This window comes from Streptomyces sp. NPDC046335 (assembly GCF_055587985.1).
The window spans coordinates 201,251-314,232 of the sequence record NZ_JBVJFF010000005.1; the positions used below are offsets into that span (position 1 = coordinate 201,251).

Annotated in this window: 101 protein-coding genes, 2 tRNA genes and 6 pseudogenes (1 of these 109 cut by a window edge); 49 read left to right on the forward strand and 60 right to left on the reverse strand. The window is 70.7% G+C overall.

The features are described from left to right. Positions 1-76: 76 nt before the first annotated feature. The 3 genes from galK to galT are packed head-to-tail and all read right to left on the reverse strand — an operon-like array spanning position 77 to position 3,281. Positions 77-1,231 (reverse strand): galactokinase, encoded by a 1,155-nt coding sequence (gene galK / locus ACZ6JY_RS13345; protein ID WP_469195400.1) that lies wholly within the window; start codon positions 1,229-1,231, stop codon positions 77-79. 5 nt (positions 1,232-1,236) lie between these two features. Then, a complete protein-coding gene (galE, locus tag ACZ6JY_RS13350) occupies positions 1,237-2,196 on the reverse strand; it encodes a UDP-glucose 4-epimerase GalE (protein WP_469195402.1) in 960 nt (319 codons plus the stop codon). Next, positions 2,193-3,281, reverse strand: a complete 1,089-nt coding sequence (gene galT / locus ACZ6JY_RS13355) for a galactose-1-phosphate uridylyltransferase (RefSeq protein ID WP_469195404.1) — start codon at positions 3,279-3,281, stop codon at positions 2,193-2,195. Before galT ends, galE begins: the two co-directional genes overlap by 4 nt. A 247-nt stretch (positions 3,282-3,528) precedes the next feature. On the opposite strand from galT, the gene ACZ6JY_RS13360 reads away from it, so the two are divergent. Both ACZ6JY_RS13360 and ACZ6JY_RS13365 read left to right on the forward strand, forming a co-directional pair. Further along, positions 3,529-5,214, forward strand: coding sequence for a sodium:solute symporter family protein (locus ACZ6JY_RS13360; protein ID WP_469195405.1), 1,686 nt, complete (start codon positions 3,529-3,531; stop codon positions 5,212-5,214). Between the two features lie 23 nt (positions 5,215-5,237). Beyond that, positions 5,238-5,522 carry a hypothetical protein gene (locus ACZ6JY_RS13365; protein WP_469195407.1) on the forward strand — a complete coding sequence of 95 codons (285 nt, stop codon included), beginning with the start codon at positions 5,238-5,240 and terminating at the stop codon, positions 5,520-5,522. Positions 5,523-5,544: 22 nt separating this feature from the next. Here ACZ6JY_RS13365 and ACZ6JY_RS13370 read toward each other — a convergent pair whose 3' ends face one another. The 11 genes from ACZ6JY_RS13370 to rsmI all read right to left on the reverse strand — a co-directional run bounded on the left by ACZ6JY_RS13370 (position 5,545) and on the right by rsmI (position 20,378). Continuing rightward, positions 5,545-6,255: a helix-turn-helix transcriptional regulator gene (locus ACZ6JY_RS13370; protein ID WP_469195409.1), complete on the reverse strand. Its 711-nt coding sequence runs from the start codon at positions 6,253-6,255 to the stop codon at positions 5,545-5,547. 293 nt (positions 6,256-6,548) lie between these two features. Next, the gene (locus ACZ6JY_RS13375) at positions 6,549-8,450 is read right to left on the reverse strand and encodes an outer membrane protein assembly factor BamB family protein (RefSeq protein WP_469195411.1); all 1,902 of its coding nucleotides are present in this window, start codon (positions 8,448-8,450) and stop codon (positions 6,549-6,551) included. A gap of 92 nt (positions 8,451-8,542) precedes the next feature. Beyond that, positions 8,543-10,267 (reverse strand): outer membrane protein assembly factor BamB family protein, encoded by a 1,725-nt coding sequence (locus ACZ6JY_RS13380; protein WP_469195413.1) that lies wholly within the window; start codon positions 10,265-10,267, stop codon positions 8,543-8,545. Between the two features lie 225 nt (positions 10,268-10,492). Further along, positions 10,493-12,310 (reverse strand): ABC-F family ATP-binding cassette domain-containing protein, encoded by a 1,818-nt coding sequence (locus tag ACZ6JY_RS13385; protein ID WP_469195415.1) that lies wholly within the window; start codon positions 12,308-12,310, stop codon positions 10,493-10,495. 87 nt (positions 12,311-12,397) lie between these two features. Next, complete coding sequence (locus ACZ6JY_RS13390) at positions 12,398-13,732, reverse strand: acyltransferase family protein (protein ID WP_469195416.1); 1,335 nt, start codon at positions 13,730-13,732, stop codon at positions 12,398-12,400. 85 nt (positions 13,733-13,817) lie between these two features. Then, on the reverse strand, positions 13,818-14,705 hold the full coding sequence (locus ACZ6JY_RS13395; protein ID WP_469195418.1) for a 4-(cytidine 5'-diphospho)-2-C-methyl-D-erythritol kinase: 888 nt from the start codon (positions 14,703-14,705) through the stop codon (positions 13,818-13,820). Continuing rightward, on the reverse strand, positions 14,702-15,574 hold the full coding sequence (rsmA, locus tag ACZ6JY_RS13400; RefSeq protein ID WP_469195420.1) for a 16S rRNA (adenine(1518)-N(6)/adenine(1519)-N(6))-dimethyltransferase RsmA: 873 nt from the start codon (positions 15,572-15,574) through the stop codon (positions 14,702-14,704). Before rsmA ends, ACZ6JY_RS13395 begins: the two co-directional genes overlap by 4 nt. 765 nt (positions 15,575-16,339) lie before the next feature. Continuing rightward, positions 16,340-17,734 carry a ubiquitin-like domain-containing protein gene (locus ACZ6JY_RS13405; RefSeq protein ID WP_469195422.1) on the reverse strand — a complete coding sequence of 465 codons (1,395 nt, stop codon included), beginning with the start codon at positions 17,732-17,734 and terminating at the stop codon, positions 16,340-16,342. Between the two features lie 122 nt (positions 17,735-17,856). Then, the gene (locus ACZ6JY_RS13410) at positions 17,857-18,732 is read right to left on the reverse strand and encodes a TatD family hydrolase (RefSeq protein ID WP_469195424.1); all 876 of its coding nucleotides are present in this window, start codon (positions 18,730-18,732) and stop codon (positions 17,857-17,859) included. Positions 18,733-18,786: 54 nt separating this feature from the next. Further along, positions 18,787-19,284 carry a hypothetical protein gene (locus tag ACZ6JY_RS13415; protein WP_469195426.1) on the reverse strand — a complete coding sequence of 166 codons (498 nt, stop codon included), beginning with the start codon at positions 19,282-19,284 and terminating at the stop codon, positions 18,787-18,789. A 197-nt stretch (positions 19,285-19,481) separates the two neighbouring features. Further along, positions 19,482-20,378, reverse strand: a complete 897-nt coding sequence (rsmI, locus tag ACZ6JY_RS13420; protein WP_469195428.1) for a 16S rRNA (cytidine(1402)-2'-O)-methyltransferase — start codon at positions 20,376-20,378, stop codon at positions 19,482-19,484. Between the two features lie 62 nt (positions 20,379-20,440). On the opposite strand from rsmI, the gene ACZ6JY_RS13425 reads away from it, so the two are divergent. The 5 genes from ACZ6JY_RS13425 (at position 20,441) to ACZ6JY_RS13445 (ending at position 27,406) form a co-directional block, all read left to right on the forward strand. Then, positions 20,441-22,180 carry a dolichyl-phosphate-mannose--protein mannosyltransferase gene (locus tag ACZ6JY_RS13425; protein ID WP_469195430.1) on the forward strand — a complete coding sequence of 580 codons (1,740 nt, stop codon included), beginning with the start codon at positions 20,441-20,443 and terminating at the stop codon, positions 22,178-22,180. Between the two features lie 144 nt (positions 22,181-22,324). Next, positions 22,325-23,965, forward strand: coding sequence for a penicillin-binding transpeptidase domain-containing protein (locus ACZ6JY_RS13430; protein ID WP_469195432.1), 1,641 nt, complete (start codon positions 22,325-22,327; stop codon positions 23,963-23,965). Between the two features lie 117 nt (positions 23,966-24,082). Then, positions 24,083-25,801, forward strand: a complete 1,719-nt coding sequence (locus ACZ6JY_RS13435) for a penicillin-binding transpeptidase domain-containing protein (RefSeq protein WP_469195434.1) — start codon at positions 24,083-24,085, stop codon at positions 25,799-25,801. 187 nt (positions 25,802-25,988) lie between these two features. Further along, a complete protein-coding gene (locus tag ACZ6JY_RS13440) occupies positions 25,989-26,558 on the forward strand; it encodes a YbaK/EbsC family protein (RefSeq protein ID WP_469195436.1) in 570 nt (189 codons plus the stop codon). Then, positions 26,555-27,406 (forward strand): EamA family transporter, encoded by an 852-nt coding sequence (locus ACZ6JY_RS13445; protein WP_469195437.1) that lies wholly within the window; start codon positions 26,555-26,557, stop codon positions 27,404-27,406. Before ACZ6JY_RS13440 ends, ACZ6JY_RS13445 begins: the two co-directional genes overlap by 4 nt. Before the next feature lie 138 nt (positions 27,407-27,544). Here the strand turns inward: ACZ6JY_RS13445 and ACZ6JY_RS13450 are convergent, their stop codons facing one another. Further along, positions 27,545-27,994 carry an ATP-binding protein gene (locus ACZ6JY_RS13450; protein ID WP_469195439.1) on the reverse strand — a complete coding sequence of 150 codons (450 nt, stop codon included), beginning with the start codon at positions 27,992-27,994 and terminating at the stop codon, positions 27,545-27,547. After that, on the reverse strand, positions 27,994-28,275 hold the full coding sequence (locus tag ACZ6JY_RS13455) for a hypothetical protein (protein WP_469195441.1): 282 nt from the start codon (positions 28,273-28,275) through the stop codon (positions 27,994-27,996). The genes ACZ6JY_RS13450 and ACZ6JY_RS13455 overlap by 1 nt, the downstream gene beginning before the upstream one ends. Before the next feature lie 245 nt (positions 28,276-28,520). Here ACZ6JY_RS13455 and ACZ6JY_RS13460 point away from each other — a divergent pair, with 245 nt between their 5' ends. Together ACZ6JY_RS13460 and ACZ6JY_RS13465 are read left to right on the forward strand one after the other, a co-directional pair. After that, positions 28,521-29,372 (forward strand): helix-turn-helix domain-containing protein, encoded by an 852-nt coding sequence (locus ACZ6JY_RS13460; protein ID WP_469195443.1) that lies wholly within the window; start codon positions 28,521-28,523, stop codon positions 29,370-29,372. 25 nt (positions 29,373-29,397) lie between these two features. After that, on the forward strand, positions 29,398-29,604 hold the full coding sequence (locus tag ACZ6JY_RS13465; protein ID WP_469195445.1) for a DUF397 domain-containing protein: 207 nt from the start codon (positions 29,398-29,400) through the stop codon (positions 29,602-29,604). A 57-nt stretch (positions 29,605-29,661) separates the two neighbouring features. Here the strand turns inward: ACZ6JY_RS13465 and ACZ6JY_RS13470 are convergent, their stop codons facing one another. Next, complete coding sequence (locus tag ACZ6JY_RS13470) at positions 29,662-30,333, reverse strand: permease prefix domain 1-containing protein (RefSeq protein ID WP_469195447.1); 672 nt, start codon at positions 30,331-30,333, stop codon at positions 29,662-29,664. Beyond that, positions 30,330-30,704 (reverse strand): PadR family transcriptional regulator, encoded by a 375-nt coding sequence (locus ACZ6JY_RS13475; RefSeq protein ID WP_469195449.1) that lies wholly within the window; start codon positions 30,702-30,704, stop codon positions 30,330-30,332. Before ACZ6JY_RS13475 ends, ACZ6JY_RS13470 begins: the two co-directional genes overlap by 4 nt. Positions 30,705-30,868: 164 nt before the next feature. On the opposite strand from ACZ6JY_RS13475, the gene ACZ6JY_RS13480 reads away from it, so the two are divergent. Both ACZ6JY_RS13480 and ACZ6JY_RS13485 read left to right on the forward strand, forming a co-directional pair. Beyond that, positions 30,869-31,327: a hypothetical protein gene (locus ACZ6JY_RS13480; RefSeq protein ID WP_469195451.1), complete on the forward strand. Its 459-nt coding sequence runs from the start codon at positions 30,869-30,871 to the stop codon at positions 31,325-31,327. Positions 31,328-31,332: 5 nt separating this feature from the next. Then, complete coding sequence (locus tag ACZ6JY_RS13485) at positions 31,333-31,629, forward strand: DUF3817 domain-containing protein (RefSeq protein ID WP_469195452.1); 297 nt, start codon at positions 31,333-31,335, stop codon at positions 31,627-31,629. Here the strand turns inward: ACZ6JY_RS13485 and ACZ6JY_RS13490 are convergent. The 4 genes and pseudogenes from ACZ6JY_RS13490 to ACZ6JY_RS13505 all read right to left on the reverse strand — a co-directional run. Further along, positions 31,559-32,776, reverse strand: a complete 1,218-nt coding sequence (locus ACZ6JY_RS13490) for a serine hydrolase domain-containing protein (RefSeq protein ID WP_469196128.1) — start codon at positions 32,774-32,776, stop codon at positions 31,559-31,561. The two genes, ACZ6JY_RS13485 and ACZ6JY_RS13490, sit on opposite strands and share 71 nt — an antisense overlap. Before the next feature lie 134 nt (positions 32,777-32,910). Beyond that, a complete protein-coding gene (locus ACZ6JY_RS13495; RefSeq protein WP_469195454.1) occupies positions 32,911-33,675 on the reverse strand; it encodes an energy-coupling factor ABC transporter ATP-binding protein in 765 nt (254 codons plus the stop codon). Continuing rightward, entirely contained in the window at positions 33,663-34,424 is a 762-nt protein-coding gene (cbiQ, locus tag ACZ6JY_RS13500; protein ID WP_469195456.1) for a cobalt ECF transporter T component CbiQ, read from the reverse strand. Before cbiQ ends, ACZ6JY_RS13495 begins: the two co-directional genes overlap by 13 nt. 205 nt (positions 34,425-34,629) lie before the next feature. Then, positions 34,630-35,676, reverse strand: a pseudogene (locus ACZ6JY_RS13505) (energy-coupling factor ABC transporter permease); the annotation flags it as partial. A gap of 269 nt (positions 35,677-35,945) precedes the next feature. Here ACZ6JY_RS13505 and ACZ6JY_RS13510 point away from each other — a divergent pair. Continuing rightward, a complete protein-coding gene (locus tag ACZ6JY_RS13510) occupies positions 35,946-36,311 on the forward strand; it encodes an SsgA family sporulation/cell division regulator (protein WP_469195458.1) in 366 nt (121 codons plus the stop codon). Between the two features lie 40 nt (positions 36,312-36,351). Here ACZ6JY_RS13510 and ACZ6JY_RS13515 read toward each other — a convergent pair whose 3' ends face one another. Together ACZ6JY_RS13515 and ACZ6JY_RS13520 are read right to left on the reverse strand one after the other, a co-directional pair. After that, positions 36,352-38,631 (reverse strand): MMPL family transporter, encoded by a 2,280-nt coding sequence (locus tag ACZ6JY_RS13515; RefSeq protein ID WP_469195460.1) that lies wholly within the window; start codon positions 38,629-38,631, stop codon positions 36,352-36,354. Between the two features lie 101 nt (positions 38,632-38,732). Next, a complete protein-coding gene (locus tag ACZ6JY_RS13520; RefSeq protein WP_469195462.1) occupies positions 38,733-39,323 on the reverse strand; it encodes a TetR/AcrR family transcriptional regulator in 591 nt (196 codons plus the stop codon). Between the two features lie 216 nt (positions 39,324-39,539). Here ACZ6JY_RS13520 and ACZ6JY_RS13525 point away from each other — a divergent pair, with 216 nt between their 5' ends. Both ACZ6JY_RS13525 and ACZ6JY_RS13530 read left to right on the forward strand, forming a co-directional pair. Next, complete coding sequence (locus ACZ6JY_RS13525; RefSeq protein WP_469195464.1) at positions 39,540-42,917, forward strand: S41 family peptidase; 3,378 nt, start codon at positions 39,540-39,542, stop codon at positions 42,915-42,917. 114 nt (positions 42,918-43,031) lie between these two features. Further along, positions 43,032-43,268: a hypothetical protein gene (locus ACZ6JY_RS13530; protein WP_469195466.1), complete on the forward strand. Its 237-nt coding sequence runs from the start codon at positions 43,032-43,034 to the stop codon at positions 43,266-43,268. A gap of 146 nt (positions 43,269-43,414) precedes the next feature. Here ACZ6JY_RS13530 and ACZ6JY_RS13535 read toward each other — a convergent pair whose 3' ends face one another. From ACZ6JY_RS13535 to ACZ6JY_RS13545, 3 genes are read right to left on the reverse strand one after another with little or no spacing between them, the layout of a single operon-like run. Beyond that, complete coding sequence (locus ACZ6JY_RS13535; RefSeq protein ID WP_469195467.1) at positions 43,415-44,293, reverse strand: SDR family oxidoreductase; 879 nt, start codon at positions 44,291-44,293, stop codon at positions 43,415-43,417. Beyond that, entirely contained in the window at positions 44,290-45,279 is a 990-nt protein-coding gene (locus ACZ6JY_RS13540) for an alpha/beta fold hydrolase (RefSeq protein ID WP_469195469.1), read from the reverse strand. Before ACZ6JY_RS13540 ends, ACZ6JY_RS13535 begins: the two co-directional genes overlap by 4 nt. Then, positions 45,276-46,835: a flavin-containing monooxygenase gene (locus ACZ6JY_RS13545; RefSeq protein ID WP_469195471.1), complete on the reverse strand. Its 1,560-nt coding sequence runs from the start codon at positions 46,833-46,835 to the stop codon at positions 45,276-45,278. The genes ACZ6JY_RS13540 and ACZ6JY_RS13545 overlap by 4 nt, the downstream gene beginning before the upstream one ends. A gap of 177 nt (positions 46,836-47,012) precedes the next feature. Here ACZ6JY_RS13545 and ACZ6JY_RS13550 point away from each other — a divergent pair, with 177 nt between their 5' ends. Further along, a complete protein-coding gene (locus ACZ6JY_RS13550; protein WP_469196130.1) occupies positions 47,013-47,639 on the forward strand; it encodes a MerR family transcriptional regulator in 627 nt (208 codons plus the stop codon). Positions 47,640-47,672: 33 nt separating this feature from the next. On the opposite strand, the gene ACZ6JY_RS13555 is transcribed toward ACZ6JY_RS13550, so the two are convergent. Then, complete coding sequence (locus ACZ6JY_RS13555; protein WP_469195473.1) at positions 47,673-48,722, reverse strand: DUF6528 family protein; 1,050 nt, start codon at positions 48,720-48,722, stop codon at positions 47,673-47,675. A gap of 141 nt (positions 48,723-48,863) precedes the next feature. After that, positions 48,864-49,646 carry an exodeoxyribonuclease III gene (locus ACZ6JY_RS13560; RefSeq protein ID WP_469195475.1) on the reverse strand — a complete coding sequence of 261 codons (783 nt, stop codon included), beginning with the start codon at positions 49,644-49,646 and terminating at the stop codon, positions 48,864-48,866. Positions 49,647-49,807: 161 nt separating this feature from the next. On the opposite strand from ACZ6JY_RS13560, the gene ACZ6JY_RS13565 reads away from it, so the two are divergent. After that, positions 49,808-50,344 (forward strand): GNAT family N-acetyltransferase, encoded by a 537-nt coding sequence (locus ACZ6JY_RS13565; RefSeq protein WP_469195477.1) that lies wholly within the window; start codon positions 49,808-49,810, stop codon positions 50,342-50,344. Positions 50,345-50,453: 109 nt separating this feature from the next. Here ACZ6JY_RS13565 and ACZ6JY_RS13570 read toward each other — a convergent pair. From ACZ6JY_RS13570 to galU, 7 genes are all read right to left on the reverse strand, one after another. Beyond that, a tRNA-Ala gene (locus ACZ6JY_RS13570) sits at positions 50,454-50,527 on the reverse strand. A 90-nt stretch (positions 50,528-50,617) separates the two neighbouring features. Next, on the reverse strand, positions 50,618-51,889 hold the full coding sequence (sepX, locus tag ACZ6JY_RS13575) for a divisome protein SepX/GlpR (protein ID WP_469195479.1): 1,272 nt from the start codon (positions 51,887-51,889) through the stop codon (positions 50,618-50,620). A 234-nt stretch (positions 51,890-52,123) separates the two neighbouring features. Next, complete coding sequence (locus tag ACZ6JY_RS13580) at positions 52,124-52,684, reverse strand: GNAT family N-acetyltransferase (protein WP_469195481.1); 561 nt, start codon at positions 52,682-52,684, stop codon at positions 52,124-52,126. 59 nt (positions 52,685-52,743) lie between these two features. After that, positions 52,744-53,313, reverse strand: coding sequence for a MogA/MoaB family molybdenum cofactor biosynthesis protein (locus ACZ6JY_RS13585; RefSeq protein ID WP_469196132.1), 570 nt, complete (start codon positions 53,311-53,313; stop codon positions 52,744-52,746). Positions 53,314-53,564: 251 nt separating this feature from the next. Further along, a complete protein-coding gene (gene moaC / locus ACZ6JY_RS13590) occupies positions 53,565-54,089 on the reverse strand; it encodes a cyclic pyranopterin monophosphate synthase MoaC (RefSeq protein ID WP_469195483.1) in 525 nt (174 codons plus the stop codon). 87 nt (positions 54,090-54,176) lie between these two features. Then, positions 54,177-55,523 (reverse strand): molybdotransferase-like divisome protein Glp, encoded by a 1,347-nt coding sequence (glp, locus tag ACZ6JY_RS13595; protein ID WP_469195485.1) that lies wholly within the window; start codon positions 55,521-55,523, stop codon positions 54,177-54,179. Positions 55,524-55,526: 3 nt separating this feature from the next. Beyond that, positions 55,527-56,438, reverse strand: a complete 912-nt coding sequence (gene galU / locus ACZ6JY_RS13600) for a UTP--glucose-1-phosphate uridylyltransferase GalU (RefSeq protein ID WP_469195487.1) — start codon at positions 56,436-56,438, stop codon at positions 55,527-55,529. Between the two features lie 93 nt (positions 56,439-56,531). Here galU and ACZ6JY_RS13605 point away from each other — a divergent pair, with 93 nt between their 5' ends. Next, positions 56,532-57,146, forward strand: a complete 615-nt coding sequence (locus tag ACZ6JY_RS13605) for a 5-formyltetrahydrofolate cyclo-ligase (RefSeq protein WP_469195489.1) — start codon at positions 56,532-56,534, stop codon at positions 57,144-57,146. Between the two features lie 84 nt (positions 57,147-57,230). Here the strand turns inward: ACZ6JY_RS13605 and ACZ6JY_RS13610 are convergent, their stop codons facing one another. After that, positions 57,231-60,083, reverse strand: coding sequence for a penicillin acylase family protein (locus tag ACZ6JY_RS13610; protein WP_469195491.1), 2,853 nt, complete (start codon positions 60,081-60,083; stop codon positions 57,231-57,233). A 216-nt stretch (positions 60,084-60,299) separates the two neighbouring features. Here ACZ6JY_RS13610 and ACZ6JY_RS13615 point away from each other — a divergent pair, with 216 nt between their 5' ends. From ACZ6JY_RS13615 to mscL, 5 genes are all read left to right on the forward strand, one after another. Continuing rightward, a complete protein-coding gene (locus tag ACZ6JY_RS13615) occupies positions 60,300-61,832 on the forward strand; it encodes a potassium/proton antiporter (protein ID WP_469195493.1) in 1,533 nt (510 codons plus the stop codon). Positions 61,833-62,057: 225 nt separating this feature from the next. Further along, positions 62,058-63,329: an MFS transporter gene (locus ACZ6JY_RS13620; protein WP_469195495.1), complete on the forward strand. Its 1,272-nt coding sequence runs from the start codon at positions 62,058-62,060 to the stop codon at positions 63,327-63,329. Positions 63,330-63,396: 67 nt separating this feature from the next. After that, positions 63,397-63,732 (forward strand): FmdB family zinc ribbon protein, encoded by a 336-nt coding sequence (locus tag ACZ6JY_RS13625; RefSeq protein ID WP_469195497.1) that lies wholly within the window; start codon positions 63,397-63,399, stop codon positions 63,730-63,732. A gap of 366 nt (positions 63,733-64,098) precedes the next feature. Next, complete coding sequence (locus ACZ6JY_RS13630; RefSeq protein WP_469196134.1) at positions 64,099-64,647, forward strand: hypothetical protein; 549 nt, start codon at positions 64,099-64,101, stop codon at positions 64,645-64,647. A gap of 171 nt (positions 64,648-64,818) precedes the next feature. After that, positions 64,819-65,334, forward strand: a complete 516-nt coding sequence (gene mscL / locus ACZ6JY_RS13635) for a large conductance mechanosensitive channel protein MscL (protein WP_469195499.1) — start codon at positions 64,819-64,821, stop codon at positions 65,332-65,334. A gap of 7 nt (positions 65,335-65,341) precedes the next feature. On the opposite strand, the gene ACZ6JY_RS13640 is transcribed toward mscL, so the two are convergent. Continuing rightward, a complete protein-coding gene (locus tag ACZ6JY_RS13640; RefSeq protein ID WP_469195501.1) occupies positions 65,342-65,623 on the reverse strand; it encodes a hypothetical protein in 282 nt (93 codons plus the stop codon). Positions 65,624-65,830: 207 nt separating this feature from the next. On the opposite strand from ACZ6JY_RS13640, the gene ACZ6JY_RS13645 reads away from it, so the two are divergent. The 3 genes from ACZ6JY_RS13645 to ACZ6JY_RS13655 all read left to right on the forward strand — a co-directional run bounded on the left by ACZ6JY_RS13645 (position 65,831) and on the right by ACZ6JY_RS13655 (position 69,317). After that, positions 65,831-66,886 carry a P1 family peptidase gene (locus ACZ6JY_RS13645; RefSeq protein WP_469195502.1) on the forward strand — a complete coding sequence of 352 codons (1,056 nt, stop codon included), beginning with the start codon at positions 65,831-65,833 and terminating at the stop codon, positions 66,884-66,886. A gap of 104 nt (positions 66,887-66,990) precedes the next feature. Further along, entirely contained in the window at positions 66,991-68,301 is a 1,311-nt protein-coding gene (locus tag ACZ6JY_RS13650; RefSeq protein WP_469195504.1) for a L,D-transpeptidase, read from the forward strand. A 239-nt stretch (positions 68,302-68,540) separates the two neighbouring features. Then, on the forward strand, positions 68,541-69,317 hold the full coding sequence (locus ACZ6JY_RS13655) for a DUF6227 family protein (protein WP_469195506.1): 777 nt from the start codon (positions 68,541-68,543) through the stop codon (positions 69,315-69,317). A gap of 49 nt (positions 69,318-69,366) precedes the next feature. Here the strand turns inward: ACZ6JY_RS13655 and ACZ6JY_RS13660 are convergent, their stop codons facing one another. The 5 genes from ACZ6JY_RS13660 to ACZ6JY_RS13680 all read right to left on the reverse strand — a co-directional run bounded on the left by ACZ6JY_RS13660 (position 69,367) and on the right by ACZ6JY_RS13680 (position 74,668). Further along, the gene (locus ACZ6JY_RS13660) at positions 69,367-69,621 is read right to left on the reverse strand and encodes a hypothetical protein (protein ID WP_469195508.1); all 255 of its coding nucleotides are present in this window, start codon (positions 69,619-69,621) and stop codon (positions 69,367-69,369) included. Positions 69,622-69,822: 201 nt separating this feature from the next. Then, on the reverse strand, positions 69,823-71,889 hold the full coding sequence (locus tag ACZ6JY_RS13665) for a PTS fructose transporter subunit IIABC (protein ID WP_469195510.1): 2,067 nt from the start codon (positions 71,887-71,889) through the stop codon (positions 69,823-69,825). A 97-nt stretch (positions 71,890-71,986) separates the two neighbouring features. Further along, the gene (gene pfkB / locus ACZ6JY_RS13670; RefSeq protein ID WP_469195512.1) at positions 71,987-72,979 is read right to left on the reverse strand and encodes a 1-phosphofructokinase; all 993 of its coding nucleotides are present in this window, start codon (positions 72,977-72,979) and stop codon (positions 71,987-71,989) included. Positions 72,980-73,055: 76 nt separating this feature from the next. Further along, complete coding sequence (locus ACZ6JY_RS13675; RefSeq protein WP_469195514.1) at positions 73,056-73,817, reverse strand: DeoR/GlpR family DNA-binding transcription regulator; 762 nt, start codon at positions 73,815-73,817, stop codon at positions 73,056-73,058. 227 nt (positions 73,818-74,044) lie between these two features. After that, positions 74,045-74,668, reverse strand: coding sequence for a TetR family transcriptional regulator (locus ACZ6JY_RS13680; RefSeq protein ID WP_469195516.1), 624 nt, complete (start codon positions 74,666-74,668; stop codon positions 74,045-74,047). Positions 74,669-74,823: 155 nt separating this feature from the next. On the opposite strand from ACZ6JY_RS13680, the gene ACZ6JY_RS13685 reads away from it, so the two are divergent. Further along, positions 74,824-76,077: an extracellular solute-binding protein gene (locus tag ACZ6JY_RS13685; RefSeq protein ID WP_469195517.1), complete on the forward strand. Its 1,254-nt coding sequence runs from the start codon at positions 74,824-74,826 to the stop codon at positions 76,075-76,077. Between the two features lie 75 nt (positions 76,078-76,152). Here ACZ6JY_RS13685 and ACZ6JY_RS13690 read toward each other — a convergent pair whose 3' ends face one another. Further along, positions 76,153-77,676, reverse strand: a complete 1,524-nt coding sequence (locus ACZ6JY_RS13690) for an MFS transporter (protein WP_469195519.1) — start codon at positions 77,674-77,676, stop codon at positions 76,153-76,155. Positions 77,677-77,891: 215 nt separating this feature from the next. On the opposite strand from ACZ6JY_RS13690, the gene ACZ6JY_RS13695 reads away from it, so the two are divergent. Beyond that, a complete protein-coding gene (locus tag ACZ6JY_RS13695) occupies positions 77,892-78,887 on the forward strand; it encodes a helix-turn-helix transcriptional regulator (RefSeq protein ID WP_469195521.1) in 996 nt (331 codons plus the stop codon). A gap of 25 nt (positions 78,888-78,912) precedes the next feature. On the opposite strand, the gene ACZ6JY_RS13700 is transcribed toward ACZ6JY_RS13695, so the two are convergent. After that, positions 78,913-79,911, reverse strand: a complete 999-nt coding sequence (locus tag ACZ6JY_RS13700) for a sigma-70 family RNA polymerase sigma factor (protein WP_469195522.1) — start codon at positions 79,909-79,911, stop codon at positions 78,913-78,915. A 179-nt stretch (positions 79,912-80,090) separates the two neighbouring features. Between ACZ6JY_RS13700 and ACZ6JY_RS13705 the strand changes: the two genes are divergently transcribed. After that, on the forward strand, positions 80,091-80,633 hold the full coding sequence (locus ACZ6JY_RS13705) for a GNAT family N-acetyltransferase (RefSeq protein ID WP_469195524.1): 543 nt from the start codon (positions 80,091-80,093) through the stop codon (positions 80,631-80,633). Between the two features lie 11 nt (positions 80,634-80,644). On the opposite strand, the gene ACZ6JY_RS13710 is transcribed toward ACZ6JY_RS13705, so the two are convergent. Continuing rightward, the gene (locus ACZ6JY_RS13710) at positions 80,645-81,406 is read right to left on the reverse strand and encodes a dioxygenase family protein (RefSeq protein ID WP_469196136.1); all 762 of its coding nucleotides are present in this window, start codon (positions 81,404-81,406) and stop codon (positions 80,645-80,647) included. 170 nt (positions 81,407-81,576) lie between these two features. Here ACZ6JY_RS13710 and ACZ6JY_RS13715 point away from each other — a divergent pair, with 170 nt between their 5' ends. Continuing rightward, complete coding sequence (locus tag ACZ6JY_RS13715) at positions 81,577-82,101, forward strand: MarR family winged helix-turn-helix transcriptional regulator (RefSeq protein WP_469195525.1); 525 nt, start codon at positions 81,577-81,579, stop codon at positions 82,099-82,101. Between the two features lie 48 nt (positions 82,102-82,149). On the opposite strand, the gene ACZ6JY_RS13720 is transcribed toward ACZ6JY_RS13715, so the two are convergent. Both ACZ6JY_RS13720 and ACZ6JY_RS13725 read right to left on the reverse strand, forming a co-directional pair. Next, positions 82,150-83,655 (reverse strand): MFS transporter, encoded by a 1,506-nt coding sequence (locus tag ACZ6JY_RS13720; RefSeq protein ID WP_469195527.1) that lies wholly within the window; start codon positions 83,653-83,655, stop codon positions 82,150-82,152. Positions 83,656-83,770: 115 nt separating this feature from the next. After that, positions 83,771-84,451, reverse strand: a complete 681-nt coding sequence (locus tag ACZ6JY_RS13725; protein WP_469195529.1) for a TetR/AcrR family transcriptional regulator — start codon at positions 84,449-84,451, stop codon at positions 83,771-83,773. A gap of 262 nt (positions 84,452-84,713) precedes the next feature. Between ACZ6JY_RS13725 and ACZ6JY_RS13730 the strand changes: the two genes are divergently transcribed. Continuing rightward, entirely contained in the window at positions 84,714-85,997 is a 1,284-nt protein-coding gene (locus ACZ6JY_RS13730) for a M6 family metalloprotease domain-containing protein (RefSeq protein WP_469195531.1), read from the forward strand. Between the two features lie 35 nt (positions 85,998-86,032). Here ACZ6JY_RS13730 and rho read toward each other — a convergent pair whose 3' ends face one another. Continuing rightward, on the reverse strand, positions 86,033-87,256 hold the full coding sequence (gene rho, locus ACZ6JY_RS13735) for a transcription termination factor Rho (protein ID WP_469195533.1): 1,224 nt from the start codon (positions 87,254-87,256) through the stop codon (positions 86,033-86,035). A gap of 376 nt (positions 87,257-87,632) precedes the next feature. Between rho and dhbA the strand changes: the two genes are divergently transcribed. From dhbA to ACZ6JY_RS13755, 4 genes are all read left to right on the forward strand, one after another. After that, the gene (gene dhbA / locus ACZ6JY_RS13740; protein ID WP_469195535.1) at positions 87,633-88,475 is read left to right on the forward strand and encodes a 2,3-dihydro-2,3-dihydroxybenzoate dehydrogenase; all 843 of its coding nucleotides are present in this window, start codon (positions 87,633-87,635) and stop codon (positions 88,473-88,475) included. Positions 88,476-88,725: 250 nt separating this feature from the next. Beyond that, positions 88,726-89,937 carry an isochorismate synthase DhbC gene (dhbC, locus tag ACZ6JY_RS13745; protein ID WP_469195537.1) on the forward strand — a complete coding sequence of 404 codons (1,212 nt, stop codon included), beginning with the start codon at positions 88,726-88,728 and terminating at the stop codon, positions 89,935-89,937. Then, on the forward strand, positions 89,934-91,637 hold the full coding sequence (locus ACZ6JY_RS13750; protein WP_469195538.1) for a (2,3-dihydroxybenzoyl)adenylate synthase: 1,704 nt from the start codon (positions 89,934-89,936) through the stop codon (positions 91,635-91,637). The genes dhbC and ACZ6JY_RS13750 overlap by 4 nt, the downstream gene beginning before the upstream one ends. Before the next feature lie 70 nt (positions 91,638-91,707). After that, positions 91,708-92,343 carry an isochorismatase family protein gene (locus ACZ6JY_RS13755; protein ID WP_469195540.1) on the forward strand — a complete coding sequence of 212 codons (636 nt, stop codon included), beginning with the start codon at positions 91,708-91,710 and terminating at the stop codon, positions 92,341-92,343. Between the two features lie 17 nt (positions 92,344-92,360). Here ACZ6JY_RS13755 and ACZ6JY_RS13760 read toward each other — a convergent pair whose 3' ends face one another. Next, complete coding sequence (locus ACZ6JY_RS13760) at positions 92,361-92,936, reverse strand: MarR family winged helix-turn-helix transcriptional regulator (protein WP_469195542.1); 576 nt, start codon at positions 92,934-92,936, stop codon at positions 92,361-92,363. A gap of 132 nt (positions 92,937-93,068) precedes the next feature. Here ACZ6JY_RS13760 and ACZ6JY_RS13765 point away from each other — a divergent pair, with 132 nt between their 5' ends. Together ACZ6JY_RS13765 and ACZ6JY_RS13770 are read left to right on the forward strand one after the other, a co-directional pair. Beyond that, complete coding sequence (locus ACZ6JY_RS13765) at positions 93,069-93,485, forward strand: organic hydroperoxide resistance protein (RefSeq protein ID WP_469195543.1); 417 nt, start codon at positions 93,069-93,071, stop codon at positions 93,483-93,485. Positions 93,486-93,605: 120 nt separating this feature from the next. Then, positions 93,606-93,678 (forward strand) — tRNA-Arg (locus ACZ6JY_RS13770). Between the two features lie 107 nt (positions 93,679-93,785). Here the strand turns inward: ACZ6JY_RS13770 and ACZ6JY_RS13775 are convergent. From ACZ6JY_RS13775 to ACZ6JY_RS13795, 5 genes and pseudogenes are all read right to left on the reverse strand, one after another. Then, positions 93,786-94,652, reverse strand: a pseudogene (locus tag ACZ6JY_RS13775) (tyrosine-type recombinase/integrase); the annotation flags it as partial. A 140-nt stretch (positions 94,653-94,792) separates the two neighbouring features. Further along, a pseudogene (locus tag ACZ6JY_RS13780) lies at positions 94,793-95,421 on the reverse strand (hypothetical protein). Between the two features lie 25 nt (positions 95,422-95,446). Next, positions 95,447-95,769: pseudogene (locus ACZ6JY_RS13785) on the reverse strand (transposase family protein); the annotation flags it as partial. Beyond that, positions 95,765-96,067, reverse strand: a pseudogene (locus ACZ6JY_RS13790) (serine/threonine protein phosphatase); the annotation flags it as partial. The pseudogenes ACZ6JY_RS13785 and ACZ6JY_RS13790, both read right to left, overlap by 5 nt. Positions 96,068-97,004: 937 nt before the next feature. Then, the gene (locus tag ACZ6JY_RS13795; RefSeq protein ID WP_469195545.1) at positions 97,005-97,265 is read right to left on the reverse strand and encodes a hypothetical protein; all 261 of its coding nucleotides are present in this window, start codon (positions 97,263-97,265) and stop codon (positions 97,005-97,007) included. 391 nt (positions 97,266-97,656) lie between these two features. Here ACZ6JY_RS13795 and ACZ6JY_RS13800 point away from each other — a divergent pair, with 391 nt between their 5' ends. Beyond that, complete coding sequence (locus tag ACZ6JY_RS13800) at positions 97,657-99,174, forward strand: hypothetical protein (protein ID WP_469195547.1); 1,518 nt, start codon at positions 97,657-97,659, stop codon at positions 99,172-99,174. A 599-nt stretch (positions 99,175-99,773) separates the two neighbouring features. Here the strand turns inward: ACZ6JY_RS13800 and ACZ6JY_RS13805 are convergent. Further along, a pseudogene (locus tag ACZ6JY_RS13805) lies at positions 99,774-99,897 on the reverse strand (tyrosine-type recombinase/integrase); the annotation flags it as partial. A 269-nt stretch (positions 99,898-100,166) separates the two neighbouring features. Between ACZ6JY_RS13805 and ACZ6JY_RS13810 the strand changes: the two are divergent. From ACZ6JY_RS13810 to ACZ6JY_RS13840, 7 genes are all read left to right on the forward strand, one after another. Further along, entirely contained in the window at positions 100,167-100,415 is a 249-nt protein-coding gene (locus ACZ6JY_RS13810; protein ID WP_469195549.1) for a type II toxin-antitoxin system CcdA family antitoxin, read from the forward strand. Continuing rightward, the gene (locus tag ACZ6JY_RS13815) at positions 100,412-100,813 is read left to right on the forward strand and encodes a DNA-binding protein (RefSeq protein ID WP_469195551.1); all 402 of its coding nucleotides are present in this window, start codon (positions 100,412-100,414) and stop codon (positions 100,811-100,813) included. Before ACZ6JY_RS13810 ends, ACZ6JY_RS13815 begins: the two co-directional genes overlap by 4 nt. Positions 100,814-101,089: 276 nt before the next feature. Next, positions 101,090-101,551: an ATP-binding protein gene (locus ACZ6JY_RS13820; RefSeq protein WP_469195553.1), complete on the forward strand. Its 462-nt coding sequence runs from the start codon at positions 101,090-101,092 to the stop codon at positions 101,549-101,551. Next, the gene (locus ACZ6JY_RS13825) at positions 101,542-101,931 is read left to right on the forward strand and encodes a hypothetical protein (protein WP_469195555.1); all 390 of its coding nucleotides are present in this window, start codon (positions 101,542-101,544) and stop codon (positions 101,929-101,931) included. Before ACZ6JY_RS13820 ends, ACZ6JY_RS13825 begins: the two co-directional genes overlap by 10 nt. 617 nt (positions 101,932-102,548) lie before the next feature. Further along, on the forward strand, positions 102,549-103,187 hold the full coding sequence (locus tag ACZ6JY_RS13830) for a hypothetical protein (RefSeq protein ID WP_469195557.1): 639 nt from the start codon (positions 102,549-102,551) through the stop codon (positions 103,185-103,187). Between the two features lie 129 nt (positions 103,188-103,316). Then, positions 103,317-104,107 (forward strand): IS5 family transposase gene (locus ACZ6JY_RS13835; RefSeq protein WP_469196138.1). Its coding sequence is split into 2 segments (ribosomal slippage): positions 103,317-103,638 and positions 103,638-104,107, totalling 792 coding nucleotides; the frame shifts between segments, so codons are not numbered across the junction. 554 nt (positions 104,108-104,661) lie between these two features. Then, a complete protein-coding gene (locus tag ACZ6JY_RS13840) occupies positions 104,662-105,036 on the forward strand; it encodes an SH3 domain-containing protein (protein WP_469195559.1) in 375 nt (124 codons plus the stop codon). 268 nt (positions 105,037-105,304) lie between these two features. On the opposite strand, the gene ACZ6JY_RS13845 is transcribed toward ACZ6JY_RS13840, so the two are convergent. Genes ACZ6JY_RS13845 through ACZ6JY_RS13855 form a run of 3 tightly spaced genes read right to left on the reverse strand, consistent with a single transcriptional unit; the run spans position 105,305 to position 108,060 of the window. Next, positions 105,305-106,009 (reverse strand): response regulator, encoded by a 705-nt coding sequence (locus ACZ6JY_RS13845; RefSeq protein WP_469195561.1) that lies wholly within the window; start codon positions 106,007-106,009, stop codon positions 105,305-105,307. Then, positions 106,006-107,178, reverse strand: a complete 1,173-nt coding sequence (locus ACZ6JY_RS13850) for a sensor histidine kinase (RefSeq protein ID WP_469195563.1) — start codon at positions 107,176-107,178, stop codon at positions 106,006-106,008. The genes ACZ6JY_RS13845 and ACZ6JY_RS13850 overlap by 4 nt, the downstream gene beginning before the upstream one ends. Before the next feature lie 27 nt (positions 107,179-107,205). Continuing rightward, complete coding sequence (locus ACZ6JY_RS13855; RefSeq protein WP_469195565.1) at positions 107,206-108,060, reverse strand: hypothetical protein; 855 nt, start codon at positions 108,058-108,060, stop codon at positions 107,206-107,208. Positions 108,061-108,231: 171 nt separating this feature from the next. Here ACZ6JY_RS13855 and ACZ6JY_RS13860 point away from each other — a divergent pair, with 171 nt between their 5' ends. Continuing rightward, positions 108,232-108,765 (forward strand): GNAT family N-acetyltransferase, encoded by a 534-nt coding sequence (locus ACZ6JY_RS13860; RefSeq protein WP_469195567.1) that lies wholly within the window; start codon positions 108,232-108,234, stop codon positions 108,763-108,765. Positions 108,766-108,886: 121 nt separating this feature from the next. Then, entirely contained in the window at positions 108,887-109,102 is a 216-nt protein-coding gene (locus ACZ6JY_RS13865; RefSeq protein WP_469195569.1) for a DUF4287 domain-containing protein, read from the forward strand. 8 nt (positions 109,103-109,110) lie between these two features. Here the strand turns inward: ACZ6JY_RS13865 and ACZ6JY_RS13870 are convergent, their stop codons facing one another. Beyond that, entirely contained in the window at positions 109,111-109,506 is a 396-nt protein-coding gene (locus ACZ6JY_RS13870; RefSeq protein WP_469195570.1) for an ANTAR domain-containing protein, read from the reverse strand. Between the two features lie 204 nt (positions 109,507-109,710). Here ACZ6JY_RS13870 and ACZ6JY_RS13875 point away from each other — a divergent pair, with 204 nt between their 5' ends. The 3 genes from ACZ6JY_RS13875 to ACZ6JY_RS13885 all read left to right on the forward strand — a co-directional run. Then, positions 109,711-111,027 carry an MFS transporter gene (locus ACZ6JY_RS13875; protein ID WP_469195572.1) on the forward strand — a complete coding sequence of 439 codons (1,317 nt, stop codon included), beginning with the start codon at positions 109,711-109,713 and terminating at the stop codon, positions 111,025-111,027. Positions 111,028-111,183: 156 nt separating this feature from the next. Continuing rightward, complete coding sequence (snpA, locus tag ACZ6JY_RS13880; RefSeq protein ID WP_469195574.1) at positions 111,184-111,894, forward strand: snapalysin; 711 nt, start codon at positions 111,184-111,186, stop codon at positions 111,892-111,894. Positions 111,895-112,012: 118 nt separating this feature from the next. Next, positions 112,013-112,982 carry the 5' portion of a transglycosylase domain-containing protein gene (locus tag ACZ6JY_RS13885; RefSeq protein ID WP_469195576.1) on the forward strand. Its footprint extends 959 nt past the window's final position, so 970 of the gene's 1,929 nt are visible here — the first part of the coding sequence; the start codon lies at positions 112,013-112,015; the stop codon falls past the right edge of the window.

The window sequence follows — 112,982 nt, forward strand, 5'->3', positions numbered from 1 at the left end:
CACTGCCATGACGGACCCCGCCGGGACTTTGTGACCGCCCGAGGGAGAAAAGTTTTCCGGACCTCTCAGAAACCTCTCAGAGCTCCCTGCGCGCCCCCGCCGACGCCACCGCGGGGAAGATCCGGGGCGCCGTGAAGCCCGCCGTCACGAAGGCGTCCAGGACGGACTTCGTGACCGCTTCCGCGTCCTGCGACTCCACCAGGACGATCGCGGAGCCGCCGAAGCCGCCGCCCGTCATGCGGGCCCCGAGCGCGCCCGCGGCGTTGGCCGTGCTCACCACCAGGTCCAGCTCCGGGCAGGAGATCCGCAGGTCGTCGCGGAGCGAGGCGTGGCCCTCGGTCAGGACGGGGCCGATGGCGCGGACGTCACCGGCGTCCAGCAGGCCGATGACCCGCTCCACGCGGTGGTCGTCGGAGACGATGTGGCGGACGTAGCGGCGGATCCTGTCGTCCGCGAGCTTCGACAGAGCCGCCGGGAGATCCTCGTACGGCACGTCGCGCAGGTGGCTGACGCCGAGGATGCGGGCGCCCTCCTCGCAGCCCGCGCGGCGCTCGGCGTAGGCGCCGTCGCCGAGGGCGTGCTTGACGCGGGTGTCGACCACCAGGAGCCGCATGCCCTGGGCCGCCAGGTCGAAGGGGACCTGGCGTATGGACAGGTCGCGGCAGTCCAGGTGCAGGGCGTGGCCGTCGGTGCAGCACGCGGACGCCATCTGGTCCATGACGCCGCAGGGCACGCCGACGAAGGCGTTCTCGGCGCGCTGGGCCAGGACCGCGAGTTCGGGTTCGGTGAGGCCGAGCCCGAACAGGTCGTTCAGGGCGTACGCGGTGACGACCTCAAGGGCGGCCGATGAGGAGAGGCCCGCGCCCGTGGGGACCGTCGAGGCGAGGTGCAGGTCGGCGCCGGACACCTGGTGACCGGCTTCCCGCAGCGCCCACACGACCCCCGCGGGATACGCCGCCCAGCCGCCGTCCGACAGCGGCGTCAGCTCGTCGGCACGCAGTTCCACCAGCGGGACGTCGACGTCCGCGGAGTGCAGCCGCAGGACGCCGTCGTCGCGCCGGGCGACGGCGGCGACCGCGGTGTGCGGGAGGGCGAGCGGCATCACGAAGCCCTCGTTGAAGTCCGTGTACTCGCCGATGAGGTTGACGCGGCCGGGGGCCGACCAGACCCCGTCCGGCGCGCGGCCGTACAACGCCTCGAACTGCGCGGCGACTTCGGATGCCGTACCCATGAGAACTACCCCTTTCGCTGGGCGAAGGCCCAGGCGTCGGCGACGATGCCCGCGAGGTCCGCGCGGGACGGTTGCCAGCCGAGCTTCTCGCGCGCGGTGGCTGCGGAGGCGACCAGGACCGCCGGGTCGCCGTCGCGACGCGGGGCCGTCACCTCGGGGATGGGGTGCCCGGTGACCTGGCGGACGGTCTCGATGACCTGGCGCACGGAGAAGCCGTTGCCGTTGCCGAGGTTGCAGATCAGGTGCTCGCCGGGGGTGGCCGCGCCGACGGCGAGGAGGTGGGCCTCGGCGAGGTCGGCGACGTGGATGTAGTCGCGTACGCAGGTGCCGTCGTCGGTGGGGTAGTCGTCGCCGAAGACGTTGATGGCCTCGCGCCTGCCCTGCGCGACCTGGAGGACGAGCGGGATGAGGTGCGACTCGGGGTCGTGGCGCTCGCCGCAGGAGCCGTACGCGCCCGCGACGTTGAAGTACCGCAGCGAGACGGCGGCCAGGCCGTGGGCGGTGGCCTCACCGGTGATCATGTGGTCGACGGCGAGCTTCGAGGCGCCGTAGGGCGAGGTGGGCGCGGTCGGGTCGGTCTCCGTGATGGGGGTGCTGACCGGCTCGCCGTACGTGGCGGCCGTCGAGGAGAAGACGAGTTTACGCACGTCGGCGTCGCGCATCGCGGCGAGCAGCGCCAGGGTGCCGCCGACGTTGTTGTCCCAGTACTTCTCGGGCTTGGCGACGGACTCGCCGACCTGCGAGAACGCGGCGAAGTGCAGGACGGCGTCGTACGAGGAGTCCAGCCACTTGGCGGCATCGCGGATGTCGCCCTCGATGAACGCGGCGCCCGCGGGGACGCCCTCGCGGAAGCCGGTGGAGAGGTTGTCGAGGACGGTCACCTCGTGCCCGGCCTCGATCAGGTGCTGTGCCACCACGCTCCCGACATAGCCCGCGCCGCCGGTGACCAGGTACTTACCGCTCATGAACTCGCTACCTCTCGCAGTCGCTCGGCCGCGGCTTCCGGCGGCACGTCGTTGATGAACACGCTCATACCGGATTCGGAACCCGCGAGGAACTTCAGCTTGCCCGAAGTGCGGCGGATCGTGAAAAGTTCGAGGTGGAGGGCGAAGTCGTCCCGATTGATCCCGTCATGTCCCTCCAGCGCGCCGAAGGGTGCCTGGTGCCAGGCGGCGATGTAGGGCGTGCGGGACTTCCCCGATCCGCCGGGGGTCTTCCCCGACTCGTCGTCGAAGATCCGGTCGAAGCGCCTCAAGAGTTCCAGATAGATCTGTGGGAACTCTGTGCGCGCGGCCTCGTCCAGCGCGAGCAGGTCGGGCACGCGGCGCTTGGGGTAGAGGTGCACCTCGTAGGGCCAGTGCGCGGCGTACGGGACGAAGGCGACCCAGTGCTCGCCCTCCAGGACGACGCGTTCGCCGGCGCGCTCGTCGGCGAGGACGTCGTCGAAGAGGTTGCGGCCGCCGGTCCCCGTCTTGTGCGCGGCCAGCGAGCGGAGCATCAGGTCGGTGCGGGGCGTGACGAACGGATAGGCGTAGATCTGGCCGTGCGGGTGGCCGAGGGTCACGCCGATCTCGGCGCCGCGGTTCTCGAAGCAGAAGACCTGCTCGACGGAGGGCAGGTGGGACAGCTCGGCGGTGCGGTCGGTCCAGGCCTCGAGGACGAGTCCGGCCTGCTCGGGGGTGAGGTCGGCGAAGGACGCGTCGTGGTCGGAGGTGAAGCAGACCACCTCGCAGCGGCCGGCGTCGCCCGCGAGCGAGGGGAAGCGGTTCTCGAAGACGACGACGTCGTACGAGGAGTCGGGGATCTCGCTGAGCCGGTCCCCCGAGGAGGGGCACAGGGGGCACTCGTCGGCCGGCGGGTGGTAGGTGCGGCCCTGGCGGTGGGACGCGATGGCCACCGCGTCGCCGAGGAGGCGGTCCTCGCGGATCTCCGACGTCGTCGAGACGGGCCCGAGCGGGCGGTCGTCGACGGCCTCGCGGACCGCGTCGTCGCGCTGGTCGTAGTAGATGAGCTCACGACCGTCGGCGAGACGGGTCGAGGTCTTCTTCACGTCAGGGGCTCCTCACCACCTACCCAACAGAACCAAACATAACTAACCACAAGCCAACAGTGCCGTCAATGGCCGAGATCTCGTCAGGCACTTTCCGCCGATCCGCCGCCGATCCGCCGTCGATCGGGAGTCGGCCCGGAGAGCTCGATCACAATCAAACAAAGAACACCAACAGAACTGTTCAGTTATCGAAGGTATAGGCGTAGGTTCCGGTCTGATCCGTTCGCGCAACGAAGCGAGTTCACGCATGCAGTCCCCCACACAAACCCTGGCCGAGGGGCTTCGGCTGCCCACCAACGGCCTCGACTACGCGATCCTGGCGATCTACTTCGCCGTGGTGCTCGGCATCGGCTTCGCCGCCCGGCGCTCCGTCAAGACCAGCCTCGACTTCTTCCTCTCCGGCCGCTCACTGCCCGCGTGGGTCACCGGCCTCGCCTTCGTCGCCGCGAACCTCGGCGCCACCGAGATCCTCGGCATGGCCGCCACCGGAGCGCAGTACGGTGTCGCGGTCGTCCACTGGTACTGGATCGGCGCCATCCCGGCCATGGTCTTCCTCGGCCTGGTCATGATGCCGTTCTACTACCGCAGCAAGGTCCGGTCGGTGCCGGAGTTCCTGCTCCAGCGCTTCGACAAGTCGGCGCACCTGCTCAGCTCCGCCCTCTTCGCCTTCGCGGCGATCCTGATCGCGGGCGTGAACCTCTACGCCCTCTCGATCGTCGTCGAGGCGCTGCTCGGCTGGCCGCAGTGGGTCTCGATCGTCGTCGCGGGTGCCTTCGTGCTCGCGTACATCACCATCGGCGGCCTCTCCTCGGCGATCTACAACGAGGTCCTCCAGTTCTTCGTGATCCTCGCGGCGCTCATCCCGATCTGCGTCATCGGCCTGAAGAAGGTCGGCGGCTGGGACGGTCTGACCGGCTCCATAGAGAAGCAGCACGGCGAGAACTTCATGACCGCCTGGGGCGGCACCGGCATCGGCGACGCCAACCCGCTCGGCGCCAACTGGCTGACGATCATCCTCGGCCTCGGCTTCGTGCTCTCCTTCGGCTACTGGACGACCAACTTCGCCGAGGTGCAGCGCGCGCTCTCCGCGAAGAACCTCAGCGCCGCCAAGCGCACCCCGCTGATCGCGGCCTTCCCGAAGATCTTCATCGTCTTCCTGGTGATGATCCCGGGCCTCGTCGCCGCGGTCCTGGTCCCGAAGATCGGCACGCCGGGCTCCGACCTGACCTACAACGACGCGATCCCGTACCTGATGCAGGAGCTGCTCCCCAACGGCGTCCTCGGCATCGCGGTCACCGGTCTGCTCGCCGCGTTCATGGCGGGCATGGCGGCCAACGTCTCCTCCTTCAACACCGTCTTCACGTACGACATCTGGGCGAAGTACGTGGTCAGGGACCGGGAGGACGGCTACTACCTGAAGTTCGGCCGGCTCATCACCGCGATCGGTGTGCTCGCCTCGATCGGCACCGCCTTCATCGCGTCGTCGTTCTCGAACATCATGAGTTACCTCCAGACGCTGTTCTCCTTCTTCAACGTCCCGATGTTCGTGGTCTTCATCATCGGCATGTTCTGGAAGCGCGCCTCGATGAAATCCGGCGTGTGGGGCCTGGTCGCGGGCACCGGCGCCGCGATGGCCAACTACTTCTGGATCTACAAGCAGGGCGTCATCGACATCCCGAGCGACCAGGGCGCGAACTTCGTCTCGGCGATCGTCGGCTTCGTCGCCGGTGCCGTCGTGATGATCGCCGTCACGCTCTTCACCGCACCCAAGCCGGAGGCCGAACTCGCCGGTCTGGTCTACGGAACGGCCTCGCCCGGCCTCGACGACGACGGGGTCGAGGAGGGTGACGACGCCTGGTACCGCAAGCCGGCCCTGCTCGGCTGGGGCGCCGTCGTACTCGCCGCGCTCTGCTACCTGCCGTACTCGCTCTAGCCCCGATCGGAGGACCGACCACCATGTCCGAACTGCACAAAGAAGTCTCCGAGCTGGAGCGCAAGTCCGCGACAGCCGCCCGTCTCTTCGACATCCGGCGCATCATCGGCGGCCTGTTCGTCGTCTACGGGATCATCGTGACGATCGCCGGCATCACCGCGTCCGACGCCGACCTGCGCAAGGCCGAGGACATCAACATCAACCTGTGGACCGGCCTCGGCATGCTCGCCCTCGGCCTGTTCTTCCTGGGCTGGCTGTGGCTGCGCCCGACGGTCGCCGCGCCCGCTCCGGAGTCCACGGACGACTGACGGCCCACGGCGGGGCCCGGGTTCACCGCGGTGACTCGGGCCCCGCCGGCATGTCGGGACCCTCGTCCGCGTACGCCGACGCGGGACGCTCGGCACGGTCCAGGAGCCCGGTGCGCGCGGCGAGCGCGGCGGCCTCCAGACGGGAGCCGACGCCGAGCTTCATCAGGACCCGCTGCACATGCGTGCGCGCCGTGCTGGGCGCTATCCCCATCCCGGCCGCGATGAGACGGGTGTCCTCGCCGTCCGCGACCCGCACCAGGACCTCCACCTCGCGGGGCGTCAGCATCTGGAGCAGCCGCTGGCCCTCGTCGTCCGGCTGCGCCACCGGATTCAGCAGCTCACTGAAGGCACCTTGCAGCAACTGGGGCGCGACGGCGGCTTCTCCGGCGCGCGCCTTCATGATGGCGCGCTCCACTCCTTCGATGCGCTCGTCATGGCGTACGTATCCGGAGGCGCCCGAGGCGAACGCCGCCGCGATCCCGCGCGGACTCGGCACCGGGCCGAGGACCACCACCGCCACCTGCGGGCGCTCCCGCTTGATCCGCACCACCGGGTCGAACATGCCCGGTTCCGCGGGCGTGGCCGTGCCGAGCAGGCAGACCTCCGGCGCACGGCTGATCACCAGGTCGGCCGCCCCCGCGGCGGGTGCGGCCGCGGCGAGCACCCGGTGCCCGCGCAGCTTCAGCGCCGAGGCGAGCGCCTCGGCGAGCAGTCGGTGATCGTCGACCACCATGAGCCGCACACCCACAGCAACCCCCCAACTCCCCCACTGATCCCCTGATCCACCGGCCGCCTCGATCTGCCGCTTCCCGTGGACCGCGGGCCCCCCGGCCCTCCATTCCCCCGGAAGCTACACGCTTGTTCGACGTTGCGCGCCCCCTACCCGCCATAAGCGGCCCGGAATGCCTGAATCCCTGCCATGCGGGGGCGGACGGGGGCGCGAGGTGGTACTGCAACGGCAGACGGCAGCGGCCGCCCCCTCGTTCCGCGAGGGAGCGGCCGCTGCCGCATGGGGATCTCGACCGGTTACTCGGTGACGAAGCCGAGCGCCACGTAGTCCTTGTCGTCCTTGTCGAAGGGCCGGCTCAGGAGCTTCTTGCCCATGAACAGGTGCCCGTCGGCGTAGAGGAGCTCGTTCGACTTCGGGACCATGCCGCTGATCGCGTCGGTGACCGCCTCCGAGGAGGGGGTCTCCAGGAGCTTGGTCTCCTTCATCGTCTTGCCGTCGAGCGAGACGACCTGGGCACCCTGCTGGTAGCCGTGGGCCTTGTACGCGATGACGTTGCCGCCGTCCATGCGGATCGGGAAGATCTCGCCGTTCTCGCCCGCGACGGCGCGGTCACTGGTCGACTTGCCGGTGGCCAGCGAGAAGGAGACGATCTCGTTGGTCCGGTTGTAGCTCTCGCCGCTGCCGTCGTGCTGCTGGGTCGGCACGTACAGCCGGTCGTTGCCGACCGCGATCGCCCGGCAGTCGTTGACCATGTTGACGCTGCAGTCGTGGTCGTACTTGCCCTCCTCCAGCGCGATCTTGGCGCGGAGCTTGCCGTTGCTGCCGATCGAGAAGACGTCCGTCACGCCGGTCGCCGTGATCTCGGTGGTGTCCTGGCCGAAGACGACCGGGTTCGTCGAGATGATCTTGGCGTTGTCGATGCCGTCGGCGAGCGGGTAGGTCCACTTGTCGTCGCCGGTCTTGGGGTCGAGGAGCTGGACCTTCAGCTTGTAGTCCCCGTAGCTGCCGCACCTGCGGACGGCCACCAGCTGGTCACCGCCGGCGTAGCCGACGTCCTGGCACTTGCCGACCTTCGGCTTCCACAGCGACTTGCCGGTCACGTCCCAGGCGGCGCCGCCGCTGGAGACACCCGCACCGGCGGCGATCGTGGTGCCGGAGATGGTGACTTCCTTGAACGTGGCCTGCACGCCGTTGGTCTCGACGCTCTCGGTCCACAGCTTCTTGCCGGACTTCAGGTCGACCGCGGAGACCTTGGAGCACGGCTCGTAGTCGCCCTTCTTGCCCCGCTTGGTCTCCTCGGTGACGATGGCCGCGATGCCGTCGTCGGTGACCTCCCGCGACATCGCGCACGTCATGCCGGGGAGCGGGATCGACCACTTCTCCTTGCCGGTGTCCGGGTCGTAGCCGTTCAGCTCGTTGACACCGGCCTTGGCGTACACGTCCTCGGTCAGCGCCGAGCCCGCGGCGGTCCAGATCTGGTCCTTGGGGACCTCCGGCTGCGGGAGCTGCATGAGCACCTTGGCCGAGGGGTCGCCCGGGGCCTTCTCCTTGGCCGGGCCCTGCTCGGGCGCGGCGCTGCCGCCCTTGCCGCCCTTGCCGCCCTTGCCGCTCTTCTCGCCGGAGCCCTGGGAGGTGTTCTTGGAGTCGTCGTCCTTGGACGAGGCGTAGAAGACGCCGCCGCCCACGATCAGCGCGATCACGACGACCGCCGCGATGATGATCGACGTCTGGCCGCCGAACTTCCTGCCGCCACCGGAACCGGAGCCGCCGGGCTGCGGCTGCATCGGCATGGTCGGCGGCTGCTGGTAGCCCTGCTGGTACTGCTGCTGGTAGCCCTGCTGGTACTGCGGCTGGGCCGGCTGCGTCGGATAGCCGTAGCCCTGGGGCTGCTGCGGGGCCTGAGGCTGCTGCGGGGCCTGGGGCGCCTGCGGGTAGCCGTAGTTCGGCTGGCCCGCCGGGGGCGGCGGCGACTGCGGCGGCTGGCCGGGAGGCGCCGGAGGCTGCGCGGGCGGGGGCGTCTGCGGGGCGCCGGGTGCCTGCGGGTAGCCGTAGGACGGCTCCGGGGCCTGGCCGAAGCCTCCGGGCGGAGGGTTCTGCGGGGCGCCGAAACCACCGGCCGGCGGTTCCTGGGGCGCGCCGAAGCCGCCCTGCGGGGGCTCGTTCGGCGGCTGCTGCGGAGGCTGTGGCGGCTGGGTCATGACGTCGTCTATTCCTTGGGAACGCTTGAGGAGCTCGGGAGGCGCTTGGGGGACGCCCGGGATCGAGAGGGTGTACTACGCGTGGGGCGGGGTCACTTGCCGTAGGCCAGCATCAGCTTGGCCTGGCCCGTGGTGCCCGTGATGCTGGTGGTGGAGATGTAGAAACGCCCGTCCACGTAGTCGACCGCCTTCGAGTAGAAGCCGCTCTCGATCTTCGAAGTGCCCTTCGGGTGCTGGAGAAGGGTCTTCGGCGTGTGCGAACCGGACGTCGCGATGGAGACCACCCGGCCGCCGGAGTCGTAGGACGGGGTGACGTAGGAGATCAGCTCACCGTCCTCGACCTTCAGCGGGAGCATCGTTTCCGCCAGCGGCGACTTGACGCGCCAGGCCTCCTTGCCGGTGGACAGGCCGAACGCCACCACCTCGTTGGCGCCGCTCTTGGCGTCGGTCGGCAGGTAGAGGTACTTGTCGTCCGTCGCCACGCCCAGGCACCCGGCGAGTTCACGGCTGAGGATGGAGGAGTCGCACTCGGGCGCGAAGCCGTCCTTGGTGATGAGCTCGGAGCGGGTCTCGTCGCTGTTCGGCTTCAGTACCGAGACGTTCCACTTCTTCGTGTCCTCGTTCTCGAGGTACACCACCGTCGGACTGACCGAGTACAGCTTCTTGACGCGCCAGCCCTTGGGGAACTTCTTGGTCCACAGGGCCCTGCCGGTCTCCGGGTCGAGCTGCTGCATCTCGTCGTGCTCGGTGGGCGTGCTCGACCCGCAGGACAGCGCCCGCACGAGCTTCTTGCCCTCGCCCGCGAACCCGTTGGGGAAGCAGGTGCCCTCGTCCTTCTTCTTCGAGACGTAGAGCTTCTTGCCGTCGCTCATCCGCAGGGCGGTGCCGGACTGGTCGCGGCCGACCATGAGCACGTCGCCGACGAGGGTGAGGGTGCTCTGCGACGCGAAGTCGAAGGCTCCCTCCTCCTTGACCGGCTTGCCCCAGCCCTTCTTGCCCGTCTCCAGGTCGATGACCTGGAGCTGGTTGCACTTGGCGGTGCTCTTGGTGCCTTCCTTGAAGGCGACCACGATCTTGCCGTCGTCGGTGGCCGTCCGTGTCGCGGCACAGATCTTCTGCGGGAACTCGATGGCGGGCCACGCGATGTCGCCGGACTCCGCCTCGTACGCGAAGAGCTGTTTGTACGCGGCCTTGACCACCTTGTCGCCCTGGACCCACATGCCCGGGGCGTCGCCTCCGGAGCCGGGGACCTTGGGGGCCTCCTTGTACCAGAGCGCCTTGGCCTCGCCGGGCCGGCGGCCCTCGTTGAGGTCCTCCTTGCCCTCGTTGCCGTCGCCGTCGCCGGTACCGGGGTTGGCGGGGGCGGAGGCGGAGGGCTTCGGGTCCTTCTTCTTCGCCTCGGGCTTCTTCTCGCCGTCGTCACCGCCGACGACGGCGTACGTGACACCGCCCGCGACCAGCAGCGCGGCCACGGCGGCGGCGACGATCACCACGAGCTTCTTGCGTCCGCCGCCGCCGTCACCGGGGCCAGCAGGGAACTGCGGCTGCGTCGGCGGCTGCTGCTGCTGCTGCGGGTAGCCGTACTGCGGCTGGCTCCCGTACGGACCCGGCTGCTGCGGCTGGCCGTAGGGGCCGGGCTGCTGCGGCTGCCCGTAGGGCCCCGGCTGCTGGTACGGGCCCGGCTGCTGCGGCTGAGGTGGCTGGTTGTAGGGGCTCGCGGGCGGCGGAGTCTGCGGGTAGCCGTAGCCTGGCTGGGGCTGCCCCGGCTGCGGGGCGGCGGGCGGCTGCTGCGGCGGCCCGCCCGGTGGCTGCGGCACCCCTCCTTGCCGTGGATCCTGCGGAGCTCCGAAGCCGCCGGACGGCGGCTGGTTGGGCGGCTGAGTCATCAGCGCTTCCCCCTTCACTGATTTTCGGCACGCCAGAGGGTGCTCAGATCAGCCTTTCTATCACCCTGGCCCCGTACCGGACGGGGCCGGTCTCTCCCCTGTTCCCAAGGGAGGACCGGCCCGTGATGCGTCCGTTACGCGACTTCCACCAGAGCTCTACGCGTCTTCCGCGAGCTCCATCCAGCGCATCTCCAACTCTTCGCGCTCGCCGACCAGTTCACGCAATTCGGCGTCCAGTTTGGCCACCTTCTCGAAGTCCGTGGCGTTATCGGCGATTTGGGCGTGCAGCTTGCTCTCCTTGTCGGAGACCTTGTCGAGCTGCCGCTCGATCTTCTGGAGTTCCTTCTTCGCGGCGCGGGCGTCCGCGGCGGAGACGGTCTTCGCCGCGGCCGGCTGCGCGGGGGCCGCCGCCTGGCCCGACGCGGGGGCGGTTTCGGTCATCCGCTGCCGCCGCTCCAGGTACTCGTCGATACCGCGGGGCAGCATCCGCATGGTGGCGTCGCCCAGGAGCGCGTACACCTTGTCCGTCGTGCGCTCGACGAAGAACCGGTCGTGGGAGATGACGACCATGGAGCCCGGCCAGCCGTCGAGCACGTCCTCCAGCTGCGTCAGCGTCTCGATGTCGAGATCGTTGGTCGGCTCGTCGAGGAAGAGGACGTTCGGCTCGTCCATGAGGAGCCGCAGGAGCTGGAGCCTGCGCCGCTCACCGCCGGAGAGGTCACCGACCGGCGTCCACTGCTTCTCCTTGCTGAACCCGAACATCTCGCAGAGCTGGCCGGCCGTCATCTCGCGGCCCTTGCCGAGGTCGACGCGCTCGCGCACCTGCTGCACGGCTTCCAGGACGCGCAGCGTCGGCTTCAGCTCGGCGACCTCCTGCGAGAGGTAGGCCAGCTTCACCGTCCTGCCGACGGCCACCCGTCCCGCCACGGGCTGTACGTCGCCGCCGCTGCGCGCGGCATCGGCCATGGCGCGCAGCAGCGAGGTCTTGCCCGCGCCGTTCACACCGACCAGGCCGATGCGGTCGCCGGGGCCGAGCTGCCAGGTCAGGTGCTTGAGCAGCAGCTTCGGCCCGGCCTGTACGGAGACGTCCTCCAGGTCGAAGACGGTCTTGCCGAGCCGCGTCGTGGCGAACTTCATCAGCTCGCTGCGGTCGCGGGGCGGGGGCACGTCGGCGATCAGTTCGTTGGCCGCCTCGATGCGGAACTTCGGCTTGCTGGTGCGGGCCGGGGCGCCGCGGCGCAGCCAGGCCAGCTCCTTGCGCACGAGGTTCTGCCGCTTGGTCTCCTCGGTGGCCGCGATGCGCTCGCGCTCGGCGCGGGCGAAGACGTAGTCGGAGTACCCGCCCTCGTACTCGAAGACGGAACCGCGCTGCACGTCCCACATGCGGGTGCAGACCTGGTCCAGGAACCAGCGGTCGTGGGTGACGCACACGAGCGCCGAGCGGCGCGTGCGCAGGTGCCCGGCCAGCCAGGCGATGCCCTCGACGTCGAGGTGGTTGGTGGGCTCGTCGAGCACGATCAGGTCCTGCTCGGCGATGAGCAGCTTGGCGAGCGCGATGCGCCGCCGCTCGCCGCCGGAGAGCGGGCCGATGACGGTGTCGAGGCCCTGCGGGAAGCCGGCCATGTCGAGCCCGCCGAACAGACCCGTAAGGACGTCCCTGATCTTGGCGCTGCCCGCCCACTCGTGGTCGGCGAGGTCGCCGATGACCTCGTGCCGGACGGTGGCCTCGGGGTCGAGGGAGTCGTGCTGGGTCAGCACGCCGAGCCGCAGCCCGCCGTTGTGCGTGACCCGTCCGGTGTCCGCCTCCTCCAGCTTGGCGAGCATCCGGATCAGGGTGGTCTTCCCGTCGCCGTTGCGCCCCACGACCCCGATCCTGTCCCCCTCGGACACGCCGAGTGAGACGCCGTCGAGCAGGGCACGGGTGCCGTACACCTTGCTGACTGCCTCGACATTGACCAGATTGACCGCGGCCATTTCACTCCTGACTGGGGGGATCGATCGATCCTCAAGCGTAGTCGCCCGCGGAGGCGGACCGTCAGGTGCTCCAGAGTCCCGGCCCGCTCACCCTCCGTGACCCCCGCGCCCGGCCCGCTCCACGAGCAGCCAGCCCGCGAGGGCCATGGCCACCGCCGCGGGGGCCGTGACGTCGACGGCTATCAGCAGCGCCGTCCGGCCCTCCAGGAGGCCGCCGAAGCCGACCATGGACAGGCCGAGGACGCCGAAGAGGCAGAGCGTGACGCCCAGGGCCGCCGCGGGGCCCGAGGCGGAGCCGGCAGGCCGGGCGGCGCTCGGGCGCTCGAAGCGGCGGAAGAGGGCCACGAGGGCGGCCGTCAGGGCCGCGGCCGCCGCCATGCGCAGCGGGACCTGGGCCCACCAGGGCGCCGAGGCGGGCTCGGGAAGCGGCACGTCAAGGGCGAGCTGCGCCCCGTACACCGCGAGCATCGCCGTCAGGTGCCAGAGGAACGCCGTCATCGAGATGCCGTTGGCCGCGACCACACCGCGCCACACCCGCGGCCGCGCCAGCCACCGCGTCACCGGTCCGCGCAGCAGCTCCACCGCGCCGACCAGCCACAGGCCGTGGCAGAGGAGGGCGAAGGTGGGCGGTGCCATGTTCGAGACGCGCTCGCCGGGCATGCCGACCATGGAGAGGGGATACGGGCCGAGGGCGACGAGCAGGGCGGCGCCCGCGATCCCCGTACCCGCCATGACGTTCGGGTACGGCATCCGCAGCCGGCCGTCGGCCCGCAGGAAGCCGAGCTGGTGCACCGCGAGCCAGACGAAGGCGAAGTTCAGGAACTCCACGTACGGGACGCCGAACGCGAAGCGCGCCACGTCCACCGCGCCCGCGGCCGCCACGAGCGCCCCAAACGCGCCCCAGCCCCACCGCTCGTGCAGCCGCAGCAGCGGCGGCGTGAAGGCGACCATCGCCAGGTAGATGCCGATGAACCACAGCGGCTGCGCGACGAGGCGCAGCGCCACATCGAGCAGCCCGCCGCCCTGGCCGAGGAGTTGCAGGGCGAGCGCCGCAGCGCCCCACACCCCGATGAAGACCATGGTGGGCCGCAGCAGCCGCTTCAGGCGCGCCCGGAGGAAGGCCGAGTAGACGGAGCGCCCCTGCGATCCGCGGCTCAGCGAGCGGTGGGACAGGGCGTGGGAGAAGCCGCCGACGAAGAAGAACACCGGCATGACCTGCAACGCCCAGGTGAGGAGTTGCAGTCCTGGCACGACGGCGAGGAGGTTGCCGACCTCGGCGCGGCCGTCGGCGCCGACGGTCACGGCCGCCATCAGCCAGTGCCCGATGACGACCGTGCCGAGCGAGGCGACGCGCAGCAGGTCGATGTACCGGTCGCGCCCGGAGGGCGTCTTCTCGGCCAGTTCGCGAACGCTTGATCCCATGTACGTACGGTCGCGTGCCGCCGGGCCGGGGCGTCAGCGCGCACATACTCAGATGGCGGTCTGAGTACCCGGCCCGCCCGGGCTCTCAGAGCAGGGTGGCGCCGGGGGCCGGGGAGTTCGCCACCCGTGCCGTGCGGCAGGTGCCGGAGGCGGTGAGGGCGTCGGCCACCGTGCGGGCGGACGCGGCGTCGGCCGTGAGGAACGCCGTCGTCGGCCCGGACCCCGAGACCAGCGCGGCCAGGGCGCCCGCCGCCGTGCCCGTGGCGAGGGTGTCGGAGAGCGGGGGGAAGAGGGAGAGCGCCGCGGGCTGGAGGTCGTTGGTGACCGTGGCGGCGAGGGCCTCGGCGTCGCCCACGCGCAGGGCTTCGATGAGCGCGGGGGACGCCTCGGGGGCGGGGGCGGCCGGGGTGAGCCGGTCGAACTCGCGGTACACGGCGGGCGTGGAGAGCCCTCCGTCGGCCACGGCGAAGACCCAGTGGAAGTCGCCCCCGACCTCCAGGGGCTCCAGCTTCTCGCCGCGCCCGGTCCCGAGCGCGGCCCCGCCGACCAGGCTGAACGGCACGTCGCTGCCCAACTCGGCGCAGAAGTCGAGCAGTTCCTCGCGCGTGGCCTCCGTGCCCCACAGCGCGTCGCACGCCACGAGCGCGCCCGCGGCGTCCGCGCTGCCGCCCGCCATGCCGCCGGCGACGGGGATGTCCTTGGCGATGTGGATGTGGACGGCCCCGCTGATCCCCCGCCGGGCTGCCAGCAGGTCGGCGGCGCGGGCGGCGAGGTTCGTACGGTCGAGCGGCACCTGGTCGGAACCTGGCCCCTCGCAGGTCACCCGGAGCTCGTCGGCGGGGGTGACCGTGACCTCGTCGTAAAGCCCGACGGCGAGGAAGACGTTGGCGAGGTCGTGGAAGCCGTCGGGGCGGGCGGCGCCCACGGCGAGCTGGACGTTGACCTTCGCGGGAACCCGTACCGTCACGCTCACGCCGCGGCCTCCTTGTGCTCGGCGATGCGCGCGAACTCCTCCACCGTCAGGGCCTCGCCGCGCGCCTGGGGGGAGACCCCGGCGGCGACCAGGGCGGCCTCCGCGGCTGCCGCCGAGCCGGCCCAGCCGGACAGGGCGGCCCGCAGCGTCTTCCTGCGCTGCGCGAAGGCGGCGTCGACGACGGCGAAGACCTCACGCCTCGACGCGGTGGTCTTCACCGGCTCGGCACGCCGCACCAGCGAGACGAGACCCGAGTCGACGTTCGGGGCGGGCCAGAAGACGTTGCGGCCGATGGATCCGGCGCGCTTCACCCGGGCGTACCAGTTGGCCTTCACGGACGGCACCCCGTACACCCGCGAGCCGGGGCCCGCGGCGAGCCGGTCGGCGACCTCGGCCTGCACCATCACCAGGGTGCGCTCGATGGTCGGGAAAGTGTCGAGCATGTGCAGCAGTACGGGTACGGCGACGTTGTACGGGAGGTTCGCGACCAGGGCGGTCGGGGCGGGGCCCGGCAGCTCACCCACCAGCATGGCGTCACTGTGCACCAGGTCGAAGGCGCCTGCCTCGTACTTGTGCGGGAGGCGGGCCCGGATCGTCGCGGGCAGCGCGCCCGCGAGTACGTCGTCGATCTCCACGGCGGTGACGTGGGACGCGGTCTCCAGCAGGGCCAGCGTCAGGGAGCCGAGGCCCGGGCCGACCTCGACGACGACGTCCTCGGGGCCGACTTCCGCGGTGCGGACGATGCGGCGGACGGTGTTGGCGTCGATGACGAAGTTCTGGCCGCGCTGCTTGGTCGGGCGTACGCCGAGGGCAGCGGCCAGTTCGCGGATGTCGGCGGGGCCGAGGAGGTCGCCGTGCTCAGTGCTCACGCCCCAAGGTTACGGTCCCTGGCCCCTGGGCCTCACCCCCGTCTCCTCCGCCCCCGTGGTATCCCCTACCCCGCCGCTCCGCGACGGATGTCCCCCACCCACCCACCCGACACCCTGCGGCGAGCGCGCAGCGTCCGGGGGGGGGCGGGACACTCCGCGGTGAGCGCGTGAGCGTCCCGAGGGGGGGTGGGGCACTCCGCAGTGAGCGCGTGAGCGTCCCCGGGGGGGGGTGGGGCACTCCGCGGTGGACGCGCGAAACATCGGAGGGTGCGGGCTCTCCGCGGTGAAACGTGAGCGGCGGGAGACGGGGGGCGCTCCGCAGTGGACCGTGAACGGCGGGAGACAGGGGCGCTCCGCGGTGGACGCGTGAGCGTCAGTCGGCGTCGAGAGGGGCACCTCTCGGTGGACGCGCGAGCGTCGGTCGGCGTCGAGGGCACCACGCGGTGGACGCGCGAGCGTCAGTCGGCGTCGAGGGCACCACGCGGTGGACGCGTGGGTGGGCGGAGGGCGGCTCGTGTGGGCGTGGGCCGTTGCGGGTTGCGGGTGGGGTCGATACCGGAGGGGACGTGTCGGTATGTCTGCCCGGAGCACGGTACGCACGGCTTCGGGGATCCGAAGTGGCCGTTCGGTCACGCAGGCGATAGCGAGGACGGACATACCGGCGCGGCCCCGCCCCAAAGACCATCGAGGCACCACGACGGCGAGACGCCCAAGGCACGGCGGCGCACCACGACGGCGAGAGGCGGGGGTGACCGGCAGTGAGTGTCAGCCGTGTAGGCGGCGGCCGCAGTGGGGCCAGGGGGTTGCGCCTCGCTGTACGTACAGTTTCTTCGCGCGGTACGTCTGTTCCGCGGCCGGCGCGTCCTGAGGGCGGCCCGAGCCGCCGAGGGAATGCCAGGTATGGGTGTCGAACTGGTACAGGCCGCCATACGTCCCGGAGGCGTCGACCGCGTCCGCCCGCCCGCCCGACTCGCACCGCGCCAGCGAATCCCAGTCCAAGCCGTCCGCCCCGGCCACCGACGCCGGCTGCTGCCTCGTACCCACCTTCACGATCTGCCTCCGCGGCTCACGGACGACCTCGGAGCCGATCTGCCGCGGCCGCTGCTGAACCCCGTTGACCGAACGCAACGCGTACGTCACGCGCCGCGTACCCACCTGCCCCGCCTGCGCCACGACCTCCGTACCGCGAAAGAGCGAGGCATCCTCGATCCGCTCCACGTCGAAGGGGATCACCTCCTCCCGGGTCTCCCGCGAACCGGTGATCCGCATGACGGTGACCGTCTGCCCGTCACGGGGAAAGCTGTCGGGCGCGACCGAGGTCGTGTCCTGCCCCCGCAGCGTCACACCGGACTCCGCGACAGCCTCCCGGACGGTCGCCGCGTTCGTACGGATGATCCGCTCCCGCCCGTCGGCCATGATCGTGACGGTGCGCTCGGTACGGACGGCCAGTTCGAGGCCCTCCCGGTCGATGCGCCGGCTGCGCGAAGCCGACAGGTGGGCCCCTTCCGCGCGCACACCGAGCTGCCGCAGGGCACCGTCCACGGTCCGGGCGGTGGTCCACACCTCGCGCCGTTCACCGTCGAGGGTGAGCCGGAGGGGCCGCCCGTAGCGGACGGCGACCTCGTCGCCGCTGGCCAGCCCCGTCTCCGAGGCGGGCGCGACGATGTCGTGGCTGCCCACGACGACGCCCTCGTCGGCGAGGAGTTCCCCCACGTCGTCCGCGAAGGTGTGCAGGGTGCGCGGCTCGCCGTCGACGCTGAGCCGCACGTCCTTGTCGCTCGCGACGAACGCGGAGGTACCGCCCGCGAGGAACGCGACCACGAGCGCCTGCGGCACGAGCCGCCGCAGCTTCTCGGGGCGAGGACAGCCGCCGAAAAGGTCTCCGGAGCCCCCGAGACCCGCGACCCCCCTGGCCGCCCTCCGCCGCCGCGCACCCCGCCGGGCCTCGGCCCGCCCGCCGGCTCGCCCACCGGCCCGCCCGCCTCCAGGTTCCAGCCCTCCAGAGGCCCCCGGCACGGACGCCTGCCGAGGCAGAAGCCCCTCCGTCGGCACGTCTTCGGGAACCCCGTACGAACCCCCGTATGGCCAAGGTTCATAAGACGCGTATGGCGCTTCATACGTCCCGTACGTCTCGTAGGTCTCATACGGCGAGTTGCTCACGATGACGCTCCAGAGGTCCGAACCGGGCTGACAGAACCTAGCCGAGCTCTCGTCACTCTCCAAAGCGAAATCGTCACCCTGTGTCGCCATCCGGCCAGCAGCAGGCCGGACCCTCTACACCCTCAGTAACCAAATGCGCGCGCACTGTTCGCCGAGACCGCCGCGGCCATGGCGTCCTCGTCGATGCCCCGGATCTCGGCCATCGCCCGCACTGTGACCGGAATGAGATACGGCGCGTTGGGCCGTCCGCGGTACGGCGCGGGCGTCAGGAAGGGCGCGTCGGTCTCCACGAGGACGAGTTCCAGCGGGGCGACGGCCAGGGCGTCCCGCAGCCCCTGCGCGTTCTTGAACGTGACGTTGCCCGCGAAGGACATGAAGTAGCCGTGCTCGGCGCAGACCTGGGCCATCGCCGCGTCACCGGAGTAGCAGTGGAAGACGGTGCGCTCCGGGGCGCCCTCCTCCTTCAGGATCCTCAGGACGTCGTCGTGCGCCTCGCGGTCGTGGATGACGAGGGCCTTGCCGTGCCGCTTGGCGATCTCGATGTGGGCGCGGAAGGAACGCTCCTGGGCGGCCATGCCCTCGGGGCCCGTGCGGAAGTAGTCGAGGCCGGTCTCGCCCACGCCCTTGACGTGCGGCAGCGCGGCGAGCCGGTCGATCTCGGCGAGCGCCTCGTCGAGCGCGGTGTCGCCGCCCGCCTCTCGCTCGCCCTGCCGCGACCAGCCGTCGGGGTCGCCGAGCACGATGCGGGGGGCCTCGTTCGGGTGGAGGGCGACGGTGGCGTGCACGCTCTCGTGCTCGGCGGCGGTCCGCGCCGCCCACTGCGAGCCCCGTACGTCGCAGCCCACCTGGACGACCGTGGTGACCCCGACCGCCGCGGCCTTGGCGAGGCCCTCCTCCACCGTGCCGGCCTGCATGTCGAGGTGGGTGTGGGAGTCGGCGACCTCCACCCGGAGCGGTGCGGGCAGCGGCGGCGGTACGTCGGCGTTCTTCGAAGGCATGCCTCGATCCTACGAAGCCGGCCCTCGCTCCGAGGCGGACGGCTTACGGACGGCTCACTGCCCCCTGCGGTGGGCGAAGGGATGCAGCAGGTCCGAGAGGTGCCACGGATGGCGCCCCCGCCCCTCAGAACCCCCGGAACCCCCGGAGCCCGCGGCCGCACTGGCCCCCACCGGCTCGACCGGCCCGGCCTGCTTCCCCACGCCGCCGGCCTCACGGCCACCGCCCCCACGGCCACCGCCCTCCCGCTGCCGCCGCATGCAGTCGAGCACTGAGGACACCTGCCCCGCCCGCATGATCCGCACGACATGGCCACCGCAGTTGAGACAGGTGGGACGGGACAGCGGCGACGGCACGTGCCGCCCGTCCGCCAGGTACCTCACGAACTGCTGGCCCTGGCCGTCCACGTGATGCTCGATCTCGTAGGACTGCTCCCAGCCGTGCCCGCAGCGCATGCAGGCGAAGGCATACGACTCCTGAACGACGTTGAGCGCCGTAGCGGGGTTTGTCGCGGGGCCCGTGATGGGCTGGCCGGTATCTGCGATCTCACTCATGCCAGTGCTCCTCTTGCCCGTGGGACAAGCACTGCCGGATGAGGGAGCGGCCCTGGACCCGGCAGCCTGGGAACGGGTACGTCCCTTCAACCAGTGGACGCTTTTCCCCGAGCCGGCGCATCAGGTCTGTCGAGCATTGGAGCCGATTTAACTATTTCATGGCAGAAATGACTGGTGCGCGGCTCACGCTTTGCCTTTCACGATAGTCCTTTGCCCGCTGATGGGCCGCTCCGATCCGCATTCTTTGCCGCCACGACCGCATCGAAGACCTCACGCTTGGGAAGGCCCGCCTCCGCGGCGACGGCGGCGATCGCCTCCTTGCGTCGCTCCCCCGCCTCCTCGCGCACGCGCACCCTGCGCACCAGCTCGTCGGGGCCGAGTTCGCCGGCGCTCTTCTCGGGGGCGCCCTCGACGACGACGGTGATCTCGCCGCGCACTCCGTCGGCGGCCCACTCGGCGAGCTCCTTCAGCGGACCCCGCTTGACCTCTTCGTACGTCTTGGTCAGCTCGCGGCAGACGGCGGCCCTGCGCTCGTCGCCGAACGCCTCGGCCATCGCGGCGAGCGTGTCGTCGATGCGGTGCGGTGCCTCGAAGTAGACCAGCGTCCTGCGGTCGTCGGCGACCTCCTTCAGGCGCGCGAGCCGCTCGCCCGCCTTGCGCGGCAGGAAGCCCTCGAAGCAGAAGCGGTCGACCGGCAGGCCGGAGAGGGCGAGCGCGGTGAGCACGGCCGAGGGGCCCGGCACGGCCGTCACCCGGATGTCCCGCTCCACGGCCGCCGCGACGAGGCGGTAGCCGGGGTCGGAGACCGAGGGCATCCCGGCGTCCGTCACCAGGAGCACCCGCGCGCCGCCCGCGAGGGCCTCGACGAGTTCGGGCGTGCGCGCCGACTCGTTGCCCTCGAAGTACGACACGACGCGCCCGCCGACCTGCACGCCGAGCGCCTGCGTGAGGCGGCGCAGGCGGCGGGTGTCCTCGGCGGCGACGACGTCGGCCGCCTCCAGTTCGGTGGCGAGACGCGGCGGGGCGTCGGCGACATCGCCGATGGGCGTGCCCGCCAGTACGAGGGTTCCGGGTGAATCTGCGCTTCCTGTCACGGATCCATCCTCGCAGGGCCTGCGGGCGGGACTCGCACAGTCGGGTTCCCTACGATGGCGCGGTGACCAGTACCGCGTCTTCCCCGGACACCCGCGAGGGCCAGCAGGCCGAGGAGCAGCAGCTCTCGTGGCAGCGGCGGCTGCGCCGATTCGGGCACGTGGTGCGGCCGGGAAGGGACGTGTCGGCGCGGCTCGTGCCCCCGTACACACAGCCGGGTCCCCGGCTGTGGACGGCGCTCGGGGTGTCGAGGACGGGCGCGGACAAGCTGGTGCGCTGGTCGGCCTGGCTCGGGCCGCTGCTCGTCACGCTGGTCGCCGGGGTGGCGCGGTTCTGGAACCTCGGCAATCCGAAGGCCGTGATATTCGACGAGACGTATTACGCGAAGGACGCCTGGGCGCTCATCCACCGCGGCTTCGAGGTCAACTGGCCGGAGAAGATCAACGACGACGTGCTGCGGCAGGGCGGTGACATCGCCATCCCGCACGAGGCGGCGTACGTGGTGCATCCGCCGGTCGGCAAGTACGTGATCGGCGTCGGCGAGTGGCTGTTCGGCTTCGACCCGTTCGGCTGGCGGTTCATGACGGCGGTGCTCGGCACCCTGTCCGTCCTGATGCTCTGCCGGATCGGGCGGCGGCTCTTCCGCTCCACGTTCCTCGGCTGCCTGGCGGGCGCGCTGCTCGCGGTGGACGGCCTGCACTTCGTGATGTCCAGGACCGCGCTGCTCGACCAGGTCCTGATGTTCTTCGTGCTGGCCGCCTTCGGGTGCTTCCTGATCGACCGCGACAAGGCCAGGGCGCGGCTCGCCGCCGCGCTGCCGGTCGACGGGGACGGGATCGTACGCCCGGACGTGGAGGTCGCGCAGACGCTGCGCCTGGGGTGGCGGCCGTGGCGGTGGGCGGCGGGTCTCTGCCTGGGCCTGGCCTTCGGGACCAAGTGGAACGGCCTGTACGTGATGGTCCTCCTCTGCCTGATGACGGTCCTCTGGGACGTCGGGGCGCGCCGCGTCGCCGGCGCGGCGCACCCCTACCGCGCGGTCCTGCGCAGGGACGTGCTCCCGGCGTTCGTCTCGACGGTGCCGGTGGCCCTCGCCACGTACCTCGTGTCCTGGCTCGGCTGGATCCTCTCGCCGAGCGACGGCTCCGGCGGCTACTACCGCGACTGGGCGGCGACGGCCGGCCGGGGCGGGGACTGGACGTGGCTGCCGGACTGGCTGCGCAGCCTGTGGCACTACGAGCACGCGGTGTACGAGTTCCACGTCGGCCTCTCGTCGCCGCACACGTACCAGTCCAACCCCTGGAGCTGGATCGTCGACGGCAGGCCCGTCTCGTACTTCTACGAGTCCCCGGCGCCCGGCCGCGACGGCTGCCCCGCGGACACCACGGAGAAGTGCGCCCGCGAGGTCCTCGCGCTCGGCACGCCGCTGCTGTGGTGGGCGGCGGCCTTCGCGCTGCTCTACGTCCTGTGGCGGTGGGCCTTCCGGCGCGACTGGCGGGCCGGCGCGATCCTGTGCGGGGTGGTGGCGGGCTATCTGCCCTGGTTCTTCTACCAGGAGCGGACGATCTTCTTCTTCTACGCGGTCGTCTTCGTGCCGTTCCTCTGCCTGGCGCTCGCGATGCTGATCGGCGCGGTCCTCGGCCCGCCGGGGTCCGGCGAGCGGCGCCGCGTCGTGGGAGCCGCCGCTTCGGGCGTCCTGGTCCTGCTCATCTTCTGGAACTTCATTTACTTCTGGCCGATCTACACCGGCCATTCCATTCCCATCGACTCCTGGCGGTCACGGATGTGGCTCGATACGTGGGTCTGACGGACAGAACCGGTCACCCGCATTCCAGGATGGACACCTTCGGGTAACGGCCGACCCGTGCTTCCCCACCGCCCCATTAGGGTCGATCACGTATGACCTTTCCGAAAATACTTCGGAAAGGCTCCTGGGGAGGGGATCGCAATCGTGCGCAAAGGAGTCAAGGTCGCGCTGGTCGGCGGAGTCTTCGCCGTCATGGTGGGGGGCGCGGGGTACGGCACGTACAACCTCGTGAACGGCCTTTCGGGCAACGGCGGTTCCGCCGCGGGATCGGGATCGGACGGTACGGAGGTGCGGTCGGGCCCGCTGTCCGACGCCGAGGTGCGCGAGACGTCGAAGAAGTTCCTCGCCGCGTGGGCGGAGGGGGACGCCGGGCAGGCCGCCGGGTACACCAACAACCGCGAGGCCGCCAAGCTCGCCCTGACCGGCTACCGCGAGGACGCGCACCTGACGAAGGTCAAGCTGACCCCGAAGCGGGCGGCCGGCGAGAGGGTCCCGTTCGCCGTGTCGGCCACGGTGTCGTACAAGGGCAGGAGCAAGCCGCTCGCCTACGACTCCGAGCTGACCGTGGTGCGCGGGAAGACCACGGGGCGCGCCCTCGTCGACTGGCGGGCGTCGGTGGTCCACCCCTCCCTGGAGAAGGGTGACTCCCTGGCCACGGGCGAGGCGCCCACCCCGCCCGTCCGGGCGGTGGACCGCGCGGGCACCGTCCTGAGCAAGAAGGCCAACCCCTCGCTCGGCCCGCTCCTCGACGAGCTGCGGCGGCGGTACGGGGACAAGGCGGGCGGCACCCCCGGCGTGGAGCTGTACGTGCGGCGCGAGGGCTCCGAGGATGCCGTGCGCACCCTGCTCACGCTCTCCGAGGGCAAGCCCGGCAAGCTGCGTACGACGCTGAGCGCGGGCGTGCAGAAGGCCGCCGAGCGTGCGGTGCTGCGGTACGACGAGTCGTCCGTGGTGGCGGTGCGGCCGAGCACCGGCGAGGTGCTCGCCGTCGCCAACAACCGCAAGGACGCCTTCAACGCGGCGTTCGAGGGCAAGGTGATGCCCGGCTCGACCATGAAGATCGTGACGGCGGCGATGCTGATCGACAAGGGTGTCACCACGGCCGGCGGCACCGCGCCGTGCCCGCCCAGCGCGACCTGGCAGAGCCACACGATCAACAACCTCAAGGGGCTGGCACCGGACGAGTCCGCCACGTTCGCGGACGACTTCGCGCGCTCCTGCAACACCGCTTTCGTGAAGCTCATCGACGAGGACGGCGTCACGGACTCCTCCCTCACCGAGGAGGCGCAGGACAAGTTCGGTCTCGGCAGGGGTGACTGGAAGGTCGGCCTGCCGTCCTTCGAGGGCTCGGTGCCCGCGTCGCCGGGGCCGGACCGCGCGGCCAACGCCATCGGTCAGGGCCAGGTCCAGATGAGCCCGCTGGCCATGGCGTCGGTGACGGCGACGGCGAAGACCGGCACGTTCCGGCAGCCGGTGATCGTGCCGCGCTCGCTCGACGGCCGCGACCTTGCCACCGCCGACGGTCTGAAGGCGTCCACGGTGGCCCAGCTTCGGCAGATGATGCACCGCACGGCGGTGAGCGGCACCGGGGCGCGCGTCATGGCCTCGCTCGGCGGGGACACCGGGGCGAAGACGGGTTCGGCGGACGTGGACGGCCAGGAGAAGTCCGACAGCTGGTTCACCGGCTACCGGGGCGATGTCGCCGCGGCGGCCATGACGCAGCGGGGCGGGCACGGCGGCGACGCGGCGGGGCCGATCGTCGCCGACGTACTGCGAGCAGGGTAAAGGGCCCGCCCGGGGGCCGTCAGGCCGGGCGGCGAAGTGGTCAAGGGCTTCTCCGTGCGCCTCTAAGGTTGCTTTCGGTTGAGGAGCTTGGGGGCTCTGGGGAACAGCGGAGGGTTTGTGGGCAAGCGAAGGCGCGCCAGCGAGCGCAGAAGCGTCGGCATCAGGGGCGGAAGGGTGCACCCCGGTGTGCTCGGCGGGGCGGCGGCCGTCGTCGTGTGCGGGGTGGGGGCCGCGGCGTTCGCGCTCTCCGGCGCGGCGGACGGTCCTGGCGACGACGGGAAGCAGGTGGCCACGGGGCCGCCGACCGCGGCGGAGGTCCGCGCCACCGCGCGGGGGTTCCTCGCGGCATGGGCGGAGGGTGACGTCGCCAAGGCGTCGGCGCTCACGGACGACCGTGCGGCGGCGAAGGAGGCCCTGACCTCGTTCCGCGAGGACGGGCACTTCACGAAGGCCGTGCTGACGCCGGGCAAGCGGTCGGGCGCCGAGGTGCCGTTCAAGGCGGCCGCCACCGTCTCGTACAAGGGCAAGAGCAAGTCCTTGGCCTACGAGTCCGAGTTGACGGTCGTGCGCAGGAAGAGCGACGGGAAGACGCTGGTCGGCTGGCGGCCCTCCGTGGTGCACCCGGAGCTGAAGGAGGGCGACCGGCTCGTCACGGGCGAGGCGGGCGACCCGCCGATCAAGGCCGTGGACCGCGACGGCGGCGAGCTGACGGCGGCGAAGTACCCGTCGCTGGGCACGGTCCTCGACGGGCTCAGGGAGAAGTACGGCAAGAAGGCGGGCGGCAGGGCGGGCGTCGAGCTGCGCGTGGTGCGGGCGGACGACGAGAAGCCCGCCAAGTCCGCGGACGGGTCGGCGAGCGTGAAGAAGGACGACGCGGAGTCGGCACCGGACAAGACGCTCCTGACGCTCTCCCCCGGCACGCCCGGCACGCTGAAGACCACGTTCAGCCCGTCGCTCCAGGCGGCGGCGGAGCGCGAGACGGCCAAGCGGCAGCGGGCGTCGGTCGTGGTCGTCAAGCCGAGCACGGGCGAGATCCTGGCCGCGGCCAACTCCAACCCCACGGGGTTCAACGTGGCCTTCCAGGGGTCGCTGGCGCCCGGCTCGACGATGAAGGTCGTCAGCGCGTCGATGCTCCTGGAGAAGAAACTCGCCGGGGTCGACAAGAAGCACCCGTGCCCCAAGTACTCGACGTACGGCGGCTGGAAGTTCCAGAACGACGACAAGTTCCAGATCAAGGGCGGCACGTTCCGCGACAGCTTCGCGCGCTCCTGCAACACGGCCTTCATCAGCCAGGCGAAGAAGCTGGAGAACGACTCCCTGACCAAGCAGGCGCAGGACGTCTTCGGGCTCGGCCGCGACAACTGGTCGATCGGTGTGCCGACCTTCGACGGCGCGGTGCCCGTGCAGTCGCAGGCCCAGATGGCGGCCTCGCTGATCGGGCAGGGCGGGGTGCGGATGAACCCGCTGAACATGGCGTCGGTGGCGGCGACGGTGAAGTCGGGCACGTTCCGGCAGCCGTACCTGGTCTCGCCCGACATCGACGACCGCGAGCTGGCGACGGCGCCGCGCAAGATGTCGGGTGCCACGGTCTCGGCGCTGCGCGAGCTCATGCACCACACGGCGGTGGCGGGTACGGCGGTCAAGCCGATGTCGGGCCTCGGCTCCGACATGGGCGCCAAGACCGGCTCGGCGGAGGTCGACGGCCAGAAGAAGCCGAACGGCTGGTTCACCGCGTACCGGGGCGACCTGGCGTCGGCGGCGGTCGTCCAGCAGGGCGGCCACGGCGGCGAGTCGGCGGGGCCCGTGGTGCGGGCGATGCTGTTGGCGGGGGACTGAGGGGGCTGGGGGCGGCTTCGCCCGCGGGGCGGGTGGGCTCCGCGTCCCGGGGCGGGTGGGCTCCGCGTCCCGGGGCGGGTGGTTCCGGGACCCGGGGCGGGTGGTTCCGCTCGCCACCGGGGCGGCGTGTCCGCTATACGGATACGTGGTCGCATGCCCCGTACACGGACCGCTAGCGTGCGGGGGCATGAGCGCTACTGAATCCGAGCCCGCCGAGTCCTCCGGCCCCGCCGAGGCGTCCGCGTCTTCCGCGTCTTCCGCGTCTTCCGCGGCGTCCGCGGCGCACCCCCGTTTCGCCGCCGCCCTGCGCGAACTGGGCCTGGCCGAGCTGCTCGGCCGGGTCCGCCGCTTCCCCGAGCAGACCCGTACCGCACAGGAGGCCGCGGCCGCCGTGGGCTGCGAGTTGAGCCAGATCTGCAAGTCCCTGATCTTCGCGGCGGACGGCGTACCGGTCCTCGTCCTGATGGACGGCGCGTCCCGCGTCGACCTGGAACTCGTCCGCGGGGAACTGGGCGCGGAGAAGGTCACGCGGGCCAAGGCGGACGTGGTCAAGGAGACGACGGGGTACGCGATCGGCGGCGTCCCGCCCTTCGGCCACGCGAACCGGACGAGGGTCCTGGCCGACCGCTCGCTCCTCCGTCACGACGAGGTGTGGGCAGCGGCAGGCACCCCTTATGCCGTCTTCCCGACCGACCCCAAGACGCTGATCGCCCAGGCGGGCGCCACGCTGGTGGACGTGCGCGAGACGTCCGAGTGACCCCCCTCGTGGCGTCGGCGGTCCTGCTGGCCGCCGTCACGCACGCGTGCTGGAACGCGATAGCCCACCACATCACCGACAAGCTGGTCGGCTTCACGCTGATCTCGGGCGGCGGCCTGCTGATAGGTGTCCTCCTCTCCCCGTTCGTCCCGTTCCCGGCGGCCGGGGCCTGGCCGTACCTGCTCATCTCGGCGGCCGTGCACGTCGGCTACTACGCCCTGCTGATGCGTTCCTTCAAGCTGGGCGACTTCGGCCAGGCGTACCCCATCGCGCGCGGCACGGCACCGCTGGTCGTCACCGTCCTCGCGGCGGTCTTCGCGGGCGAGATCCCCGACGGCTGGCAGGCGGCGGGCGTGGCGGTCTCGTGCGCGGGGCTCACGGGTCTCGCGCTGTGGGGCATACGGGGTTCAGGGCGCCGCCCGGACTGGCCGGCGCTCACCGCGGCCCTGGCCACGGGTGTCTCGATCGCCGCGTACACGGTGGTGGACGGCCTCGGCGTCCGGGCCTCCGGCTCCTCGATGGGCTACATCGCGTGGCTGATGATCCTGGAGGGCGTGGCGATCCCGCTCTACGCGGCGTGGCGCTGGCGCGGCGAACTGTTCCCCCGCCTGCGCCCCTTCGCGAAGGTGGGCCTCCTGGGCGCGGCCCTCTCGGTGGCGGCCTACGGCCTGGTTCTCTGGGCCCAGACCAAGGCGGAACTGGCCCCGATCAGCGCCCTGCGCGAGTCTTCGATCATCGTGGGCGCGGTGATCGGCGCGGTCTTCTTCAAGGAACGCTTCGGAGCGCCCCGGCTGGTCGCGGCGGGCTTGATGGTGGCGGGAATCGGCCTGATGCTGCACGCGGGCTAGCCGCCGCGGCTACCGGCTGAGGCAGCGGAAGCTTCGCCGTCCGGCGGCGCCAGCGGCTGTTTCGGCTACCGGCCACACCGCGGTGGGGCGGGCGGTGCGCCACGAGCCGCTTGGCCGTGACGCACCCCCACCCCTCCCCTACGTTCCGTTCACAGGCCCCGGCGCCGAGACCTCCGCCCACACCGCCTTCCCCGGCCCGGTCCGCTCGGCGACGCCCCACCCGTCGGCGAAGGCCTCGACGAGGAACAGCCCGCGTCCACCGCAAGCTTCCTCGTCCGGCAGGGGGAGCACTCTCGGCAGCTCCCAAGCGGTGTCATGCACCTCGATCCGTACGCCTCCGGCCATGCGCAAGTAACGGGTCTCCACCTCTCGCCCCTTCGGAACCGTCCCGTGGACGACGGCGTTGCCGAACAGTTCCGACAGGACCAGCAGTGCGGCATCCTCCGCGTTGCTCAGGTCCCAGACCGCAAGGGCTTTTCGCAGGGTCTCCCGCGCCCGGCCCACCGACCGAGGGTGCCGTGGCCACCGCAGCACGATGGCACCACCCGACCCTTCCCCGGCTTCTCCGTCACGCTCGCCGGTCGCCATCAGGCCACCCTCAGCCCATGAATGGACCGGGGCCCGACATCGACGCCGTGCACGGCCAGCCACAGCGCCCGCCTGCGCTGGCGCTGCAACCGCAGTTCGTCGGCCACGAGGTAGGGCCGGACGAGCGCGTTGTCCTCGCCGCGGAGTACGTCCAACTCGACGTAGAGCGGCAGTTGAACGGTTTCGGCGGACGGGCGGGTCAGCTCCTCCCTGTGACGCCCCGTCGCCGGAAGAAAGAACCGCAACATCGGATCGATGAGGCGGGCGATAAGTTGGGTCATGTCAGCGCTCCTCCAAGCGTTGGCCACGCCCCCGGACCGCTGCAACGGTCGCGGGGGTCCCTGTCTCCGCTGCGGCCACGCGGCCGCTTGGTCACCCTGTGGCAATTGGACCATCACAGCGAGCGACCGACGCCAGAGTGCACTGGAAGCAATTCGAACCGCAACCGAACTACCTGGAAACATTTCGGCGCCTCCACACGGCGCTCTAACCTGGTGGCCGCAACACAGCGTGCAAGGGGGCTCACATGTCACAGCCACGACCTACCGTCCGCCGACGCCGCCTCGCCTCACTCCTCGTCGGACTACGCGAGGCGGCAGGGAAGTCGATGGAAGAGGCGGCGGAGCGGATCGGGTGCCACAAAACGAAGATCAGCCGCATAGAGAACGCCAGGCTCGGTATCTCGCTGGGTGAGTTGCGGGACCTGCTCACGTTCTATGGCGTCGTCGACACCTCGTACGTCGAGGAGTTGGTGGGCTTGGCACGGCGGAGCGGAGAGCGGGGGTGGACGCGAAACCTCGGAGCGACGTTCTCGTCGTACGCCGACCACATCGACTACGAGCAGACGTCCGACTACATCCGCTCGTACCAACCCCTCCTGATCGCCGGACTCGCACAAACCGCCGACTACGCGCGCGAGTTGTACCGCAGCAACCCCGAAATGTTGAGCAGCTCCCAGGTCAACGACCTGGTGGACACTCGCATGCAGCGTCAACAGATCCTTGAGACGGATGACGCTCCCAGGTTTGCCGTCATCCAAGGAGAGGCGGCACTACGTGCTCATGTCGGTGGCGCAAGCGTCATGCAGCCGCAGTTGAACCGGTTGTGCGTGCTCGCCGAGCGTCCCAACATCGAGGTTCAAGTACTTCCGCTCAACGCTGGGGCTCACGCGGGCCTGGTGGGCGCGTTCGTCCTTTTCGGGTTCCCTACGCCGGCCTTCTCCGACGTGGTGTGCGTCGAGCACGTCACTGGCAGTTTGCACATGGAGACCGAGGAGGAGACCCGACGATATACGCTCGCCTTCGACTCGTTGCGTTCGGTGGCTCTGAGCCCTGCGGCCAGTCTCGACCTGATCCAGCAAGTCCGGCATGAGCTGTAACTATCGGGAAGACGAGGTACGTATCATGCTTGCCCCCGAACTCGGCGACGTCATATGGCGCAAGAGCAGCTACAGCGGTGGCGGCTCCTCCGGCGGTGATTGTGTGGAGGTCGCCGAACTGAGCCACCACACGGCCATCCGTGACAGCAAGAACCCATGCGGACCCGCTCTCGCGTTCACGTCAGGCGCTTGGCACGGCTTCGTCTCGCAGCTCAAGTCTCAGGCCAGGTAGAACACCCGGCGGCGAAGGGCGGGTGAAGGGCGATCGCGCCGAGTAGCCGCCCCGGCGTCAGCCGGTCATTGGCTCCGTGGGGGTCAGGCCCACGCAGCGGCGGCAGGCCCGTGCTGAGGTTGCCACTACCGCGTGGGAAGCCGCTGCCAGGGTGCCCGCCGCCGCCAGGAGGGGCCAGTTCGTGGCCAGGGCCGCGGCGATCGCGAGGGACAGGGTCGCCACCGCCATGGCCGCGCTCGCCGTGGTGCCGGCCCAGGCGACCGTCAGCGGCAGGTGGTGCGGCGTGGGCAGGCGGCGGGCGAGGGTGCCGGTGGCGGCCAGGGTCGCCGCCGCAAGCAGTGCCGCCAGCGTCGCGAGCAGGGCCAGGTGCGCTGCGAGCGTCTGCCAGGCCAGGGCCTGGGGGTCCCCCGTGCGGGACAGGTGCCAGCAGGTGAGCAGGAAGGGTGCCGTCAGCGCGACCGTGCGGGCGGTGTGCCGCGCCTGGGCGATGGTCAGTTCGCGTTGGCAGACGGGGGCCAGTTCCTCGACGGTTCCGAACTCCCGTACCGCCAGGCGGGCCGCCTCCTCCTCGGGCATGCCGTCCTCGCCGAGCGCCTCCGCCGTGTCCACCAGGCCGTCGCGCATCTCCTCGACCAGGCGGGACTTGGCCTTCGCCGGGCCCCGCAGAGCCGCCGTCAACTGCGCCACGTACTCGTCGATCGGGGCGGGGCGCCGGACCGTCGTACTCATGTGGCCAGGCCCGGCTGCGCGCCGAGACCGGGGCCGGAGCCAGGGCCGGAGCCGGGGTTCAGCACCGAGCCGATCGCCGCGGTGAACTCCGTCCAGGCCGCCCGCTCCCCCGCCAGGGTCGCCCGCCCCGCGTCGGTCAGTTCGTACGCCCTGCGGCGCCGCTCCCCCGCCGCCGACTCCCAACTGCTGCTCAGCAGACCCAGCCGCTCCAAGCGGTTCAACGCCGGGTAGATCGTGCCCGTACGCAGCTCCAGCGCGCCGCCGCTTCGGCGCTGCACCGCCGCGATGATCGCGTAGCCGTGCAGCGGGCCGGGTTCCAGCACCGCGAGCAGCAGTCCGTCGAGGTGCCCTCGCACCGCATCAGCCTTCATGGGTAGGCAGCCTACACAACGCACCCGTAGGCAGTGTATGTATTGGTAGCCAACATATGCGGCGTCGCACCTCGCGGCACCGCATCTCGTGGTTCCGCATCTCGTGGTTCCGCATCTCGTGGTTCCGCCATGCGCCCACGCGTACGTCCCGCCCGGAGGGCCCCGTGACCAAACTGCTCCTGTCCGTCCACGTGCTCGCGGCGATCCTCGCCGTCGGGTCCATCACCGTGGCCGCCTCGATGTTCCCGCGGTACGCGCTCCAGGCGCTCGGCGACCGGAACGACCGGGCCGCCGGGGTCGCCGCGCTGCTGCACCGCGTCTGCCGCGGCTACGCGCTCGCCGGGATCGCCGTGCCCGTCTTCGGCATCGCCACCGCCGCTCAACTGGGCGTACTCGGCGACGCCTGGCTCATCGCCTCGCTGATACTGACCGCGCTCGCCGCCGGCCTGCTGGCCATGGCCATCCTGCCCGGTCAGCGGCTTCTGCTCGGTGCGGGCGAGGACGCCGGCGCCGCCCGCGCCACGGCCTCCCGGCTGACCATGCTCACCGGCGTCTTCAACCTCCTCTGGGCGACCGTCACCGTCCTGATGATCGTCCGGCCCGGCTCCACCACGGGAGTGTGAGAACCGTGCGCACCCTCCGCGTCGCCGCCGCCGTCGAAGCCGCCTCGCTCGCCCTGCTGCTCCTCAACCTCGTGACCGTGCACGCGCCCGCGGCCTCCGCGCTCCTCGGTCCGCTGCACGGCACGGCCTATCTGGTCACCATCGCCACCGCCTGGCCCCTGCGTGGTGCCGCCCGGTGGCTCGCCCTCGTACCCGGTGTCGGCGGGCTGCTGGCGCTGCGGCGCACCGGTGTCAGTACGCCGGGCCGGACGCGGCGGCCCGCAGCGCCCGCACCAGAGCCTGGGCCCGCGGATCGGCCGTGACCCCCTTGGCCATGCCATTCGTCACGTAACCGAAGGCGAGGCCCGACTCCGGGTCGGCGAAGCCGAGGGCGCCTCCGCTGCCGGGGTGGCCGAAGGAGCCGGGGGCCAGGAGCGGGGAGGCGCCGCCGTGCAGCATGTAGCCGAGGCCGAAGCGGGTGGGGACGACCAGGACGCGGTCGGGGCCCGAGGACTCCTCGGCGCGGGCCAGGCCGACCGTCTCCGGCGTGAACAGCCGCCTCCCGCCGTCCACTTCACCGATCAGCGAGGCGTAGAAGCGGGCGAGGCCGTCCGCCGTGGCGATGCCGTTGGCGCCGGGCAGGGCCGCCGCCCGGTAGGCCGGGGCGTTCTCGTCGGGGCGGGACAGCTCCTGGCCCGCGGTGGCCGGGGCTATCGCCCCGAAGGCGCGGCGGGTCAGGGAGCCGGGGTCCGCGTAGGCCTCGGCCACGTTCCGCCGGGGCCGTGTCCGAAGGCCGCCCGCGGGGGCCGGGGGTTCGATGCGGCCGACCCTGCCGACGCGGGACGCCTCCGCGTCCGGGAGCCCGACCCACAGGTCGAGGCCGAGCGGCCCGGCGATCTCGGCCGCGATCCACTCGCCGACCGCCCTGCCGGTGACGCGCCGCACCAGTTCACCGATGAGCCAGCTGTACGTCTGCGCGTGGTAGCCGTGGTCGGTGCCCGGCTCCCAGAACGGGGCCTGCGCCGCGACCACCGCCGCCGCGAGATCCGGGTCCAGCGCCTCGGCCGGGGTGAGGGGCTGGTCCAGGGCGGGCACTCCGGCGCGGTGCGCGAGCAGGTGCCGGACCAGGGCGCGCTCCTTGCCGCGCGCCTTGAACTCCGGCCAGTGGGCGCCGACCGGGGCGTCCAGGTCGAGCTCGCCGCGCTGGTGCAGCAGGAGCAGCGTGGCCGCCGCCACGCCCTTGGTCGCCGAGCGGATGATCTGGGCGGTGCCGTGCTCCCACGGGGCGTCGCCCGCCGCCGGGTCCCCGTCGACGTCCTTCGCGCCGCCCCACAGGTCGACGACCTTGCGCCCGTCGCGGTAGACCGTGACGGCGGCGCCGCGCTCGCCGCGCTCGGCGAAGTTGCGTACGAAGGCGTCCCTGACCGGTTCGAAACCGGCGGCCACGGTGCCGTGCACACCGGCGTCCAGGGAACCGGCGGCAGCCGTGCCGCGCACACCCGCGGCCACCACCCCGCGCACCGCACCAGGCGTCCGACCCTGACCCGTACCGTCCCTCACGTCATCCATACCGAAGACAACCGCGGCCACCGACCGACGATTCCCTACCTTCCCGCCCGCGCCATCTTCGGATCGAAGCCGAAAGGCAGTTCCAGGCGGTGTCTGCCCATCAGCTCCGGGTCGGCCAGGAGTTCGCCCGTCGGGCCGTCCGCGGCGATCACGCCCTCGCTGAGGATCAGGGCCCGGGGGCAGAGCTCCATCGCGTACGGCAAGTCGTGCGTGACCATCAGGACGGTGACGTCGAGGGACCGCAGGATGTCGGCCAGTTCGCGGCGCGAGGCGGGGTCGAGGTTGGACGAGGGCTCGTCGAGGACCAGGATCTCCGGCTCCATCACGAGGACCGTCGCGACGGCGACCCTGCGGCGCTGCCCGAAGGAGAGGTGGTGCGGCAGCCGGTCGGCGAACTCCGCCATGCCGACCTGGGCGAGGGCCTTCATGACCCTCGCCTCGAGCTCTGGGCCCCGCATTCCGGCGGCCGCGGGCCCGAAGGCCACGTCCTCGCGGACCGTCGGCATGAAGAGCTGGTCGTCGGGGTCCTGGAAGACGATGCCGACCCTGCGCCTGATCTCGGCCATGTGCTTCCTGCCCACGGGCAGCCCGGCGACCGTCACGCTGCCCGCGCCGCCGGTCAGGATGCCGTTCAGGTGCAGTACGAGGGTCGTCTTGCCGGCGCCGTTCGGCCCGAGCAGGGCGACGCGCTCGCCGCGCCCGACGCGGAAGTCCACGCCGAACAGGGCCTGGTGTCCGTCGGGGTAGGCGAAGGCGAGTCCGGCGACGTCCAGTGAGGGGGGTGTGGTCACAGCGTCCATCCCAACAGGCATACGGCGAGTGCGCAGAGCGGCAGGGTCAGTGCGTACGTCCACTGCGCGCGGGACGCCGTCACCTCGTCGATGACGGGCATCGAACCGGAGTAGCCACGGCTGACCATGGCCAGGTGGACGCGCTCCCCGCGCTCGTAGGAGCGGATGAAGAGCGCGCCGGCGGATTTGGCGAGGACGCCCCACTGCCGCATGCCGCGCGCCTCGAAGCCGCGGGACTCCCTGGCGATCTTCATGCGGCGCATCTCGTCGGTGATGACGTCGCCGTAGCGGATCATGAACGAGGCGATCTGGACGAGCAGCGGCGGCAGCTTGAGCCGCTGGAGGCCGAGCAGGAGGTCGCGCAGTTCGGTGGTGGAGGCGAGGAGCACGGAGGCCGCCACGCCGAGCGTGCCCTTGGCCAGGACGTTCCAGGCGCCCCAGAGGCCGTTGACGCTCAGCGAGATGCCGAGTACGTCGATGCGCTCCCCCTCGGCGACGAAGGGCATGAGCACGGCGAAGGCCACGAACGGGACCTCGATCAGCAGCCGCTTGAGCAGGAACCCCGCGGGGACGCGGGCCGCGTACGCGACCGTCCCGAGCAGCACGGCGTAGAGCGCGAAGGCCCACATCGCCTCGCGGGGCGTGGAGACGACCACGACGACGAAGCAGAAGACCGCGGCCAGCTTGGTGTGCGGCGGCAGCGCGTGCACCGGCGAGTGCCCGTGCCGGTAAAGCCGATGGGCATGTCCCGCCCCCATATCAGCCCTTCTCGCCCGCGGCGCTCTCCACGCCGACCTCACCGGCCGAGGCGGCCTCGGCCCCGCCGGCCCGCGAAGCCCCGGTCGGAGCGGTACGCGAAGCCCCGGGCCCGGCAGTCCGCAGCGCCTCCGCCTCGGGCGGCTCCGCGTCAGGCACCGCCGAAGGCGACGCGTCACGCACCGTCGCAGGCGACGCGTCACGCACCGTCGCAGGCGACGCGTCCGGCGTGCGGCGGCGGCGCAGGGTCCAGAAGACCGCTGAGCCCGCGACCACCGTGACGCCCACGCCGATCACGCCCGCGAGGCCTCCGGAGAGGCGCGCGTCGGTGACGTCCTTGATGCCGTAGTCGGCGAGCGGGGAGTCCGCGTAGGCGTGCTCCTCTGCCCTCTTGTCGATGCCCTTGTCGTGGGCGACCTTCTCCAGGCCGTCGGGGTCGGCGGAGGCGTAGAAGCTGACGAAGCCCGCGAGGACGAGGGAGGCCGCGAGGCCCGCGAGCCACACCTTCCGGTGCGAGCGGGGTGCCGCGGCGACGGGCTCGGCGGCCGGGGCGTCCACCAGTTCACCGCCGACGCGCAGCTTCAGCGGTGCGGTCAGGCCGCGCGCCCCGTACACGAGGTCGGGCCGGACCGCGACGACGGCGCCGACCGTCAGGGCGGTGATCACCGCCTCGCCGATGCCGATGAGGACGTGGACGCCGATCATGGCGGTGGCGACCTTGCCGATGGAGACGTCGGTGGTGCCGCCCACCGCGTAGATGAGGGTGAAGGCGACCGCGGCGGCGGGCACCGACAGCAGCGCCGCGACGAACGAGGCGACGGTGATCGACCGGCGCCCGCGCGGCAGGACCTTCACAAGACCCCGGAAGACCAGATAGGCCACCACGGTCGTGACGAGCGCCATGTCGGAGATGTTGACGCCGAGCGCGGTCAGGCCGCCGTCCGCGAAGAGGACGCCCTGGAGGAGCAGCACGACGGAGACGCAGAGCACCCCGGTGAAGGGCCCCACGAGGATCGCGGCGAGCGCCCCGCCGAGGAGGTGTCCGCTGGTCCCGGCCGCGACGGGGAAGTTCAGCATCTGCACGGCGAAGATGAAGGCCGCCACCAGGCCGGCGAGCGGCGCGGTCCGCTCCCCGCCGCCGTCGGCCGCGAGCTCGCGCCGCGCGCCCTTGAGGCTGACCGCCACGGCGCCCGCCGCCACGACCCCGGCGACGGCGGAGACGGGAGCATCGATGAATCCGTCGGGGACATGCATGCGCACGCTCCTGGGCAGGGGGAGAAGCAGAGCGGAAAGACGGAGCGGAAAGACGGAGCGGAGAGGGAGAGCGGGAAAGGCTGGGGGGACCGCTCCTGAGCCGTTCAATGATAGGGCCTTGTTGCGAACGGTTCGCAAGAGCGCCGCAGTCCCGATACGGCGGCGCCCGGCGCGCGCACTCCGCACCCCCGCCGGGGTGACTCGCCGTAAATATGGGACATTGGGGGAGAGAATAGTAGAAAACGCACGCCCGGTCGAGGAGTCCAGCGATGTCCGCAGTCGAGCAGTACGCACGCGCCCACCTCGTCACGGACTCCTCCGAGGGCCACCGCGTCGTCCCCGCCCTGCTGCGGTACGACGCGGAGGCCGACCCGCACGCTGTGCGGATCGGCCTCCCCGACGGCCACGAGTGGACCTTCGCCCGGCAGCTCCTCGAACAGGGACTCCGGGCCCCCGTCACCGCCGGTGACGTGCACATCTGGCCGTGCGGCCGGGTCCAGACGGTCGTGGAGCACCACGCGGGCGACGGGGTGACGGTCGTCCAGTTCGACGCGTCGGCACTCATCCGCTTCCTGCGCCGCACCTACGCGACGACCGCCACCCCTGTCACCCCTGTCACCCCTGTCACCCACTGACCCTGGTCATCCACTGACCACGGTCATCCGCTGGCCCCCGTCAGACGCGGGCCAGCTCCCGGGAGTCGGCGTCGGGGTCCTTCTCGGCCGCCGTGCGCAGCCCCTCGCCCTCGACGTCGACGTTCGGCAGCGCGCGGTCCAGCCACCTGGGCAGCCACCACGCCTTCTTGCCGAGCAGCGCGAGGACGGCGGGCACGAGGGCCATGCGGACCACGAAGGCGTCGAAGAAGACCGCGATCGCGAGGCCGAAGCCGATCATCTTCACCATCTGCTCGCCGGAGCCGATGAAGCCCGCGAAGACCGCGATCATGATGACGGCCGCCGCCGAGACCACCCGGGCCCCGTGCCGGAAGCCGGTCACGACCGCCTGGGCGGGCCGCTCCCCGTGGACGTACGCCTCTCGCATCCGGGTCACGAGGAACACCTCGTAGTCCATCGCGAGGCCGAAGACCACGCCCACCATGAAGATCGGCATCATCGACATGACCGGGCCGGTCTGCTCGACGCCGAAGAGCGAGCCGAGCCAGCCCCACTGGAAGACCGCGACGACCGCGCCGAGGGCCGCGAGGACCGAGAGCAGGAAGCCGAGGGCCGCCTTGAGCGGGACCAGGATCGAGCGGAAGACGACGATCAGGAGCAGGAAGGCGAGGCCCACGACCAGTGCCAGATAGGGCACGAGGGCGTCGTTGAGCTTCTGCGAGACGTCGATGTTCATGGCCGTGGTGCCGGTGACCATGATCTCGGCGCCCGTGCCCGACCTGATCTCGGGACCCGCGTCGCGGATCGCGTGGACCAGGTTCTCGGTCTCGATGCCGCTGGGCTTGGAGGACGGCACGACGCTGATGATCGCGGTGTCGCCCGCCTTGGTGAGCTGCGGCGGGGCCACGGCCTGGACGTCGTCGAGGCCGGAGATCGTCTTGGTGATGCGCTGGGCGGCTGCCTTCGGGTCGTCGGCGCCCTTGAGATCGCCGACGACCATCAGCGGACCGTTGGAGCCGGGGCCGAAGCCCTCGGAGACCAGGTCGTACGCCTTGCGCTGGGTGGTGGACGTCGGCTGCGCGCCGTCGTCCGGCAGGCCGAGTTCGAGCTGGGTGACCGGGACGGCGGCGGCGCCCAGACCGATGACGCCGACGAGCAGCACGGTGACCGGGCGGCGCACCACGAAGCGGGCCCAGCGGGTGCCCATGTTGGGCTTCCCCTCGCCGGAAGCCTCACCGGAAGCCCCGGAAGCCTCACCAGAAGCCCCGGTGGCCTGCGCGGGAGCCCCGCTCTTCTTCCTGCCGCCGCCGAACAGCCTGCTCTTCGCGCCCGTCGGCATGACCCGCTTGCCCGCGTACCCGAGCAGCGCCGGGATGAGGGTGAGCGCGATGAGGACGGCGATGACGACCGTGCCGGCCGCGGCGGCGCCCATCTTGGTGAGCATCGGGATGTTGACCACGGCGAGGCCGACCAGGGCGATGACCACGGTGAGTCCGGCGAACACGACCGCCGAGCCCGCGGTGCCCACCGCACGGCCCGCCGCCTCCTCGCGGTCACGCCCGTCGGCGAGTTCGCCGCGGTAGCGCGAGACGATGAACAGGGCGTAGTCGATGCCGACCGCGAGGCCGATCATCATGGCGAGCGTCGAGGTGGTGGTGCCGAGGTCCAGGGCGTTGGCGAGCGCGGTGATGGCGGAGACACCGATGCCCACGCCGATCAGCGCGGTGAGCAGCGGAAGCCCTGCCGAGACCAGCGAGCCGAAGGTGATGATGAGGACGACCGCGGCGACCGCGATGCCGATGACCTCGGTGGCCCCGGTCTCCGGCATGGCCTGGAGCGCGTCACCGCCGATCTCGACCGTGAGCCCGGAGTCGCGCGCGTCGTCGGTGGTCTTCTCCAGCGCGTCGCGGTCCTCGTCGGCCAGCTCCATGGAGGAGACCTTGTACGAGACCGAGGCGTACGCCGTGGTGCCGTCCTTGCTGACCGTCTTGGCCACGAAGGGGCTGTCCGCGCGGGCGACCTGGTCGGAGCCCGACTTCAGGGCGGCGACGGTCTTGTCGATCTCGGCCTTGTTGGCCGGGTCGGTCACCTTCTCGCCGTCCGGTGCCTTGAAGACGACGCGGGCGCTCGCGCCGTCGGCGCTGGCTTCGGGGGCGCGCTTCTCCAGCAGGTCGAAGGCCTTCTGGGCCTCTGTGCCGGGTATGGAGAAGCTGCTGGACGCGGCGGTGGGCGCGGTCGCGGCGCCGACACCGGCGAGGGTGAGCAGCGCCACCCAGATCAGGGCGACGAAGTGCCGTCGCCGGAAGGCGAGTTTGCCGAGTTTGTAGAGGAACGTTGCCACGGGGGCGTACTCCCGGTCAGGTCGTGTTGCTTCAGGGCAGGGGGGATGAGCCCGACGACGTGAGCGGTCGCGTCAGGTACGGGGTCGGGGCGTGCGGGGGGTCAGACGCCGAGGGCGGGGAAGATCACGGCGTCGAGGTACGAGGCGAGGAACGCGCGGTCGACCGGGCGGTCCTCGATGAGGTCACGGGCGACGAAACCGCCCACCAGCATGTGGACGACGAAGTCGAGCGCGGGATGGTCCGCGGCGACCTCGCCGCGCTCCACCGCTCTGCGCAGCAGATCGCTCAGGCCGGTCAGCTCCGGCTCGATGAGCAGGTCCCGCAGCGCCTGGTGGAGTTCGGGATTGTCGTGGATGGCGTGGAACAGGCCCCGCATCAGCGCGGCGTCCCTCTCCATCTGGCAGTCGTCCGAGCGGGCCACCATCTCGTTCAGGTCGCCGCGCAGCGATCCGGTGTCGATGTCCGCCAGGGACGCCGGCTTGTTGTGCCGCAGCGCCCTGGCGATCAGCTCCGGCTTGCTCCCCCACTGGCGGTAGAGGGTGGCCTTGCTGGAGCGGGTGCGGGTGGCGACGGCGTCCATCGTGAGCGCGTCGTACCCCACCTCGCGGAGCAGGTCGAGCACGGCCTCGTACAGCTCGGCCTCGCGCTCGGGCGTGATCCTGCTGCGCCGCGTCGTTGCCGCCTCAGCCATGACCATCGCCTCCTGCCCCTGAACGAAACGGTTTCGTACTTTCGTACTCCCGTATCGTATGCCCTGTCTTATCGAAACGAAACGGTTTCGTACGTGTGCTGGCTCACGTCGCCGCCGCTCCGGTGTTCCGCGCGCGTACGTGTTCGTGTCCCCCCGCCCGTGACGCGTACGGGTGCACAAGTTGCCGGGGTCTGCGGGGCGGAAAAACATGGTGAGGTGACCGACGAGCGCGACGATGCCCAGGCCGACCACTCCTACCTGCGATTTCCGCACCTCAGCGGCGACCGCCTCTGCTTCGCCGCCGAGGACGATCTCTGGGTGGCCCCCCTCACCCCGGAGGGCACCCCGGCCGACCGGGCGTGGCGGGTCACCGTCGACCGGACCAAGGTGGGGCACCCCCGCTTCTCGCCGGACGGCCGCCACATCGCGTACACGACGTGGCGCAGCCTCGACCCGGAGATCCACCTGGCCCCGGTGGACGGCGGGCCCGCGCGCCGCCTGACCTACTGGGGCAGCACCGACACCCGGGTCTGCGGCTGGTCCCCCGACGGCGACGTCCTCGCCGTCTCCTCGCACGGACAGCCGTTCTCGCACCTCTGCTGGGCCTACAGCGTGCCCCTCGACGGCTCGCCGGGCGGCAGGCTGCCCTGGGGCCCGGTCCACGACATCGCCGTCACCGACTCCCTCGCCGACGGCGACTGCGAGCGCAAGACGCTGCTCCTCACGGGCAAGCCCCCGCACGAGCCCGCCGCCTGGAAGCGCTACCGGGGCGGGGCCACCGGCCGCCTGTGGATGCACGGCAAGCGCATCCTCGGCCACCTCGACGGACACCTCGACTCGCCCATGTTCGTGGCCGGACGCATCGCGTTCCTCTCCGACCACGAGGGCGTCGGCAACCTCTACTCCTGCCTGCCCGACGGCTCCGGCCTGCGGCGCCACACCGACCACGACGCCTTCTACGCCCGCCACGCCGCCAGCGACGGCACGCGCGTCGTCTACCAGTGCGCCGGTGACATCTGGCTGGTGGACTCGCTCGCCGCCGACTCACGGCCCCGCCGCCTGGACGTCCGGCTCGGCGGGCCGCGCGCCGGGCGGCGGGTCTACCAGGTCCCGGCCGCGCAGCACGTCGACTCGCTCTCCGTGGACGCGACGGGCCGGGCGAGCGCCGTCGTCGTACGCGGCAGCCTCTACTGGCTGACCCACCGCGACGGCCCCGCCCGCACCATCGCCGACACCCCGGGCGTACGGGTCCGCCTCCCCGAGATGCTCGGCACCGGCGGCCAGGTCGCCTATGTCACGGACGCCGAGGGCGAGGACGCCGTGGAGATCGCCTATCTGCCGCGCGCCAGCGGTGCCCGGCGGCCGCGCAGGCCGGTGAGCGGCGGCCTCGGCCGCGTCCTGGAGCTGGTGTCCGACCCGGAGGGGCAGCGGCTCGCCGTCGCCTCGGACGACGGCAGGCTGCTGCTCGTCACCCTCGCCGACGACGCGGGCGCCGCCGACCTGAACCGCGGGCTCCGCGAGATCGGCGAGCTCCGCGAGGCCGAGGAGGGCGCCGGCGACTCCCCCGACGAGGAGCCCGCCGAGGTCACCGAGCTGATCCGGTCCGTCAACGGGCCGGTGCGCGACCTGGCGTTCTCCCCCGACGGGGCCTGGCTGACCTGGTCGCACCCGGGGGTGGGGCGCTCCCTGCGCCAGATCAAGCTGGCCCGCGTCAAGGGGCCGGGCGCCCGTACGGTCGTCGACGTCACCAACGGCCGCTTCGAGGACGAGAACCCGGTCTTCACCCGTGACGGGCGCTACCTCGCCTTCCTCTCCTGGCGCGGCTTCGACCCCGTCTACGACGTGCACACCGGCGACCTGTCCTTCCCGCTCGGCTGCCGCCCCTACCTCGTGCCGCTGTCGTCGGCGACGCCCTCGCCCTTCGCGCTGCTGCCCGACGGACGCCCGGTGGCCGGCGGCCTCGACCCGGCCGAGGGCAGCTCCGGGGACGGCACGACGACCGTGGAGACCGAGGGCCTGGCGGCGCGGGTCACGCCCTTCCCCGTCGCCGCGTCGAAGTACTCGGCCCTCAAGCCCGTCAGCGACGGCGGCCTGGTCTGGCTGCGCTGGCCGATCTCCGGGGCGCTCGGCGAGACCTTCGCCAACCCCGCCGACATGTCGGGGCGGCCGACCCTGGAGCACTTCAACATCACCAAGGCGAAGAAGGCGCAGCTCGTCGACCACCTCGACTGGTTCGCGCTCAGCGGCGACGGCTCCCGCCTGGTCGTCGTGGACGAGGGCGACCTGTCGGCCGTGCCCTCCACCGAGCAGGGCGACGGCGACACCACGGTCTGGATCGACCTGCGGCGCATCCTGCACGAGGTCGACCCGGCCGCCGAGTGGCGTCAGGCCTACGCGGAGGCGGGCCGGATCATCCGCTCCTACTTCTGGGACCCCGACATGTGCGGCATCGACTGGGACTCCGTGCTCGCCCAGTACCGGCCGCTGGTCGAACGCGTGGCGTCCCCCGACGAGTTCGCCGACCTGCTGCGGGAGGTCCTCGGCGAGCTGGGCACCTCCCACGCCTATGTCTCCGCGGCCCGCCGCAACGAGGGCCCGCCCCACTACCAGCGCGCGATGGGCCTGCTCGGCGCCGATCTCGTACGCAGGGACGACGGCTGGACGGTCAAGCGCATCCTGCCCGGCGACTCCTCCGACTCCAAGGCACGCTCGCCGCTGGCCGGTTCCGGCATCCGCGAGGGCGCGGTCCTCACGCACATCGACGGCCGCGCCGTCGACCCCGTGGCAGGACCCTTCCCGCTGCTCGCGGCGGCCGGCGGCACCACGGTCGAGCTGACGTTCCAGCCGCAGGAGGGCGGGGGCCGCGCGCGGCGCGTGGCCATCGTCCCCCTCGTCAACGAACGCCCCCTGCGCTACCAGGACTGGGTCGCCAAACGGCGTGAGGTGGTACGGCAGTTGAGCGGCGGCAAGTGCGGCTACCTGCACATCCCCGACATGGGCGGCTCCGGCTGGGCCCAGTTCAACCGCGACCTGCGCCTGGAGGTCTCACGGCCCGCGCTCATCGTGGACGTGCGGGGCAACGCGGGCGGCCACATCAGCGAACTCGTCGTGGAGAAGCTGACCCGGAAGATCCTCGGCTGGGACATCACGCGCAACGCCCAGCCCGTCTCGTACGCGTCCAACGCGCCGCGCGGCCCGATCGTCGCGCTGGCGGACGAGGCGACCTCGTCGGACGGCGACATGATCACCGCGGCCTTCAAGCTCCTCGGCCTCGGACCGGTCGTCGGCCAGCGCACCTGGGGCGGCGTCGTCGGCATGACCGGGCGGCACACGCTCGGCGACGGCACGGTGATCACCGTGCCGATGAACGCGGGCTGGTTCGACGTCTACGGCTGGTCCGTGGAGAACCACGGGGTGGCGCCGGACGTCGAGGCCCTGCGGACGCCGCTCCACTGGGCTGAGGGCCGCTACGCCCAGCTCGACGACGCCGTACGGATCGCGCTCGAACTCCTGGAGCAGCAACCCGCCGCGGCCCCGCCCGGTTACGACGACGTCCCCGACCGGCGCAGGCCGCCGCTGCCGCCCCGCTCCTGACTCCTCGGTGACACTGCGTACTTGATCGAAATGCGAGGTTCGTCCGCCCGTGTAAATCTGGTCGAGGCCTCACCGAGGCCCCATCCCCTCACTGACATCGGGAGTGAACAACGCATGGGCATCAAGGACCAGTTCCAGGACAAGGCGCAGGACCTCGCCGACCGGGCCAACCGGGCCAAGGGCTCCGCGGGCGCCAAGGACGACCGGCGCGAGCGCACCTCGCGGACCCGTGACGAGGCGAGTGACCGCGCCTCGCAGGCCCAGGACCAGGCGCGCGACCGCGCCTCGCAGGCCCGCGACGCGGCCCAGAACCGCCAGGACCGCCTCGGCCGGGACCTCGACGAGATCTGACACGTCGCCCCAGCTCGTGCACAGAAGGCCCCCGGGACGCCGGGGGCCTTCCGCTCTGTTCAGGGGCTCCGTTCAGGGGCTCTGTTCAGGAGGCTCTGTTCAGGGGCGGGTCGTGCGCAACGCGCGACCCGTGCGCGAGGCGGCGGTCACCGTGTCGCGCGGGCCGCCTCGTCCGCGGAGCCGCCCGCTCCGACCAGGCCCGTCGAGACGCCCTTGAGCCGTGGCTCGAAGCGCCGCATCTCGCGTTGGCCCACCGAGCCGATGATCGAGGGCAGATAGCCGCGGACACCCTGCATGCCCCGCAGCCACCACTGCGCGTACACATGGCTGGAGCGCCGCTCGATGCCGGCCACGATGCGGTCGACCGCGGGGCCGAGCGGATACGTCTGATTGGCCGGCCACGGCAGCCGCTGCCGCAGCTCCCGCATCACGTCGTCCTGGTCCGCGCCCCGCACCATGTCCGTGTCGGTCCAGGAGAGATAGCCGACGCCGACCTTGACGCCCTTGTAACCCACCTCGGCCCGCAGCGCGTGCGCGTACGCCTCGACGCCCGACTTCGACGCGCAGTACGCCGTCATCATCGGCGCCGGGGTGATCGCGGCGAGCGAGGCGATCTGGAGCAGATAGCCGCGGCTCTGCATCAGGACGGGCAGAAAGGCACGCCCGGTCACCGCGCTGCCGATGAGGTTGACCTCGATGACCCGCCGCCAGGCGTCCGGGTCGGAGTCGACGAAGGGGCCGCCGCTGGCGACGCCCGCGTTGGCGACGACGATGTCGACCTTGCCGAAGCGCTCCTTGACCTCCTGCGCGACCCGCGCCATCGCCGCGTGGTCGGTGACGTCCGCGTGCCAGTGGCCGGACTCGGTGTGCAGCCGATCCGACACCTGCTTCAGCTCGTCCGGCTCCAGGCCGACGAGCGCGACCTTGGCGCCGCGCGCCGACAGCTTGCGCGCGAGCAGCTCCCCGACGCCGCGCGCCGCCCCGGTGACGACCGCGACCTGCCCCTCAAGGCTGACCCTGCTCATGCGCCCTCCTTCATCTGTACGGACTCCACCTGTACGGACTTCACCTGTGCGGACTTCACCTGTACGTACGTTCCGACGAGTTCTCTGATCCGTCCGTTGATCACCTCGGGCGCCTCCACGGGCGTCATGTGTCCGACCCCGGCGAGTTCCGTGAGGCCGACGCACTCCGGCAGCGCCTCCGCGATCCGCCGTGCGTGTACGACGGGCGTGAGCCGGTCGGCGAGCCCCGCGACCACCGCGGTGGGCACCCGCAACGCGCCGACCTCCACGTCGAGTTGCAGGGTGGCGAGCACGTGGGACCAGCCGTGCCGTACGGCCCGCGGGCAGGCGTGCACGATCCGCGCGCACGCCTCGACCTTGTCCGGCGCCGAGCCGGGGCCCATCGTGCCGTACCGCAGGATCCGCTTGGCGAGCGGCGTGACGGGACCGAGCGGCGCCCGTGAGCCGAGCACGGAGCGCGTGACGCGGGTCCGCAGCCACCCGGCCCGCAGCGGCACCACCCGCGACTCGGCGACCAGCCCCGAACTGCCGGTGCTGCACAGCAGAACGGCCGCCGTGTGCTCACGGAACTTCGGTCGGTCCCCCGCGGCCATGATCGTCATGGCCCCCATGGAGTGCCCGACGAGCACTGCCTTCTCGCCCGGCGCGAGCGTCGCCGCGAGGACCGCTTCGAGGTCGTCGGCGAGCGCCCGCGTGCTGTACCCGTCGCGGTCCAGGGGTGCCGCGCTGCGCCCGTGCCCGCGCTGGTCGTAGACGATGACCCGGTGGTCGGCGGCGAGGTCACGTATCTGCGCGTCCCAGAACAGCGTCGAGCAGGTCCAGCCGTGCGCGAGCACCACGGCGGGCGCGCCCTCCGCCCCCGACACCTCGACGTGGACGCGGGCCCCGTCGGCGGAGACGGCGGTCACCTCGCGCCCGGCGGCGTGCGGCGCGTGCGCGGCGTGCGGGGCGTGCGGCCCGCTCACGTCACGGGTCAGCCGGCTCACGCCTGGGCCTCCACCCGCGCGTCACGGGGCACGTCGGCCACTGCCTCCAGCGGCCTCGCCGGGCGCAGCACCTCGTACTCGGAGAGGTCCACGCGCCGCGTCGCCGCCCTGAACTCGGTGGTCGTGCCGGGCCACACGGTCGTGTTGACGCCGTTCTCGTCGAGGTACCAGCTGTTGCAGCCGCCGGTGTTCCACACCGTGCGCTTCATCCGCTCCTGCACGCGGTCGTTCCAGGCGCGCACGGCCCCGGGCCTGGCGGCGAGTGCCGCCTTTCCGCCGAGCACGTCGAGCTGCCGCAGGTAGTCCGCCATGTAGTTGAGCTGGGACTCGATCATCAGGATCATGGAGGAGTTGCCGAGCCCGGTGTTCGGGCCGATGATCGTCATCCAGTTGGGGAAGCCGGCGGCCGTCGCGCCGCGCAGCGCGTTCATGCCGTCCTTCCAGCTCTCCATGAGCGTGAGCCCCTCGTCGCCCACGACCCGGTCGGCGATCGGCATGTCCGTCACGTGGAAACCGGTGCCGAAGATGATCGCGTCGGCCTCGGTCTCCGTGCCGTCGGCGCCGACCAGGGTGTTCCCGCGCACCTCGGCGAGGCCGCTGGCCACGACGTCGACGTTGGGCCGCGCGAGCGCCGGGTAGTAGGTGTTCGACAGCAGGATGCGCTTGCAGCCGATGCGGTACGTGGGGGTCAGCTTCCGCCGCAGCGCCGGGTCCTTGACCGCCCGGTACATGTTCCGCTTGGCGAGCTGCTCGACCATGCCCAGCTCGTTGGGCCGCTTGGTGAACGCCTGGACCTGCAACTCCCTGATGCCCCACAGGATGCCGCGCCGCGCCTGGGTGGTGAACGGGAGCTGCCGGTGCAGCCAGCGCTCGGCCCCGGTGATGGCGCGGTCCGCGCGCGGCATCACCCACGGGGGTGTGCGCTGGAAGAGGGTCAGCCTGCCGACCCGCTGCTGGATGGCGGGCACGATCTGGATGGCGGAGGCGCCGGTGCCGATCATCGCCACGCGCTTGCCGGTCAGGTCGTAGTCGTGGTCCCAGCGGGCGGAGTGGAAGACCTTGCCGGGGAAGGTGTCGAGGCCGGGGATGTCGGGGGTCTTGGGGTCGGAGAGCGGCCCGGTGGCCGAGACGACGACGTCGGCGGTCAGGGTTCCGTTGCTGGTCTCGATCTTCCAGCGCAGCTTCGCGGCGTCCCAGCGCATCTGCTTCACCTCGGTGTCGAGGCGGATGTGGGAGCGCAGCCGGAAGGTGTCGGCGACGCCCTCCAGGTACTCCTGGATGCGCTCCTGGCCGGAGAAGGTGCGCGGCCAGTCGGGGTTGGGCGCGAAGGAGAAGGAGTAGAGGTGCGAGGGCACGTCGCAGGCGCAGCCGGGGTAGCTGTTGTCCCGCCAGGTGCCGCCCACCGCACCGGCCCGCTCCAGGACGACGAAGTCGGTGATGCCCTCGCGCCGCAGCCGCACGGCCGCTCCGAGCCCGCCGAAGCCGGACCCGATCACCGCCACCCGTACGTGCTCGTACTCGCGCCCCTGCTCAGGGGCACGCTCGTGCTCGGCCATGCCGCCGCCTCCCGAAGTACCTGACTCTGCCAGTAACCACTGGCGCAATTGGGAGAGTAGAACACCGGCGTACTCATGGGTAGGGGTCGGTCCGGGAAAGTTACCAGCGGTACGCCATAGGCTTCCCTCGTGGCAGACGAACAAGAGAGCGGATCAGGGGACGCACGCGAGTACCGCATGGCGGAACTGGCCAAGGCGGCCGGCATCACCGTGCGCACCGTCCGCTTCTACCGCGAGCGCGGCCTGATCCCGCCACCCCGCCGCGAGGGCCGCATCGCCTGGTACGACGAGCACCACCTGGCCAGGCTCCGCACCATCGCCGCCCTCCTGGAGCGCGGCCACACCCTCAACGGCATCGCCGAACTCTCCGACGCCTTCGACAAGGGCCGTGACGTCGGCGAACTCCTCGGCCTCGGCCGCCCCACCGAGGAGCAGCCGGTCCGCCTCACGCCCGAGGAACTCGCCGACCACTTCGCGGGCGAGGTGACCCCGGAGAACCTCGTCGCCGCCCTCGACCTCGGCTACCTCGGCACCGACGGCGACGAGCTGGTCCACATCAGCCGCCGCCTCCTCGACGCCTCCTCCACCCTGGTGCGCAAGGGCGTGCCGCTGGCCGCGGTCCTGGAGGCGGGCGAGCGCGTCCGCGAACACGCCGACGCGCTCGCCGAACTGTTCATCACCGTCATGCGCGCCCACGTGCCCGCCACCGCGGAGGTGGACATCGAACAGCTCCGCCCGCTGGCCAAGAGCGTGGTGGAGGCGGAACTGTCGATGGCGCTGGACCGCCGTCTCCAGCAGCCCTAGCCTCCCTCGGAGAGTCAAGCCCCCCCCGGCGCTTCAGCGGGGCAGCCACCAACGCGCCTTGTAGATGCCGCCGTCGACGAGCTTGTGGCTGCTCTCGGGCCGGTGGACGCTCACCGTGGTCGTCCACCAGGTCTCGCCGAGCCCCTTCTCGGGCACCGCGGTCACGACCTGCCCGGTGCGCGGATCGTCGCCCACGCACTTCACCGACTTACGGGAGATCAGCTCGGCGCCCGCGAAGTCCTGTACGAAGACGCGACGGGCCTTGTCGTACTGGAACACCGCCGCGTTCGTCGTCACCCAGAGCCGGCCGGGCCGCCGCGCCACGGGGAAGAGGTCGTGTCCGCCGGGCGTCTTTCCCGGCGTCCCCACCGGCAGCCCGATCGCCGAGGTCCGCTTCAGCGCGGGCCGCGCGGCCGTCCCGCCCACCTCGTACGTCACCAGCTCGTCGTCGCCGAGCGCCCACAGCACGCGCCGGGCGCCGTCCCAGTGCAGCCCGTGCGCGCCCTTGAGTCCGGCCTCGGCGTACCGCGTGGCCCGCGGGCCCTGCGAAGCGGCGTAGAGCCGGACGATCGCGCCCGTGCTGCACGCGACGGCGACGTTGCCGTCGGGCAGGATCTCGGCGCTGTGCGGATTGAACAGGTCGTCGCCGGGTCCGATCGCCGTGGCCCAGTACCGCTCGCCGGAGGGGTGTGCGACGACGGCCACGAAGCCGAACGACGCCGTCGTCAGGACGTACGTACGCCGCCGGTGCACCCGCACCTTCGACTCGCACGGATAGATCCAGCTCACGTCCGGCGCGAGGTCCTGGTAACGCGGGTCCCCGAGCGGCGAGAACTGCCACCGCACGACGGAGGGATCGGCGGCCGGGTCCCAGACGCGCCGCCGGGAGTCCAGGACGAGGAGCCGCCTGGTCGCCTGCTCGGTGAGGAGCACGGGCGGCGTACCGCCGGGTCTCCCGCCGACGCCGTACGCGTTCGCGCCCGGCAGCGCGGCCACGGCTCCGGCGCCCGCGGCTCCCAGCAGCAGGGCACGCCTGGACGGCCGGGCTCCGCTCTCAGCGACCTTCGACGACACGACGGACATGAAGTCCCCCCGACACCTCGGCAGTTGGGCATGACGCGACCGCAATCTGCCATGCCCCAGGGGCCCGGGACAGCCCTCTGCCGAACTGACTTTATGACCGCGCGCCGCTTCCGCCACGGGCGCCGCGCGCGCGGGGGCCCGCTACAGGTCGTAGACCACCGTCACGGGCGCATGGTCGCTCCACCGCTCGCCGTGCGTCGCGGCCCGCTCCACGTACGCCTTGACCGCACGCCCGGCGAGGCCCTCCGTGGCGACGTGATAGTCGATCCGCCACCCCGAGTCATTGTCGAAGGCGCGCCCGCGGTAGGACCACCAGGAGTAGGGGCCCTCCACGCCGGGGTGCTGCTCGCGCACCACGTCGGCGTACTCCTCGAAGACCTGGCTCAGCCAGGCGCGCTCCTCGGGCAGGAAGCCGGAGCTCTTCCGGTTGCCCTTCCAGTTCTTGAGGTCGGCCTCCTGGTGGGCGATGTTCCAGTCGCCGCAGACGACGACGTGACGCCCCTCCGCGGCGGCCCGCGCCTTGAGCTCCTTCAGGTACGGGAGGAACTCCCCCATGAACCGCACCTTCTCGTCCTGCCGCTCGGTGCCGACCTCGCCGGAGGGCAGGTACAGGCTGGCGACGGTGACGCCCGGCAGGTCCGCCTCCACGTACCGCCCGCCGCCGTCGAACTCCGCCGAGCCGAAGCCGACCCGCACCCGGTCCGGCTCGCGGCGCGTGTAGAGGGAGACCCCGGCCCGCCCCTTCGCCGCGGCGGGCGCGTGCACGACGTGCCACCCCTCGGGCTCACGGACGCCGTCCGGGAGCTGGTGCGGCTCGGCGCGCACCTCTTGCAGGCACAGCACGTCCGCGGAGGTCTCGGCGAGCCACTCGACGAAGCCTTTCTTGGCCGCGGCCCGCAGACCGTTCACGTTCACAGAGGTCACTGTCAGCACAACACTCGCCCTACTTTCCTTTGGCCTCTCCGTCCTCGGGCCAGAGGAAAGGCTCCCATACGGCGTTCACGCGCCGACGCGCCCACGGGAGCGTTACCTGCACACTGGATTACTGACTTCCCTTACCGTCGCATAGAAGTACGATTAGACGCATGAGTATCCAAGACGCCGAAGCCCCGGCAGCCCCCGTCGCGCCCACCGCACCCGCCGTCCACCTGCGCACGGTCACCTTCGCGCACCCCGACGCCGTCGCGCTCAACGACCGCGTCCAGCTCGAATATGCGGAGCGCTACGGAGACGAGGGCGACGTCACGTTCCTCGACCCGTCCATGTTCGAGCCGCCCCGGGGCCTGTACGTCATCGCGTACGACGAGAACGGCACCCCGCTGGCGACCGGCGGCTGGCGCTCGATGGACGCCGACGGCGAGGGGTACGCGGACGGCGACGCGGAGCTGAAGCGCATGTACGTCACCCCGGAGGCCCGCGGCCTCGGCCTCGCGCGCCGCATCCTGGCCGTCCTGGAGCAGGACGCGAGGGCCGCGGGCCGCACCCGCATGGTCCTGGAGACGGGCACGAAGCAGCCGGAGGCGATATCCCTCTACGCCTCCACCGGCTACACCATGGCTCCGGCCAAGTTCGGCCACTACCGCTTCGACGACCTGAGCCTCTGCTACGCGAAGCAGCTGTAACGGGGCCCGCTCCCGCAGTCGGCGGGACACCGCCACCCGGCGGGCAGGGCAGGAGGGCAACGCAAAGATCCCGTCCGGTTCAGTGAACCGGACGGGATCTCATGTGCAGTGGACCTGTGGGGATTTGAACCCCAGACCCCCTCGATGCGAACGAGGTGCGCTACCAGACTGCGCCACAGGCCCTTGCAACGAGTGAAACTCTAGCACCCCGAACGGAGTGTTCAAAAATCCGCTCCTGGCTGGTCAGCCGGGGGGCCGGGACCTCACCGTGTCTCACTCGTTGGCGGCGCGGGGCCTGTCCCCGTCCTCGTACTGGTCGAAGAGCGGCGTGCGGCCACGCTCGCGGGCCCGCCGCGCGGACGCGGCCCGGCGCTTGTCGCTGCGCCCGCCGGTGGCGTCGGAACCCTCGGCGCCGTCGATGTCCCCGGCGTCGGCGGCCCGCCGGTCCGGCTCCTCGGCGGCACGCTCGGCCGGACCCGACCGCGCCGAGCTCCAGGCGTCGGGCGCGCCCAGGTCGACGCTGCCGGTGGCACGCGGGGCGACCGGCGCGGTGACGTACGTCGGCAGCGGCACCGGGACCGGGTCCCAGCTCTCGCCGCGGCCGGGGCCGCGCTGCCGCTCGCGCTGCTGGTCGACCCACTCCGCGTGGTCGGTCTGCTCGACGAGGGCGCGGCGGTCGGCGGCGAGGGCGGACAGGCCGGTCTCGGTCCCTGGCCCCGCGCCCTCCTGCTCCTCGACGGTGTCGTGCCCGGCGCCCACCGGCCCGCGGTACGGCTGCCGCTCCCGCAGCCGCTGCGCCGCGTCCTCGGCGCGGCGGCGGTCCATGACGTAGGTGAAGCGCTTCCGCTCCTGGCCGCGCAGGTAGACGATGTAGCCGCTCAGGAGCAGGGCGGGCGCGGCGGGCGCCCACAGGAAGGCCAGGCCGCCGACGGCCGCGACGATCGCGCCGGCCGTGAAGGCGAGGAAGAGCAGCACCGTCGTGCGCCGGCGCCGGGCGAGCACCTTGGAGCGCCGGGCGCGCGCGGCGGCCTCGGCCGAACCGGCACGGCGCGCGGGCGATGCCTTGGGGCGGCGGGTGCGCTCACGTTCCGGTTCGGGGCGTTCCTGCCGCGAGGCGGGGGCCTCGGAGCGTGCCTGGGGGACCTCGGCGCGGGGCGGGGCGGTGTCGACCCGTGCCGCGGAGGCTTCGGGCCGCTCCGCGGGCGACTCCGTCCGCTGCTCCGTTCGGTGCTCCGTCCGGTGCTCCGTTCGGTGCTCCTTGTCGGGCTCCGCCTTCGGGGGCGCGGCGAAGGACCGGACGTCCACCGAGCCGGTGATCACGTCCGGTTCGCCACGGCTCTCCCCTTCTTCGGGCGAGCGGGCTTGCAGGTCCTTGGCGTATCGGCGCTCCATCCCCGCCCGTCCGGAAAGCAGCCGGATGGCGGTGCTGAAGCGTTCCGTCGGACGGGCTTCGTTCAGCTCGTCCTGCCTACGGAGCCACATCGGCACCAAGTAGGCGGCCCAGGCCCCGACGATGACTGCGTAGATGAGGCCGCTGCTGCTCACGCTCACACGGTAGAGGGGTTTCGCTGGGGCCATCCGCCAATTGAGTCGGTGTGTCGCACGATCCGGCAGATAACCCGAACTTTTTTGTGACTGATGTGATCAACAGATCACTGAGAGAAGGTGAATTAATGTCCGGACACGATCCATACGGGCCGCATACAGACCGCTCACGTTTCGAACGTTTATTTCATTTGGTGAGGCCGGCGTTGGATCGGCCTTTGGCCGGGCGGCGGGTCAGGCGGTGTTCCGAGGTCGCGCGCGGTGCCAGCGGCGCAGCAGCCCTTCCGGCACCTCTTCGACGGTGAGCGCGAAGACGAGATGATCGCGCCAGGCCCCGTCGATGTGGAGATAGCGCGGGCGCATGCCCTCTTCACGGAATCCGAGTTTCTCCACGACCCGCCGGCTCGGCGTGTTCTCGGGGCGAATACAGACCTCGATACGGTGCAGCCCGACCGAGCGGAAGCAGTGGTCGACGGCGAGCGCGACGGCGGTCGGCATGACGCCGCGCCCCGCGACGGACTCGTCCACCCAGTAGCCGATGTGGCCCGAGCACATGGAGCCCCAGGTGATCCCGGCGACCGTGAGCTGGCCGACGAGGCGGCCCTGGTACTCGATGACGAAGGGCAGCATCCGGCCCGCGCCGGCCTCGGCCCGCAGATGGCGGACCATCTGCCGGTACGTGGGACGGTGCACGATCGGGCCGCTGGGCGTGGGCGGCGGGATCGTGGCCTCCCAGGGGCGCAGCCAGTCACGGTTGCGCCGGTTGACGTCACGCCAGACGCGCTGGTCCCGCATCTTTATCGGTCGCAGCGTGACGTCGCCGTCCGTCAGATCGACGGGCCAGGAAGAGCCGTTCAGCGCGCACCCCCTGCGGGGCCGGGGTGACCGCCGGCGTCGGCTGCCGGGCCTGGGTGGTCGCCGCCGCGCAGTTGGTCCGCGGCGTGCTTCAGCAGTGGCTCCAGGACGGCGAGCCCGTCGCGTACGCCGCCGGTCGATCCCGGCAGGTTCACGATGAGCGTCCCTCCGGCGACCCCCGCGAGGCCCCGGGAGAGCACGGCCGTGGGGACCTTGTCCCTCCCGTACGCGCGGATCGCCTCCGCGATGCCCGGCACCTCGTGGTCGATGACGCGGCGGGTGGCCTCGGGGGTGCGGTCGGTGGGCGAGATGCCGGTGCCGCCGGTGGTGAGGATGACGTCGTAGCCCGCAGCGGCGCCCGCGCGCAGGGCCTGCTCGACGGGGTCGCCGTCGGGAACGACCTGGGGGCCGTCCACGACGAAGCCGAGCGCGGTGAGCCCCTCGGCGAGGATCGGACCACCGCGGTCGGCGTAGACCCCGGCGGCGGCGCGATTGGAAGCGGTGACGACGAGCGCACGATAGCCCCCGACCTCCCCCGGCGGCGAACCGGCCTGCGGCTCCCGGCGCACCTCCTGAGGCCGACTGACCTGCGGCTCCCGGCCCACCGCCGGGCCTTGACCGGCCTGCGGCTCCTGGCCGGCCTGCGGCTCCCGGCTCACCGCTGGGCCTTGGCCCGCCCGCGGCTCCCGGCTCACCGCTGGGCTTTGGCCGGCCTGCGGGTCCTGGCCCGCCCGCGGCTGAGGGGTCGGCGGGGGGTTCTGGTTCGCCCGGGGTGCCGGAGGCGCATCGTGGTCCACGCGTGCGTGGCCGTCTTCGGCGTTCACGCCCCGGCTCCTTCGCGGTTCCACGTCCCCGACTTGCCGCCGGTCTTCTCCTCGACGCGTACGTCCGTGATGACGGCGCCCTTGTCGACGGCCTTCACCATGTCGACCACCGTGAGGGCGGCGACGCTCACCGCGGTGAGGGCCTCCATCTCGACGCCGGTACGGTCCGTCGTCTTCACCGTGGCGAGGATCTCGACGGCGTCGTCGGCCACGGAGAGGTCGAGCTTGACCCCGGAGACGGCCAGCGGATGGCAGAGCGGGATCAGGTCCGGCGTGCGCTTGGCACCCATGATCCCGGCGATCCGCGCGGTCGCCAGGGCGTCGCCCTTGGGGACGCCCTCACCACGCAGCAACTCGATCACCTGCGGCGACACCAGGACGCGCCCGCTGGCACGGGCCGTGCGCGCGGTCACGTCCTTGGCCGACACGTCGACCATGCGGGCCGCGCCCGCCTCGTCGATGTGCGTCAGTCGCTGCTGCTCAGGGGGTCCGGGGGTGTCCCCCCGGGAAATCGCGGTCATGTGCTGTGGCGCTCCCGGTCCGGGCCCCGCGCGGTGCGGCGCGCGCGGGCCTGTTGTGCGCGACACGGTACCCCGCTGACGGCCCTCTCAGCCGAGCAGGACCACCTCGACGTCCGCTCCCGGCTCCACCGAAGTGGTGTCCTCGGGGAGGACGATCAGCGCGTTGGCCTGGGCGAGCGCGGCGATCAGATGCGATCCGGAGCCGCCGACGGGCTCCACACGGCCCGCCTCGGCGTCGTACCGCCCCCGGAGGAACTGCCGGCGGCCCGCGGGCGAGCCGAGCGCCTTGTCGCAGACCAGCTCCGCGCGCGCGGAGACCCGGTTGACCTCGGGCAGCCCCATGAGCGTGCGGATCGCGGGGCGCACGAACAGCTCGAAGGAGACGTACGAGGAGACGGGGTTGCCCGGCAGCGCGAGGAGCGGGGTGTGGTCGGGGCCGATGGTGCCGAAGCCCTGCGGCTTGCCCGGCTGCATGGCGAGCTTGCGGAACTCCACGCCGCCGCCCGCACCGATGCCGTTCTCGTCGTCCGGGTCGCCCACGGAGGTCAGGGCCTCCTTGACGACGTCGTACGCGCCCACGCTCACGCCGCCGGTGGTGACGACGAGGTCGGCGCGGATGAGCTGGTCCTCGATGGTGGAGCGCAGCGTCTCGGCGTCGTCGGCGACGGCGCCCACGCGGTAGGCGATGGCTCCGGCGTCGCGGGCGGCCGCGGTGAGGGCGAAGCTGTTGGAGTCGTAGATCTCGCCCTCGGCGAGCGCCTCGCCGGGCTGGATCAGCTCGCTGCCGGTGGACATGACGACCACGCGCGGGCGGGGCCGCACCTTGACCGTGCCGCGTCCGATGGCGGCGAGCAGGGCGATCTGCGGCGGGCCGAGGACCATCCCCGCGCTGAGGGCGCGGTCGCCCGCGCGGACGTCGCTGCCACGCGCCCGTACGTGCGCGCGTGCCGCGGCCGGGCGGTGCACCTGGACCTCGCCGGAGGCGCCCTCGGGGGCGGCGCTGTGGGCGCGCATGCCGGTGACGGGGCCCCCGCCGAGGCCGCCGTCGGTCCACTCGACGGGCACGACGGCCTCGGCGCCTGGCGGCAGCGGGGCGCCGGTCATGATGCGGGCGGCCTGGCCCGCGCCGACGGTGGGCTGCTCGCCCGCGCCCGCGGCGACGTCCCCGATGACGCGCAGGACGGCGGGGAACTCCTCGCTGGCGCCCTCGACATCGGCGACCCGTACCGCGTACCCGTCCATGGAGCTGTTGTCGAAGGGCGGCAGCGAGACGGGCACCGTCACGTCCTCGACGAGGACGCAGCCCTGGGCGTCGAGGAGTTGGAGCTCGATGGGTTCGAGCGGGCGGACGGTCGCGAGAATGTCGTCCAGGTGCTCCTCCACCGACCAGAAGCCGCTCTGACCGGTGGTCGGTGTCGTCGTGCTGCTGCTCAAGTGCTACATCTCCTCGGTGACGTAACTGCGAAGCCAGGCCTTGAAGTCCGGCCCCAGATCTTCACGTTCGCACGCGAGTCTGACAATGGCACGCAGATAGTCGCCCCGGTCACCGGTGTCGTAGCGGCGGCCCTGGAAGACCACGCCGTGCACGGGACCGCCCACCTTCTCGTCCGCGGCGAGCTGCTGGAGGGCGTCGGTGAGCTGGATCTCGCCGCCGCGGCCGGGCTCGGTGTCGCGCAGGACGCCGAAGACGTGGGGGTCCAGGACATAGCGCCCGATGATCGCGTAGTTGCTGGGGGCGTCGGCGGCGTCGGGCTTCTCGACCAGGTCGGTGACCTTGACGACGTCGTCGTCCTCGGTGGCCTCGACGGCGGCGCAGCCGTAGAGGTGGATCTGCTCCGGGGAGACCTCCATGAGGGCGATGACGCTGCCGCCGTGCCGCTCCTGGATCTCGACCATGCGGGCGAGGAGGGGGTCGCGCGGGTCGATGAGGTCGTCGCCGAGGAGGACGGCGAACGGTTCGTGGCCGACGTGCGGTGCGGCGCACAGGACGGCGTGACCGAGCCCCTTGGGGTCACCCTGGCGTACGTAGTGCATGGTCGCGAGGTCGCTGGACTCCTGGACCCTGGCCAGCCGGTCCTCGTCGCCCTTCTTCAGGAGGGCGGATTCCAGTTCGTAGTTGCGGTCGAAGTGGTCCTCCAGGGGGCGCTTGTTGCGGCCCGTGATCATGAGGACGTCATCGAGGCCCGCGGAGACCGCCTCCTCGACCACGTACTGGATCGCCGGCTTGTCGACGACCGGCAGCATCTCCTTGGGAGTCGCCTTGGTGGCGGGCAGAAAGCGCGTGCCGAGGCCGGCCGCCGGGATGACCGCCTTGGTGATCCTGGCGCGAGGGGGGTGAGACTCAGTCATGTCGCCACCATATCCGGTCAGTATGTGCGGAATCTGTGGTTCCAGATACTTGATTGGCATATGCGTCCACTGAGAAGGGTTTGTGAATTCCCCATGAATGGAACCGATACCGGCGGCCAGCCAACCAAGCGCGGGTTGCGCGGGGACTTCCTCGCGGTGAGACGCGGGTTGACTGAGGATGACGTGCGGAAGGCGGCCGCGGTTCTCGCCGGGCACGCGCTGGAGCTCCCCGAGCTCGCCACGGCGGGGACGGTCGCGGCCTACGTGTCCGTGGGCAGCGAGCCCGGCACGCGCGTACTGCTCGACGCCCTGCACGCGCGCGGGACGCGCGTACTGCTGCCGGTGCTCCTCGCGGACAACGACCTGGACTGGGCCGTCTACGACGGCGAGGACTCCCTGGTCGCCGTGGAACACCAGGGCAAGATGCCGCTGTTGGAGCCCGCCGGGAAGCGGCTCGGCCCCGACGCCGTCCTGGAGGCGGACGCGGTGCTGCTGCCCGGCCTCGCGGTGGACACGGGCGGCACCCGGCTCGGGCGCGGCGGCGGCTCGTACGACCGTGTCCTGACCCGCCTGGAGCGCGCGGCCACCGATCCGGCCCTCGTGGTGCTCCTGTACGACTCCGAGGTCGTCGCGCACATCCCCGGCGAGACGCACGACCGGCCCGTGCACGCCGCGGTGACGCCTTCGGGGGTACGCCGCTTCCGGTGACCCCCGGATACCCGAGAGGGCCCTCCACGCGCGCGTGGAGGGCCCTCTCGGCAGGTGCGGTGCTTCACCGCTCGGCGTGCCCGGTCAGGGGCGGAGCACCAGCTTGTCGCTCGTGCCCTTCTCGACGGCCTTCTCGGAGTGGGCCCACGGCAGCAGCTCGCCCTTGGCCCACTTGTCGGTCTGGTCGGTGTAGTGCGCGTTGTACGCGTGTCCCGAGGCGCCGGTGAGGTTGATCCACTTGGACTTGTCGAGGTCCTTGAGGTTCACCACCATGCGCATCGAGGGCACCCAGACGACGCCGTAGCCGCCCGCCGCGTTCCAGCCGGTGGCGTTGACGGCCGCCTCGCCGCCGCCGAGGTTCCACGGGCCGCGGTTGAGCACGAACTGCAGCCAGCCGGGGCCTTCGGTGCCGAGCGTCTGGTTCTTCAGCGTGAGGCGGTGCAGACGGCCCCAGCTCCAGGTGTCGACGTCCTTGCCGAGCTTGGCCGTCAGGTCCCAGCGCGCGTCCCCGAGGGCCCGCTCGAACAGCTGGTCGCGGTTCTTGGTCTCCGCGTCGGTGCGGGTCGCCGGCGTCTTCCACCAGTCGTTGGTCTCGTCGTCGATGATCTTGCGGATCACCTCGTAGTAGCGGTCGCCGCCGTCCGGCTGGGCCGAGTCGGCGTCGCGCTCACCGCACTCGCGCACCCGCTTGCCCTCGTCGGCGGGGCGGGTGTTGCCGGCCGGTTCGACGTTCAGGCACTGGCCCTTGACGCGCAGCTCCTTGGGGAGCTTGTTGCCGATGGCCAGCTTGAGGATGTTGCGCCAGACCGAGTTGAAGTACGCGGCGGCCGCCGAATCGGCGTCCTGGGTGTAGTCCCAGCCCTCCAGGAGCTTCTGCGCCTCGCGGACGTACTTGTCCTTGATGTCGATCTTCAGCAGCTTGGGCACGAGCAGCTTGGCGATCTCGCTGCTGTTGTCCGTCTGCATGAGGCGCATGTCCTCGGTGGAGATCTTGCCGCCGTTCTTGATCTTCGACTGGATGAGGTCGTCGATCCGCTGGCTGCGCGCTCCGTAGCCCCAGTCCGAGGTGAGCTTGTACGGGTACTTCGCCTCGTCGCTGTCGTCGATGACGGCCTGGTTGGCGGTGACGATGTAGCCGCGCTTCGGGTTGTACTCGTAGGGCAGCGCGTCCTGCGGGATGTAGCCGTCCCAGCGGTAGTCGGGGTCCCAGCCGGGCGCGGGGAGCGAGCCGTCGCCCTTGCCGCGGGTGGGGATCTTGCCGGGCGCCTGGTAGCCGATGTTGCCCTTGGTGTCGGCGTAGATCAGGTTCTGCGAAGGCACCTCGAAGGAAGCGGCCGCCTTGCGGAATTCGGTGAAGTTCTTCGCCCTGTTGAGCTCGAAGACGGCGTCCATGGAGTTGCCCGGGGCCAGCGCGGTCCAGCGCAGCGCCACTCCGTAGCCGTCGCCCCGGTCGGGCGCGGCGGTGTCGACGCCTGCCTTCTTGCCGACCTTGACCAGCTCGTCGTCGCGGTCGGAGATGAGCGGGCCGTTGTTGGTCTCGCGGACCGTGATCTTCTTTTCCTTGCCGCCCGCGACCTTGATGGTCTCCTCGCGCGAGGTGAAGGGCAGCACCTTGCCGTCGTACTGGTAGCCGTCCCCGGTGAACTTCTCCAGGTACAGGTCCGTGACGTCGGCGCCGAGGTTCGTCATGCCCCAGGCGATGTCGTTGTTGTGGCCGATGACCACGCCCGGCATGCCGGAAAAGGTGTAGCCGGAGGCGTCGTACTGGCACTTGTCCGACACCGAACGGCAGTGCAGGCCCATCTGGTACCAGACGGAGGGCAGCTGCGGCGCCAGGTGCGGATCGTTGGCCAGGAGCGGCTTGCCGGTGATCGTGTGGTCGCCGGAGACGACCCAGGAGTTCGAGCCGATGCCGTTGCCGTTGGGGCCGAGGACCGCGGGGACCCCGTCCAGGGCGTCGGAGAGCCCCGAGAGCTGCGACTGCATCCCGTCGGGCGCCTGACCGCCTCCGGCGAGCCCGGAGCCCGCAGCGCCGCTCGTGCCGGTCTGGGTGCCGATGCCGGTGCCGGCGCCGGTCTGGGTGCCCGTACCCGTGCCGGTACCAGTTCCGGTACCAGTGCCAGTGCCGGTACCAGTACCGGTTTCGGTGGCGGTGCCCTTGGCGTCGTACTTCTCGGTGACGCCGTCGTAGGCGCCCTCGCGGACGACGGGCTTGTTCCGCTTGTACGGGTACTCCGGGTACAGGTCCTTGATCTGCGAGGGGCCGAGGCGGCTCGTCATCAGGGAGCGGTCGATCTCGTCCTGCATGTTGCCGCGCAGGTCCCAGGCCATGGCCTTGAGCCAGGCCACGGAGTCGACGGGCGTCCACTTCTGCGGCGCGTAGTCGTTCTCGAAGCCCAGCGCCGCGTACTCGACGGAGATGTCCTTGCCGTCCTTGCCGTCGAGGTAGGCGTTGACTCCCTTGGCGTAGGCCTGGAGGTACTTCTTCGTCTGCGGGGAGAGCTTGGAGTCGTACTCCTTCTTCGCCACCCGGTGCCAGCCGAGCGTGCGCAGGAACTCATCGTTCTTGACCTGACTCTTGCCGAACATCTCGGAGAGCCGCCCGGAGGTCATATGGCGACGTACGTCCATCTCCCAGAAGCGGTCCTGCGCCTGGACATAGCCCTGGGCCATGAAGAGGTCGGCGTCGGAATCGGCGTAGATCTGCGGGATTCCGTTCCCGTCGCGCTTCACCTCGACGTTGGCGGCAAGGCCGTCGAGCTTGATCGATCCCTTGGTCTGCGGGAAGGAGGCGCGCACGGTGCTGACGCTCCAGTACGCGCCGAAGCCGATGCCTCCGACGATGGCCAGGACCAGGACGATCACGACGAGTCGGGCTCGGCGCCCCTTCTTCTTGCCGGACTTATGGCCGGAAGAGGCGTTGGTGTTGGAGGGCATCGCTGTCCTTGCTGTCCTTACGCGAGCGGCAGGGCGGGCTGTGCTGTCGACTGGGCGGCTCTGGGAGCGCTGGAGCAACCATAGGCGCAGGGGGTTGCGCCCCCGGACGCGGAGTCAGGAACCGGACGCCTGAAGATCGTAAATGCGTTCGAAGGCATCAAGAAAGCGTTAACAATTAGGTAAGGTAACGAAGTACTTGGCTCGCACGAACTACTTGTGCGCGCACGGAGGAAGGAACGGCCCCTGACTGTCCACCACCTCAACCAGCTCCTGCTCGTCTGCTCGCTCGTTCTGCTCGTCGCGGTGGCGGCGGTCCGCATCTCGTCGCGCAGCGGGCTCCCAAGCCTGCTGCTGTACCTCGGCATCGGCGTGGCCATGGGCCAGGACGGCATCGGCGACGTCCACTTCGACAACGCCGAGCTGACGCAGGTCATCGGCTACGCCGCCCTGGTCGTGATCCTCGCCGAGGGCGGCCTCGGAACGAAGTGGAAAGAGGTCAAGCCCGCCCTGCCGGCCGCCGCCGTGCTCTCGACCGTCGGCGTCGCGGTGAGCGTCGGCGTCACAGCGGCCGGCGCGCACTACCTGGTGGGCCTGGAATGGCGGCAGGCGCTGATCATCGGCGCGGTGGTCTCCTCCACGGACGCCGCCGCCGTCTTCTCGGTGCTGCGGAAGGTGCCGCTCCCCTCCCGGATCACCGGCGTCCTCGAAGCGGAGTCCGGGTTCAACGACGCCCCTGTCGTGATCCTTGTGGTGGCGTTCTCCACCGCGGGGCCGGTGGACCAGTGGTACGTACTGCTCGGTGAGATCGCCCTGGAGCTGGCGATCGGCGCCGCCCTCGGCATCGCGGTCGGCTGGCTCGGCGCCTTCGGCCTGCGCCATGTGGCGCTGCCCGCCTCCGGCCTCTACCCCATCGCCGTCATGGCCATCGCGGTCACCGCCTACGCCGCGGGCGCCATGGCGCACGGCAGCGGCTTCCTCGCGGTCTACCTCGCCTCAGTGGTCCTCGGGAACGCCAGACTGCCCCACTGGCCCGCCACCCGCGGCTTCGCCGAAGGGCTCGGCTGGCTCGCCCAGATCGGCATGTTCGTCCTGCTCGGCCTCCTGGTCACCCCGCACGACCTCTTCGACGACACCTGGCACGCGGTCCTCATCGGCCTGGTCCTCACCGTGGTGGCACGGCCCCTGGGGGTCGTGCTCGGCATGCTGCCGTTCCGGCTGCCCTGGCAGGAGAAGGCACTGCTGTCCTGGGCGGGGCTGCGCGGCGCGGTGCCCATCATCCTGGCGACGATCCCGATGGTGAGCGGCGTCCAGGACAGCCAGCGGATCTTCAACATCGTCTTCGTACTGGTCGTCGTCTACACCCTCGTCCAGGGCCCCACGCTGCCCTGGCTGGCCAGGACGCTGCGGATCGGCGGCGGCTCGGAGGCGGCCGACCTCGGCATCGAATCGGCGCCCCTGGAGCGGCTGCGCGGCCATCTGCTCTCCGTGGAGATCCCCAAGGACTCCCGCATACACGGCGTCGAGGTCGGCGAGCTGCGGCTGCCCGCCGGGTCCGCGGTCACCCTGGTGGTGCGCGACGGCGAATCGTTCGTGCCGCTGCCGACGACCGTGCTGCGGCGGGACGACGAACTCCTCGTGGTGGCGACGGACCCGGTGCGTGACGCGGCCGAGAAGCGGCTGCGCGCGATCAGCCGCGGCGGCAAGCTGGCCAGTTGGCTGGGAACCGACGGAGAAACACACCAATCGTAGGTGGCGAGGGTCTCATCCACTGTGATCACAGGGGCTGATGAGGCCCTTGCCTGTACGATAAAGGCACCTGATCGAACCAACTCTGCCTGAAGCAGAGCTGGCGCGACCGTATGGCGGCCGTGCAGCCCCCTCAGTTGGGCCCGGCATCTACCGCAGTTCCGCGCAAGAGGACAGCTCTCGGCGCCCCCGCACGGGCGCGCTACCAGGCGGCAGAAAGGCACGGCCGTGGCATCCACGGTCACCGAATCCCGCCCGGGTTACGGACAGCTTCTGCGCACCCCGCGCGCGTGGACGTTCCTGCTGCCCGGCTTCGCCGCGCGCCAGCCGTTCGCGATGCTGACCATCTCCATCGTCCTGCTGGTGCAGCACACCACCGGCTCGTACGGTGCCGCGGGCGCCGTCTCGGCGGTCACCGGCGTCTCCATGGCGCTGTTCGCCCCCTTCAGCGGCAAACTCGCCGACCGGTTCGGCCAGCGCGCCGTCCTGGTGCCCGGCGTCCTCGTGCACTCCGCGTCCGTCATCACGCTGACGGTCCTCGCGCTCTCCGGCGCCCCCCTGTGGGCGCTCTTCGTGGCCGGCGTGCCCGCGGGCGCCTCGACGCCGCAGATCGGCCCCATGGTGCGGGCCCGCTGGGGCGTCAAGCTCCAGGACTCCCCCCTCGCGACCACCGCGGCGGCCTTCGAGTCCGTCACCGACGAGCTGACCTTCGTCCTCGGCCCGCTCCTCGCGACCGCGCTGTGCACCGGCATCACACCCTCCGCGGGCCTGTTCACCGAGGCCGGGCTCACCCTGATCGGCGGACTCCTCTTCGCCGCCCAGAAGAGCACCCAGCCGAAGCCGTCCGCGCACGACGACGCCCACGCGCGCGTGGAGCACGTTTCCGCGCTGCGGATCCCCGGTGTGCGGGTCCTCATCGCCACCTTCCTCGGCATCGGCGCCGTCTTCGGCGGCATGCAGGTATCGCTCGCCGCCTTCTCCGAGTCCATCGGCGAGCCCGGCCTCAACGGCGTCCTGTACGGCACGTTCGCGGCGGGCAACATGCTCTCCGGCGTCGTCTGCGGCGCCATCGCCTGGAAGATCTCCCCGCAGCGCCGTCTCCTCGTCGGGTACACCGCGCTGACCCTGATGGCCTCCGGGCTCTGGGCCGCGCAGTCCACACTGCTCCTCGCCGGGCTCGGCCTCCTGGTCGGCGTCTGCATCGCGCCCGCCCTGATCACCGGCTACACCCTGGTCGACAAGCTGGTCGCGCCGACCGGCCGCACGGAGGCCTTCACCTGGCTGACCGGCGCGGTCGCCCTCGGCCAGGCGGCGGCCGTCACGGTCTCGGGCCAGCTCGAGGACCGCCTCTGGGACGGGGCCGGATTCCTGGTCCCGCTCGGCGGCACGGCACTGGCCCTCGCGGTCCTCGTGACGCTCCGCTCGCGGCTCGTCCCCCCGGCCCCGGGACGCACGGTCACGCGTGGCGTGGGTCACCGCGTGCCGGTCACGGTGGACTGATCTCTCGGAATACGTCACTATGGACCGTCGTTAGCACTCATCGAGTGAGAGTGCCAGGAGGAAGCAAGTGCCGACGTACCAGTACCAGTGCACCGAGTGCGGCGAGGGGCTCGAGGCGGTGCAGAAGTTCACCGATGACGCCCTGACCGTATGCCCGAACTGCGACGGACGCCTCAAGAAGGTGTTCTCGGCGGTCGGCATCGTCTTCAAGGGCTCCGGCTTCTACCGCAACGACAGCCGAGGCTCCTCGTCGAGCAGCACGCCGTCGACGGCCACGAAGACGTCCTCCGACGCGAAGCCGTCGACCTCGTCGTCCTCCGGCTCGTCGTCCTCCTCGGACTCGAAGTCGTCCGCCGGCTCCTCGACGTCCGGCTCCTCGTCGGCGTCCAGCTCGGCCGCGTAGGAGCTCCTCGGAGGCTCCGGCTTCCGGCTTCGCGCTCCCGGATTCGCGTTTCCGGCTTCGCCAGGTTTTTCTTCGTGACCCCGCCGTTCACCGACGGCGGGGTCATCGTCGTGTCCGGGCACGGCACTGTGCGGCCGGTCGTGGTGGGTGGCCGTCGGGCGTGACCGCTCGCGGTGGGTGTGGCCGGTCCGGGGGCGCGTGTGGCCGGTCCGGGGGCGCCTGTGGCTGGTCGGGTCGGGAGGAATTGCACCTTCCGGTGACGGGGTTGTCCACAACCGGGGAGTAGTACACGGGCCTCAGCGGGGATCGGCTCGGGCGTGGATCGTGGGAGCGCAAGTCCAGCTCGTCCTCCTCGCACCCCAGGCGGTGGTTGTCGTGACCCGCGTTTCCCCTCAGGCCCATGCCCCCTCTCCGAGTCGGCTCACGGAGGGCATCCCGGTTCCCCTCTTCCCGCCCGTACGGGTGCGGGGAGGCCATCCACGGCTGCGCCGGCTGCTGCGGCACCGCCGGTCGGCCATGGCCGCAGGGCTCGCGATGACCGCCGCCGCCCTGGCGGCCACGGGTCCGCCGGAAGCGGACAGGACGCCGGACAGGACCGCGGCGGTCGCCTCCTCGCCCGAGCCGCCCCGGGGTGCCTCGGAGAGGGTGACGGCACCTGTGCGGATCGCGGACGCCGAGGCCGTGCGGCTGCTGCGCCCCGGCGACCGCGTCGATGTCATCGCCGCCGTCGAATCACCCTCGGGAGGCGCGAAGCCGCGAGTGGTGGCCGCCGGGGCGCGCGTGACGGAGGTGCCGGAGCGGGGCGACGCCGCGGCGGAAACCGGCGCGTTGGTGGTTCTGTCCGTGCCCCGCGACACCGCCGCACGGCTGGCCGGCGCCGGGGCGAGCGCCCGTCTGGCGGTGACCCTGCGATGAGGGCCACCGGTCACGGTCTCCCTGCCACCCTCGGTCGCACTGCCGCCCCTGGTCGCACTGGCACCCGGTCGCGTCGCTCGTCCGTGAGAGCGCATTGGACAGGGCGACGGCGTGCTGACGTAGGTTGCGGATTTGGCTGTTCCGCAACCTGCACACGCAACGAAAGGCCCCGTGGTGAGCGAGAAGAAGGAACCGGGCATCTGGGATGGCTTCAAGGCCTTCCTGATGCGCGGCAATGTGGTCGACCTGGCGGTCGCGGTGGTCATCGGCGCCGCGTTCACCAACATCGTGAACTCGGTGGTCAAGGGTGTCATCAACCCGCTCGTCGGCGCCTTCGGGACGAAGGACCTCGACCACTACCGCTCGTGCTTGAAGTCACCCTGCGAGACGAACGCGGCGGGCGAGGTCACCGACGGCATCCCGATCATGTGGGGTTCCGTGCTCAGCGCGGTCCTCAGCTTCGTGATCACCGCCGCTGTCGTGTACTTCCTGATGGTGCTCCCCATGGCCAAGTACCTCGCCCGGGTGGCCGCGAGGAGGGCCGAGAAGGAGGGCACGAAGGAGGTCATGGAGGTCACCGAGCTGGAGGTCCTCAAGGAGATCCGCGACGCCCTGGTGGCTCAGCGCGCGTCGGGCCCCGATGGTCCCTCCGGCGAGCGGCCCGACGGGCGGCCCGGTCTGCCGTAGCGCGGGCTCAGATGTGGTGGGGCGGCTTCTCGTCGAGGAACCGCGCCAGATCGGCGGCGCTGTCGCCGCCGGCCGACGGCCGCTCGCCCCACCCGCGGTCCGTGTCGTCCGAGGACTGCTGCGACAGCGGATCGTCGAAGACCAGAGCGTTCCTGGGCTTCGCGGATTTCGCGGATGTCGCGGGCTTCCCGGGCTTCTTGGACTTTTCCGGCTTCTCCGGCTTCTCCGGCTGCTTCGGTTTCGCCGGGTCCTCCGGATCGCGCGGCTCGGGGTCGGGGGCGGTACTCATGCCTCCAGGGTACGTCGGCCGAGTCCGGCACCGACGCGCTCACGCGGGCTCCGAAGCCGCCTCGGACGGCCCGGGCTCCCCGTGCCGCGAAGATCTCCCCGACCGCGGCCACGTGCCCCTGGCCCTGGGCCTGTCCCTGACCCCGGGCCGACGAGGGAGCGACGCTCACGGCCCACGGGGGCCGCCGCTCGTGATACGCACCCGCGTATGACTTCTGACTCCCTGACCGACATAGCCGGCCTGCGGGTAGGGCACGCAACGCTCATCGGCGACGGACAACTGACGGGGACCACCGTCGTGTTGGCGCCGGAGGGCGGTGCGGTCGCCGCCGTGGACGTGCGCGGGGGCGGCCCCGGGACCCGCGAGACGGACGCCCTCGACCCGCGCAACCTGGTGCAGCGCGTCGAGGCGGTCGTCCTCACCGGCGGCAGCGCGTACGGACTTGACGCCGCGACCGGCGTGATGGCGTGGCTCGAGGAGCGCGGCCGGGGGGTGCGAGTCGGGCCCAAGCCCTGCCACGTTGTGCCAGTCGTCCCGGCCGCCTGCGTCTTCGACTTGGGCAGGGGCGGCGACTTCGGGGCCCGCCCGGACGCGGCGACCGGCCGGGCCGCGGTGGAGGCGGCGGCACGGTCCCAGCTCTTCGCCCCGGTCGAGCAGGGCAACGTCGGCGCGGGCACCGGCGCGGTGGTCGGCCGCGTCAAGGGCGGGGTGGGCAGCGGGAGCGTGCGCCTGGAATCGGGGATCACGGTGGCGGCCCTGGTCGTGGCGAACGCGGCGGGTTCGGGGCTCGACCCGGCGACGGGTGCGCTGTACGGGCGGTACTTCGAGGGGAGGGAGGGGGAGGAGGGGGAGGGGCGGGAGGACCCCCGGCCCGCGCCCGAGGTGCATCAGGAGGCCATGCGCCGCCTGACCGAGGCCAAGGCGGGGAACGAAACCCAGCCGCCGTTGAACACCACGCTCGCCGTGGTCGCCACCGATGCCGCGCTCACCAAGGCGCAGGCGCAGAAGCTGGCGGGCACCTCGCACGACGGCATGGCGCGCGCCGTGCGGCCCGTTCATCTCCTCAACGACGGCGACACGGTCTTCGCGCTCGCGACGGGCGAGCACGCTTTGGCCGATGACCGTCCGCTCGCCCTGAACGACATCCTCGCCGCCGGTGCGGACCTGGTCACGGCGGCGATCGTGCGGGCGATGCTGGCTGCGGAGTCGGTGAGGACGCCGGGCGGAATGTTTCCCGCGTACCGCGACTTGTACGTGAAGTAGCAACTCCCGTACGTGCGAAGGGTGCACCGAAAGGGCGCATAGCGGCACAGAATCCCGCAAGTGCCCCCGGTGCCTGACGCATTGGGCGTCCTCGCGCCTCCGTAATGTGCCCGCACTCACACCAAGTGGCCGGAACCGCGCGGGCCGCCGTGCGCTCTTCACACGTACTGGATCAGAACACCTACTTGGAGCAGCCCGTGACAAGGTCGGTCATAGTCAACCCCCGGCGCCGTGCCCTGCTGGCCGCCACCGCGCTCGCCGCCGCGGGCGCGCTGACCCTCACGGCCTGCGGCGGAGACGCGGACGCCAAGGGCGACAAGAACGGCGGCAGTTCGGCCGCCAAGGGCGCCGACATCACCATCTCCTCCAAGGACGGCGCCACCGACGCCTCGATCAACGCCACCGGCGTCAAGGTCGAGAACGGCAAGCTGACGAGCGTGAAGATGACCGCGGTGACGTCCGGTGCGGCCGTCGAGGGCGCCATCACCGGTGGCGGCAGCGCCTGGAAGCCCAAGGCTCAACTGGAGCGCGGCACCAAGTACAAGGTCACCGCGAACGCCAAGGACGCCAAGGGCAACGCGGCGACCGAGAACGCGACGTTCACCACGGTGTCCACGGCCAACAGCTTCATCGGCAGTTACACGCCCGACGGTGGCACCACGGTCGGTGTGGGCATGCCGGTCTCCTTCAACTTCGACAAGGCGATCACGGAGAAGAAGGACGTCCAGTCGCACATCTCGGTCACGTCGAGCAGCGGCCAGAAGATTGTCGGCCACTGGTTCGGCAACCAGCGCCTGGACTTCCGGCCCGAGGAGTACTGGAAGGCCGGTTCCAAGGTCACGATGAAGATCGACCTGGACGGCGTGAAGGGCGCGAACGGCATCACCGGCGTGCAGAACAAGACGGTCTCCTTCACCGTCGGCCGCGCGCAGGTCTCCACGGTCGACGTGAACGCCAAGAAGATGACGGTCGAGCGGGACGGCAAGGTCATCAAGACCATCCCGATCTCCGCGGGCAGCGCGGCGAACCCCACGTACAACGGCAAGATGGTGATCTCCGAGAAGTTCACCCAGACCCGTATGAACGGTGAGACGGTCGGCTTCGGCGGGGAGTACGACATCAAGGACGTGCCGCACGCCATGCGCCTGTCGTCCTCCGGCACCTTCATCCACGGCAACTACTGGGGCTCGCCCTCGATCTTCGGCAGCTCCAACACGAGCCACGGCTGCGTCGGCCTTCAGGACGCGCGCGGCGCGGGTGACCCGAACACCCAGGGCGCCTGGTTCTACAGCAACTCCCTGATCGGTGACGTCGTGACGGTCAAGGGCTCGCCCGACAAGACCATCGCCCCGGACAACGGTCTCAACGGCTGGAACATGGACTGGAGCGAGTGGACGGCGGGCAGCGCGAGCTGACGCACGGCGCAGGGCGCACAGTGCACACGCACGACGCACGCGGCTCCGGCGCGCACCACCCCTGAGCCGCACCACCCCTGAGCCGCGACAGCGCCGCCTCCGCGCCACCCCTCGACGACGCGAGCCACGTGGGAACTTCCCGCGTGGCTCGCGCGTTTTCCCGTTCCCGGGCATGATGTCCGACCCAGGGGCTACGGTATGCACCCACTAGGTGACATGCAGCAACGCCGGGAGAAACCTTGAGCGTTCCGTACGAAACGGCGTACGAGCCACCCGAGTTGCCCGAGCCACACTCTCCGGAGGACCAGTCTCCGGAAGAACACCTCGAGCGGCTTCTCGGCCGTGCCCTGAACTCCTTCGACTTACCGGACGAGGTGCTCCGTCGCCTCGACTCCGCCCTCGCCCACAACAGCGCCCTGCACTCCGCGCACCACAGCTCGGGGCTGCACCGCGAGACGTACAGACACACCTGGCTGCTCGCCGACGCGTCCGTGCTCACCCTCTGGGAGCTCGTCCACAACACCGCGCCGGGCAGTGAGCCGACGCACGAGATCTATGCCGACGAGGAGGACGCGGGCGTCGCCACCTCGCGGCTTCCGCTGCCGCCCGACCCGCCCGCCTGCGGCAGGCCCGTCGTGCTACAGCTCCCCGTCGACCCCAGGCCTCGGCACGCGTACGCTCCCGATGACTCCCCGGACCACGCGCGCCGGCTGCTGCGCCGTGCGGAGAACCCCGAGGGGGACCGCCCGGGCGAGGATGTCGCGCGCCTGCTGAGTTCGGCGGTCGCGCACCAGATAACGCAGACCTTCGGCCGTCCCCGGCTGTCCGGCGAGGCGCGCCTGAGCCTCTCGCTCTACGAGCACGCCTTCCTGCTCTTCGACGGCGCCGAGGTCAGCCTGTGGGAGGTCGAGCACACCCTGACCCCCGACGGCCGCCACCGGTGCGAGGTGTACGCGACCGAGGGGGCGGCCCGCGCCGCGATGGAGCGCAGGGCCAAGGACGCGGCCAGAGGCTGACCGCGCCGCTCCGGGGCGCCTGACGTCACGTACCGCCGCACGCGCACCCCTACATACGCCCGTTGCCGAACTGCCGGATCAGGCCGGCGAAGGCGGCGCGCTCGTGGGCGGTGAGCTGGACCGCCTCCGCGTGCGGCGGGCCCTGCTGGGCAGGCAGCGCGCGGAGCCGGTCGGCCTGGCGCCGCACCTCCGCGCCGGGGCGGTCCCTGCGCATCACCCGCACCAGACCGACGGTCCAGACCGCGGTCGCCACGGCGAACAGGGCGACGCCGATGCGCTGTACGTTCGAGACATCCTGGAACATGCGGCCCAGTAGACATCAGGGTCCAGGTATGACGACAGGGGGGTTATGGGACGTAGGTCCTGAAGTGACGTATGTCGCACAACTCCCCCATCATCGGAAACTTCCCTACCGCCGGGAACCGGCCCGGAGCGGGCCCGGCCCAGCCGCCGCCAGGTCCGGTCGGGCCGCCACCGGGTCCGGTCAGGCCGCTGTCGAGCCCGGTCAGGCCGCTGCCGGAACCCGCTTGGTGTCGGCCGGCTCGGCGGCGGTCGTGTCGTCGGCCGCCGGGGGCGTCGTCTTCCGCGCGCCCTTGAGCAGCACGACCACGGCCGTGGAGACGCAGACACCGGCGGCGATCGCCACGAGGTACAGCAGCGGCCGGCCGATCAGCGGGACCACGAAGACGCCGCCGTGCGGTGCGCGCAGGGTGCAGCCGAAGGCCATGGACAGGGCGCCGGTGACCGCGCCACCCGCCATCGACGCGGGGATCACCCGCAGCGGGTCGGCGGCCGCGAAGGGGATCGCGCCCTCGGTGATGAAGGAGGCGCCGAGGAACCAGGCCGCCTTGCCGTTCTCCCGTTCCGTCTTGGTGAAGAGCTTGCCGCGCACGGTCGTGGCGAGCGCCATGGCGAGCGGCGGGACCATGCCGGCGGCCATCGCGGCGGCCATGACCTTCAGGCTGCCGTCGGTGGGGTGGGCGAGGCCGCCGACGGCGAAGGCGTAGGCGACCTTGTTGAGCGGGCCGCCGAGGTCGAAGCACATCATCAGGCCGAGGATGACGCCGAGGATGACCGCGTTGGCCCCGGAGAGGCCCTCCAGCCAGTCGGTCAGCGCGCTCTGGAGGGACGCGATGGGCTTGCCCACGACGAGGAACATCAGGAAGCCGACCACCGCCGATGAGATCAGCGGGATCACCACGACGGGCATGATGCCGCGCAGCACGGTGGGGATGCGTACCCGTTGGATGCCCATGACCACGGCGCCCGCGATCAGACCGGCGGCGAGGCCGCCGAGGAAGCCCGCGTCGATCGTGACGGCGACCGAACCGCCGACGAAGCCGGGCACGAGGCCGGGCCTGTCGGCCATGCCGTACGCGATGTAGCCGGCGAGGACCGGTACCAGGAAGGCGAAGGCGAGGCCGCCGATCTGGAACAGCAGCGCGGCCCAGCTGGTGTGGTCGGCCCAGGCGAAGTGCTCGGCGACGGACGGCGCCTTGTCGATCTTCCAGCCGCCGATGGCGAAGCCGAGGGCGATGAGGAGGCCGCCGGCGGCGACGAAGGGGACCATGTAGCTGACGCCGGACATCAGCCACTTGCGGAGCTTGGTGCCGTAACCGTCGTCACTGTCACCGGCGTTGTCGACGGGGGTCGGTGACGCCTCGGCGGTGTGCTCGCCGCGGGCCGCCTTCTCCCTGACCTCCGCGATGAGTTCCGCGGGGCGGTTGATGCCGGCCTTCACGGCCACGTCGACCGTGGGCTTTCCGGCGAAGCGGGGCTTGTCCCTCACCGGGACGTCGTGGGCGAAGATGACGCCGTCGGCGGCGGCGATGACCGCCGGGTCCAGGCGGGTGAAGCCCGCCGAGCCCTGGGTCTCCACCGTCAGCTCCACGCCTGCCTCGCGGCCCGCGGTCTCCAGGGCTTCCGCTGCCATGTAGGTGTGGGCGATGCCCGTGGGGCAGGAGGTGACGGCGACGATCCGGAACGGCTCCTCCGGAACCCCGTCGGCCTCCCGGGACGCGTCCGCCTCCCGGGACGCGTCCGCCTCCCGGGACGCGTCGCCCTCCGGGGGCGCGTCGGCCTCCGGCGCGCTGTCCGCGGCCGGGGGTGCGCTGTCCTGCGGCTGCCGGTCACCCCGGATCAGAGCAGCGGCTGTCTCGGCGTCCTCCGCGCCCCGCAGCGCCGCCGTGAACTCCGCGTCCATCAACTGCCTGGCCAGGGAGGAGAGGATCGTCAGGTGGGCGTCGTCCGCTCCGGCCGGGGCGGCGATCAGGAAGATCAGGTCGGCCGGGCCGTCCGGCGCGCCGAAGTCGATGCCGCGCGCCGAGCGGCCGAAGGCCAGCGTGGGCTCGGTGACGTGGGCGCTGCGGCAGTGCGGGATGCCGATGCCGCCGTCCAGGCCGGTCGGCATCTGCGCCTCACGGGCCGCCACGTCGGCGAGGAACCCGTCCAGGTCGGTCACGCGCCCGAGGGCCACCATGCGCTCGGCGAGGGAACGCGCGGCGGCTTCCTTGGTTTCGGCGGACAGGTCGAGTTCGAGATCGACCAGATCCGCGGTGATCATGTCGGTCATCGCGGGCTCCTTCGCGCGCGTATCGCCCGGCGGGGGACGAGGGCCACAGAGGGGAGGGAGAGGGGGACGGGGGCCAAAGGGGTGTGGGCGAGGGGGTTCACGGGGTGTGTTCCGTCGGTACGCGGTCCACGAGCACGCGATCCACGAGCACGCGGTCCAGGAGTACGCGATCCAGCGGGACGTCGGCCGTCACGGTGACCGCGTCCGGTGCCAGGTCGGCGGGCGAGGGCATGACGCTGCCCGGCAGTTGGACGGCCGCCGCCCCGTGCGCCACGGCCGAGGCGAGCGCACGTTCCCCCGTACCGCCGGCGATCAGGAAGCCGGCCAGGGAGGAGTCCCCGGCGCCGACGTTGCTGCGTACGGCGTCGACGCGGGCGCTCGCGAAGTACGTGCCCGACTCCTCGACCAGGAGCTGGCCGTCGGCGCCGAGGCTGGCGAGCACGGCACGCGCTCCCATCCCCCGCAGCTCCTCCGCCGCCTTGACCGCGTCGCCGACGGTGGTGAGGGGGCGGCCGACGGCTTCGGAGAGCTCCTCGGCGTTGGGTTTGACCACGTCGGGGCGTTCGGCGAGGGCGGCGAGCAGGGCCGGGCCCGAGGTGTCCAGGGCGATACGGGCGCCCGCGGCGTGGGCGCGGGCCACCAGGTCGGCGTACCAGGAGGGGGCGAGGCCGCGCGGCAGGCTGCCGCAGCAGGCGATCCAGTCGGCCCCCGCGGAACGTTCGCCGACGGTGGCGAGCAACGCCTCCCGCTCCTCGCGCGACAGTTCGGGGCCCGGGGCGTTGATCTTCGTGAGCGTGCCGTCGGGCTCCGCGACCGCGATGTTGGAGCGGGTCTGTCCGGCCACCGGGACCGGGGCCGCCTCGATGCCCTGCTCGTGGAGGAGCTGTGCGACCAGTGCGCCCGGGGCGCCGCCGAGCGGCAGCACGGCGACGGTCCGCACGCCCGCCGCCGCGACGGCACGCGAGACGTTGACGCCCTTGCCGCCCGGGTCCATCCGGTCGCCGGTGGCCCGCACGACCTCGCCGCGGTCGAGCGACGGGACCTCGTAGGTGCGGTCGAGGGAGGGGTTGGGGGTGACGGTGAGGATCATGCGCGTACCGGGGCCTTCTTGTTCGTGCGTGCGGCGGAGGCGGCCGCCGGGGTGCGGTCGGCGGCTGTGCGCGTACTCATACGCGTACGACCTCCGTGCCGTCGCGCTCGATGGCGGCGGCGTCGGCGGGGTCGAGGCCGGTGTCGGTGATCAGCAGATCCACGTCGGTGAGGTCGCCGAAGCGGGCGAAGTGCTGCTGGCCGTGCTTGGCGGAGTCCGCGAGCAGGACGACCCGGCGGGCGGCGGCCACGGTCGCGCGCTTCACGGCGGCCTCGGCGAGGTCGGGCGTGGTGAGTCCGGCCTCGGCGGAGAAGCCGTTGGCGGCGAGGAAGAGGACGTCGGCGCGGATCTCTCCGTAGGCGCGCAGGGCCCAGGCGTCCACGGCGGCGCGCGTGCGCTGCCGGACGCGGCCGCCGATGAGGTGGAGCTGGATGCCGGGGTGGTCGGCGAGGCGGGCGGCGGTGGGCAGGCCGTGCGTGACGACGGTGAGCGTCGACTCCAGGGGGAGCGCCGCCGCGAGCCGCGCGACGGTCGACCCGGCGTCGAGGATGACGCTGCCTTCGGCGGGCAGCTCGGCGAGGGCGGCGCGGGCGATGCGGTCCTTCTCGTCGGCGGCGGTGCCCTCGCGCTCGGCGAGGTCCGGCTCGAAGTCGAGGCGGCCCGCGGGTATGGCACCGCCGTGCACGCGGCGCACGAGGCCTGCGCGGTCCAGGGCCTTCAGGTCGCGGCGGATGGTCTCCGCGGTGACCTGGAACTCCTCGGCGAGCGACAGCACGTCGACCCGCCCGCCGTCGCGCGCGAGCCGCAGGATCTCCTGCTGCCGCTCCGGTGCGTACATGTCCGTTTGCCTCCGCCAGATGCCCGAGCGTGTTGTTTCACCGGCAGGCTACGGCGGCATTGCGCCAAAGTAAACACCTTCGGGCGGGGAACGGGCATGAACGGACATCGGGGGGCGTGGCGAAGCCCAGGCCGCAGAGCTACAGCCACAGCCGTCGCCGACCGCCAGCCGCTTTAGCCCTAGCCCCAGCCCTAGCCCTAGCCCTAGCTCTGGCCCCGGCCCCAGCCCTACGGCCAGGGAAACGAGTCCAGTGCCGCCAGGCAGTGCGCCGCCAGGTCCGCCGGGCCGTCCCCCTCGGCCGCGGGCGCCTCCCCCGCCGCCCAGGCCTCGACGGCGACCCGTACCGCCACGCTCGCGACCGCCGCCGCGAGGCTCAGGTCCAGGGTCGGTTCGTTCTCGCCCGTCCGCTCCAGGAGTACCGCGAGCAGCGTCTGTTCCGAGGCGTGGCACGCGTCCGCCCACACCGCGCGCAGCGCGGGGCTCTCCGCCGACATGCGCAGCAGCGAGCGCACCCACTCCAGGGACTCCACGGCCTCCGCGTCCCCGGCGGTCAGCGCCTGCGCGACCGCGTGCCGCAGCGCGACCGGCACCGAGAGGCCGTCCGGGGCCCGGCGCACCGCCTCCGCCCACTGCTGCGCGCCCGCGGTGAACAGCGGGGCGACCGCCTCTTCCTTGGTCGCGAAGTAGCGGTAGAAGGTGCGGGGGGCCACGCCCGCGGCGCGGGCGATGTCCTCGGCGCGGGTGGCGCGCAGCCCGTCCGCGGCGAAGAGCGACGCCGCCGTGCGGGCGATGTCGAGACGGGTCTCGGTCTTACGACGCTCCGTCAGCGACGGCTTCGAACCACTGGGCATGACAGGCAGGTTATGCCAGCCCAGCTCCAGGGCACCCCTCGGCGCAAACTGCCCGTATGGCAGAATCTGCCACCGCGCGAACGGGAAGCGGACCGGAAGACAGAACCGGAAAGCAGCACCGAAGAGCAGGACCGGAAGCAAAGGTGGCACCAGCGGTGCGTCGTCGGCAGTTCCTTCTCCACTCCGCCGGTCTCGCCGGCGCCACCGGCCTCGGCGCCGCGGGCCTCAGCGCCTGCTCGGCGGAGACCGACACGCCGCTGAGGCTCCTCGTCGCCAGCTACGACAAGAGCGTCGGCTCCTCGATCGGCGACCAGTGGGACAACCTCGTCGTCGCCTTCGAGAAGGCCCACCCGGACATCCGCGTCGCCCTGGAGCGCGTGCCGTTCGCGAAGCTCGACGAGACCCTTGCCCAGCGCGTGAAGAAGGGCGACGCCCCCGACATCGCCCAGTCCAACTTCTTCGCCCCGTACGCGGAGGCCGGCAAGCTGTACGGCGCCGACGACCTCTTCGACGTACGCACGGAGGGCGATTTCATCCGCTCCTACGCGGAGGCCGGCATGGTCAACCGCGTCCAGTACGGGATGCCCTTCCTCGCCAGTACCCCGCGCCTCTTCTACAACAAGGCGCTCTTCAAGCAGGCCCGCCTCAAGGCCCCCCGCTCCTGGGCCGAACTGCGCGACGCCGCCGAGGCGTTGAAGAGGCTCGGCGTCGACACCCCCTACGGGCTCCAGCTCGGCCCGGAGGCCGCCGAGGACGAGGCGCTGGCCTGGCTGCTCGCCGACGGCGGCGGCTATGCCGCGCTCACCGGCTACGACTTCGCGAGCGCGGCCAACATCGGCGCCCTGACCTGGCTGCGCGACAACCTCGTGAAGCGGGGCCTCGCGGGAGCGCACCCGTCGAAGCTGACCAGGACGGACGCGTACGCCCAGTTCCTGCGCGGCAGGATCGGCATGATGATCGCCCATCCGGTCCTGATGGGCGCCGCCGACCAGGCCAAGTTCCCGTACGCGCACGCCCCGTTCCCCAAGAGGCTCGGCGGCGCCGCGCCTCCGGTGGGGCTCAACGACTGGCTGATGGCGTTCAGGCGGGACGGGCGGCGCGCGCGGTGCGGGACGTTCCTGAGCTACCTTTACGGCCGCAAGTCCGCCCTCGCGTACGGGGGCGGAAAGACCGCGCTGCCGGTGACCAGTTCCGCGTCCGAGGCCGCGCGCGAGGACCCCGGCCAGCGGTCGCTGCGGGACTTCATCGACCAGATGCCGCAGGCGCGGTTCCAGCCGACGAACCAGGCCTCCTGGCCCGAGGTGCGGACCGCTGTCCGGCAGCGGATCGGCGAGGCGGTGGCCCCGGGCGGTGATCCCGGGGCCGTACTGGAGTCCTTGGACGCGACGGCGGCCCAAGCGGAGCTCTAGGGACTCCCCTGCTCCTGCTGCACCTGCCGCTCCTGATGCACCTGATGGGCCCCAGCGGCGTGCCCGATCAGGGAGTCAGGGAGTCAGCGCAGGCTCCTTCTCCGCCCGCTCGTCCGGCTCCGCCACGTCGGCGCCGCCCTCGACGTGCTGCTGCGGCTTCGCCGGGAGCGCGAACATCAGGACGAAGATGGCCGCGAGGACCGCCGCCACCCAGCCCAGCGCGTTCTGGAACCCGTCCACGTACTCCAGGGGCAGCCGCTCACGCGGAACGCTCTCGTCGATCATCCCGAAGAAGACCACCGACACCAGGCCGAGGCCGAGCGCGGTGCCCATCTGCTGCATGGTGTTGAAGAGCCCGGAGGCCGAGCCCGCGTGCTCCCGCGGTACGCCCGAGAGGACGGCGTCCGCCAGCGGCGCCACGATCAGGCCCATGCCGACGCCCATCACGACCATGGGCAGCGCCATCTGCCAGACCGCGATGCCCGTGCCGTACCGGTCGGCCTCCCAGATGTAGATGAGCAGGCCCGCGGCCATCGTCAACGCGCCGGCCTGAAGCACCTTGCGGCCGAACCGCGGCACGAGCTTCTGCACGGAGATCCCGGCCGCCACCGAGACCGCGATGGAGAACGGCACCCCGGTCAGACCGGCCTTCAGCTCGCTCCAGCCGAGACCGATCTGGAGGTAGAGCGTCCAGACCAGGAAGAAGACGCCGAGCGCGACACCGAACACCAGCTGCACCGCGACGCCCGCCGCGAAGCTCTTCACCTTGAACAGCGACAGCTCGACCAGCGGCGATCCGTCCCTGGCGGTCTTCCACCTCTCGTACGCGACGAACGCGCCGAAGACGACGAGTGAGCCCGCCATGGTGGCGTGGCCCCAGACCGGCCAGCCCAGTTCGCGGCCGCGGGTGAGCGGGTAGAGCAGCATCAGCAGGCCGAGGGTGACCATGACGACGCCGACGAGGTCCAGTTTCAGGGCCTTCGGCGCCTTGGACTCGGTGATGAACTTCCGGCCGAGGATCAGCCCCGCGATGCCGACGGGCAGGTTGATGAGGAAGATCGGCCGCCATTCGAGGCCGAGGATGTTCCACTCGGTGAGCAGCGCGCCGAGCAGCGGCCCGGAGACCGCGCCGAGGCCGACGACCATGCCGAAGAGCCCGAAGACCTTGCCGCGCTCATGGGCGGGGAACGTCGCGTGGACGATGGAGAGGACCTGCGGCACCATCAGCGCGGCCATGCCGCCCTGAAGGATGCGCGAGGCCACCAGCATCTCCGGGTTGACCGCGAAGCCGCAGAGCGCCGAGGCCACGGTGAAGCCGGCGATGCCGATCAGGAAGAGCCGCTTGCGGCCGTGGATGTCACCGAGCCGTCCGCCCGTGATGAGCCCGGCGGCGAACGCGAGGCTGTAGCCCGCGGTGATCCACTGGATCTGGCTGAAGGAGGCGCCCGCGTCCCGCTGGATCGTCGGGATCGCTATGTTGACGATCGTGACGTCGACCAGGTCCATGAAGGCGGCGGTCATCACGATGGCCAGGGCGAACCACCGGCGCCGGTCCGCTGCCGGTGGCGTTTCGGGGAGGGTGCTGCTGGAAGAACTCATGCCGGAAGGCTAGGAGTCATCTAGGTCATAACAGTTCCTAGATCCCCGGCATCCTGGGCGGGTGAACATGGAGCAGACGAGGACGACCGACACGCGAACCATGCTCCCGGGGGTGCGGCCATGACCGACATGAAGGACCCGCTGTCTGCCGCAGGTACGGCCGTGACCCGCACGACAGTGACCCGCACAAAGGGCGCGCTGCCGGGAGCGCGGTCATGACGGGCGCGACCGGTGCCCAGACCCCCATCCGGCTGCTGCAACTGCTCTCGCTCCTCCAGACGCCGCGCGAGTGGCCGGGCAGTGAGCTGGCCGAGCGGCTCGGGGTGAGCCGGCGGACCGTGCGGCGCGACGTGGACCGGCTGCGGGAGCTGGGCTATCCGGTGCAGGCCACGCAGGGCGCCCTCGGCGGCTACCGTCTCGTCGCGGGCAAGGCCATGCCGCCGCTCGTCCTTGACGACGAGGAGGCGGTGGCGATCGCGGTCGGCCTGCGGGCCGGGGCGGGCCACGCCGTGGAGGGCGTGGAGGAGGCGTCGGTACGGGCGCTCGCCAAGCTGGAGCAGGTCCTGCCCGCCCGGCTGCGGCACCGCGTGACGTCCTTGCAGATCGCGACGATGCCGCTGGTCAGCGGGGACGGGGCGAGCATCGCGCCCGAGACGCTGACGGTGATCGCGTCGGCCACGGCGGGCCGTGAGCGGCTGCGGTTCTCCTACCGCGCGGGCGACGGCACGCGGTCGCGGCGGCTGACCGAGCCCTACCGCCTGGTCTCGACGGGGCGGCGGTGGTATCTCGTGGCGTACGACATGGACCGCGAGGACTGGCGGACCTTCCGCGTGGACCGCGTGGCGGAGCCGTTCGCCACGGGGGCGCGGTTCGCGCCGCGGGAGCTGCCGAAGGGGGACGCCGCGGAGTTCTTGCGGCAGTCGGTCTACCGCGGGCTCACGGCGTACGAGATCGACGTGACGTTCGCGGCGCCCGCGGAGTTCGTGGCGGCCAGGCTGCCGTCGTCGCTCGGCGCGGTGGAGCCGCTGGACGACCACCACTGCCGGCTGCGCGGCACGGCCACGGACTCCGTCGAGTGGGTGGCGGTCCGCCTGGCGGTGGCGGACTGCGACTTCACGGCCCATGGCCCCCCGGAGCTGCTCACCTGCCTGCGCGACATGGGCTCCCGGCTGACGCGGGGGGCTGCCCCGTCACCGGGCGGGACCCGGTGATCCGTACGGGCACGGCAACGGTCGGCTAGGCGACCGCGTCGAACCCTGTGTCGCGCGCCAGCTTCTTCAGTTCGAGGAGGGCGTGCTTCTCGATCTGCCGGATGCGCTCGCGTGTGAGGCCGTGCTCCTTGCCGACCTCCGTCAGCGTCCGCTCGCGCCCGTCGTCGATGCCGTACCGCATCTTGATGATGGAGGCGGTGCGCTGGTCGAGGCGGCCTATCAGGTCGTCAAGCTCCTCGCTGCGCAGCAGCGAGAGGACGGACTGCTCGGGCGAGACGGCGGAGGTGTCCTCCAGGAGGTCACCGAACTGGGTGTCGCCGGAGTCGTCCACCCCCATGTTCAGCGAGACCGGGTCGCGCGCCCAGTCCAGGACGTCGATGACGCGCTCGGGCTTCGAGGCGAGCTCCGCGGCGATCTCCGTGGGCTCCGGCTCCCGGCCGTGCTCGCGGTTGAACTCGCGCTGCACACGGCGGATGCGGCCCAGCTCCTCGACCAGGTGGACGGGGAGGCGGATGGTGCGGGACTGGTCGGCTATCGAGCGGGTGATGGCCTGGCGGATCCACCACGTGGCGTACGTGGAGAACTTGAAGCCCTTGGCATAGTCGAACTTCTCGACCGCGCGCACCAGGCCCGCGTTGCCCTCCTGGATCAGGTCGAGGAGGGGCAGGCCGCTGCGCGGATAGCGGCGGGCCACGGCGACGACGAGGCGGAGGTTCGAACGGATGAAGACGTCCTTGGCGCGCTCACCGTCGGCGACGAGGGCTTCGAGCTCCTCGCGGTCCGCGGTGACCTTGCTGTCCGCGACCTCGCCGTCCAGGATCTTGCGGGCATAGACGCCCGCTTCGATGATCTGGGACAGCTCTACTTCCTTGGCGGCGTCCAGCAGTGGTGTACGCGCGATCTCGTCGAGGTACATGCCGACCAGGTCGCGGTCGGCGATCTCCCCGCCTACGGCGCGAACACTGCGTGCCGCGTCGGTCTCGCCGGAGGCGGACTTACGACGGGCGACGGCACGGGTTGCCATGCGTGCTCCCTTGCGATGGTGGTCCTGGTCGGCCCCACTGGGGCCTCTGTGGTGGATGGCACACCCTCGGGTTCCCACCATCCGATGGAAACAACGACTGGAATCCGGACAGAATTCCCAAGGCGCGCATCTTTTTCACCGGTGGTGCAGTACCCTGTGCCGCCACTCGGGGAGGCCGGATGTTGACAGGGTGTACTGAGGTGCAGGTCAGGCCGGGAGTCGAGGCAGACCTCGAAGCCCTCACGGACCTCTACAACCACTACGTACGTGAGACCGCTATCACATTCGACACGGTGGCCTTCTCCCCCGAAGAGCGCCGCCCTTGGCTGCTCTCCCACCCCAAAGACGGCCCGCACCGCCTCTTGGTTGCCCAGGAGCGGCATTCCGGGCCCGGCGCGGGCCGCGTCCTCGGGTACGTCGCCAGTAGCCCTTTCCGCATCAAGCCCGCTTATGCGACCTCCGTGGAAGTCAGCGTCTACTGCGCACCGGACGCCGCGGGGCGCGGCATCGGCACGCTGCTCTACAAGACGCTCTTCGAGGCCCTGCGGGAGGAGGACGTGCACCGCGCGTACGCGGGCGTCGCCCAGCCGAACGAGGCGTCGGTCCGCCTCCACGAGCGCTTCGGCTTCCGGCACGTGGGGACGTACCACGAGGTGGGCAGGAAGTTCGGCCGCTACTGGGACGTGGCCTGGTACGAGCTGGCCCTCGGCCCCACGGCTTAGCGGCGCGCGCCTCAGCCGAACTGCACCGACCTCTTCGCCAGTCCGAGCCAGAAGCCGTCGATCACGCTGCGCTGGTCGGTCAGGTCGCCCGTGGCGTCCGCCGCGCCCAGGGTGACGAAGAGCGGGGCGAAGTGTTCCGTGCGGGGGTGGGCCAGTTGGCCCGCCGGGGACTTGTCGGCGAAGTCGAGGAGGGCGTCCACGTCGGCCGTTTCGAGGGCCTCGTGGCCCCAGGCGTCGAACTCCGCCGACCAGGCCGGGATGCCGCCCTGCCGCAGGGCCGCCAGGTTGTGCGTGAAGAAGCCGCTGCCGACGATCAGGACGCCCTCGTCCCGCAGCGGCGCGAGCCTGCGGCCGACGTCCATGAGGCGGCGCGGCTCCAGGGTCGGCAGGGAGATCTGGAGGACGGGTATGTCGGCTTCGGGGTACATCTCGACCAGCGGTACGTACGCCCCGTGGTCGAGGCCGCGGTCCGGCACGTCCTGTACGGGCAGGCCGGGCGCCCGCAGGAGTGCCCGTACGGACGCGGCCAGCTCCGGCGCGCCCGGCGCCTCGTACGTCACCCCGTAGTAGTGCTCGGGGAAGCCCCAGAAGTCGTACACGAGCGGCAGCGTCCGTGTGGCGCCGAGGGCGAGCGGGGCCTCCTCCCAGTGCGCGGAGACCATGAGGATCGCCCTGGGGCGCGGCAGGCCGGCGGACCAGGCAGCCAGTTCGCCGGGCCAGACGGGGTCGTCGGCGAGCGGCGGGGCGCCGTGGCTGAGGTACAGGGCGGGCATGCGGATCATCGCGCACCTCCGGAGCGGGCCGACGTACTGAAGGCTGAGTACATGAACGGACTGAGTACGTGAACGGGCGGATACTTGAACAGACTGGGTACTTGAAGACTCAAGTTCTATGTTCGACCGTACGCACGGTTTGTTCAAAGTTCAAGGAAGGGCCTCGTACGATGGAGTACATGGATATGGCACCCACCCCTTCCCCGGCCGGTGAGCCACGCTGGCTGGACGGCGACGAGCAGCGCGTTTGGCGGTCCTACCTCCAGGCGACCACGCTCCTCGACGACTACCTCGACCGGCAGCTCCAGCGCGACGCGGGCATGCCGCACATGTACTACGGCATATTGGTCCAGTTGTCAGACGCCCCCCGGAGACGGCTGCGGATGACCGAACTGGCCAAGACCATGAAGATCACCCGGTCCCGCCTCTCGCACGCCGTCGCCCGCCTGGAGAAGAGCGGCTGGGTGCGCCGCGAGGACTGCCCCTCCGACAAGCGCGGCCAGCTCGCGATCCTCACCGACGAGGGGTACGAGGTGCTGCGCGGGACCGCCCCCGGCCACGTCAGCGCCGTACGCCAGGCGCTCTTCGACCGGCTCACCCCGCAACAGCAGAAATCCCTCGGCGAGATCATGACGATCGTCGCCGAGGGACTTCAGCCCAAGGAGGCCGGTGCGGACCTCCCCTGGCTCCGCTAGGAACCTTCTGGCTCCGCTAGGGGACCTGCCCCAGGTGAACCGGCCGGGTCAGTGGGCCATCACCGGGATCTTCACCTCGTCCTCGGCGCCGTCCGCCGAGTCCGAGCCGGCGGAGGACGAGGAACCGCCCTGGTGGCCGGTGTTGATGAAGGTCGCCGCGATCAGCGCGGAGACCACGAGGATGCCGACCGCCCACCAGATGGCGCTGGTGTAGCCCTCGACCATGGCCTGCGCCTGGAGCAGCTTCGGGTTGGTCGCGCCGGCCGCGTTGTCCGTGAGGTACGCGGTGGTCGCCGACGCCGCGATGGTGTTCAGCAGGGCCGTGCCGATGGCGCCGCCGACCTGCTGCGAGGTGTTGACCATCGCGGAGGCGACGCCGGAGTCACGGGCCTCGACGCCGTGCGTGGCCAGGGACATGGCGGGCATGAACGCCGTACCCATGCCGAGGCCCAGCATCAGCTGCGCGGGCATGATCAGACCGGCGTAGGACGTGTCGACCTCCAGCTGCGTCAGGAGCAGCATGCCGACCGCGGCGAGCAGGAAGCCCGGGGCCATCAGCAGCCGCGGCGGGACGCGGGTCATCAGGCGGGCGCCGATCTGCGTGGAGCCCGTGATCATGCCGACGATCATCGGCAGGAAGGCGAAGCCGGTCTTGACCGGCGTGTAGCCCTTCACGATCTGGAGGTAGTACGTGAGGAACAGGAACAGGCCGAACATCGAGATGACGGCGAGTCCGAGCGAGAGGTAGACGCCACCGCGGTTGCGCTCCATCAGGACGCGCAGCGGGAGCAGCGGTGACTTGACCTTGGCCTCGGTGAGGACGAACGCGGCGAGCAACACGACGGACGCGACGAACATCGACACGGTCACGGCGTCGGACCAGCCCGCGGACTCGGCTCGCGTGAAGCCGTAGACCAGCGCGACCAGGCCGAGGGTGGAGAGGATCACGCCGGGGATGTCGAGCGGCGAGCGGTTGCGGCCGCCGGCCGGCTCACGGATGACGAAGTACGCGCCCAGGGCGGCGATCACCGCGAACGGGATGTTCACGAAGAAGGTCCAGCGCCAGTTCAGGTACTCGGTGAGGAAACCGCCGAGGATCAGGCCGACGGCACCGCCACCACCGGCGATCGCGCCGTAGATGCCGAAGGCCTTGGCGCGCTCCTTGGCGTCGGTGAACATCACCGCGAGCAGCGAGAGCGCGGCGGGCGCGAGCAGCGCGCCGAACACGCCCTGAAGGGCGCGGGCGCCCAGCATCATGGCCTCGCCTGTCGCGGCGCCGCCGAGCGCGGAGGCCGCGGCGAAGCCGATCAGGCCGGTCACGAAGGTGCGCTTGCGGCCCCACAGGTCGGCGATGCGGCCGCCGAAGAGCAGCAGACCGCCGAAGGCGAGCGCGTAGGCCGTGATGACCCACTGGCGGTTGCCGTCGGATATGCCGAGGTCCTCCTGGGCGGAGGGCAGCGCGATGTTCACGATGGTGGCGTCGAGGACGACCATCAGCTGTGCGAGGGCGATGAAGACGAGCGCTTTCCAGCGTCTCGGATCTGTTTCAGACATGCGTGTGGCCACCTAGCGGTACGTAAGGTCGAAAAAGGACGTAAGTAAGGGGTGGGCGCGCGGTCAAGGGTGGGCGCGCGGTCAAGGGTGGGCGCGCGGAGGGGGCGGAGCGCGGTCAGTGCTCCCTGAGGTCCCCCAGGGTCGCCGCCTCCCCCGGAAGCTCGGAGCGGGCGGGCGCCATCAGACCGTCGAGGAACAACTGGAGATGGCGGTGGACGAAGCGGTCCATGCTGAGGCAGGCCGTGCCCGGCAGCGGCCGGGTGAGCTGGGAGAGGGCGACCATCAGGTCGCCGACGGCGATGTCGGCGCGCAGCTGCCCGGCCGCGCGTGCCCTTCCCATCAGGCCTTCGATGGACCGCTCAAGGCGCTCGCGGGCGTCGAGCAGGTCGGGGTGGTTGGGGTCGAAGCCGGCCATGAGCATCGGGCACAGGGCGCCGATCCGCTCGTCGGCCGCGGCGTGCACGAAGGTGCGCAGCGCACCGAAGGCGGCGTCCGCGTCGGCGTCCGCCGCGGCGATGCCTTCCTCGGCGTGGTCCGCGACGCGGTCCGTCACCGAGAGGACGACCTGCCGCACCAGTTCGGCGCGGTCGGCGAAGTGGCGGTAGACCGTGGCATTGCCCACGCCCGCGCGGCGCGCGACCTCGTCGAGGGGCACGTCGGGCCCGTACTCCACGAACATCTCGCGTGCGGCGTTGACGATCCGCTCCCGGTTGCGCAGGGCGTCGGCCCGCGGGCGGGCGGGTCGACGCCGGGGGGCGGTGGCGGTGGCGGCGTCCACGGTTCCTCCTCCGGTCATCTTGAGATCGTGCAAGTCATGGGTGCCGAGATGCCGATACGGGGAATGACTCCCCGTATCGCTCGGACACAGGTCTAAACGGGGAAGCGCTCCCCGGTTATTTCCGTCTCTTCCCCTGTCTTGCGGTGACCTGCGTCACACCTCTTGAGCGCAGAAACCCCCGGTCGGTCGCACCCAACGAGCGCCCGTCCACCCCTCGGCAGAGGGTGATCGGACAGGGTGCAGCCGGGTCCGGCGGCTGCCGCGGAGCAAAGGCGCACGTATGCAGCAGCCGACCTGGCGACGGATATGCTCCGCCCGCCGCGGAGTGGCCCTCGCCTCGGTCACGGCGCTCGTCCTCGCGGTCACCACCTCGGCGGGCACCGGCCGTCTGACGGACGAGGCGCCCAGCTCGGCGGGCCCCATCTCCATGGCCGAAGGCAACGCCCTCGGCCCCTGCATGATCAGCGGCACGCTCGGCGTGCAGATGTCGGAAGGCGTGCCCACCCCGCCCGGCTACGCGCGCGCCACCGGCACCGTCCGGGCCCTGAACCTCATGATCGACTTCTCCGACGCCCCCGGCCAGGGCAAGGCGACGGACCGCCTCGCGGAGTTCTTCCCGCAGACCGAGGAATGGTTCCGCACCAGCTCGTACGGGCGCCTGGAGTACCGCCCCGGATCCCCCGTGCCGCACTGGCTGCGCATGCCCAAGTCGTTCGCCGACTACGGGATAGAGCGCGGCGCCCCGTTCGACCCGGGCTACCGCGAGCTGGTCGAGGACATCGTGGAAGCGGCCGACCCCGACGTGGACTTCCGGGAGTACGACCTGCTCAACGTCCTGGTCACGCCGAACGCCGGCCCCTCGGCCCTCGACACGGTCCTGTCGGTGACCTTCGCGGGCAACCACGAGGCGCCGGTCGCCGACGGCGTCCCGGTCTCCAACACGTCCTTCGTCTACAGCCGCCAGGACGACGGCTCGGGCACCTACCACGAGACCGGCTACCGCGTACTGCCGCACGAGAACGGCCACGTCTTCGGCCTGCCCGACCTCTACACGCAGGACGGCGGGGGCGCGGCCGGCCACTGGGACATCATGAGCGAGGACTGGGGCGCCAACAACGACCTGCTCGCCTGGCACAAGTGGAAGCTGGGCTGGCTCGACGACGACCAGGTCGGCTGCGCCGCGCGGCCCGGCACCTCCGAGCACACCCTCACCCCGCTCTCCCGCAAGGGCGGGATGAAGCTCGCCTTCGTCCCACTGAGCGAGCGGACGGGGTACGCGGTCGAGGTGCGCACGCCCGGCGGCAACGACGAGGAGGTCTGCAAGCCCGGGGTCCTCATCTACCGCGTGGACGCGGACGTCGACACGGGCCACGGCCCGGTCACGGTCTCCGACTCCCGGACCGAGAGCGGCGGCTGCACCCGCCGCCCCAACGTCCACGCCGAACTGTCCGACGCGCCCTACGGTCCCGGCGAGACGTTCTCGGACGGCAGGACGGGGCTGCGGGTGACGGTGGCGGACGTGACGGACGAGGGCGACTACCGGGTGAACGTCACGCGGCAGTGACGTGGCGGGGCCGCGGGTGTGGGTATGGGTGTGGGTCACGCGCCCGTGTGGTCAGCCGCCCCGGCGGCCCCCGGCACGGTCTGCCGCACCTGCCGCAGGAACGCGGCGTTGCCCGGCGTCTTCTTGATGCGGTCGAGCAGCGCTTCGAGTGAACTCTGGCTGTCACGGCCCTGCAGGGCACGCCGCAGCCCGCGCACGGCACTCAACTCGGTGGCCGGTACGAGCAGTTCCTCACGCCGCGTACCGGAAGGAGTGACGTCGATGGCGGGGAAGAGGCGCCGGTCCGCGAGCGTGCGGTCCAGCCGCAGCTCCATGTTCCCGGTGCCCTTCAGCTCCTCGAAGTAGTAGTCGTCGGCGCGCGACCCGGTCTCCACCAGGGCGGTCGCGAGCATCGTCAGGGAGCCGCCCTCCTCGGCGAGGCGCGCGGCACCGAAGAGCCGCTTGGGGCCCTGCACGGCGGACGCGTCGACGCCACCGCTGAGCGTACGACCGCCGCTCGCCGCAGCGTTGTTGTACGCGCGGCACAGCCGCGTCAGCGAGTCGAACAGCATCACGACGTCCCGCCCGTCCTCGACCATGCGCTTGGCGCGCTCCACGGCGAGTTCGGCGAGGGCGATGTGCTCCTTGGCGGGCCGGTCGAAGGTCGAGGAGAGCACCTCGCCGCGGACCGAGCGCCGCATGTCGGTGACCTCCTCGGGCCGTTCGTCGAGCAGGACGACCATGAGGTGGCACTCGGGGTGGTTCTCCGCGACGGCCGCGGCGATCTGCTGGAGCAGTACGGTCTTGCCGGTCCTCGGCGGCGCAACGATCAGCCCGCGCTGCCCCTTGCCGACGGGCGCGACGAGGTCGACGAGCCGCGTCGCGACGGGCCCGCCCGCGGTCTCCAGGCGGAGCCGTTCACGGGGGTGCAGCGGCGTGAGATCCCCGAAGCGGGGGCGCAGGCGCAGCTCCTGGGGCGGGCGTCCGTTGACGCGCTCGACCCCGGCGAGCACCCGGGGCCGCCCGCAGACGCCCTCGACGAAGTCGCCGGGGCGCAGGTTCATCTGCCGTACGAGGGCCGCCGGAACCTGCACGTCCGCGGGGCCGGGCAGGCAGTCGGGGCCTCGGACGAAGCCGCGGCCGTCACGGGCGATGTCCAGAACGCCCGTGGCCTGGTGGGGGGTTGGGGATGTGTCTGTACCTGTAGTTGTGGCTGTGGGTGTGGGTGTGGCTGTGGGTGTGGCTGTGGCTGTCATGTGAAGGGTTCCTTTCGCGGACATGCGAATGAGGGGGCCCGGCCGGAGGCGGCGTTGTTCACGCCTCGCGCGACGGGCGCAGAGAAAGTGCTGCGGGAGCGGATCGCTCCGAGAGCACTGAGGGAAGGCCGGGAAGCCCCGGAAGACCGGAAGGCCCGGAACGGCCTGGCAAGGGCTATGCCTGTGAACCGGAGGGTTCCCGTGAAGCGGGAGACTCCCGAGATCCGGGAGCGGAAGATTCAGCACCGGCGCCCAAGACAGGGCAGCAACACGTGCTGTCCGCAACGTAACACACCCGCACGGCGGCGGGCCATGGCGTGGGCGACAGGGGCGGCACCCCTGGGCAGTGATCGTACGTTAGGTTAGGCTTACCTAAACAGTCTGGGGAGGTCGCTCACACATGCCTGAGCACATACCGTACGGGCCGTACACCGAGGGCGAGTTCGCCGGGCGTACGGCTCTGGTGACCGGCGCCGGCCAGGGCATCGGCGCCGCGGTGGCCGCCGCGCTCGCCGCCCGGGGCGCGCACGTCATCGCCACGGATCGCGACACCGACCCGGCGGAAGCGGCGGGGGCGGCGGGATCGGCGGAAGCGGCGGGCCCGGGCGGCGCACCCTCACCGGGCACGATCACGCCCCGCGTCATGGACGTCACCGACCCCGCCGCCGTGTCGCGCGTCATCGACGAGACCGTCCGCGACCTGGGCGCCCTCGACATCCTCGTGAACGTCGCCGGCATCCTTCGCACCGCCCCCGTCGCCGAACTGACCGACGCCGACTGGGCCGACACCTTCGCCGTGAACACCACCGGCGTCTTCAACGCCTCGCAAGCCGCCGCCTCCCACATGACGGCCCGCGGCTCCGGCTGCATCGTCACGGTCGCCTCCAACGCCGCCGGCATCCCGCGGACCGGCATGGCCGCGTACGCCGCGTCGAAGGCGGCGGCCACGATGTTCACCAAGTGCCTCGGCCTGGAGACCGCGCGCAGCGGCGTGCGCTGCAACGTGGTGGCGCCCGGCTCCACCGACACCGCCATGCAGCGCGCCCTGTGGCCCGACGGCCAGGCGGAGGTGCCGCGCAGCGTCATCGCGGGCGACCCCGCCACGTACCGCACCGGCATCCCGCTCGGCCGCATCGCCACCCCCGAGGACATCGCCGAAGCGGTCGTCTTCCTCGCCTCCGACCGCGCCCGGCACATCACCCTCCAGGAGCTGTACGTGGACGGCGGCGCCACGTTGCGGTGAGGCCGCGCTTCCCCGTCTTCCTGCCCGCGGCCGCGAATTCACGGGCGCTCGCGCCCGGCGGTACGCCACGTACGCCTCGTAAGCCACGCAAGCCCGGCACACCCACGCACACCCACGCACACCCCACACGCGTACGCGCACCCGTACACGTACGCCGAATCACCCAGCCCCAGGCCCCAGGCACCAGCCCCCAGCCCGCAGCCACAACCGCCCCATATCGCCCAGCGCCCCCAGGAGAAACGGAGCCCCCGTGTCGACGGCACCCGAGGTCGCCACACACGTCGCAGTCACGACGGCCGAGCAGGCCCATCCCGCCGTGGGAGCGGCCACCGCTCTCCTCGACGACTACACCCCTGGTCAACGTTTCCTCGCGACGCCGACCCGTACCCTGCTCGCCGAGGGAGTCCACGCCCACGTACCGCATGACGACAGGCCCCTGCCGCAGCGTGTCGAGGCCGCTCTGGCCGCCGCGCGCAGGTCCGGGACGGACAGGCCGCACGTCATCGGCGCCGTCCCGTTCGACCACACCGCGCCCGCCGCCCTCGCCGTGCCGCAGACCCTGCGCACCGCGCCGCCCCTGACCGCGGACCCGCTGATCGCGCTGCCCGCCGAGACGCCGGACGCCACGGACTGGCGGATCCGGCCGGTCCCCTCCCCCGAGGAGTACGGCCAGGGCGTCGCCGATGCCGTGGAGCGCATGTGGCGCGGTGACTTCAGCAAGGTCGTCCTCGCCCGCACCCTCGAACTCACCGCCCCCGCCCCGCTGGACATCCCCGCGATGCTCCAGCGCCTGGCCCGCCGTGACCCGTCCGGGTACACGTTCGCGCTGCCCACGGCTCCGGGCCGCACGCTCATCGGGGCCAGCCCCGAGCTGCTGGTATCGCGCCGGGGCCGGCAGGTCGTCGCCAACCCCCTCGCGGGCTCGACGCCGCGCAGCGCCGACCTGGCCGAGGACGTCCGCCGCGCCGCCGCGCTCCTGGAATCCGCCAAGGACCTGCACGAGCACGCCGTCGTGGTCGACGCGGTGCACCAGGCACTCGCCTCGTTCTGCACGGACCTGACGGTCCCCGCCCGTCCCACCCTGATCCGTACGGCCACCATGTGGCACCTGTCCACGACGGTGACCGGCACCCTCGCGTCCCCCGACGCCTCCGCCCTCGAACTGGCCTGCGCGCTGCACCCCACCCCCGCGGTCTGCGGCACCCCGACGGCCACGGCACGCGACGTCATCCGCGAGACCGAGCCGTTCGACCGCGGCTTCTTCACCGGCATGATCGGCTGGGGCGACGCCGACGGCGACGGCGAGTGGGTCGTGACGATCCGCTGCGCCGAGGCCGAGGAGCGGTCCCTGCGTCTCTACGCGGGAGCGGGCGTCGTCGCCGCCTCCGACCCGGCGGCGGAGACCGCGGAGACCGGCGCGAAGTTCCGTACGTTCCTCAACGCCGTGGGGGCCGAGCTGTGAGCACCCCCCTGGACGCTCCCCCGTACCCCGAGGAGTTCGCCGAGCGCTACCGGGCCGCCGGCTGGTGGCGCGGCGAGACGTTCGGCGGTTTCCTGCGCGACCGCGCCGCCGAACACCCCGGCCGGACCGCGATCGTGGACCCGGCGGGCGGCCACCGCTGGACGTACGCGGAGCTCGACGTCCGCGCCGACCGCCTGGCGGCGGGCCTGCTGGCCCGGGGCATCAAGAAGGGCGACAAGGTGGTCGTCCAGCTCCCCAACACGGCGGAGTTCTTCTCGACGATCTTCGCCCTCTTCCGCGTGGGCGCCCTGCCGGTCTTCGCGCTGCCCGCACACCGCGAGACGGAGATCCGCTACTTCTGCGAGTTCACGGAGGCCGCCGCGTACGTCGTCCCCGACCGCCACGGCGGCTTCGACTACCGCGAACTGGCGGAGAAGATCGCAGCCGAGGTGCCGACCTTGCGGCATGTGTTCGTGGCGGCCGGGAACGGGGATGCGCGCGCGGACGCGAGAACGACGACCCGAGGCCCCGTCGAGACCCTGGCGGAGGTGGAAACCCTGGCGGAGGTGGCGACCGACCCAGTACCGATTCCGGATCCGCCCACCCCCTCCGACCTGGCGTTCCTCCAGCTCTCCGGTGGATCGACGGGCGTGCCCAAGCTGATCCCGCGCACCCACGACGACTACATCTACTCCCTCCGCGGCTCCAACGAGCTCTGCGCGGTGGACGAGACGTCCGTGTACCTGGTGGCCCTCCCCGCGGCCCACAACTTCCCGCTCTCCTCCCCCGGTTCGCTCGGCGCGCTCTACGCGGGCGCCCGCGTAGTGCTCTCCCCGCAGCCGAGCCCCGACGCGGCCTTCCCGATCATCGAGGCGGAGGGCGTGACGATCACGGGTCTCGTCCCGCCGCTGGCCCTCGTCTGGACGGAGGCGGCGCCTTCGACCCCGTACGACTTGAGCAGCCTGGAGGTGCTCCTGGTCGGCGGCGCAAAGTTCAGCGAGGAGGCGGCGCGGCGCGTGAGGCCGGCCCTGGACTGCACGTTGCAGCAGGTCTTCGGCATGGCGGAGGGACTGGTCAACTACACGCGCCTGGACGACCCGTACGAAACGATCGTCACCACGCAGGGCCGCCCGATCTCCCCCGACGACGAGATCCGGATAGTCGACGACGAGGACGAGGACCTGCCGCCCGGCGAGAGCGGCCACCTCCTGACCCGCGGCCCGTACACGATCCGCGGCTACTGGCGGGCCCCCGAGCACAACGCCCGCTCCTTCACCACCGACGGCTTCTACCGTACGGGCGACATCGTCCGCCTCACGGCCACCGGCCACCTGGTCGTCGAGGGCCGGGCCAAGGACCAGATCAACCGCGGCGGCGAGAAGATCGCCGCCGAGGAGGTCGAGAACCACATCCTGGCCCACCCGTCGGTGCACGACGCGAACGTCGTCGCCGAACCCGACCCCTACCTGGGCGAACGCACCTGCGCGTACGTGATCCTGCGCGCGGGCGCCGAGCCGCTGAAGCCGTTCACCGTGAAGAAGTTCGTACGGGAACGGGGCCTGGCCGCGTACAAGGTGCCGGACCGCGTCGAGTTCGTGGAGGCCTTCCCGCAGACGGGGGTCGGCAAGATCTCGAAGAAGGACCTGAGGGCGTCGTCACCAAGGACGCACCAACCCCCGGAGCCCCCGGAGCCCCAATAACCCCTCCCGGCGGCGCTGCCCCCTCCCTTGCCCTGCGTATCGACGACTCTGAACGGAACTGCCCACAGCCATGGCTCTGCCCGCGATCACCCCGTACCCCATGCCGTCGGCCGGCGAGCTCCCCGCGAACCGGGTCGACTGGAAGGTGGACCCGTCCCGCGCGGTCCTCCTGGTGCACGACCTTCAGAACTACTTCCTGTCGGCGTACGACAGAAAGGCGTCCCCGATCCCCGAACTGCTTGGCCACGTCTCGCGGTTGAAGCAGACGGCGAACCGCCTGGGCGTCCCGGTGGTCCACACCGCGCAGCCCGGCGGGCAGACCCCCGAGGAGCGGGGCCTCCAGCAGGACTTCTGGGGCCCGGGCCTGCCGGACGACGCCCAGGCGGCGGCGATCGCCCCCGAGATCGGCCCGGCGCCGGCGGAGACGGTCCTCACGAAGTGGAAGTACAGCGGCTTCGTCCGCACGGACCTCCTGGAGCGCCTGCGCGAACAGGGCCGCGACCAGCTCGTGATCACCGGCATCTACGCCCACATCGGCGTACTGATGACGGCGTGCGACGCGTGGATGCAGGACATCCAGGCGTTCGTGGTGGCCGACGCGGTGGCCGACTTCTCCCCCGAGGACCACGCGATGGCGCTGCGCTGGGCGGCGGGCAGGTGCGCGGTCGTGACGACGACGGAGGGGGTGTTCGGGGAGGACGCCTGAGGCCGAGGCCGAAGGACTCAACGCAAACAGTCACTCGCCCCGTCGGCGGCCTTCCGGCCAAGGCCGGCGGACTGCGCTCCAAGGTCGACGGACTTCCCGTCGAGGGCGGCGGTGAGGCTGTCGAGCCGCGCCCGAAGGTCCCGCACCTCGTCCAGGGAGAGCCCGCTGGCGTCGCCGATGGCGCGCGGCACGGCGCGGGCTCTCTCCCGTAGCGCGAGCCCCGTCTCGGTGACCCGGACGCCGACGGACCGCTCATCCTCCTCGCTGCGCCGCCGCTCGACGTGGCCGGCGGCTTCGAGCCGCTTGAGCAGCGGAGAGAGCGTCCCGGAGTCGAGCCGGAGCCGCTCCCCGATCTTCTTGACGGGGAGCTCGCCGTGCTCCCAGAGGACGAGCATGACGAGGTACTGGGGGTAGGTGAGCCCGAGATCCTTCAGCGCGGTCCGGTAGACCCCGTTGAAGGCACGGGCGGCGGCGTGCAACGAGAAACAGATCTGCTCGTCGAGCCGCAAAAAGTCATCGTGAGCCGCCTCGCGGAAGCCACCGCGAGAGCCCTCAGGGGCTTCGCGCCCCGCCCCGTCCTGTACATGCTCCATGCACCCCATGCTACAACTCGCCACCCAATTGAGTTGTGCACAATTAAATGGCGTGCTCTACTGAAGTCACCAGGGAGCGAGACTCCCGGGGGAACCAACCGTCACCCCACCGGCTAGGAGACGAGAAGACCCATGGACGCTCTGTACACCGCTGTCGCCACCGCGAACGGCCGCGAGGGCCGCACCGTCAGCTCGGACGGCCAGATCGACCTGACGCTCGCCTTCCCCGAGGCCCTGGGCGGCGACGGCAAGGGCACGAACCCCGAGCAGCTCTTCGCCGCCGGCTACGCGGCCTGCTTCGCCAGCGCGATGAGCAACGTCGCACGCCAGGAGAAGATCGACGTGACGGACGTCTCGGTGACGGCGGAGGTCAGCATCGGCAAGGACGAGGCGGACGGCGGCTTCGGCCTCTCGGTGGTCATGCGCGCGGAACTCCCCGACCACCTCCAGGGCCCCGCGGGCGAAGCCCTCCTGAAGAAGACCCACGCCTTCTGCCCCTACTCCAAGGCCACCCGCGGCAACATCCAGGTGGACCTGATCATCGAGTAACCCCCACCCGGGCCCGGCCCCCGCCACCCCACGCCGCGTCCCTGTGGATCACCCCGGGGCCACCCAGGACCACCCGCTACACTGACGGCGGCGACCAAGTCTCCGGACGAGCATCGCCACGCCTTCGTAGCTCAGGGGATAGAGCACCGCTCTCCTAAAGCGGGTGTCGCAGGTTCGAATCCTGCCGGGGGCACAGCATTAAGGGCCAGTTCAGGAGGGGTTTCCTCCCGAGCTGGCCCTTTGCCGTTTCAGGCGCCGTGCCACACGCGTGCCACTAAAGCCACGCGGATGCCACATCCTCTAGCCGGACGTGCCGCCCCCACCGTTACGGATCATGGCCCCTAGCCGGTCGGCGATGGCCCGGTCACGATCGCTCGTCATGTGCTGATAGATCAGCGCAGCCCGAGAACTGCTGTGGCCCATGCGCGTCATCAGCTCTCGCGTACTGGCTCCCGCCGTTGAGGCCAGCGTGTTGCCCGTGCCGCAGATCGTGAAAGTGCAGCTTGGCCGAGACCCCCGCCGCCTTCCTGGCCTTGATCCAGTCGTCCCGGAAGTTGCTGCGCCGCCACCCTGCGGCCCGACGAACACGTGCCCGTCCTGCCCTGCGGCTGCATAGTGCTCCAGGTGGCTCATGATCTCGTCGACCAACTCGGCGGGGAAGGAAACCGTGCGCACTCCTGCCGTCGACTTGGGCGCCTTGTCGAAGAGGCGCCCGTCCTGCAGCTCGACTTGCGCACGCCGGACCACGACCACACGGCTGGCCAGGTCGATGTCCATACGGCGAAGCGCGGCCAGCTCGCCGAACCGGAGAGTCGTGAACGCAGCCAGGAGGACGAGCAGCCTGTAGCGCCGAGCGATGGCGTCAGCCATGCCGAAGACCTCGGCCACCGACAACACGGGCCGTTCGGGCACGTCATAACTGTCCGCGCCTTTGATGCGGCACGGGTTGCGGCGGATCATCTCGTCGTCCACGGCCGTGTTCATCAGGGCCCGCAGCAGTTGGTACGCCTTGACCACCGTCGGCTCGCCCACTCCGGCCGCGAGCAGCTTGCCGCGCCAGCTCCGCACCCGAGCTGTCGTGACGTCGGCGATGGAGCCCGCGCCGAAGGCCGGGATGATGTGCAGCCGCATCACCGATTCGTTCCGCTCCCGGGTGCGGTCGGCCAGAACATTCCTCGCTTCCGGCCCCAACCAAAGCAAGATCAAGACAGCGGGTTAAGGATCTGCACCCCCTAACTGATCGTTTCAATATGAGCTGGTGGGCCGCTTGGCGTCGGGATGTGCCGTAGGTGAGCCGCAACGAGTGGTCACCGGCCGCTAGCTGACCGTCCCACCGCGGTCTGCGCGTCGGCTGCCGCGAGCACGGTGTCAGCCAGTTCTGTGGCGGACTGTCCGCTACCCGCGTCGATGCGATCCAGGCCCAGCCTGTCGATGGCATCGATCATGAGTGTCTGATAGCGCTCAGTGCGGGGCGGGCCAGGAACTTGTCCATTAGGACTTGCTCCTCATCTGTGGCTGCTTCATAGCAGCCTGCCGCGTGAACGCGGGTGCATACTATGGAGTCGTCGGTGGTGAGCCACACGCCAGCCGTGCGCGGGACCTGCAGTCCCGCGACGCGGACGGGCCAGAGTGCCGACCCCTCCAAAACCAGGCCCTTCCTGCCACGGTTCTTGGTCGCATGGGCCCTGATCAGTTCTTCGATGCGGGGCCACAGTCGTTCGTAGTGGCTGAGAACAGACGTGACCAGTTCGTCAACCGTAAGTGATCTGTAGTGCTCGACGACGTGCGCCGGCACCGCCCACTCCGGGGTTCTCCAGGGTCGCCCAGGGTGCCCGGCGAGCCTGTCAGTGCTCAGGCACTCGAACCCAAGCTTTTTCGCCATCACTTGGGCAACGGTCGACTTCCCGACGTTCGACGTCCCGCCGATCAGAGCCACCTGTAAATCACGCACGCCAACGACCCTACTGATCCTTCCGGGACGATGCCTGCAGTCGGCGGAGACAAATAATGCAGCATGCCAGTTGCAGGAACTCGTGGTGGAGGCCGGCGCGGCGTTCGTAGCGGGTGCGAAGGCGTTTGAACTGGTGAAGTCAGGCAAACGTACGCTCGACTAGCAACCAAGTCTTCCCCAGGCCGGAGCCACGCACGACACCTCGCCTGGCAATGAGTGGCTTGATGCCGCGCTTCCACAACAGGCGGCGGTACTTGACGAAGTCGTAGCCCCGATCGGCGAAAATCCGCTTGCCCGGTTCCACGGGCGGCCACGTAGTCCACCTATGCAGGGCGACCCGGCTGCCAGGCAGCGGGATCGCGTCGCACCAGTCGCCGCCGACCCGCGCGATCTCAGCGGTCGGCAGGTACCGGTGCGCCAGTCGTACGCCGGTGGGGCGCGGCAGCGTCTCAGGCAGCATCGTGCATTGCAACTCGTCCGCGATGTATGCCTCGCGGCCGTAAAGCACCGCCTTGTCGATGCCGAGCGCGCTGTGCGTGGCCAGATGGCCGGCAACCAGCAGGTCGTCGGCCTCGAACGCCATCCGCTCCGGACGGCGCAGGAACAGCGCCGCGCCGAGCACCCGACGGCGCCGATGATCAGTTGTGGCTGTTCTGAGCGAGCGGCCACCAGGTGAGGAGTACAGCCAGCGGAGATGGGGGCGCCGTGCTCGGCCATCTCGACGCAACAGAAGAGCAGCGTGGCTGAGACCGGTGGGGGTACAGCGAGGCACAGCCCGCCTGGCCGGTCGGCGCACCCGCCGTCGTGGCTGACTGTCGTCGGCTGAGGCACAAGCAAACTCCAGCAGCGCTCTCTTGGCCCGCTCAGGGTGAGGGCGTGAAGCCGGCGGACTGGTCGAGGTGGAACGCGGAGCCCGGAGCCGCCGGAGTCCACCCCTTACACAGGGCAAGCCGAACAGCCACGGCGACATCCGACGGCAGTACAGCTCAGCCTCGCAACCTATCCAGTTGCTCGGATGCGGCTGTTCGGTGGCGACCACGAGCGTCATGCCCGGGGTGTCCGCATGCTCGACCGCGAACGTGCACGGCGACCAGGCCAAGCCCTGGAAGTACGTCGGCCTGCCTCGCAGCCGCCAGCGGTAGACCGTGCCCATCGACGACGATCCGTCGCGATCCCTTGCGGCCAGCGCCATGACTCCCCCTTGAACAGCGAAGATGGTAGCGAGCGCGGCGCCGCCGCCCGTCTCAGTTTCCGTCTCATTCAGCGCCGTTCACGGTTGTTCAGGCAAGACGGAAGCCGGTAGCCATTCTTAACGATCGGCCATCCATGAACGCAGGTGAACGCCCCCGCAACCAGCCCATCGCCCCACCACACCACACCACACCACAGTTGAGTGTGCGCCCCGTCAGCGCGCTTGAGGGGGCAGCAAGGGGCCCTTCAGCATCCGTGGCCCATGTGTGGGGCAGGAGCACCCTCACTGGAAGCAAAGCCGCCCCTGGCCAGGACGCACTACTGCGCGCTTGACACTCTTGAAAACCGTCGAGCCAAAGAGGGCATGGGTTCACGTATCAGCGCAGTGGCTTCCTGCGCAGCTTGGGAAGGGGCTTGGCGGAACCGAACTGCCAGTCGAGACGGCTGCCAGGACTCTTTTCGATCTTCAGCATGACCGACTGGGAAGCGGAGAACTTGAGGACGAGTCCAGCGCGGAATCTTCCATCTGCTTGCCTGTCCCAGACAAGGTCACTGTTTGCCCTGGCCCACACGGCCGCGTCCACGAACCGGGAGAGCAAGGGCGATAGCTCGGCGTCCTGCGTCTTGTCCTCGTCCATCGACTCTTCCCCCAAGCTTCTAAAAATCCCGCCTCGACGATTTCAACGTTCGTACATCTCTCGGCCTCCAGTCCACGCTTCCTGGTCTCGGCCGCCGCGCTCGCACTCTAGGACACGACGGACCGGACCCGCTGACGATTCGGGCAGTTCTGCTCCACCATGGGCTTGTCCACGGTGCCGGCGAGTCGGCCGCCCCCCTAGTCGGCGAGCAGGAGACGAGCGCGAGCCTCGACTGAGTGGACGGAGGCCAGAGTGTGGGCCAAACTCCACCGCCTCGGCCTCACCGCGCATGCATCGCCGTCCCGATCGCAACGAGGCGTACACCCCGCCCAGCCCATCAATCTCCTGTACTTGCCGGGTAACAACCCCTCATTCCGCGAGCAGACCTAGGATGAAGATCCAGGATGCATCCATTGACTCAGGGGTGGGAGCGAGTATGAATACGGGGACGAACATTTATTTTTCAGACTATTTCGAACTGAACCCCTCCACGCTTGAGGAGTACGGGGCTTTCGATATAAGCATAGTCTCGGATCTCCCATTGTTCATCGATCCTTTCCTACTCTTCACTAGCGAAAAGTCAGAATATCAAGCACTGCATGACTCCATTGTCATCTACCTTCAATTCCTTAAATCCAAGGCAAGCAGATACCTGGACCCTGGTCTCATTAAGAGTTGGTACCACTTTAAAGAAGTAAAACAGAACTGGCTAGGGTTCACCGTGCTGGGGAATGGAGGGCACGCGCTCGGTCCAAAATTTGCAGCATCTCTCAACTCTGCGCTTGAGGACATCCTTTCTAACGTGGGCACCGAGAGGGAAAGCAACGGCACTGGGACTCACCTAGAGAAGCTGGCATTGATCGGCCCCGGCGTCGGCCGGGACGGGGTTAGCGATTTCGCAACCAATCTAATAAAGCACTATCTGCTGAAGTACACGGAAAAATTCGCCCGCGATCACATGAGGGAGGGTCAATGTCGCGAGTTCGCAGTAAAACGAGCGGCTTTCAACTACAGAACTGAGACTTGGGAAACTCGCCGCTATTATCTTCCGAGCCTACGCGATGACTACGTCCTCCTCACTCCGACTGACATCCTCACGCGCGATGACACATGGATCAGCCGCGACGACTACATCAGGCAATTCACAGGCCTCAGCGCAGCCGTGGAAGACGATGAGCTCAGAGCCAGTATCAACAATTACTTCCGACAGAACTTCCACCCTCGCCAGTCAGCTAAAGATCGAAACGCAGCAATCGATAGAATCACGCGCCAGTTTCCTGAGCTAGTCGACCTCTACATCAAAACCAAAGAAGACCAGGGAGAGCTCGCTCAATCCACCAGTGCAGCCAAAGCCAACGACACCCACAAAGTCCTAGTCGATCAGGTCAAGCTTGCCATTCAAGACCTCGAAGACAAAGGAGAATTCTATCAAAAGCCGTGGGGCAGCTACGAGGAGGCGCTGGTTCGTGTTCGATACTTCAAAAGATATGTCGAGAATATGGACGGCTACAAGGTAATCAATCGAGCAGGCCGACCTTTTGCGCAAGAATCGGAGGTTCAACTCTTCTTCGGTCTCGTCTGGTGCAAGAGCGAATTCGACGTGAACCGTGAACCCAACAATGGGAGGGGCCCGGTCGACTTCAAGGTTTCATTCGGCACAGGAGACAAGTCGCTGATTGAATTCAAGCTTGCTTCCAATAAGTCACTAAAGCGAAATCTAGAGAATCAAGTCGCCATTTATGAAGCGGCCAACGAAACTCGCCAATCCGTCAAGGTCATCCTTTGCTATACCGCTACCGATCAGCAAAGGGTCGATAAAGTCCTTCGAGAGCTTGACCTGAGTCGGGAAGAATCCGTTGTAGTGATCGATGCGCGCAACGACAACAAACCTTCAGCCTCGACGGTATGAGGACCGCACAAATATGCGCCTCCCCGGGACACCAGATCGACACCGTCTCCCAGCTCCGACCTGAGAGCGTGTACGTCTCCGCGGAGTGACACCTCAGCGGACAGAGACTCGTCGGCGGGCCATTGACTGGGACCGCCGCTACCCAAGCTGAGGGCTCTGGCCGCCGGAGCCAAGGGGGGTACGTTGCAGGGATGCCGACCGAGTCCGTACCGACCTGCCCCGGTGCGGTGACCCGCTGAAGGCCGGCGCGATGGCGCTGTGCCACCGCAAGGAGGACGACCGCCGCACATGCTGTGTGGTCCGAGGGATGTTCCAACCAACACGTCTGGTGGAAGTGGCCGACCGTCCGACCGCCGAGCTGGAACTCTGCCCCTACCCGGACCTGATGGACGGCTGACATCCACGGCTGACATCAACGACGCTGGACAGGGGCCTACACCAGCAACTCTGTCCGGCCGTCCCATCAGTTGCCGACAGCGTTCAAAGCGGACCCGGATCGAACTCATAAAGCGGGTGTCGCAGGTTCGAATCCTGCCGGGGGCACCAGCCAAGGCCCCGGAGCGACCATGGTCCGGGGCCTTTGACATCTACTTCCGCCATCAACGTGGCCGGTCACTACGTCCGGGGCGCCTCTTGAGCAGCCGATCCATGTGACTGATGGCCTGGCCACTGCGTGTCCTGCACGACGTGCGCGTATACGTCCATGGTGATGCTGATCTGACTGCGCCAAGGGTCTCGCCCTGCCCCCGAGGCAGCCTCAACCATCTTGCCCAGCGTGCTTGCCACCCCTCTCTGTCGCTCGTATCCCTAACCCCGATGGATCAGCGCGGATCTCAGCGAGGCCTGGGCTCGCGGATCCTCCCTTGAGGCGCCATCGGCCCGTCGGCCGTAAGTGCCACGGCGCTGGAAAGACGACCAGATTGGCTCCATTCCCTATGGCCCCAGGGCGCCAATCACGAGACCCTGTACGCATACTCTGGTATGCTTGCGTCATGTCCTCCACTACTCGGATCACCGTCACGCTCCCCAGCGACCAGGTGGCGGAGCTCCGCAAACTCACGGACAACGTCTCCGGCTACGTGGCAGAAGCAGTGGCCCGCCAGATCCGGCACCAGCTGCTGGGCGACGATCTGCGGCGCCACGAAGAAGTGCACGGGCAATTCAGCGACGAGGAGCTCGCCGAGGCCCGCTCGAAGATTTTCGGTGCTGCCAGCTCCTCCAGGAACACGGACGCCGCGTGAGCGAGCGCATCGAGACTGTTGTCCTGGACTCGGAAGGGCTCTCCGCCTGGGTCGCGCAGGACCGCAAGTTCCTCGCAATGTTGCAGGTGTTTCACGAGACGGGGGCAGACCTCGTAATCGGTGCGAACACCATCGTCGAAGTCAGTCACTCCCGTATCAACATCCAACGCCTGAACTGGGCCCTGTCCCGCATCAAGGTGGAGCCGGTCACTGAACAAGCGGCCAAAGCAGCAGCGGAGCTCCTCAAGAGCGCCGGACTGCACGGTCACAAGTACGCGATCGACGCCACGGTGGCAGAGGTCGCGCTGCGCCAGCCCAAACCGGTCGCCCTACTGACGTCCGACAGCGACGACATGACCAAGCTCTGCGGTAGCCAGGTCCGCATCGTCCCTCTCTGACCCACCGACCCACCGGAGCATGCAACTTTGCAGGGTCCGTTGCCATGGCGCCACCCGTGCCCCCTCCGTGCCCAACGGAGCCGACAACAGCGGTCATGTACGGCTCCGGGCACGTTCCTTCGCTGATGCTTGCCGGGGCGTCGGGCCGTCCAAGTGGACTGCCACAGTGGTGTAAAAGCGTTGCACGGCGTCGTCGGCGCTGCGGATGAAGCCGGATTCGGCGTTCCCACGGCTGCTTCCCATGCTTTTGAACAGGGACAGGCGGAAGCCGGTGATGTGAGTGTCGTTGCTCTTCGGGAGCACGTCCGCCGGCCCGGGCGGAGCACGGAGCGAGTCTGGGGCCTCACTTGCCCAGGATTCCCTGAAGAGGTCAGCCGGGCCCGACGCTGGACGCGGGACATCCTGCGCGGCTCGCCACTGACGGACGACGCCGAACTGATCGTGAGCGAACTGAGCGCGAACGCGATCCTGCACACGGCCAGCGGCCAGAAGTCCGGCAGCTTCCACCTGCTGATCGAGGTCTCGCCGGAGGTGATCGCCCTATCGGTCACGGACGGCGGAGGCGCGGGAACCGCCCCGAAGGTCGAGCGCCAGGACGAGGAGGCGGAACACGGCCGGGGCCTGGACATGATCAGCGCCATCGCCCACCGAGTCCTCGCCCACGACAGCGACCACGGCCTCACGGTCACCGCGGCCCTCTACACCCAGGCCGACCAGGGAGCCCCACTATGCCGATGAGCAAGCCCCGCCGCGGCTACTGGTGCGAGTGCTGGACGCAACCCACAACGACGGACGGCCAGTCCGAACCACAACTACGAGCGTCCTTCGACGCCTATTCGGCAGCCCAGGCGGACCGATGGGTAGCGGTGGCACTCCGCACGATCTCCCCAGCGCTCGACGCCGACGCATCAGACGAAGCCTGGCAGTGGCTGTACGAGGACCGCGTCCACACCCGCAGAGCACTCCTCCAGATGCAGCCGTGCACAGTCACAGTGACCCACGCCGACACACGCATCACCTGGAGGATACGACCAGTACTCTTCCTGCCCCTCGCACACCGCCAGGCGGCAGAACTCCCGCCGTGCGCATACGACTTCAAGCCCCAGCAGACAGACTGAGTTACAACTTTCTCTACTGGTTCAAGGCCCGCGCACGGCGCGGGCGCGCGCGCCGCCTCTACGGCGCGCTGCGTGCATGCGGGCGGAGATAGGGAAACCCTTGTGGCTGGGGCAGTCAGCTCCACGACTCAAACGTCCTGATGACGGACGGGAGCCCAAGTTCGTCTTGTTGTACATGAACGCCACCAGGACCGCTCCCGGTTGCCGAGAGACCAATGCCGGGTACGCCGACCGCCGCGGTGGCGCATGGGAGGGGGACACCACGTCCTACGCGCGGCTGCGTAATCAGGGACCTCGGACCTTGAGGAGCACTGCGGAGTGCGCGATTGATCAAGAAGCCCCTTGGGAATGCCGTGATCGAGAACGGTAGATCGCTCTAGGGAGGGGCTATGTCGCACACTTCAGGGGGACGCCCTGAAGCCAGTCCACGGCCGGGCAATTCACGTCGACGCAGCAGCTCTACTAGAAGTGAAGGGCAAAAGTCATTTCTTGAGCGCCCCATTGGGTGGGTAACCGTTATTGGTGGCGGCCTGGCTATCCCGTCCGGAATCATCGCTCTACTCTTTCAGTTTTTCCCCGACTGGCAACCTGAACGCGACAGGACTCCAGAGCTGAAAGTGGCCGACTTCAACGTAGACCATGAGGAGAATATCCAGGCAGACGCTATTGACGAAGACGGTAAGAAGAGCAAGGTCGAGGAGTGGCCGTCTTCGATGGTCACTGTCACAATCAGGAACGAGGGGGATGAGCCGGTTCTGATTCACAACGCCCGGTTCAAGTTTCATCGCATCGATGAATTCAGCTGCGACGGTGGCGGCGGCCTGGGCTGGCCCATCGGCAGGTACGACGTGAAGCTGGCGGGGGAGAAATCTGGCGCCGTGGTGAACAGGAAGATGCGTTGGACCATCCCCCCACACGGGCAGGAAACAGTGGCGTTCACTGTCGGCCCTAAAGGGGGAGTCAACATGTCCGTTTCTCTCTATAGATTCCAGATCACTCTCGAGAGGGACGAGGGCGATAAGGTCGACCTTCCTGTGGTGGCACACGCTGCGCCGCCGATCTGGATTGAGATGCACAGGAAAGGATCGCCGGGGGTTTCATCTCCCCCAGAGGATGTAGAGATCGAATGCTGGAATAAAGAGTGGCGCAAATTGAGGAGATTCGCCGAAAGGAGAGATGTGAAGTCTCCGGAATTCCGCTCCTTCTATTCCAGGGTGAAGTCTGATGAGGGGTGGTGGCGAGATAAAGAGAAGTGACAGCAATCCAGGATTTTCACCAGGTGATAGCCATAGAAGTAAGAGGTCCTAACAGAAGTTGTTGATCAAGTGACCGTCGGCTTGTCTGCTCGTTGGTCGAGTCGTGGGAAACGTCAGTCGCGGCCGTGGATCGTGTCGGACGAACTGTGGTCGCTCATCGAGCCGTTACTGCCCGAGCCGGGGCCCAAGCTGGTGGCCGGCCGGCCGCGAGTGCCGGACCGACAGGCCCTGTGCGGGATCCTGTTCGTGCTGCACACCGGCATCCAGTGGGAGTACCTGCCGCAGGAGCTGGGCTTCGGCTCGGGCATGACCTGCTGGCGACGCCTGGCCGCCTGGAACGAGGCCGGCGTGTGGGACCAGCTGCACTTGGTGCTGCTGAAGAAGCTGCGGTCGGCGAAGCAGCTGGACTGGTCGCGGGCGGTGATCGACTCCTCCCACGTGCGGGCGGCCCGCAGGGGCCCAAAAGCGGTCCCAGCCCGGTCGACCGCGCACGGCCGGGCAGCAAACACCACGTCCTTGTCGATGGCCAGGGCATCCCGCTCGCTGTGACGCTGACCGGCGGGAACCGTAACGACGTCACCCAACTCCTGCCCCTGCTGGACATGGTCCCACCCGTGGCCGGCGTCGTCGGACGGCCACGCAGACGGCCGGACATGCTCTTCGCCGACCGCGGCTACGACCACGACAAGTACCGGCGACTGCTGCGGAAACGCGGTATCCGGCCCGTGATCGCCGAACGCGGACAGCCGCACGGCTCTGGACTGGGCATCTTCCGCTGGGTCGTCGAACGCACCATCTTCTGGCTCCACGGCTTCCGACGCCTGCGCATCCGCTGGGAAAGACGCGACGACATCCACGAAGCCTTCCTCGGCCTAGCCACCTGCCTCATCACCCACCGCCACGTCCAACGCCTTTGTTAGGACCTCTAAGGCAACCTTCCCAACCGCAGGTGGTCGTCACCAACCGCAGACACGCGGGCGACCAGCCTGGCAGACCTCAACAGCCGCCACGCCCGTAGTTTGCATCGAGGGGCGGCCTGACACTCACAGCTGGCATCAACGACGCCGGACGGGGGCGTACACCAGCACCCCCTGTCCGGCCGACGCGCCAGACGGCGAAAGCTGCCGGAGCGGGCCCGGAACGGGCTCCTACCGCGGGTGCCTCAGCTTCGAGTCCTGCCGGGGGGGCACGTGGTTGGTCAGGGGCGCAGCCCCTGAAACGCCCTGAACGATCACGCCCCGCCCGCCAGCCCTGCCCCGCCCTGAGGCGACTCGACCGCTGACCCGGAGGTTCGGCGGAGTGCGAGTCGGGGGTCTCCCCGGAACCTTCACCGGTCGAGCACCGGACCGGTGCGCTCTGGAGCTCATGGGCCCTGGGGCCGGTTATAGCATCGAAGATCATCCGGGGGGTGTACCAACCAGTTGCGCTCGCCCGGGTGTTGAAGGAGAACACCGCGTAATCCGAACGGGGATCCATGAAGAAGACCAAGCCGTCCCGCAAGCTCGCCGGCGCGTTCGCCGTCGGCGCGATGGTGGCCACGAGCGTCATGCTCGGCGCGCCGAGCGCCTCCGCCGTCGGCTCCTCGGCCTGCAACGACAACACTCCGAACACCACGGTCGCCGTCACCGAGACGGTCCACTTCCGCACCGGCCCGGGCACGAGCTACACGTCCAAGGGTCTTGTGGGCAAGGCGGACAAGAAGTTCTACCAGTACTGCGAGCGCGGCAACTGGGCCTACGGGAAGGTTCTCAAGGGGGCCCACAAGGGCAAGAAGGGCTGGATCCACGAGAACTACATCGGCTGGCCGATGAACCCGCCCGGCGAGATCCCCAGCGACCTTTCGGGCTGATCCAACGCTGAACCGGGGCTCCGGGCCCGGTGAGCAACAGAAGTCTCCGGGCCGTGCCCGCAGGGACGCTGTTGGCTGAGTCGGCCCTTCCTGTGCCTCGTCGAGTGCCGGCTCGGCGGGGCACAGTGCTGCGCAGTGGCTGGTACGGGTGCAGGCTCGTCGTGTGCCGTGAAGTGGGCGGCGGTCGTGCCGTGCCACAGCACGACCGGTGTGGCGTTCGCCCGCCTCCCGTCCCGTACGCCGGGCGGCAGTGCCCAAGTCGTGCGTTCTAAAGCATGCGGTGCGTATGACGTGTGTGTCGGGCGGCGTCCGTGAGGCCCGTTTCGTAGGCGACTATCACCAGTTGGGCGCGGTCGCGTGCGCGCAGCTTGGCGAGCAGGCGTCCGATGTGGGTCTTGACCGTGGCCAGGCTCAGGTGGAGGTGCTCCGCGATCTCCGTGTTGGACAGGCCCCGCGCGATCAGGCCGAGTACCTCGAGCTCCCGGTCGGTGACCCCGGTCAGCGAGCGGCTGGGCGGGCGCGCGGGCTCCGGGCGGCGGGCGAATTCCGCGATCAGGCGGCGGGTCACCGAGGGCGCGAGCAGTGCCTCGCCCGCGGCGACGACGCCGACGGCGGTGAGGACCTCGGTCGGCGGGGTGTCCTTGAGCAGAAAGCCCGCGGCACCGGCGCGCAGGGCGGCGTAGACGTACTCGTCCAGGTCGAAGGTGGTGAGGATGAGGACGCGGACGCCGGTCAGGGCCGGGTCCGAGCAGATCTGCCGGGTCGCCTCGATGCCGTCGAGGTCGGGCATGCGTACGTCCATCAACACGACGTCCGGCCGTTCGCGGCGGGCCAGTTCGATGGCCTCCGTACCGTTCGCGGCCTCGCCCACGGCCGTCATGCCGGGCGTGTGGTCGACGAGGACCCGGAAGCTGCCGCGCACCATCGCCTGGTCGTCGGCGATCAGCACCCGGATCGGCGGCACGTCGGTCATGGCTGTCGGTTCCCTTCCATGGGCAGGCGGACGGACACCGCGAAGCCGCCCTCAGGACGGGGGCCCGCCTCGAAGCTGCCGCCGTACATCATCGCCCGTTCGCGTATTCCCACCAGGCCGTGGCCGGGCGTCAGTTCGCGGGCGGGCCGGGCGAGCGCGGGCGGTGGTCCCTCGTCCGTTATGCCGATGCGGATCTCTCGGTCGCGGTCATTCGCCTCTACCGTGATCCGGCAACGGGTCGGTGCGGCGTGCCGGACCGCGTTGGTGAGGGACTCCTGGACGATCCGGTAGACGGTCAGCTGTGCCCCCTCGGCCAGGCCCTTCGTGGCGTGAACCGTCAGGTCGACGTCCACCCCCGCCCGGTTCGCCTCCGCCGCGAGCGCGTCGAGGTCGTCGAGGCCCGGTGCGGGCCCCAGAGGCGCGCCCTCGGTGCGCAGTACGCCGAGCGTGCGCCGCATCTCGGCCAGCGCGGAACGGCTTGTCTCCTCGATCACCTTGAGGGCGGCCCGCGCCTCCCGCGGGTCGGCCTCCGCCACATGCCCGGCGACGCCCGCCTTGACGGCGATCAGGCTGAGGTTGTGCGAGACGATGTCGTGCAGCTCCCGCGCGATCCGCAGACGTTCCTCGTCCAGCGCGTGTTCCGACCGCCGCCGCTGTTCCCGGGCGGCCTCCGCCCGGCGGCCACGCACGGTGAACCCCGCGCCCCACGCCCCGCCGGTCACCAGGAACACGAACCCCGCCACCCCGACGGCACCCCGCCCGTCCCCGGCGGGAGTGATCACCGCCTCGCCGAGGTACACGGCACCGCACGCCACCAGCAGCGTCACCGCGAGTGCGGGCACCGACCGGCGGGCGGGCTCGGCCAGTCCCACCAGGTAGGCCGCGAGCCCGGCGGCCGCGTACGGCTCACGCGGGATGTCGAGGAGCGATGCCGTGGCCAGGGCGGCCAGGACAACCGCCAGGGCCGCGAGCGGCCAACGTCGGCGTACGGCGATCGGCAGGCCGACCGCGGCGGCGATCAGACAGCCGAGCCAGAACGGTCCCGTGTAGGCGGGTTGGCCGTCGTCGGCGGTCATCCGTACGAAGCCGATGTACACGGCGGTCAGGGCCAGGGCGGCGCCGAGGTCCAGGGCGTGGAGATGGCCCTGCCGCTTGGACTTGGGCTTCATGGTCCGACCGTACGTCAGCGTCCGCACCTAGCCGGCCTGTCCGATCAGCACCATCAGTCCCAGCGTCACCAGTGTCAGCGGCACCCAGCGCAGCACCACCGCCCGACTGGGGCGGGGCGCCCCGCACAGCAGCGCCAGGCCAAGCGGCACCAGCGCGACGCACAGCCCGGCAAGGGCCACCAGCGACAGCGGGGTGGTGCCCTTGAGTACTCCGAGGGGCAGGGCCGCGGTGAGGCCGAACGCGGCGGCGCGGACCGGACCGAGCACCCGGGTGCGCCAGGCGCCGAGGGCAAGGACCACCCACCCGGCGAGGACGGCGAGGTTCAGCGTGGCGAAGACGTGGAAGGCGCCGTAACCGGCCGACACGGTCTCGGCGGCGGGCCCCGCCCCTTGGGAGCGCACCAGCTGGAAGGCCAGGTGGTCCGCCCCCGCGTGGAAGGTACGGGCGAACAGCCCGGACATCACCAGGACCCCGCCCCACAGGCCCCAGCCGGCACTCCGCGCCCCGATCCGCGCGGCCAGGACCGCCACAGCGGGCCAGAGCAGCAGGCTGCCGGCGGCGAAGAGGGCGTAGGCGGTGGTCATCAGGGTGGGGTGCCGCTCGTACGCGGAGAGTTGATCAGGGAAGAAGAAGGGGAAGCGGGCCCGCAGCAACGCGCCGCTCAGCATCAGGACCGGGCCCAGCACCATGGCCGTGCCGCCCACCCAACGTCCGGGGAAGCCGGTTGCCTCCCACCACCGCTCCACAGGCAGCGCAGCGTGTAGTCGGACACCGACCGGGGTGATCGGGGTGACCGGGGCGGACGGGGTGACCGGGGCGGACGGGGCGGACTGGGTGGCCGAAGTGGGCGGGCTGGTCATGGACGTCCTCGGGTTCGTCATGCCGACGACGATGCCTGCGTCGTCCCTTCGGGGCGTCGGACCAGGAACTGAACCGTGGGGTCAGACCCAGGTATGACCCCACCGGCCGGCCGGTGGTGGTCCGGCGGGCGGCGACGCCCTTCGGCAGTGGCGATTCGCCGTGCGCCCGTCCCGTTCGGCACCATGACCCCCATGACCGAAATTCGTACCCCACGCCTTCTCCTGCGTCAGTGGGACGACGATGACCTCGTCCCCCTCGCTGACATCAATGCCGATCCCCACGTCATGCGGTGGGTCGGGGACGGGTCCACGCGGGATCTTGAAGCGACCGCCGAGGACATCGAGCGGTGGGAGGAGGAGTGGGACGAAGAAGGGTTCGGGCTCTTCGCCGTGGAGCTGCTCGGGTCGGGGGAGCTCGCCGGGGTCGTCGGGCTCTACGTGCCCGAGGATCTGCCCGACCTGCTGCCCGCCGTGGCCATCTGCTGGCGGCTCGGGTCGCAGTTCTGGGGGCAGGGGTACGCCTCCGAGGCCGCTCAGGCCACCCTGGAGTTCGCCTTGCAGGACCGTGGGCTCGACCGCGTAATCAACGTCGACCGGCTCGGCAACACCGCCTCAGCCAACGTCGTACGCAAGCTCGGCATGGTTCCCGAGCGGGAGATCCGCCACCCCGTCCATGGGCATGCGCTGAGCGTCTCCTCCATTGACCTGACCGAGTACCAGGCCTGACCCGGGCGTCGTTCCCTTCGCGATCGGGGTGTGTGACGCGGAACACGTCCCGCCACCGATCAGATCCGGCCCTCCCTGACGTCATCACGTCATACGCATATGACGGAGAGGATCACCTCACATGACCGCCAAGGCTCAGGGCCCCGCCAGCTACTTCCCCGCGATCGAGAAGAAGTACGGGCGGCCCATCGCCGACTGGAAGGCGCTGATACGGCAATCGCCGCTCACCCGGCACATGGAACTCGTCGCCTGGCTCAAGGCTGACCACGGGCTCGGGCACGGGCACGCCAACGCGCTCGTCGCCCACACCCTCGCCGAGTCGTCCACCGCCCCGTAATCCCGGCCTCACCCCGTAGGTTCCGCGCAGTTCGACTTCGCCTGGGCCCTTGCCAGGCTGGCGTCCAGCTCCTTGCGGATGTTCTCCGGCAGGTCGCCCGCGCAGCCCCAGGCCACGATCAGGTCCGCTATGCGGCTCAGCTTCGTGTTCGTGTGCTGGGAGGTCTCGCGGAGTACCGTCCAGCCCTGGTCCGGGGTCAGTTTGCCCACGGCGACCACTATCCCGATCGCCTGGTCCACCGCGGCGTGGGACTCCACCGCCTGTTCGAGCTGGCTCACCTTGCGCTCCAGCTCCACCACCTTCTCGCCCTGACCGCCCTCGCCGTCGTGGGCGCTCCTGCTGCCCTCGGCGTCCGGCTCGGGGGCGTCCCGTCGCCGTGCCGTGTTCTCGTCTGGTGCCGTCATCTCGCCTCCGGGGGTCTGGGGGGCCGGCACCAGGATGACACGGTGTGGCCGGGCTGCCCCACGGTTCCGGTCCAGCCATGTCGGCCGCCGACCATCACATCCGGTCCTCCGTTTCAGCGACCGCCGGCCCCCTCCCCTCAGCCGCGATCAGGCCCCCTAAGCTGCCCGCCTGGCCAGGACCGAGGCCACGGCAGCAGGGGGAGCATGAGCAACAGCGGAAACCGCGGCAGCGGCAGTGACAGCGGCACCGGTAGCGACAGCACGGGCACCGGCACCCACGCCGCCACCCACACCGAGCAACACGCACCCGCAGCCACACCCCCACCCGGCACCCCGCCCCTCCGCATCCCCGCCTTCCGGCGGTTCGCGCTCGCTCAGCTCGTTTCCGCCGCCGGGTCGGCGATGGCGCCGCTCGCTCTCGCGTACGCGGTGATCGGCGCCGGTGGTGGTGCCGGGGCGCTGGGGCTCGTGCTCGCCATGAACACCGTGCCGACCGTGGCCTTCCTGCTGCTCGGCGGTGTCCTCGCCGACCGGCTCTCCCGCAGTCGGCTGCTGTTCTGCGGCAATCTCCTCGCCGCGGCGGCGCAGGGCGCGCTCGCCCTGGTCGTCGCCGCCGGGCACGCGGGCACCGCCTCCATCGCGGCCTGCGGCTTCGTCTCGGGGGTCGCCGTGGCCTTCACCACGCCCGCCGCGCAGGGCGTCGTCACGCAACTCGTCGCGCCGGACCGGCTCCAGCAGGCCAACGCCCTGCTGCGGCTGCCCACCAACGCCGTCAAGGTGGCCGGGCCCGTGGCCGGTGGCATGATCGTCGCCCTCAGCGGGCCCGCCTGGGCCCTCGGTTTCGACGCCGTGACCTTCGTCGTCGCCGCGCTGCTGATTCTCGGGCTACGCCTCGGCGCGCCCGCCGCCCGTGGCTCTGTGCTCGCCGATCTGCGGGAGGGCTGGACCGGCTTCTGGTCACGGAGCTGGCTGTGGACCTACACGGCGGCCGGGACGGTTCTCGTCGCCGCCTTCCTTGCCGGGTACCAGCTGCTGGGGCCCGTCGTCACCGAGGAGCACTACGCGGGCGCCCGTACCTGGGGGTTCATTCAGGGCGCCTTCTCCTTCGGGCTCCTCGCCGGGGCCGTCGTGTGCCTGCGGTGGCGGCCGCGGCGGCTGCTCACCGTCGCCGTCGCCGCCAGTGCCGGGCTCGCGCTGCCGCTGGCCGGGCTCGCCCTCGGCCTCCCGCTGCCGTGGCTGATGCTCTGCGCCGCCCTCGCGGGCGTCTGCCTCGACATCGCGGGCGTCACCTGGGTCACCGCCTTCCAGCAGCACGTGCCGGACGCCGAGCTGGGGCGGATGAGCTCGTTCAACCAGGTCGGTGAGCGGCTCGCCATCCCGCTCGGGTATCTCGCCGTCGCGCTCCTGTCCGGCGTCTTCGCCGACCGGGCGGTCCTCCTCGTATGCGCGGGGACCATCCTGGCCGCCACCGCCCTCAACCTCTGCGTACGGGACATCCACCGCATCCGGCGGGTCCAGTAGCACGGCGGTACATCTCAACGGGCCTGCCAGGTCCGGGGGTTGATGTGTTCGCGTTATCGCCCAATGGCATCGGGGCAACTCGCGCCACGCTCCCGATACTCGTTCCCGACCGGAGGCCGCACCCGCAGGTCTCCAGCCCCCGGAAGGGACACCCCCATGAACAAGAACAAGACCAGAACCTACGCCGTCGCCGCCCTCGGCACCGCCGCGCTCGTGGCCACCCTGACCGCCCCCACGGCGTTCGCGGCCCCCGCCCCCGCCGCCGGCTCGGGTGCTTCGGCGAGTACGGCGTCGACGTACGGGATCTCGGCGTACACCGCGTCGAAGACGGACAGCGCGAAGAACGAGGCCGCGAACCGGCAGTTCTTCGAGGCCGTCATGAAGTCCGCGCTGAAGAAGCAGGAGGCGTCGCCCGGCATCCAGGCCGTCACCGTGCGGTACCGCACCAGCAGGGCGCCCAGCTTCCGCAGCCAGATATCCCAGTCGACGTCGATCTGGAACTCCTCGGTCACCAACGTGCGGCTCCAGGAAGTCACCAGCGGGTACGACTTCGAGTACCGCGAGGGCAACGACTCCCGGGGGTCCTACGCCTCGACCGACGGGCACGGGCGCGGCTACATCTTCCTGGACTACCGGCAGAACCAGCAGTACAACTCCACCCGCGTGACGTCCCACGAGACCGGGCACGTCCTCGGGCTGCCCGACCACTACTCGGGCCCGTGCAGCGAGCTGATGTCGGGCGGCGGCCCCGGCACGTCGTGCACGAACGCGCGGCCCAACGCCACGGAGCGGTCGCGGGTCAACCAGCTCTGGGCCAACGGCTTCGCCCTCTTCAAGGACAAGAGCGTTCTGAGCAAGGTCGGTTGACCCCTGCCGCGCGTACAGGGGCCGACGGCTGTTACGTACGGCTAACAGTTTCCTGACCAACCCGGCCGCGCGCGGCGACCTCCTCCCCGGCATGGGAACACATGCGCAAGGGAAGACGGTGCGTCGCCGCGGCCGGCGGCGCGTGGACTACCCGCGTGCGGGGCGGTCGGGGGTGCGGCGCTGGCTGCCCTCCTGGCGGCAGTTGCTCGGCACGGCCTCCCTCGCCGTGCTGACCGTCGTCGCGGCCTTCGTCGCGGTGTACGTGAGCGTGGACATCCCCGACGAGAACGCCGCCGCCCGGCGCGAGGCCAACGTCTACTACTGGTCCGACGGCACCCAGATGGTGAGCACCGGCGAGGTCAACCGGCAGAGCGTGGAGCTGGACCAGATCGCCCCGGCCGCCGTGAACGCGGTGATCGCCGCCGAGAACGAGACGTTCTACGACGACTCCGGCGTCTCCCCCAAGGGCCTGGCCCGCGCGGCGGTCAGCATGGTCAGCGGCGAGGAGACGCAGGGCGGCTCCACCATCACCCAGCAGTACGTGAAGAACACCTACCTCTCCCAGGACCAGACGGTCACGCGGAAGGTCAAGGAGTTCGTCATCGCCCTGAAGGTGGACCGCGTCAAGAGCAAGAAGGAGATCCTCAAGGGGTACCTGAACAGCAGTTGGTTCGGGCGCGGGGCCAATGGGATCGAGGCCGCCGCCCACGCCTATTACGGGATCTCCGCCAAGGACCTGAACCCCAGTCAGGGGGCGATGCTCGCCGCGCTCCTGAAGGGCGCCGAGCTGTACGATCCCGCGGGCGGGGCGAACAACCACCGTCGTGCCAAGGCACGTTGGGCCTGGATTCTCGACCGGCAGGTCGATGTGGGGCTGATGTCGGAGCGGGCGCGGGCCAAGTACCGCGTCTTCCCCGAGCCCCGGCGGCAGTCGCGGTCCACCAGCCTCGGCGGGCAGACCGGCTATCTCGTCGAGGTCGCCAACAAGTACGTGAAGCAGCGCACCGGGCTCACCGACAAGGACCTCGCGCGCGGCGGGCACCAGATCCACACCACCTTCGACAAGGCCAAGGTGCGCCGCCTCGAAC

Bases quoted from the DNA above. Each gene is read 5' to 3' on its own strand.
- galK (WP_469195400.1), bottom strand. From the start codon at position 1,231: ATGGGTACGGCATCCGAAGTCGCCGCGCAGTTCGAGGCGTTGTACGGC.
- galE (WP_469195402.1), bottom strand. From the start codon at position 2,196: ATGAGCGGTAAGTACCTGGTCACCGGCGGCGCGGGCTATGTCGGGAGC.
- ACZ6JY_RS13360 (WP_469195405.1), top strand. From the start codon at position 3,529: ATGCAGTCCCCCACACAAACCCTGGCCGAGGGGCTTCGGCTGCCCACC.
- ACZ6JY_RS13365 (WP_469195407.1), top strand. From the start codon at position 5,238: ATGTCCGAACTGCACAAAGAAGTCTCCGAGCTGGAGCGCAAGTCCGCG.
- ACZ6JY_RS13370 (WP_469195409.1), bottom strand. From the start codon at position 6,255: ATGGTGGTCGACGATCACCGACTGCTCGCCGAGGCGCTCGCCTCGGCG.
- ACZ6JY_RS13375 (WP_469195411.1), bottom strand. From the start codon at position 8,450: ATGACCCAGCCGCCACAGCCTCCGCAGCAGCCGCCGAACGAGCCCCCG.
- ACZ6JY_RS13385 (WP_469195415.1), bottom strand. From the start codon at position 12,310: ATGGCCGCGGTCAATCTGGTCAATGTCGAGGCAGTCAGCAAGGTGTAC.
- ACZ6JY_RS13390 (WP_469195416.1), bottom strand. From the start codon at position 13,732: ATGGGATCAAGCGTTCGCGAACTGGCCGAGAAGACGCCCTCCGGGCGC.
- ACZ6JY_RS13410 (WP_469195424.1), bottom strand. From the start codon at position 18,732: ATGCCTTCGAAGAACGCCGACGTACCGCCGCCGCTGCCCGCACCGCTC.
- ACZ6JY_RS13415 (WP_469195426.1), bottom strand. From the start codon at position 19,284: ATGAGTGAGATCGCAGATACCGGCCAGCCCATCACGGGCCCCGCGACA.
- ACZ6JY_RS13440 (WP_469195436.1), top strand. From the start codon at position 25,989: ATGAGCGCTACTGAATCCGAGCCCGCCGAGTCCTCCGGCCCCGCCGAG.
- ACZ6JY_RS13450 (WP_469195439.1), bottom strand. From the start codon at position 27,994: ATGGCGACCGGCGAGCGTGACGGAGAAGCCGGGGAAGGGTCGGGTGGT.
- ACZ6JY_RS13455 (WP_469195441.1), bottom strand. From the start codon at position 28,275: ATGACCCAACTTATCGCCCGCCTCATCGATCCGATGTTGCGGTTCTTT.
- ACZ6JY_RS13460 (WP_469195443.1), top strand. From the start codon at position 28,521: ATGTCACAGCCACGACCTACCGTCCGCCGACGCCGCCTCGCCTCACTC.
- ACZ6JY_RS13465 (WP_469195445.1), top strand. From the start codon at position 29,398: ATGCTTGCCCCCGAACTCGGCGACGTCATATGGCGCAAGAGCAGCTAC.
- ACZ6JY_RS13470 (WP_469195447.1), bottom strand. From the start codon at position 30,333: ATGAGTACGACGGTCCGGCGCCCCGCCCCGATCGACGAGTACGTGGCG.
- ACZ6JY_RS13475 (WP_469195449.1), bottom strand. From the start codon at position 30,704: ATGAAGGCTGATGCGGTGCGAGGGCACCTCGACGGACTGCTGCTCGCG.
- ACZ6JY_RS13495 (WP_469195454.1), bottom strand. From the start codon at position 33,675: ATGGACGCTGTGACCACACCCCCCTCACTGGACGTCGCCGGACTCGCC.
- cbiQ (WP_469195456.1), bottom strand. From the start codon at position 34,424: ATGGGGGCGGGACATGCCCATCGGCTTTACCGGCACGGGCACTCGCCG.
- ACZ6JY_RS13510 (WP_469195458.1), top strand. From the start codon at position 35,946: ATGTCCGCAGTCGAGCAGTACGCACGCGCCCACCTCGTCACGGACTCC.
- ACZ6JY_RS13520 (WP_469195462.1), bottom strand. From the start codon at position 39,323: ATGGCTGAGGCGGCAACGACGCGGCGCAGCAGGATCACGCCCGAGCGC.
- ACZ6JY_RS13530 (WP_469195466.1), top strand. From the start codon at position 43,032: ATGGGCATCAAGGACCAGTTCCAGGACAAGGCGCAGGACCTCGCCGAC.
- ACZ6JY_RS13535 (WP_469195467.1), bottom strand. From the start codon at position 44,293: ATGAGCAGGGTCAGCCTTGAGGGGCAGGTCGCGGTCGTCACCGGGGCG.
- ACZ6JY_RS13545 (WP_469195471.1), bottom strand. From the start codon at position 46,835: ATGGCCGAGCACGAGCGTGCCCCTGAGCAGGGGCGCGAGTACGAGCAC.
- ACZ6JY_RS13550 (WP_469196130.1), top strand. From the start codon at position 47,013: ATGGCGGAACTGGCCAAGGCGGCCGGCATCACCGTGCGCACCGTCCGC.
- ACZ6JY_RS13555 (WP_469195473.1), bottom strand. From the start codon at position 48,722: ATGTCCGTCGTGTCGTCGAAGGTCGCTGAGAGCGGAGCCCGGCCGTCC.
- ACZ6JY_RS13565 (WP_469195477.1), top strand. From the start codon at position 49,808: ATGAGTATCCAAGACGCCGAAGCCCCGGCAGCCCCCGTCGCGCCCACC.
- ACZ6JY_RS13580 (WP_469195481.1), bottom strand. From the start codon at position 52,684: ATGCGGGACCAGCGCGTCTGGCGTGACGTCAACCGGCGCAACCGTGAC.
- moaC (WP_469195483.1), bottom strand. From the start codon at position 54,089: ATGACCGCGATTTCCCGGGGGGACACCCCCGGACCCCCTGAGCAGCAG.
- galU (WP_469195487.1), bottom strand. From the start codon at position 56,438: ATGACTGAGTCTCACCCCCCTCGCGCCAGGATCACCAAGGCGGTCATC.
- ACZ6JY_RS13605 (WP_469195489.1), top strand. From the start codon at position 56,532: ATGAATGGAACCGATACCGGCGGCCAGCCAACCAAGCGCGGGTTGCGC.
- ACZ6JY_RS13610 (WP_469195491.1), bottom strand. From the start codon at position 60,083: ATGCCCTCCAACACCAACGCCTCTTCCGGCCATAAGTCCGGCAAGAAG.
- ACZ6JY_RS13640 (WP_469195501.1), bottom strand. From the start codon at position 65,623: ATGAGTACCGCCCCCGACCCCGAGCCGCGCGATCCGGAGGACCCGGCG.
- ACZ6JY_RS13645 (WP_469195502.1), top strand. From the start codon at position 65,831: ATGACTTCTGACTCCCTGACCGACATAGCCGGCCTGCGGGTAGGGCAC.
- ACZ6JY_RS13650 (WP_469195504.1), top strand. From the start codon at position 66,991: ATGTGCCCGCACTCACACCAAGTGGCCGGAACCGCGCGGGCCGCCGTG.
- ACZ6JY_RS13660 (WP_469195508.1), bottom strand. From the start codon at position 69,621: ATGTTCCAGGATGTCTCGAACGTACAGCGCATCGGCGTCGCCCTGTTC.
- ACZ6JY_RS13665 (WP_469195510.1), bottom strand. From the start codon at position 71,889: ATGACCGACATGATCACCGCGGATCTGGTCGATCTCGAACTCGACCTG.
- pfkB (WP_469195512.1), bottom strand. From the start codon at position 72,979: ATGATCCTCACCGTCACCCCCAACCCCTCCCTCGACCGCACCTACGAG.
- ACZ6JY_RS13675 (WP_469195514.1), bottom strand. From the start codon at position 73,817: ATGTACGCACCGGAGCGGCAGCAGGAGATCCTGCGGCTCGCGCGCGAC.
- ACZ6JY_RS13680 (WP_469195516.1), bottom strand. From the start codon at position 74,668: ATGCCCAGTGGTTCGAAGCCGTCGCTGACGGAGCGTCGTAAGACCGAG.
- ACZ6JY_RS13690 (WP_469195519.1), bottom strand. From the start codon at position 77,676: ATGAGTTCTTCCAGCAGCACCCTCCCCGAAACGCCACCGGCAGCGGAC.
- ACZ6JY_RS13695 (WP_469195521.1), top strand. From the start codon at position 77,892: ATGACGGGCGCGACCGGTGCCCAGACCCCCATCCGGCTGCTGCAACTG.
- ACZ6JY_RS13700 (WP_469195522.1), bottom strand. From the start codon at position 79,911: ATGGCAACCCGTGCCGTCGCCCGTCGTAAGTCCGCCTCCGGCGAGACC.
- ACZ6JY_RS13705 (WP_469195524.1), top strand. From the start codon at position 80,091: ATGTTGACAGGGTGTACTGAGGTGCAGGTCAGGCCGGGAGTCGAGGCA.
- ACZ6JY_RS13710 (WP_469196136.1), bottom strand. From the start codon at position 81,406: ATGCCCGCCCTGTACCTCAGCCACGGCGCCCCGCCGCTCGCCGACGAC.
- ACZ6JY_RS13715 (WP_469195525.1), top strand. From the start codon at position 81,577: ATGGAGTACATGGATATGGCACCCACCCCTTCCCCGGCCGGTGAGCCA.
- ACZ6JY_RS13720 (WP_469195527.1), bottom strand. From the start codon at position 83,655: ATGTCTGAAACAGATCCGAGACGCTGGAAAGCGCTCGTCTTCATCGCC.
- ACZ6JY_RS13725 (WP_469195529.1), bottom strand. From the start codon at position 84,451: ATGACCGGAGGAGGAACCGTGGACGCCGCCACCGCCACCGCCCCCCGG.
- ACZ6JY_RS13730 (WP_469195531.1), top strand. From the start codon at position 84,714: ATGCAGCAGCCGACCTGGCGACGGATATGCTCCGCCCGCCGCGGAGTG.
- rho (WP_469195533.1), bottom strand. From the start codon at position 87,256: ATGTCCGCGAAAGGAACCCTTCACATGACAGCCACAGCCACACCCACA.
- dhbA (WP_469195535.1), top strand. From the start codon at position 87,633: ATGCCTGAGCACATACCGTACGGGCCGTACACCGAGGGCGAGTTCGCC.
- ACZ6JY_RS13755 (WP_469195540.1), top strand. From the start codon at position 91,708: ATGGCTCTGCCCGCGATCACCCCGTACCCCATGCCGTCGGCCGGCGAG.
- ACZ6JY_RS13760 (WP_469195542.1), bottom strand. From the start codon at position 92,936: ATGGAGCATGTACAGGACGGGGCGGGGCGCGAAGCCCCTGAGGGCTCT.
- ACZ6JY_RS13765 (WP_469195543.1), top strand. From the start codon at position 93,069: ATGGACGCTCTGTACACCGCTGTCGCCACCGCGAACGGCCGCGAGGGC.
- ACZ6JY_RS13795 (WP_469195545.1), bottom strand. From the start codon at position 97,265: ATGGACGAGGACAAGACGCAGGACGCCGAGCTATCGCCCTTGCTCTCC.
- ACZ6JY_RS13800 (WP_469195547.1), top strand. From the start codon at position 97,657: ATGAAGATCCAGGATGCATCCATTGACTCAGGGGTGGGAGCGAGTATG.
- ACZ6JY_RS13810 (WP_469195549.1), top strand. From the start codon at position 100,167: ATGTCCTCCACTACTCGGATCACCGTCACGCTCCCCAGCGACCAGGTG.
- ACZ6JY_RS13825 (WP_469195555.1), top strand. From the start codon at position 101,542: ATGCCGATGAGCAAGCCCCGCCGCGGCTACTGGTGCGAGTGCTGGACG.
- ACZ6JY_RS13840 (WP_469195559.1), top strand. From the start codon at position 104,662: ATGAAGAAGACCAAGCCGTCCCGCAAGCTCGCCGGCGCGTTCGCCGTC.
- ACZ6JY_RS13845 (WP_469195561.1), bottom strand. From the start codon at position 106,009: ATGACCGACGTGCCGCCGATCCGGGTGCTGATCGCCGACGACCAGGCG.
- ACZ6JY_RS13850 (WP_469195563.1), bottom strand. From the start codon at position 107,178: ATGAAGCCCAAGTCCAAGCGGCAGGGCCATCTCCACGCCCTGGACCTC.
- ACZ6JY_RS13855 (WP_469195565.1), bottom strand. From the start codon at position 108,060: ATGACGAACCCGAGGACGTCCATGACCAGCCCGCCCACTTCGGCCACC.
- ACZ6JY_RS13860 (WP_469195567.1), top strand. From the start codon at position 108,232: ATGACCGAAATTCGTACCCCACGCCTTCTCCTGCGTCAGTGGGACGAC.
- ACZ6JY_RS13865 (WP_469195569.1), top strand. From the start codon at position 108,887: ATGACCGCCAAGGCTCAGGGCCCCGCCAGCTACTTCCCCGCGATCGAG.
- ACZ6JY_RS13870 (WP_469195570.1), bottom strand. From the start codon at position 109,506: ATGACGGCACCAGACGAGAACACGGCACGGCGACGGGACGCCCCCGAG.
- ACZ6JY_RS13875 (WP_469195572.1), top strand. From the start codon at position 109,711: ATGAGCAACAGCGGAAACCGCGGCAGCGGCAGTGACAGCGGCACCGGT.
- snpA (WP_469195574.1), top strand. From the start codon at position 111,184: ATGAACAAGAACAAGACCAGAACCTACGCCGTCGCCGCCCTCGGCACC.